The 113,517-nt window shown below is 62.0% G+C and carries 100 protein-coding genes and 2 pseudogenes (2 of these 102 only partly in view); 51 read left to right on the forward strand and 51 right to left on the reverse strand.

Features of this window, described 5'->3' with window-relative positions; translation table 11 throughout:
• Window positions 1-473, reverse strand: the 5' portion of a protein-coding gene (locus D7241_RS00595; RefSeq protein WP_408099862.1) for an acyl-CoA thioesterase. It extends 10 nt beyond the left edge of the window; the window shows 473 of its 483 coding nt (coding positions 1-473); the start codon lies at window positions 471-473; its stop codon lies off the left edge, out of view.
• 280 nt (window positions 474-753) lie between these two features.
• Between D7241_RS00595 and D7241_RS00600 the strand changes: the two genes are divergently transcribed.
• Entirely contained in the window at window positions 754-2,298 is a 1,545-nt protein-coding gene (locus D7241_RS00600; RefSeq protein ID WP_408099863.1) for a catalase, read from the forward strand.
• Between the two features lie 78 nt (window positions 2,299-2,376).
• Window positions 2,377-2,931, forward strand: coding sequence for an ankyrin repeat domain-containing protein (locus D7241_RS00605; RefSeq protein ID WP_408099864.1), 555 nt, complete (start codon window positions 2,377-2,379; stop codon window positions 2,929-2,931).
• Between the two features lie 5 nt (window positions 2,932-2,936).
• Here D7241_RS00605 and cynS read toward each other — a convergent pair whose 3' ends face one another.
• Both cynS and D7241_RS00615 read right to left on the reverse strand, forming a co-directional pair.
• Window positions 2,937-3,386, reverse strand: coding sequence for a cyanase (cynS, locus tag D7241_RS00610; RefSeq protein WP_255982390.1), 450 nt, complete (start codon window positions 3,384-3,386; stop codon window positions 2,937-2,939).
• Between the two features lie 85 nt (window positions 3,387-3,471).
• A complete protein-coding gene (locus D7241_RS00615) occupies window positions 3,472-4,194 on the reverse strand; it encodes a phytanoyl-CoA dioxygenase family protein (RefSeq protein WP_408099865.1) in 723 nt (240 codons plus the stop codon).
• Window positions 4,195-4,533: 339 nt separating this feature from the next.
• On the opposite strand from D7241_RS00615, the gene D7241_RS00620 reads away from it, so the two are divergent.
• Complete coding sequence (locus D7241_RS00620) at window positions 4,534-5,064, forward strand: cytochrome b (protein WP_408099866.1); 531 nt, start codon at window positions 4,534-4,536, stop codon at window positions 5,062-5,064.
• 51 nt (window positions 5,065-5,115) lie between these two features.
• Here D7241_RS00620 and D7241_RS00625 read toward each other — a convergent pair whose 3' ends face one another.
• The 3 genes from D7241_RS00625 to D7241_RS00635 form a co-directional block, all read right to left on the reverse strand.
• The gene (locus tag D7241_RS00625) at window positions 5,116-8,769 is read right to left on the reverse strand and encodes an AAA family ATPase (RefSeq protein ID WP_408099867.1); all 3,654 of its coding nucleotides are present in this window, start codon (window positions 8,767-8,769) and stop codon (window positions 5,116-5,118) included.
• Entirely contained in the window at window positions 8,766-10,001 is a 1,236-nt protein-coding gene (locus tag D7241_RS00630) for an exonuclease SbcCD subunit D C-terminal domain-containing protein (RefSeq protein WP_408099868.1), read from the reverse strand. Before D7241_RS00630 ends, D7241_RS00625 begins: the two co-directional genes overlap by 4 nt.
• A 777-nt stretch (window positions 10,002-10,778) precedes the next feature.
• On the reverse strand, window positions 10,779-11,648 hold the full coding sequence (locus D7241_RS00635) for a WYL domain-containing protein (protein ID WP_408099869.1): 870 nt from the start codon (window positions 11,646-11,648) through the stop codon (window positions 10,779-10,781).
• Between the two features lie 334 nt (window positions 11,649-11,982).
• Here D7241_RS00635 and D7241_RS00640 point away from each other — a divergent pair, with 334 nt between their 5' ends.
• Entirely contained in the window at window positions 11,983-12,198 is a 216-nt protein-coding gene (locus D7241_RS00640; RefSeq protein ID WP_408099870.1) for a hypothetical protein, read from the forward strand.
• 18 nt (window positions 12,199-12,216) lie between these two features.
• Here the strand turns inward: D7241_RS00640 and D7241_RS00645 are convergent, their stop codons facing one another.
• Genes D7241_RS00645 through D7241_RS00660 form a run of 4 tightly spaced genes read right to left on the reverse strand, consistent with a single transcriptional unit; the run spans window position 12,217 to window position 14,841 of the window.
• A complete protein-coding gene (locus tag D7241_RS00645) occupies window positions 12,217-13,566 on the reverse strand; it encodes a sensor histidine kinase (RefSeq protein WP_408099871.1) in 1,350 nt (449 codons plus the stop codon).
• Window positions 13,563-14,228, reverse strand: coding sequence for a response regulator transcription factor (locus tag D7241_RS00650; protein WP_408099872.1), 666 nt, complete (start codon window positions 14,226-14,228; stop codon window positions 13,563-13,565). Before D7241_RS00650 ends, D7241_RS00645 begins: the two co-directional genes overlap by 4 nt.
• The gene (locus tag D7241_RS00655) at window positions 14,228-14,533 is read right to left on the reverse strand and encodes a PepSY domain-containing protein (protein ID WP_408099873.1); all 306 of its coding nucleotides are present in this window, start codon (window positions 14,531-14,533) and stop codon (window positions 14,228-14,230) included. Before D7241_RS00655 ends, D7241_RS00650 begins: the two co-directional genes overlap by 1 nt.
• Complete coding sequence (locus D7241_RS00660) at window positions 14,533-14,841, reverse strand: PepSY domain-containing protein (RefSeq protein WP_408099874.1); 309 nt, start codon at window positions 14,839-14,841, stop codon at window positions 14,533-14,535. The genes D7241_RS00655 and D7241_RS00660 overlap by 1 nt, the downstream gene beginning before the upstream one ends.
• 163 nt (window positions 14,842-15,004) lie before the next feature.
• Here D7241_RS00660 and D7241_RS00665 point away from each other — a divergent pair, with 163 nt between their 5' ends.
• The gene (locus D7241_RS00665) at window positions 15,005-15,364 is read left to right on the forward strand and encodes a copper-binding protein (RefSeq protein ID WP_408099875.1); all 360 of its coding nucleotides are present in this window, start codon (window positions 15,005-15,007) and stop codon (window positions 15,362-15,364) included.
• A 117-nt stretch (window positions 15,365-15,481) separates the two neighbouring features.
• On the forward strand, window positions 15,482-15,748 hold the full coding sequence (locus tag D7241_RS00670) for a PepSY domain-containing protein (protein WP_255982366.1): 267 nt from the start codon (window positions 15,482-15,484) through the stop codon (window positions 15,746-15,748).
• Between the two features lie 144 nt (window positions 15,749-15,892).
• On the opposite strand, the gene D7241_RS00675 is transcribed toward D7241_RS00670, so the two are convergent.
• Both D7241_RS00675 and D7241_RS00680 read right to left on the reverse strand, forming a co-directional pair.
• Window positions 15,893-17,692, reverse strand: a complete 1,800-nt coding sequence (locus D7241_RS00675; protein ID WP_408099876.1) for a thiamine pyrophosphate-requiring protein — start codon at window positions 17,690-17,692, stop codon at window positions 15,893-15,895.
• Window positions 17,693-17,931: 239 nt separating this feature from the next.
• Window positions 17,932-18,726, reverse strand: coding sequence for a DUF899 domain-containing protein (locus D7241_RS00680; RefSeq protein WP_408099877.1), 795 nt, complete (start codon window positions 18,724-18,726; stop codon window positions 17,932-17,934).
• Between the two features lie 184 nt (window positions 18,727-18,910).
• Here D7241_RS00680 and D7241_RS00685 point away from each other — a divergent pair, with 184 nt between their 5' ends.
• Window positions 18,911-19,798, forward strand: a complete 888-nt coding sequence (locus tag D7241_RS00685) for an RluA family pseudouridine synthase (protein ID WP_408099878.1) — start codon at window positions 18,911-18,913, stop codon at window positions 19,796-19,798.
• A 26-nt stretch (window positions 19,799-19,824) separates the two neighbouring features.
• On the opposite strand, the gene D7241_RS00690 is transcribed toward D7241_RS00685, so the two are convergent.
• Entirely contained in the window at window positions 19,825-21,006 is a 1,182-nt protein-coding gene (locus D7241_RS00690; RefSeq protein WP_408099879.1) for a PilT/PilU family type 4a pilus ATPase, read from the reverse strand.
• 262 nt (window positions 21,007-21,268) lie between these two features.
• Here D7241_RS00690 and D7241_RS00695 point away from each other — a divergent pair, with 262 nt between their 5' ends.
• From D7241_RS00695 to D7241_RS00795, 21 genes are all read left to right on the forward strand, one after another.
• A complete protein-coding gene (locus tag D7241_RS00695; RefSeq protein WP_408099880.1) occupies window positions 21,269-22,051 on the forward strand; it encodes a DNA-formamidopyrimidine glycosylase family protein in 783 nt (260 codons plus the stop codon).
• 63 nt (window positions 22,052-22,114) lie between these two features.
• A complete protein-coding gene (locus tag D7241_RS00700; RefSeq protein WP_408099881.1) occupies window positions 22,115-23,386 on the forward strand; it encodes a cation:proton antiporter in 1,272 nt (423 codons plus the stop codon).
• A 34-nt stretch (window positions 23,387-23,420) separates the two neighbouring features.
• A complete protein-coding gene (locus tag D7241_RS00705) occupies window positions 23,421-23,837 on the forward strand; it encodes a DUF192 domain-containing protein (RefSeq protein ID WP_408099882.1) in 417 nt (138 codons plus the stop codon).
• Window positions 23,838-24,023: 186 nt separating this feature from the next.
• The gene (gene phnC, locus D7241_RS00710) at window positions 24,024-24,869 is read left to right on the forward strand and encodes a phosphonate ABC transporter ATP-binding protein (RefSeq protein WP_408099883.1); all 846 of its coding nucleotides are present in this window, start codon (window positions 24,024-24,026) and stop codon (window positions 24,867-24,869) included.
• Window positions 24,870-24,932: 63 nt separating this feature from the next.
• Window positions 24,933-25,940 carry a phosphonate ABC transporter substrate-binding protein gene (phnD, locus tag D7241_RS00715; RefSeq protein ID WP_408099884.1) on the forward strand — a complete coding sequence of 336 codons (1,008 nt, stop codon included), beginning with the start codon at window positions 24,933-24,935 and terminating at the stop codon, window positions 25,938-25,940.
• A gap of 52 nt (window positions 25,941-25,992) precedes the next feature.
• The gene (gene phnE / locus D7241_RS00720; protein ID WP_408099885.1) at window positions 25,993-26,787 is read left to right on the forward strand and encodes a phosphonate ABC transporter, permease protein PhnE; all 795 of its coding nucleotides are present in this window, start codon (window positions 25,993-25,995) and stop codon (window positions 26,785-26,787) included.
• 35 nt (window positions 26,788-26,822) lie between these two features.
• Entirely contained in the window at window positions 26,823-27,527 is a 705-nt protein-coding gene (gene phnF / locus D7241_RS00725; protein WP_408099886.1) for a phosphonate metabolism transcriptional regulator PhnF, read from the forward strand.
• On the forward strand, window positions 27,527-27,979 hold the full coding sequence (phnG, locus tag D7241_RS00730; protein WP_408099887.1) for a phosphonate C-P lyase system protein PhnG: 453 nt from the start codon (window positions 27,527-27,529) through the stop codon (window positions 27,977-27,979). The genes phnF and phnG overlap by 1 nt, the downstream gene beginning before the upstream one ends.
• Window positions 27,979-28,578 (forward strand): phosphonate C-P lyase system protein PhnH, encoded by a 600-nt coding sequence (gene phnH / locus D7241_RS00735; protein ID WP_408099888.1) that lies wholly within the window; start codon window positions 27,979-27,981, stop codon window positions 28,576-28,578. The genes phnG and phnH overlap by 1 nt, the downstream gene beginning before the upstream one ends.
• On the forward strand, window positions 28,578-29,684 hold the full coding sequence (locus D7241_RS00740; RefSeq protein WP_408099889.1) for a carbon-phosphorus lyase complex subunit PhnI: 1,107 nt from the start codon (window positions 28,578-28,580) through the stop codon (window positions 29,682-29,684). The genes phnH and D7241_RS00740 overlap by 1 nt, the downstream gene beginning before the upstream one ends.
• Window positions 29,681-30,565 carry an alpha-D-ribose 1-methylphosphonate 5-phosphate C-P-lyase PhnJ gene (locus D7241_RS00745; RefSeq protein ID WP_408099890.1) on the forward strand — a complete coding sequence of 295 codons (885 nt, stop codon included), beginning with the start codon at window positions 29,681-29,683 and terminating at the stop codon, window positions 30,563-30,565. The genes D7241_RS00740 and D7241_RS00745 overlap by 4 nt, the downstream gene beginning before the upstream one ends.
• Window positions 30,562-31,374 (forward strand): phosphonate C-P lyase system protein PhnK, encoded by an 813-nt coding sequence (gene phnK, locus D7241_RS00750; RefSeq protein WP_408099892.1) that lies wholly within the window; start codon window positions 30,562-30,564, stop codon window positions 31,372-31,374. Before D7241_RS00745 ends, phnK begins: the two co-directional genes overlap by 4 nt.
• Before the next feature lie 565 nt (window positions 31,375-31,939).
• Entirely contained in the window at window positions 31,940-32,641 is a 702-nt protein-coding gene (gene phnL / locus D7241_RS00755; protein WP_408099893.1) for a phosphonate C-P lyase system protein PhnL, read from the forward strand.
• A complete protein-coding gene (locus D7241_RS00760; RefSeq protein ID WP_408099894.1) occupies window positions 32,631-33,776 on the forward strand; it encodes an alpha-D-ribose 1-methylphosphonate 5-triphosphate diphosphatase in 1,146 nt (381 codons plus the stop codon). The genes phnL and D7241_RS00760 overlap by 11 nt, the downstream gene beginning before the upstream one ends.
• A complete protein-coding gene (gene phnN / locus D7241_RS00765; RefSeq protein WP_408099895.1) occupies window positions 33,776-34,345 on the forward strand; it encodes a phosphonate metabolism protein/1,5-bisphosphokinase (PRPP-forming) PhnN in 570 nt (189 codons plus the stop codon). Before D7241_RS00760 ends, phnN begins: the two co-directional genes overlap by 1 nt.
• A complete protein-coding gene (phnP, locus tag D7241_RS00770; RefSeq protein ID WP_408099896.1) occupies window positions 34,336-35,082 on the forward strand; it encodes a phosphonate metabolism protein PhnP in 747 nt (248 codons plus the stop codon). Before phnN ends, phnP begins: the two co-directional genes overlap by 10 nt.
• Window positions 35,083-35,127: 45 nt before the next feature.
• On the forward strand, window positions 35,128-36,384 hold the full coding sequence (locus D7241_RS00775; RefSeq protein WP_408099897.1) for a nitrate/nitrite transporter: 1,257 nt from the start codon (window positions 35,128-35,130) through the stop codon (window positions 36,382-36,384).
• A 162-nt stretch (window positions 36,385-36,546) separates the two neighbouring features.
• Window positions 36,547-37,431: a phosphate/phosphite/phosphonate ABC transporter substrate-binding protein gene (locus D7241_RS00780; protein WP_408099898.1), complete on the forward strand. Its 885-nt coding sequence runs from the start codon at window positions 36,547-36,549 to the stop codon at window positions 37,429-37,431.
• A 46-nt stretch (window positions 37,432-37,477) separates the two neighbouring features.
• Window positions 37,478-38,263 (forward strand): phosphonate ABC transporter ATP-binding protein, encoded by a 786-nt coding sequence (locus D7241_RS00785; RefSeq protein ID WP_408099899.1) that lies wholly within the window; start codon window positions 37,478-37,480, stop codon window positions 38,261-38,263.
• On the forward strand, window positions 38,256-39,074 hold the full coding sequence (gene phnE / locus D7241_RS00790) for a phosphonate ABC transporter, permease protein PhnE (protein WP_408099900.1): 819 nt from the start codon (window positions 38,256-38,258) through the stop codon (window positions 39,072-39,074). Before D7241_RS00785 ends, phnE (D7241_RS00790) begins: the two co-directional genes overlap by 8 nt.
• A 74-nt stretch (window positions 39,075-39,148) precedes the next feature.
• Complete coding sequence (locus D7241_RS00795; RefSeq protein ID WP_408099901.1) at window positions 39,149-40,399, forward strand: alpha-D-ribose 1-methylphosphonate 5-triphosphate diphosphatase; 1,251 nt, start codon at window positions 39,149-39,151, stop codon at window positions 40,397-40,399.
• A gap of 22 nt (window positions 40,400-40,421) precedes the next feature.
• Here the strand turns inward: D7241_RS00795 and D7241_RS00800 are convergent, their stop codons facing one another.
• Window positions 40,422-40,889 (reverse strand): Lrp/AsnC family transcriptional regulator, encoded by a 468-nt coding sequence (locus D7241_RS00800; RefSeq protein WP_408099902.1) that lies wholly within the window; start codon window positions 40,887-40,889, stop codon window positions 40,422-40,424.
• A gap of 234 nt (window positions 40,890-41,123) precedes the next feature.
• Here D7241_RS00800 and D7241_RS00805 point away from each other — a divergent pair, with 234 nt between their 5' ends.
• The 7 genes and pseudogenes from D7241_RS00805 to D7241_RS00835 form a co-directional block, all read left to right on the forward strand.
• A complete protein-coding gene (locus D7241_RS00805) occupies window positions 41,124-44,594 on the forward strand; it encodes an indolepyruvate ferredoxin oxidoreductase family protein (RefSeq protein WP_408099903.1) in 3,471 nt (1,156 codons plus the stop codon).
• 238 nt (window positions 44,595-44,832) lie between these two features.
• Window positions 44,833-45,924, forward strand: a complete 1,092-nt coding sequence (locus D7241_RS00810; protein ID WP_408099904.1) for a Glu/Leu/Phe/Val dehydrogenase dimerization domain-containing protein — start codon at window positions 44,833-44,835, stop codon at window positions 45,922-45,924.
• Window positions 45,925-46,378: 454 nt separating this feature from the next.
• Window positions 46,379-47,491 carry a 4-hydroxyphenylpyruvate dioxygenase gene (gene hppD / locus D7241_RS00815; protein ID WP_408099905.1) on the forward strand — a complete coding sequence of 371 codons (1,113 nt, stop codon included), beginning with the start codon at window positions 46,379-46,381 and terminating at the stop codon, window positions 47,489-47,491.
• Window positions 47,492-47,628: 137 nt separating this feature from the next.
• Entirely contained in the window at window positions 47,629-48,318 is a 690-nt protein-coding gene (gene maiA / locus D7241_RS00820; protein WP_408099906.1) for a maleylacetoacetate isomerase, read from the forward strand.
• 83 nt (window positions 48,319-48,401) lie between these two features.
• On the forward strand, window positions 48,402-49,862 hold the full coding sequence (locus D7241_RS00825) for a sodium-dependent transporter (RefSeq protein WP_255982304.1): 1,461 nt from the start codon (window positions 48,402-48,404) through the stop codon (window positions 49,860-49,862).
• A gap of 274 nt (window positions 49,863-50,136) precedes the next feature.
• Window positions 50,137-52,025 (forward strand): annotated as a pseudogene (locus D7241_RS00830) (methyl-accepting chemotaxis protein).
• Between the two features lie 467 nt (window positions 52,026-52,492).
• Window positions 52,493-52,609, forward strand: a pseudogene (locus tag D7241_RS00835) (type 1 glutamine amidotransferase domain-containing protein); the annotation flags it as partial.
• 7 nt (window positions 52,610-52,616) lie between these two features.
• On the opposite strand, the gene D7241_RS00840 reads toward D7241_RS00835, so the two are convergent.
• The 4 genes from D7241_RS00840 to phhA form a co-directional block, all read right to left on the reverse strand.
• Complete coding sequence (locus D7241_RS00840) at window positions 52,617-53,438, reverse strand: EAL domain-containing protein (RefSeq protein WP_408099907.1); 822 nt, start codon at window positions 53,436-53,438, stop codon at window positions 52,617-52,619.
• A 318-nt stretch (window positions 53,439-53,756) separates the two neighbouring features.
• A complete protein-coding gene (locus D7241_RS00845; RefSeq protein WP_408099908.1) occupies window positions 53,757-54,956 on the reverse strand; it encodes an amino acid aminotransferase in 1,200 nt (399 codons plus the stop codon).
• Entirely contained in the window at window positions 54,953-55,309 is a 357-nt protein-coding gene (locus D7241_RS00850; protein WP_408099909.1) for a 4a-hydroxytetrahydrobiopterin dehydratase, read from the reverse strand. The genes D7241_RS00845 and D7241_RS00850 overlap by 4 nt, the downstream gene beginning before the upstream one ends.
• Before the next feature lie 201 nt (window positions 55,310-55,510).
• Entirely contained in the window at window positions 55,511-56,296 is a 786-nt protein-coding gene (gene phhA, locus D7241_RS00855; RefSeq protein WP_408099910.1) for a phenylalanine 4-monooxygenase, read from the reverse strand.
• Window positions 56,297-56,780: 484 nt separating this feature from the next.
• On the opposite strand from phhA, the gene D7241_RS00860 reads away from it, so the two are divergent.
• The 6 genes from D7241_RS00860 to D7241_RS00885 all read left to right on the forward strand — a co-directional run bounded on the left by D7241_RS00860 (window position 56,781) and on the right by D7241_RS00885 (window position 64,474).
• Window positions 56,781-57,755, forward strand: coding sequence for a tripartite tricarboxylate transporter substrate binding protein (locus D7241_RS00860; protein WP_408099911.1), 975 nt, complete (start codon window positions 56,781-56,783; stop codon window positions 57,753-57,755).
• Window positions 57,756-57,966: 211 nt separating this feature from the next.
• Complete coding sequence (locus D7241_RS00865) at window positions 57,967-58,902, forward strand: LysR substrate-binding domain-containing protein (RefSeq protein WP_408099912.1); 936 nt, start codon at window positions 57,967-57,969, stop codon at window positions 58,900-58,902.
• A 179-nt stretch (window positions 58,903-59,081) separates the two neighbouring features.
• Entirely contained in the window at window positions 59,082-60,536 is a 1,455-nt protein-coding gene (tcuA, locus tag D7241_RS00870) for an FAD-dependent tricarballylate dehydrogenase TcuA (RefSeq protein WP_408099913.1), read from the forward strand.
• Window positions 60,523-61,707: a tricarballylate utilization 4Fe-4S protein TcuB gene (gene tcuB / locus D7241_RS00875; protein WP_408099914.1), complete on the forward strand. Its 1,185-nt coding sequence runs from the start codon at window positions 60,523-60,525 to the stop codon at window positions 61,705-61,707. Before tcuA ends, tcuB begins: the two co-directional genes overlap by 14 nt.
• A 97-nt stretch (window positions 61,708-61,804) precedes the next feature.
• Window positions 61,805-62,779 (forward strand): D-2-hydroxyacid dehydrogenase family protein, encoded by a 975-nt coding sequence (locus D7241_RS00880; RefSeq protein ID WP_408099915.1) that lies wholly within the window; start codon window positions 61,805-61,807, stop codon window positions 62,777-62,779.
• A 126-nt stretch (window positions 62,780-62,905) separates the two neighbouring features.
• A complete protein-coding gene (locus D7241_RS00885) occupies window positions 62,906-64,474 on the forward strand; it encodes a sigma-54-dependent transcriptional regulator (protein ID WP_408099916.1) in 1,569 nt (522 codons plus the stop codon).
• Window positions 64,475-64,529: 55 nt separating this feature from the next.
• On the opposite strand, the gene D7241_RS00890 is transcribed toward D7241_RS00885, so the two are convergent.
• The 6 genes from D7241_RS00890 to D7241_RS00915 form a co-directional block, all read right to left on the reverse strand.
• Window positions 64,530-65,828 carry an Nramp family divalent metal transporter gene (locus D7241_RS00890; protein WP_408099917.1) on the reverse strand — a complete coding sequence of 433 codons (1,299 nt, stop codon included), beginning with the start codon at window positions 65,826-65,828 and terminating at the stop codon, window positions 64,530-64,532.
• A gap of 453 nt (window positions 65,829-66,281) precedes the next feature.
• On the reverse strand, window positions 66,282-70,406 hold the full coding sequence (locus tag D7241_RS00895) for a CheR family methyltransferase (protein WP_408099918.1): 4,125 nt from the start codon (window positions 70,404-70,406) through the stop codon (window positions 66,282-66,284).
• Window positions 70,407-70,643: 237 nt separating this feature from the next.
• Window positions 70,644-72,020 (reverse strand): L-serine ammonia-lyase, encoded by a 1,377-nt coding sequence (locus D7241_RS00900; protein ID WP_408099919.1) that lies wholly within the window; start codon window positions 72,018-72,020, stop codon window positions 70,644-70,646.
• Between the two features lie 140 nt (window positions 72,021-72,160).
• Window positions 72,161-72,496, reverse strand: a complete 336-nt coding sequence (locus tag D7241_RS00905; protein WP_408099920.1) for a nucleotidyltransferase family protein — start codon at window positions 72,494-72,496, stop codon at window positions 72,161-72,163.
• On the reverse strand, window positions 72,493-72,912 hold the full coding sequence (locus D7241_RS00910) for a nucleotidyltransferase substrate binding protein (protein WP_408099921.1): 420 nt from the start codon (window positions 72,910-72,912) through the stop codon (window positions 72,493-72,495). Before D7241_RS00910 ends, D7241_RS00905 begins: the two co-directional genes overlap by 4 nt.
• Before the next feature lie 131 nt (window positions 72,913-73,043).
• Complete coding sequence (locus D7241_RS00915; protein ID WP_408099922.1) at window positions 73,044-73,988, reverse strand: NAD(P)/FAD-dependent oxidoreductase; 945 nt, start codon at window positions 73,986-73,988, stop codon at window positions 73,044-73,046.
• Between the two features lie 358 nt (window positions 73,989-74,346).
• Between D7241_RS00915 and D7241_RS00920 the strand changes: the two genes are divergently transcribed.
• The gene (locus D7241_RS00920; protein ID WP_408099923.1) at window positions 74,347-75,345 is read left to right on the forward strand and encodes a TRAP transporter substrate-binding protein; all 999 of its coding nucleotides are present in this window, start codon (window positions 74,347-74,349) and stop codon (window positions 75,343-75,345) included.
• A 19-nt stretch (window positions 75,346-75,364) separates the two neighbouring features.
• Here the strand turns inward: D7241_RS00920 and D7241_RS00925 are convergent, their stop codons facing one another.
• On the reverse strand, window positions 75,365-75,766 hold the full coding sequence (locus tag D7241_RS00925) for a DUF488 domain-containing protein (protein WP_408099924.1): 402 nt from the start codon (window positions 75,764-75,766) through the stop codon (window positions 75,365-75,367).
• Window positions 75,767-76,074: 308 nt separating this feature from the next.
• Between D7241_RS00925 and D7241_RS00930 the strand changes: the two genes are divergently transcribed.
• A complete protein-coding gene (locus D7241_RS00930; RefSeq protein WP_408099925.1) occupies window positions 76,075-77,214 on the forward strand; it encodes an HPP family protein in 1,140 nt (379 codons plus the stop codon).
• A 28-nt stretch (window positions 77,215-77,242) separates the two neighbouring features.
• Here D7241_RS00930 and D7241_RS00935 read toward each other — a convergent pair whose 3' ends face one another.
• Window positions 77,243-78,103, reverse strand: coding sequence for a LysR family transcriptional regulator (locus tag D7241_RS00935; RefSeq protein WP_408099926.1), 861 nt, complete (start codon window positions 78,101-78,103; stop codon window positions 77,243-77,245).
• Window positions 78,104-78,374: 271 nt separating this feature from the next.
• Entirely contained in the window at window positions 78,375-78,689 is a 315-nt protein-coding gene (locus D7241_RS00940) for a c-type cytochrome (protein ID WP_408099927.1), read from the reverse strand.
• Window positions 78,690-79,036: 347 nt separating this feature from the next.
• Here D7241_RS00940 and norR point away from each other — a divergent pair, with 347 nt between their 5' ends.
• Entirely contained in the window at window positions 79,037-80,563 is a 1,527-nt protein-coding gene (norR, locus tag D7241_RS00945; RefSeq protein ID WP_408099928.1) for a nitric oxide reductase transcriptional regulator NorR, read from the forward strand.
• A 114-nt stretch (window positions 80,564-80,677) separates the two neighbouring features.
• A complete protein-coding gene (locus D7241_RS00950; RefSeq protein ID WP_408099929.1) occupies window positions 80,678-80,887 on the forward strand; it encodes a hypothetical protein in 210 nt (69 codons plus the stop codon).
• Window positions 80,888-81,065: 178 nt separating this feature from the next.
• Here D7241_RS00950 and D7241_RS00955 read toward each other — a convergent pair whose 3' ends face one another.
• The 7 genes from D7241_RS00955 to D7241_RS00985 all read right to left on the reverse strand — a co-directional run bounded on the left by D7241_RS00955 (window position 81,066) and on the right by D7241_RS00985 (window position 87,699).
• The gene (locus D7241_RS00955; protein ID WP_408099930.1) at window positions 81,066-82,442 is read right to left on the reverse strand and encodes a 4Fe-4S binding protein; all 1,377 of its coding nucleotides are present in this window, start codon (window positions 82,440-82,442) and stop codon (window positions 81,066-81,068) included.
• Complete coding sequence (locus tag D7241_RS00960; RefSeq protein ID WP_408099931.1) at window positions 82,439-83,296, reverse strand: FTR1 family protein; 858 nt, start codon at window positions 83,294-83,296, stop codon at window positions 82,439-82,441. Before D7241_RS00960 ends, D7241_RS00955 begins: the two co-directional genes overlap by 4 nt.
• Window positions 83,297-83,395: 99 nt before the next feature.
• Entirely contained in the window at window positions 83,396-83,725 is a 330-nt protein-coding gene (locus D7241_RS00965) for a cupredoxin domain-containing protein (RefSeq protein ID WP_408099932.1), read from the reverse strand.
• Between the two features lie 14 nt (window positions 83,726-83,739).
• Entirely contained in the window at window positions 83,740-84,273 is a 534-nt protein-coding gene (locus D7241_RS00970; protein WP_408099933.1) for an iron transporter, read from the reverse strand.
• A gap of 256 nt (window positions 84,274-84,529) precedes the next feature.
• Window positions 84,530-86,071: a DHA2 family efflux MFS transporter permease subunit gene (locus D7241_RS00975; protein WP_408099934.1), complete on the reverse strand. Its 1,542-nt coding sequence runs from the start codon at window positions 86,069-86,071 to the stop codon at window positions 84,530-84,532.
• Entirely contained in the window at window positions 86,064-87,242 is a 1,179-nt protein-coding gene (locus tag D7241_RS00980; protein ID WP_408099935.1) for an HlyD family secretion protein, read from the reverse strand. The genes D7241_RS00975 and D7241_RS00980 overlap by 8 nt, the downstream gene beginning before the upstream one ends.
• Window positions 87,235-87,699 carry a MarR family winged helix-turn-helix transcriptional regulator gene (locus tag D7241_RS00985; protein ID WP_255982254.1) on the reverse strand — a complete coding sequence of 155 codons (465 nt, stop codon included), beginning with the start codon at window positions 87,697-87,699 and terminating at the stop codon, window positions 87,235-87,237. The genes D7241_RS00980 and D7241_RS00985 overlap by 8 nt, the downstream gene beginning before the upstream one ends.
• A gap of 275 nt (window positions 87,700-87,974) precedes the next feature.
• Here D7241_RS00985 and mdtD point away from each other — a divergent pair, with 275 nt between their 5' ends.
• Window positions 87,975-89,387, forward strand: a complete 1,413-nt coding sequence (mdtD, locus tag D7241_RS00990; protein WP_408099936.1) for a multidrug transporter subunit MdtD — start codon at window positions 87,975-87,977, stop codon at window positions 89,385-89,387.
• Between the two features lie 42 nt (window positions 89,388-89,429).
• Here mdtD and D7241_RS00995 read toward each other — a convergent pair whose 3' ends face one another.
• The 4 genes from D7241_RS00995 to D7241_RS01010 all read right to left on the reverse strand — a co-directional run bounded on the left by D7241_RS00995 (window position 89,430) and on the right by D7241_RS01010 (window position 92,270).
• Window positions 89,430-89,642 carry a hypothetical protein gene (locus tag D7241_RS00995; RefSeq protein ID WP_255982250.1) on the reverse strand — a complete coding sequence of 71 codons (213 nt, stop codon included), beginning with the start codon at window positions 89,640-89,642 and terminating at the stop codon, window positions 89,430-89,432.
• Between the two features lie 172 nt (window positions 89,643-89,814).
• On the reverse strand, window positions 89,815-90,684 hold the full coding sequence (locus tag D7241_RS01000) for a helix-turn-helix transcriptional regulator (RefSeq protein WP_408099937.1): 870 nt from the start codon (window positions 90,682-90,684) through the stop codon (window positions 89,815-89,817).
• A 10-nt stretch (window positions 90,685-90,694) separates the two neighbouring features.
• Complete coding sequence (locus D7241_RS01005; RefSeq protein ID WP_408099938.1) at window positions 90,695-91,315, reverse strand: NTP transferase domain-containing protein; 621 nt, start codon at window positions 91,313-91,315, stop codon at window positions 90,695-90,697.
• Window positions 91,305-92,270 (reverse strand): XdhC family protein, encoded by a 966-nt coding sequence (locus tag D7241_RS01010; RefSeq protein ID WP_408099939.1) that lies wholly within the window; start codon window positions 92,268-92,270, stop codon window positions 91,305-91,307. Before D7241_RS01010 ends, D7241_RS01005 begins: the two co-directional genes overlap by 11 nt.
• An 89-nt stretch (window positions 92,271-92,359) precedes the next feature.
• Between D7241_RS01010 and D7241_RS01015 the strand changes: the two genes are divergently transcribed.
• Complete coding sequence (locus D7241_RS01015; protein ID WP_408099940.1) at window positions 92,360-93,136, forward strand: alpha/beta fold hydrolase; 777 nt, start codon at window positions 92,360-92,362, stop codon at window positions 93,134-93,136.
• 43 nt (window positions 93,137-93,179) lie between these two features.
• Here the strand turns inward: D7241_RS01015 and D7241_RS01020 are convergent, their stop codons facing one another.
• The 4 genes from D7241_RS01020 to D7241_RS01035 form a co-directional block, all read right to left on the reverse strand.
• Window positions 93,180-93,818, reverse strand: a complete 639-nt coding sequence (locus D7241_RS01020; protein ID WP_255982243.1) for a UbiX family flavin prenyltransferase — start codon at window positions 93,816-93,818, stop codon at window positions 93,180-93,182.
• Window positions 93,805-94,755, reverse strand: coding sequence for a LysR family transcriptional regulator (locus D7241_RS01025; protein ID WP_408099941.1), 951 nt, complete (start codon window positions 94,753-94,755; stop codon window positions 93,805-93,807). Before D7241_RS01025 ends, D7241_RS01020 begins: the two co-directional genes overlap by 14 nt.
• A gap of 22 nt (window positions 94,756-94,777) precedes the next feature.
• Window positions 94,778-96,217, reverse strand: a complete 1,440-nt coding sequence (locus tag D7241_RS01030) for an aldehyde dehydrogenase family protein (protein ID WP_408099942.1) — start codon at window positions 96,215-96,217, stop codon at window positions 94,778-94,780.
• Between the two features lie 138 nt (window positions 96,218-96,355).
• A complete protein-coding gene (locus D7241_RS01035; RefSeq protein ID WP_408099943.1) occupies window positions 96,356-97,807 on the reverse strand; it encodes a UbiD family decarboxylase in 1,452 nt (483 codons plus the stop codon).
• Between the two features lie 528 nt (window positions 97,808-98,335).
• Here D7241_RS01035 and D7241_RS01040 point away from each other — a divergent pair.
• The 4 genes from D7241_RS01040 to D7241_RS01055 all read left to right on the forward strand — a co-directional run bounded on the left by D7241_RS01040 (window position 98,336) and on the right by D7241_RS01055 (window position 102,041).
• Window positions 98,336-99,319: a TRAP transporter substrate-binding protein gene (locus D7241_RS01040; protein WP_408099944.1), complete on the forward strand. Its 984-nt coding sequence runs from the start codon at window positions 98,336-98,338 to the stop codon at window positions 99,317-99,319.
• 69 nt (window positions 99,320-99,388) lie between these two features.
• Complete coding sequence (locus tag D7241_RS01045; protein ID WP_408099945.1) at window positions 99,389-99,958, forward strand: TRAP transporter small permease; 570 nt, start codon at window positions 99,389-99,391, stop codon at window positions 99,956-99,958.
• 2 nt (window positions 99,959-99,960) lie between these two features.
• Entirely contained in the window at window positions 99,961-101,220 is a 1,260-nt protein-coding gene (locus D7241_RS01050) for a TRAP transporter large permease (protein ID WP_408099946.1), read from the forward strand.
• Window positions 101,221-101,282: 62 nt separating this feature from the next.
• On the forward strand, window positions 101,283-102,041 hold the full coding sequence (locus tag D7241_RS01055; protein WP_408099947.1) for an SDR family NAD(P)-dependent oxidoreductase: 759 nt from the start codon (window positions 101,283-101,285) through the stop codon (window positions 102,039-102,041).
• Window positions 102,042-102,674: 633 nt separating this feature from the next.
• On the opposite strand, the gene D7241_RS01060 is transcribed toward D7241_RS01055, so the two are convergent.
• The 9 genes from D7241_RS01060 to D7241_RS01100 all read right to left on the reverse strand — a co-directional run.
• Window positions 102,675-104,312 (reverse strand): thiamine pyrophosphate-binding protein, encoded by a 1,638-nt coding sequence (locus tag D7241_RS01060; protein WP_408099948.1) that lies wholly within the window; start codon window positions 104,310-104,312, stop codon window positions 102,675-102,677.
• 30 nt (window positions 104,313-104,342) lie between these two features.
• Window positions 104,343-105,338 (reverse strand): TAXI family TRAP transporter solute-binding subunit, encoded by a 996-nt coding sequence (locus tag D7241_RS01065; RefSeq protein ID WP_408099949.1) that lies wholly within the window; start codon window positions 105,336-105,338, stop codon window positions 104,343-104,345.
• Between the two features lie 60 nt (window positions 105,339-105,398).
• Window positions 105,399-107,357, reverse strand: coding sequence for a TRAP transporter permease (locus D7241_RS01070; RefSeq protein WP_408099950.1), 1,959 nt, complete (start codon window positions 107,355-107,357; stop codon window positions 105,399-105,401).
• Window positions 107,358-107,764: 407 nt separating this feature from the next.
• Window positions 107,765-108,994: a benzoate/H(+) symporter BenE family transporter gene (locus D7241_RS01075; protein ID WP_408099951.1), complete on the reverse strand. Its 1,230-nt coding sequence runs from the start codon at window positions 108,992-108,994 to the stop codon at window positions 107,765-107,767.
• A gap of 191 nt (window positions 108,995-109,185) precedes the next feature.
• Entirely contained in the window at window positions 109,186-109,989 is an 804-nt protein-coding gene (locus D7241_RS01080) for an enoyl-CoA hydratase/isomerase family protein (RefSeq protein ID WP_255982227.1), read from the reverse strand.
• Between the two features lie 30 nt (window positions 109,990-110,019).
• Window positions 110,020-111,549 carry an AMP-binding protein gene (locus D7241_RS01085; RefSeq protein WP_408099952.1) on the reverse strand — a complete coding sequence of 510 codons (1,530 nt, stop codon included), beginning with the start codon at window positions 111,547-111,549 and terminating at the stop codon, window positions 110,020-110,022.
• Window positions 111,542-112,057, reverse strand: a complete 516-nt coding sequence (locus D7241_RS01090) for a (2Fe-2S)-binding protein (RefSeq protein ID WP_408099953.1) — start codon at window positions 112,055-112,057, stop codon at window positions 111,542-111,544. The genes D7241_RS01085 and D7241_RS01090 overlap by 8 nt, the downstream gene beginning before the upstream one ends.
• Window positions 112,041-112,868 carry an FAD binding domain-containing protein gene (locus D7241_RS01095; RefSeq protein ID WP_408099954.1) on the reverse strand — a complete coding sequence of 276 codons (828 nt, stop codon included), beginning with the start codon at window positions 112,866-112,868 and terminating at the stop codon, window positions 112,041-112,043. Before D7241_RS01095 ends, D7241_RS01090 begins: the two co-directional genes overlap by 17 nt.
• On the reverse strand, window positions 112,865-113,517 hold the 3' portion of the coding sequence (locus D7241_RS01100; RefSeq protein WP_408099955.1) for a xanthine dehydrogenase family protein molybdopterin-binding subunit. Its footprint extends 2,323 nt past the window's final position; the window shows 653 of its 2,976 coding nt (coding positions 2,324-2,976); the start codon falls outside the window, past its right edge; it ends in the stop codon at window positions 112,865-112,867. Before D7241_RS01100 ends, D7241_RS01095 begins: the two co-directional genes overlap by 4 nt.

A 113,517-nucleotide genomic window follows, 5' to 3' on the forward strand; every position in this document is an offset into this window, starting at 1 on the left:
TCCTTGATCGCCTGATAGCGCTCTTCCAGCTCGCGGCGGATCTGCCGGCGCTGCTGGGCCTGGGCGAAACGGCGCTTCTGATCGGACGTCTGTGGTTGTAGCGTGGGCACGGTTGTTGGGCGACCATCCTCGCCGACCGCGACCATCGTGAAGAAGCAACTGTTTGTGTGACGAACCGTCTTGTGCCGGATGTCTTCGGTGACGACCTTGATGCCGATCTCCATCGAGGTATTGCCGGTGTAATTCACCGATGCCAAGAACGTCACCAGCTCGCCCACATGGATCGGCTGACGAAAATTCACCTGATCGACTGACAGCGTAACCACATATTGCCCGGCGTAACGGCTGGCGCAGGCGTAAGCGACTTCGTCGAGATATTTCAGCAGCGTGCCGCCATGTACATTGCCTGAGAAGTTGGCCTTGTCCGGAGTCATCAGTACGGTCATGGTCAGTTCGGCGTTTCCATCAAACATGTTGCGCGGCTCGTGCTGGCAAAAAGGGCCGCTACTTTAGTCGAATACGAAGCGGCTGTGTGCACCCAAGGTGCGTTAGCTCAGTTTTATTTTCGAGGGTCAATGTGGCAAGAGCGCGCAGCTGGCATCGCGCGTTCACGCGTGTACTGCTTGCGATGTTCTAACAAACAGAATCTGCCTATCGCGCCGCTTCGCTTATTCAATTGGGGCGGCGCGGCGCCCGCTCCTAGTCTTCCCGCTGCGTTCCAGACGCAATCAAAAACGAGAAGAGGATGAGTGAATGAACCGTTACCTGTCAGGCGCCTTGCCTGCACGCATGCTGCTTGGTGTGCTTTGCGCGAGCTTGCTGTCGCTTTCCGCCCACGCCGCACCGCTGACCCGCGACAACGGTGCACCGGTCGGCAACAACCAGAATTCCCAGACCGCAGGCGCCAATGGCCCGATCGTGCTGCAGGATGTGCAGCTGCTACAAAAATTGCAGCGCTTCGACCGCGAGCGTGTACCGGAGCGCGTGGTGCATGCGCGCGGCACCGGTGCCCATGGCGAGTTCACCGCTACCGCCGACATTTCCGACCTGACCATCGCCAAGGTCTTCGAGAAAGGCACCACCACGCCGGTTTTTGTGCGCTTCTCCGCCGTGACCAACAACAGCCACTCGCCGGAAACCCTGCGCGATCCGCGAGGCTTCGCCACTAAGTTCTATACCGATGAAGGCAACTGGGATCTGGTCGGTAACAACTTCCCGACTTTCTTCATTCGCGATGCCATCAAGTTCCCCGACATGGTGCACGCCTTCAAGACCGACCCGCGCACCAACCTCGACGACGATACCCGCCGGATGGATTTCCTCTCTCACCATCCGGAGTCCACGCGCACCCTGACCATGCTGTACTCCAACTACGGCACACCGGTGGGCTATCGCTTCATGGATGGCAGCAGCGTGCATGCCTACAAATTCGTCAACGATGAGGGCGAATACCGCTACGTGAAGTTCGGTTGGAAGAGCCAGCAGGGCGTCAGGAACCTCGATCCCAAGCAAGTCCAAGAGACCCAGGGGCGTGACTACAGCCACATGACTCGCGATCTGATCAGCGCCATCGATAGCGGCGACTATCCGAAGTGGGACCTGTACCTTCAGGTGCTGGAACCCGAAGCGCTGGCCAGGTTCGAGTTCGATCCGCTGGACGCTACCAAAATCTGGCCGGAGGATCTGGTCTCGTCGACGAAGATTGGCACCATGGTCCTGAACAAGAATCCCGATAACGTCTTCCAGGAAACCGAACAGGTTGCCATGGCGCCGTCGAATCTGGTGCCAGGTATCGAACCGTCCGAGGACCGTCTGCTGCAAGGCCGCCTGTTCGCCTACGCCGATACGCAGATGTATCGCATCGGTGCAAACGCCCTGAGCCTGCCGATCAACAAGCCGCGCGCCGAGGTCAGCAACGGCAACCAGGATGGTCAACTGAATGCCGGCCACACCACCACCAGCGTCAACTACCAGCCGAGCCGCCGCATGAACCGTGAGGAAAATGCACGCGGTCTGTATAGCCAATTGCCGCTTTCCGGGACAACGCAGCAGGCGCCGATCTATCGCGAGCAGAACTTCAAGCAGACCGGCGAACTGTATCGCTCCTTCACTCGTAAAGAGCAGAAGGATCTGATCAACACCCTGGGTGGCGAGCTGGCCAAAACCGACGAGGAGGCTCGCTATCACCTGCTGTCGTTCTTCTACAAAGCCGATGCCGAATACGGCGAGGGCCTGACCAAGGTGGCCAAGTCCGACCTCAAGCGAGTCAAGACGCTGGCTGCCGAACTGCAGGATTGACGCACAGCGGGCCGTCGCCACGCACGGCGGCTCACCGACCCGAGCGCTGCTCGGGTCATCTTTTTTCAGGAGCAGAATATGAAAAGCCTTTTCCTATCGGCTGTCTTGCTGCTCGGTGGTGGCCACGCCTTCGCCGCTTCGGAGCCAGCCACCGTGTTGAGCAGCGACGCCGAGCAAGTCCAGAGCCAGCTGCGCGTTTACTTTTTCAACGCCGCACGATTCGGCGATAACGAAGTTCTCACAGAATTCATTCGGGCCGGTTACGACCTCGATACCTCAGACGAAAAAGGCTACACCGCATTGATCCTGGCGGCTTACAACGGCCATCCCGACACGGTCGAACAGCTGCTGACGGCCGGCGCCGATGCCTGCGCCGAGGACAAGCGCGGCAACACCGCTCTGATGGGTGCGATCTTCAAGGGTGAGCTGCGCATTGCCAAACGGCTGCTGGCCACCGATTGCGATCCGGATCAGCGCAACAATGCCGGCCAGACGCCTGCGATGTATGCAGCGCTGTTTCAACGCGACGCTTTGCTTGAAGCATTACGTGAGCGCGGCGCGGACCTCGACGCCAGCGACTCGGTGGGCAACAACGTTGAAAGCCTGGCGCGCGGTGAGATTCGCACGCGCTGATCGGCTCAGTAACTCTTATAAGGCAGAAATTTGCCGGAAAGCACCACGTTCACGCGATCGCCTTTCGGGTCCGGTTGACGCTGGATGTTCATAGAGAAATCGATGGCGCTCATGATGCCGTCGCCGAATTCTTCATGGATCAGCTCCTTGATGGTGCTGCCGTATACGTTGACGAGTTCGTACCAGCGGTAGATCAGCGGATCGGTGGGCACGGTGGTCGGTAGTGACCCTTTATAGGGCACGATTTGCAGCCAGGCCACGGCTTCGTCGGACAGCTCGAACAGCTTGCCGAGGGTTTCCGCCTGAGTTTTGTCGAACGCCATCTGGCCCAAGCAGCCCGCCGTAGTCCACTCCTTCGACATGCCGATGGACTCGGCGATATCGCACCAACGAAGGTTTTTGCGCACCTTGGCGGAAACGATCATCTGGGTGACTTGGCTGCGGCAGGAAATCATGGCGTTACCTCTCGAGTCGGACTAGGTGGGCCGCATGCGGCGGCCGGTCTGTCCCGTCTTGCAGAAGCTATGCCAGAGAAATCGCTCAGTCGTACTCCGCCGCTTCATGCTCACCCAACAAGCGCCGCTGCCTCGGCGTGGCTGCCGTGATCACGTCGGGGTTGAAACGCCACTGCAGATAGGGCGGAAACTTCTGCGCGACCATGCGCCGGCCGTAATGCACTTGCAGCAGGTAGCGGCTGCGGTCGGCGGTGCGGTTGCGACTGCCGGCGTGCCAGAGATCGCTGCGAAACAGCAGCACGTCGCCCGCTTCGCACAGCACCGGTTCCGGTTCGTGGTCATGCCAGCTGGTTTCACCCTGGCGTGGTTTGCGGCCGGCGCGGTGGCTGCCAGGAATAACCAAGGTGGGACAGAGATCCGCGTCGATCCGGTCGAGATAAATATGTGCCGTGCAGACCTGCATCGGCAGCTCGAAAGCGGGATCGGCCAGCAGCGCTTCCGGCAGCTCCATCGCCAGATAGTCCGCATGCAGCTCGCCGCCGATGAAACCCGGATGGCTGCGCCAGGCGGTCTGTCCGATTACATGGCAGTCCGTCCCGAGGCAGGCTTCGGCCAGCTCGATCACGCCAGGTAGATCGAGATAGGGCAGCCAGAGCGGATCGCGGTTGAACACGCATTTATAGTGGTCATCCACCAGCCCCTGATAATCCCAATGGATTGGCTCGAGGCGATCGATGGCGGTGCGCACGTCTTCGATCTGTTGCGGCCGCAGGGCCTGCGGCAGCAGGACGAAACCTTGTTCGTGCATGGCACGCAGCTGAGCAGCGGTGGTTTTTGGCTTGGCGACAGGCTCTGCAGTGCTTAGGTTGTCGACAGTTTGTTGAAAGCTTGGGTTCGTATGCTGTCACCGCTCGCGATGACCTGTCGTCGCAGCAGGCGCGCGGCCACAAGCGGCGCGTTGGTTTCTCTCTTCTCGTGCGAACTTCGGCCGCGCGGCCACAAGCGGCGTCTGCCGGTTCGCTTTTCGCTCGAAGATCCCAGCCACATGGAGAAACCGCCCTGGCTTGGGTTCTGGCGTCGTTTGAGCGAAAATCGCCGCGCTTTTTTCCGTCGCACATTGATGCGCTTGGCATGTCACGAGGCCTGGATGACTACCGCACGTTTTACTTCCGTACAGATCCTGTTCCACTGGCTCAGCGCGCTGCTGGTGCTGACCATCATCGCGTTGCCTTACGGCGCGGATTTCTTCGCATCGCTACTCGGCGGCAAGGGCAACGTATTCACTCTGCACAAGTCGCTTGGCGTCGCAGTGCTGGTGTTGACCCTGCTGCGCCTGGCCTACCGTGGGCGCAAGGTCCCGCCGCAGCAGCTCGAGCCCCAGCAATCGCGCACGCAGCAAATTGCTGCCGCTGGCGGACATGGGCTGCTCTATTTATTACTGCTGATGATGCCGATCTCCGGTCTGCTATTCGGCAGCAAGCCGATTAATCTGTTCTGGCTGGTGGAGATCGGGCCGCTGCCGTTCTCATCCGACATTCGTGGCGTGGCGAAGGACGTCCACATCGCCGGCCAGTACGTGCTCTTCGCGATGATCCTGGGTCACGCCGCCGTTGCTCTCTGGCATCACTACGTGCGTCGCGACGACGTGCTCAAGGGCATGTTGCCGCTGGTGCGCTGAGGCCAACCGCACGGCTGCCTCAGGCTGAGCTGCTTCGCAATAGCGGGCCGCTCAGCCTGCCCCTCCTGTGATCCGCAGTCCGCTCTGACCGTTGCCCTGCCGCTGCACCTGAATCTGCACAGGGATGCGCTCGTGCATTTCCGCCACGTGTGAAATCACCGCAACCTTGCGCCCCTGGGCTTGCAGCGAGTCCAGCGCGTCCATGGCAATTTGCAGAGACTCGGGGTCGAGGCTGCCGAAACCTTCGTCGATGAACAATGACTCGATCTTCAGCTTGCTCGACGCCATCGAGGCCAGGCCGAGCGCCAGGGCCAGCGAGACGAGAAAGGTTTCACCACCGGACAGCGAATGCACCGAGCGCAGCTCGTCGCCCATTTCCGTGTCCATCACCAACAACCCCAGCGGACTGCCACCGCGCTTGAGCCGATAACGCCGCGCCAGCTGACGCAGTTGTACGTTGGCGTGCTGCACCAGCAGGTCGAGATTGTAGGCTTGCGCGATCTTGCGGAAGGCACCACCGTCGCTCGAGCCGATCAACGCGGCGATGCGCCCCCAGCGCTGGCTTTCGGTGGTGGCATCGGCGATTTGCGTGAGTAAAGCCTGGCTCTGGTTGCGGCGGCGATCGTCGTCGAGCAGCGCGGCGCGGGTTTCGGTACTGCGCTGTTCTGCATCATCACAGCTGGCTTGCTGAGCGCTGAATTGCGCCTCCAGAGTATCGGCGTCCGGTGGGCTTGGCTGCCCAATCTGATGCGCCCTCAGCCGTTGCTCGCAGCCATCCAGGCGCTCGCGACCACGGGCAAGCTGTTCGGTGTTGCTGCGCAAACGCTCGCGCGCTTCGGCGAGGAGCGTGTCGTCTAGCAGCAGAAGTTGTTCCAGCGTCGCATCGTCCAGATCAGGATGCACTGCGCGCCAGCTGGCGAGCTCTTCGCTCAGTGCGCTGCGTTCGGCCAGCAGCTCTTCGCGGCGCTGGCTGCAGTTCTGCTGCTCGCCCGCGAGCCGGGTCAATTCGACGCGCGCCTCGTTCAGTTGCCGGTCGACCTCTGCTTGCTGCTGGCGGGCGGCCTGGATCGCGCTTTCCAGCTGCCGTTGCCAGGCTTGCGCGCTGGGCTGCTCGCCGAGGCTTTCACGCAGGTTCTGGCGGCAGGCCTGTTCGCGGGTTTGAAGTTCGGCGAGGCGGTCTGCGCACGTTTTGTACTGGTCGAGGCGATGTCGTTGCTGCAACTGCTCGTGCTCTAGCGCTGTCTGGCGCTGCTGCTGTTCTTCTGCCAGTGTCATCTGCTGGTCGACCTGCTGACGCCGCGTCTCGACCTGGCCGTCCAGCTGCATAAAGGTCTCGGCAGGCTTGTCGCGCCAACGAGCGAGCAGGGCTGCTGGCAGCAGACTGGCGAATTCAGCCAGTTCTTCTTCGAGCCGCGCGTCGTCGCGGGAGATGGCATCGCGCTGGCCCGTTAGCGCCTGAATGGCTTGTACGAAAGTGTCCCGCGCGCTCTGGGAAGCTTTTAGCAGTTCTTCATTCTGCTGTTGCAGCTTGAGCAGTTCGCGCTGCCGGGTATTGGCGTCGGCGATGTCGGCCTTGAGTGTCGCTAAGCGACTACCGAGCCAGGATTCGCGGACCGCTTCCGCCTGGCTCAAGAGTTCGGTATACGCAGGCAGCGCGGCCAGTTGCGGTTCGAGCTTCGCCAGTTCGTCGGTGATTTTCGCCTGCCGTTGCCCGTTCTGCTTGATGCCGGTGGAGAGGGCGATGTGCTGATCACGCAGGGTTTGCAGCTTGTCGTTCTGGGCCTTGAGTTTCAATTGAGCCTGCTCGGCTTCGCGCTCGTCCTGCTGATCGAACGCGGCGAGCAGGGCATCGCCGTCGTGCCAGGGGTGCTCGGCACTGCCGCATACGCTGCACGGCTCGCCCGGCACCAACGCCGCGCGCAGGGCTTCGACATTGGCGCTGCGAGCCAGGCGTTGGCGATCCAGCAGTGCCTGTACCACCTTGAGCGCCTTTTCCGCGTCGTCGCGCTCGGTGCGGGCGAGCTTGCCGGCCTGAGTGAGGGCGTCGAGTTCGTTCTGCTGGCGGCTCTGTTCGCTTTGCAAGGTGCGCTGCTGAGTGGCCAGCTGCTGTTGACGTGACCAGAAGTTGTGCAGCTTTTCGATGCCACGCTCGGCCTCGTCGGAAGCTTCGCGTCTCGCTGTCAGTTGCGTCAATTGATCGCCGAGACTGGTTTCGCCACCGATCTGCGCCTGCAAATCATCAAGCGCTTTTCGTGCTTTGGTCTGCGCCATTTCGGCGGCCTTGGCGGCGGCTTCCAGGGCCGGCAGTTCCTGTCGGCCCTGTTGGAGACGGGAGGCAATCTGCACCGCTTGTTGTAAGCGCGGGCGGTAGCCATTCCAGGCCGCGCATAGCGGTTGCAGCTCCGCGCTGGTTGCGAGCTGGTCGGTGAGGCTGGCGAGCTGCTGGGCGGCCTGATTCTGCTGCTGGCGCAGTTGGGTCAGTTTCAGCTCGCCGCCCTTGCTCGCCGCTTCGGCCTGTTCGGCTTGGCCGCCTGCCTCACGTAAGTCGTTGCTGAGGTGGCCCAAGCGTTCTTCTTCACGGCGCGCCTGTGCCAGCCCAGGTTCGGCAGCTTTCAGCGTCTGCTCGGCAGCCTTCAGCGCCTCGGTGGACGTCTTGCAAGCCTGTTCCAGCTCATCGAGGCGTCGCTGTACGACGGTGTGCTCGCGCGCGTGTCGCGCCAGGGTTTCCTCGACCTTTGCCAACAGCGGGGCTAGCTCGCGCTCGCGGATGAAGCGATGGCGTTGCGGCGCCAGCTGCTCGAACAGCCCGAGGATGCGCCGGGCGTCGGAAAGGTTTTCTTGTTCTTCTTCGGCCTCGGCGAGTTGCTGCCGGGCGTTGTCGCGTTCGCCTTGCAGGCGGGTGAGGTCTTGCAGCCATTGGCGCTGTTGCTTGAGGGTTTCGAGTTGCCGCTGCAGGGTTTTAAGTTCGCTCAGTTGTTGTTGATGTTGCGCCTCGAGCGTCTGACGCGCTTCCGGCTCCAGCGGCTGCACGCCGCCGGCCTGTTGTTGCAAGGCGGCCAACGCTTCGCGGGCGCGCTTGGCTGCTTCGAAAGCGGCTTGGCCGAGGCGGCTGTAGAGGCCGGTATCGGTAAGTTTTTCCAGCAGGGTGCCGCGGTCGTTGTCATCAGCCTTGAGAAATGCGGAGAACTCGCTTTGGGCCAGCAGCACGGCGCGGGTGAACTGCGCCAGGTTCATGCCGAGTCTGGCTTCGAGCAGCTCCTTGAATTCGCGTTTCTTGCCGCTGGCCAAGAGCTGGTCGCGGTCCAGGTCCAGCAGGCTCTGGTTGCTGGCCTGCAGGCGGCCGTCGACCTTCTCACGGGCGCGTTTTACCTCCCATCTGGCGCGGTAGCGATGGCCGTCGGCACCGACGAAATCCACCTCTGCATAGCCGCTGCTGCAACCGCGACGTAGCAGATTGCGCTCGTCGGTGTTGCCTATCTCGTCGCTGCCGTCCGGAACCTTGCCTTGGGTGCCTACGTCTTCCAACCGCGGCGTGCTGCCAAATAGCGCCAAGCACAGCGCGTCGAGAATGGTGCTCTTGCCAGCACCCGTCGGCCCTGTGATCGCGAACAGCCCGGCGCTGGCCAAGGGTTCGGCGGTGAAATCGATGACCTGCTCGCCGGCCAGCGAGGCGAGGTTCTTCAGGCGGATCGCGAGGATCTTCAATTGACGTCTCCTTCGTCGGCGAACTCGACGCGCTGCAGCAGACTGGCGAAATCGTCCAGTGCCTGCTCGTCCGGCGGATTGCCGAACTGCTCCTCCCAGGCGCGAGTGAAGAGTTCCTGCGGCGTGATCTGATCGAGGCCGAGCAGTACTTCGGATTCCGCCTCGCCGCGTTTGCCGGCGTACTCGCTGGCGATGCGCACCAGCCGGCAGGCCTTGTTGGCAAGCGCCGTTTCGATGCGCTGGCGCAGGTCCGGCAGCGGCTCATCGAGCAGTACGCGAACTTCCAGCCAGGGCAGGTTTTCGGCGAACAGGCCCACCAGCGGGAGCGCTTCGAGCTGGCTGATCACCTCGGCCAATGGCGCGCGGCCGATGCGAATCATCTCCACGGCGCGGGGTACGGGCAGCGGTTCGACATTGGCGAGCTGATCGCCATCGAAACTCACCAGCAATACTTGATGGGGATAGTTGATCTCGCCAAACGACAGCGGCAATGGCGAACCGCTGTAGCGAATGCGCGCCTGTCCTGCGACCTTTTGCGGTTTGTGCAGGTGGCCGAGGGCGACATAGGCGATGGGTTCGGGGAACAGGCTGGCCGGCAGCGCCTCGGCGTTGCCGATGACGATGTTGCGCTCGGAGTCCTCCGACACCGCACCGCCCGCCATGTGCGCGTGGCTCATGGCGACCAGCGCCTGGCCGGGCTGACGTAGTGTTTCTGCCGCGGCGATCAGGTGTTGGTGAACGTGGCGGATACCGAGCATGTAGTCGTCGCCTGCATCGCCACCGGTAACTTCCGCCGGGCGCAGGAAGGGCAGCGCCAGGCACCATCCCGCGACCTGACCCGTGGCGTCATGCAGCGGCACCAGCAGACGGCCATGGTCGAGCTGATTCTCCGCGACCCAACTGATGCGGCCGATGGCATGGGCGTTGAGGCGCCTCATCAACGGCCCGGGCAGTTCGATGCGCCCGCCGGAGTCGTGATTGCCGGCGATCATTACGATGTCAAGCTGCGGCAGTTTTTCGTGGGCTCGGACGATGAAATCGTAGAGGCGCTCCTGGGCCTTGAGCGGCGGGTTGACCGTGTCGAAGATGTCGCCGGCGATGAGCAGGGCATCCGGCTGGTGCTGGGTCAGCTGGTCGAGCAGCCAGGCGAGGAATTGCGCGTGTTCGTAGTCGCGGTCCTGGCCGTGGAGGGTCTGGCCAAGGTGCCAGTCGGAGGTATGGATTAGGCGCATACGAGGAATCTTTTGTATTGGCGGTTGGGCGTCTGCCAGCACGCCAGGTGTGCGAGCCCTGGCTGTAGGCGTGGAGCAGTACGCGTAGTTATCCCAAGGGAAGCGTTTTGGCTTTTGCTGCCCGAGATATCGCCTATTGGCGGGGTTGGCTGGGGCATTGGTTTCGCCCTGCTGGGCGAGTCACTTTTTCCAAACGCCGAAAAAGTAACCAAAAAGGCTTGCCCCTGCATCCGGGTCTCGCTTCGCTCGACTTCCCTCATTCCATCCACGCTCCATGGCCCTTTACGCCTCTCGCGGCATCCATGCCGATCGCTCCCCTCCGCGAGGATTCCATTCGGCCTGCTGAAAGGGGCGTTCGGCGTCGTTTGATGGTCTGTTCGTCATCAAACGAGGAAGGTGCTTTGTTACTGTCGCTGTTCCAAAACTTCCAGACAACTCGGTCCCGAATCCCCTTCAGGAGGCCGAGCGGAGGCGTTGCGTAGGGGGGCGCGAGGCATGGATGCCGAGCGAGGAGTGATGGGACATGGATGTCCCTTCGCGACGACCCCCGGAGCAGCGCCGGAGTGAGGGAAGTTTTGCGAAGCAAAACCCGGATGTTGGGGTGGCCTTCTTTTTGGTTACTTTTTCTTGGCCACACAAGAAAAAGTGACGCGCCGTGCAAGGCGCAACCTGTCGGTCGGGCCGAGGAAAGCGCGGCGTCGTGCAAACACGGCCGTGCCACCACCGCTTCGCGAGCAAGCTCGCTCCTACGAAAAGCAGCACGAGTCGCCAACCCCATCAATACAACCACCCCTTCAACCCCTGCAGATTCCGCACCTGAATCTGCTGCGCCGCAGCATTCGCCTGCACGGTATTGGGATCGATCTGATAACGCTGCAGCACGTACTGCACCAACGCACCGCGCGTCTGGATAAGCAACTCGCCGTTCTCCATCCCGTAATCGATTTCAATGATCGCCTTCTGCTCCGGCTTAAGCCGCGCATCGGGTTCGATGATCACCTCGACCGCGGTATTCCAGGCCTCATCTGCGTCACGGGTATTCCCGCTTTCATCCATCAGATCCGGCTCGCCGCGAAAGCGGCTGAGCACGAAATCACGGTAGCCGCGGTTCTTCTCGCAATACGCGCGCACGTGCCAACGCGTGCCGGTAAAGACCAGGGTATGCGGTGCCATCACGCGGATTTCGACCTCGGGATGGGCGAGGGAGACGTACTCGGTTTCCAGCCGCAGCCCTTCGCGGCAGGCGCGCAAGATCGGCCGCAGTACCTCGGGGCGGATGCTGCGATCGGGCATGCGCAGCACTTCGGTGTGTGCATAAGCCAACGCCAGGCCTTCGATATGCGGTGCGCGATCGCGGTTCTGGTCCAGCAGATGAAGATAGGCGCTGGCGCTACCGTCGATGAACAGCGGCTGAAAACGCTTGCTCGGCGTGTAGCCCTTCAGATGACGGTCATATGTAAGGTTATTTGGCGCATGCTCGTTGAGGTAGGTATTGATGTCTTTCGATGCCTGCTGCCGACTGATGCCGAAGCTCTGCATCAGATGGCCCGTGGTCAGGCGGCCTTCCCACCAGACAATCGTCTCGATCAAGCGATAACGCAGCGCCAGATCCCAGCGGATCTGATTGATCGATTGCGTCCTTTTCATGCTCGCCTCATCTGCTGGAAAACTTTACACGCTACTATCGGGTAGCTAGACGTGTCGTGTAACGCTACATATATTCAGGGCGTACATCAAGCGAGCTGAACGAGGAAGACGACACCATGAGCCTGTTATTGAATGCGCTGCTGTTCTCCGCAACCGTTTTTGCCGGTATGGGTTCTCTGGCCTGGCTGGCGTACGGCAGAAGCGAGAAGAAGTGAGGCGGGCCGGGGCGCGCAACGTTACAGTTTGTTGTCGATGAGCGGTCATCCGATGAGTGGTTGGAATCTCCGGCTGATTTGCCGGGTCTTTGTGTCAGACCCAGCGCATGAGGCGTTTGATGAAAACCCTGTCCCGTCACCTTGCCGACAATTTTCCGGCTGATTATCAAACCCGCGTGGAGCCGCAAGACGACGGCTATTTGGTGGTCCGTATCGGTTACCGAATCAACGGCACCGAAGCCACTCGCATGGTCTCCGGCCGTCAGGTGCAGAACGGCCTGCTGGTGGAAACCATTCTGGAAGACATGCGCAACGAGCTATCCCGCCCGCAGTAAGCGATTTGCTCTTTCGCATCACCGTCCGCTATTGCCTTGCTGAACTGCCCGGCTTTTTGCTGTTGTCAGGCGAATGCTTACCTGCAGTCCGCCGAGCGCACTCTGCTCCAACGTCAAATGGCCGTTCCAGGCGGCGATGATATCCCGCACGATACCGAGCCCCAGGCCGTGGCCCTCCGCCCGTTCGTCGAGACGTGCGCCGCGCTCCAGAACAGCTTCGCGGCGGTCTTCGGGAATTCCCGGCCCATCATCCTCAACCCGGATCAGATAACCGTCAGGCAGCTTTTCGATGTTCAGTAGTACCTGCGAGCGCGCCCATTTGCAGGCGTTGTCGAGCAGGTTGCCGAGCAGCTCGAGCATGTCTTCACGATCCCAGGGCAGGCGGCAATCGGCATGGGTATGCCAGCGCAGATCAAGGTCGCGACGGTGAATCATCTGCAGCGTTTCGAACAGCCCCGGCAGCTCTTCGGCGCAGTCGAAATAGGCCCCAGGCAGCACCTCGCCGGCCAGCCGTGCACGGCCCAGTTCGCGGGATACACGTTGCTGGATCTGATCCAGTTGGTCGCGCAGATTGGCCTGCAATTCCGGCTGTGCGGCCAGTTCATCGCGCTGGGTGAGGCTACCGAGCACCGCCAGTGGGGTTTTCAGCGCATGGCCGAGGTTGCCCAGCGCATGCCGCGAGCGCTTGAGGGTGTCGTCGGTGTGCGCCAACAGATGATTGATCTGTTCCACCAGCGGCTGCAGCTCCTGCGGCACCTGAATATCGAGCTGCTGACGCTGGCCCTGCTGCAATTGAGCAATCTGCTGGCGGGCTCGTTCCAATGGGCGCATGGCGAGCTTCACCGCGTAGCGCTGCAGTAGCAGGAATACCAGCAGGACGACACCGACCAGGCCCAGTCCCGCGAGACGAACCTGGGCGAAACTCGTGAGGATCGGCGTGTAGTCGCGGGCGACGCTGATGCCGATGGTCTGACCATCGCGGCGGTAGTCGGCGTGATAGCTGAGCAGGCGTTGGTCTTGCGGACCGTCGAGCAGCTCGTCGGCGAGCCCGTCGGTTCTGGGCCAGGCCGGCTCGGCATCCCACAGCGAGCGTGAGCGCCAGCTGCGTTCGGGCAGGTCGATGCGGAAATAGTGGCCGGAAAACGCCCGCTGGTAGCGCGGATTAAGCCGGCTCGAATCCAGCTTGAAGCCGTCCGGGCCTTGCACCACGGCGATCAGCAGGCCTTCGGTTTCTTCACGCAGGTCGGTTTCCAGGCTGCGTTTGAGACCTGTCTCGAATAGCCAAAGACTGGTCTGCAGCAATAGCAGACTGACGATAAGCAGAACGGCGATCAGCCCCAGGCTGAGGCTGCGCTGGATTGATTTCAAGGTGCGCCGCCGAAGCGATAGCCTTGGCCGCGGCGGGTCTCGATCAGTTCGCGCCCGAGCTTGCCGCGCAGGCGATTGACATGCACTTCGATGACGTTGGAGTCGCGCTCGGTTTCGCCGTCGTAGAGGTGCTCGGCCAGCTGGGTTTTGGAAAGCAGTTGGCCGGGATGCAGCATGAAGTAGCGCAACAGGCGGAACTCTCCAGCGGTCAACTCGATGTCCTGGCCGTCCTTGTTGCAGTGCTGGCGTGCTTCGTCCAATGCCAACCCACCGACTTGCAGCAGCGGCTGATTGGCGACGCCGTGGGCGCGGCGCAGCAGCGCCTGGATGCGCAACAGCAATTCCTCGGGATGGAAGGGTTTGGTCAGGTAATCGTCGGCGCCAGCTTTGAGTCCTTCGATGCGTTCGGCCCAGGAATCACGGGCGGTGAGAATCAGCACAGGCGTCGCCAGGCCTCGTGCACGCCAGGCGCGCAAGACCTCCAGCCCCGGTTTGCCAGGCAGGCCGAGGTCGAGAACGATGAGGTCATAGGGTTCGCTGCTGCCCTGATAGTCGGCATCGCGGCCGTCGGCCAGCCAATCGGTGGCATAGCCTTGGCGGCTGAGGCTTGCGAGCAGTTCATCGGCCAGCGGCACGTTGTCTTCGACCAGGAGCAAGCGCATCAGTCTTCTTCATCCTTGAGCAGACGACCATCGCGGGCATCGAGTTCGAGTTCACGAGCAATGCCGTCGGCGGTCAGCAATTCGATCTCATAAACGTAGAGGCCATCATCTTCTTCCAGTTCGGCCTCCAACAGCCGCGCCCCGGGATGACGCTGCATGGCGCGCTGCAGAAGGCTTTCCAGCGGCTGGATCAGCCCCTCGCGACGCAGCCGCAGGGCTTCGTCCTGATCCAGGTCACGGCTCGCCGCCGGGGTGGCAGCGAGCAGCAGGGCCAGTGGAACGGTGAGAAGAGTGGCGCGTGGCATTAGTCGTCCTGATGGTCCTTGAGCACTTCGCCGGTCTTGGCGTCGAGCTCCATGTCCCATTGCACACCTTTGTCGTCACGCAATTCAAGCTGATAGACGTGGCGGCCGTATTCCTCTTCCAGCTCGGTTTCCTCGACTTTGGCGCCGGGATGCTTGGCCAGTGCCGCTTCGTTGAGCTTTTCGAACGATTGGATGGTACCGGCGTCGCGCAGCTTCAGTGCTTCGTCCGGACCCAGATCGCGAGCCATGGCCAGGTTGGCGCCAAGGGCGAGGGTAGCGGCGGTGATCAGCGTAGTCAGGGTTTTCATGGTTTCGTTTTCCTGTGTGGGTTTCGACGATTCACAGGTTACGAGCCCTGGCTTACGCGAACCTGAACGGCACCCGCCGTAGCAAAAAAGTGCTCGGCACCCAGCAATAGCGGCGGCTGCATTGTCCAATACGGCGTACGTCCACCTGTTTCGGGAGGCTGTCATGAATCTGTTCTACAGCGTCGCGCTAAGCGTGTTTCTGCTCAATCAGCCCGCACTGGCGCAGGACCTGCTCAAACCTGCGGCTCCGGCGGAATCTCCGGATATCGACGCGGGACCCGCTACGGAAATGGTTTCGGAGCCGGTCATGCGTGCCAGCGGAACCATCGAGGCGCTGGACCGCGAACGAGGCGTGGTGACCATCGCCCATGGTCCGGTGCCCGCATTGAAATGGCCAGCATCGACCATGGAGTTCCAGGCCCGGCGAGAACAGCTCGACGGTCTTTCCGTAGGCGATGCGGTGCAGATCGGTTTTCAGAGTGAGGGCGACGAGGCGGCGCTCGTTTCCATCGACAAGCGCTGACACAGTCTCGATGTGCGTGCCAGACCCATCGCAAGGAACCCTACGTGGCCACCGGCCTCGTATTCAACAGGGTCTGCGTTGCGGCCCGCATCTAGAAATCACTAAAGGATCGCGCCCATGTACCACAAGAAACTGACTGCCGCTCTTGCCGTCGCCGTTCTCGGAAGCGCCAGCGGGGTCGCGCTGGCCGACAAGCCAGGCGCCGACTGGATCACCCTTGAGCAAGCCGTGGAAAAAGCCAAGGCCGCTGGTTATACAGAGCTTCACTCCATCGACGCGGACAATGATTCGTGGGAAGGCGAAGGTGTAAAGGCCGACGGCAAGGTCTGGGAATTCAAGATGGACGGCAAGACCGGGAAAATGACCCGCGACGAGCAGGACTGAGCGCCGTTACCTGTTTACCACTCGGAATCGTGGATGCGCCATGGCGGGACAGCTTAGTACTGTTCCCGCCTGGGGCTCCCTTTAGCAAATCGCACCGACGGTGAGTCGAAGCGCTCCGCTTTGGGTTCGGCGCCCAACCGCAAATTATTCCTTCTTCTTGCCGCGCTCTGGCAGCACCTTGCTGAGCACCTGCTTAGCCGACTGAACGAGAATGCCTCGCTGGTTAGGGTCTCCGTGTAGCAATGCCGTCGCGTATTTTTTCGCCTGCTCGAACTTGAGATGCGGCGGCAGTGGCGGCACGTTCGGGTCAGTCTTAAATTCGAGCAGCACCGGTCGGTCGGCGGCGAAAGCTTCATCCCAGGCGGCGCCGACCTGGTCCTCGCGGTCGCAGTAGATGCCCTTGAGGCCGATCGACTCGGCGAAGCGGTGGTAGGGCACGTTGGGGATATTCTGCGAGGCCTCGAACTTCGGGTCGCCCTCCATCACCCGCTGCTCCCAGGTGACCTGGTTGAGGTCCTCGTTGTTGAACACGCAGCAGATCCACTGCGCGTTCTGCCATTCCTTCCAGTACTTGGCGACGGTGATCAGCTCGGCCATGTTGTTCATCTGCATGGCGCCGTCGCCCACCAGGGCCACCACCGGGCGGTCCGGGTTGGAGAACTTCGCGGCAATCGCGTAAGGCACGGCTGCGCCCATCGACGCCAGGCCACCGGACAGCGAACACATCATGCCGCGGCGGATCTTCACGTCGCGGGCGTACCAGTTGGCGCAGGAACCCGAGTCGCTGGTGATGATCGCGAAGTCCGGCAATCGCGGCGATAGCTCGAAGGCGACGCGCTGCGGGTTGATAGGCTCGGCCGCGATCAGGGCGCGGCTTTCCAGGGTTTTTTCCCAATCCATCCGCCAGTTTTCAATGTCCTTGCGCCAGGCGCGATCGGTCTTTTCCTGCAGCAATGGCAGCAGCGCCCGCAGGGTTTCCGCCGAGTCGCCCTGCAGGTTCACTTCCATCGGGTAACGGATGCTGAGCATGTCGGCCTTGAGGTCGATCTGCACGCCCCGGGCCTGGCCCTCTTCGGGCAGGAATTCGGAATAGGGGAAGCCCGAGCCGATCATCAATAGGGTGTCGCACTCGGTCATCAGCTTGTAACTCGGCTCGGTGCCGAGCAGGCCGATGGAGCCGGTGACCCAGGGTAGATCGTCCGGTAAAGCGGCCTTGCCGAGCAGTGCCTTGGCGACACCGGCACCGAGTTTTTCGGCTACCGCGATGACTTCGTCGGTGGCATTCAGCGCGCCGGCACCAACCAGAATCGCCACCTTCTCGCCCGCGTTAAGCACTTCGGCGGCATGTATGAGATCAACTTCGTAGGGCACCATCTTGGGTCGCGTATAGCCGATACCGGAATGCACTGCGCCGTGAGCACGCGGCGGCTCGCTGTACTCCATCTCTTGCAGGTCGTTGGGCAGGATGATCGCAGTGACAGTGCGCTGGCCTACCGCGGTGCGAATCGCCCGGTCGACCAGATGCCTGACTTGAGCCGGTGCGCTGGCTTGCTGCACGAATGCACCGGCGACGTCCTTGAACATCGACGCTAGATCGACTTCCTGCTGATAGTGCGCGCCCATGGCGGTGCGGGCCTGCTGGCCGGCGATGGCGAGCACCGGCATGTGGTCCATGCGCGCGTCGTACAAGCCAGTCAGAAGATGCGCCGCGCCAGGCCCGGAAGTGGCGATGCAGACACCCAGCCCACCATTGAACTTGGCATCAGCCGAGGCCATGAAGGCAGCCATCTCCTCATGGCGGGCCTGGATGAAACGGATCTTGCCGCTGGCCCGGTTAAAAGCGCCAAACACGCCGTTGATACCGTCACCGGGATAACCGTAGATACGTCGCACACCCCATTGATACAGGCGCTCGACTACATAATCGCCAACTGTCATAGCCATGGAAATCTCGCTTGGTCTGGACTCGAAGTGGTCAGGTAACCGGGGCGGGGCCGCGGCGCTGGTTGTTCTTGTCTGGACCGGGCGATCTCGGCAGGGTTCGCTCCAACGTTGTAGCGTGGGCCGGCCCACGATGCGTCAGCTTGTCATGCATCGCCGTAGGGTGGGCTTCAGCCCACCGGTATCGCTCCGGCGTCCCGTTCTGGTGGGCTCACGGCCCGGCCCACGATGCGTCAGCTGGCTCACCGAGGATCTGCCTGATGACAACAGCCGGCAGAGGCATTGGAATCGCCTGGTTTGGCGCGCCCGGTGGCATCGACCGTGTCGCCGCTGCCGTAGCGATCATGGTGCCGGACCCAGTCGGTGAGGTTGTGCCGCGGGCCGTTTTCATTGCGGCCATTGGGCGTCATGTCGAGCAGCACATAGCTGCCCAGCAATTCCTCGGCGCCGCGCCCGTAAGCGGAAAAGGTATGAAAGATGCGCCCGTCCTCGTCGCGGTAGAACACACTGAAACCTGAAAGCTCCTCGCATTCGAACGGTTGCCAGGCGTAGTTGTAGAAGACCTTACCCTCGACGATGTCCTCGGGATCGAACGAGACGTGGAAATCACGGTTGAAGTCGCTCCCGGCCGAAGACACCCAGCGAATCTGCCAGCCCATGCGTTGGCGAAAGGCATCGAGTGCCGCGAAAGGCGCCCGCGACATGGCGACGACACTGACGTCATGGTTGGCCAGGTGCGCCAGGGGGCCCTGCAGATGATCCATCTCGAACGAGCAGCCGACACAGCCCTCCTGCCAGTCGGGGCCGAACATGAAGTGCTTGACGATGAGTTGGCTGCGCCCGGCGAACAGCTCGTCCAGGCGGACTGCCCCATGCGCATCATGGAACCGGTAATCCTTGTCCACCAGTGTCCAGGGCAATTCGCGGCGCGCGGCAGCGAGGGCTTCGCGCTGGTGCGTGACCTGCTTTTCCTTGAGCAGATGTTCGGTGTGGGCGGCAATCCATTGCGGGCGGGAAACGATGGCGTGGCTGGTCATCGGGGACCTCCGAGTGCGGGACGATGGAGGGGCGTCGCGGATGGTCCCGACGCCCTTGTTACCTGGTCGAGCGGCGGTGCGCGAAATCGACAGATCTCGGCGATTTATTTTGTCCGCGCTCGCCGGGAGGCGTGGGTTCGGCAGTCAGGTATCATCAGCGGCCGTTCCATCCCCCATGGCCGCCATGTCTGCTTCCGTTCCGAATGCTCGCAGCACCCTTCATTTGCCACAGGGCGAATGGACCACTGTGCTCGACTGTCTGTGCGCGCACTTCCCCTCAATCGACCGCGCCACCTGGCTCGATCGCTTTGAGCGGGGTCGCGTGCTCGGTGCCGATGGTCAGCCACTTGCGGCGACGCATCCCTATCAGGTTGCGCTGAAGATTCACTATTTCCGCGAAGTGCCGAATGAAAAGCCGATCCCTTTCGAGGAGCAGGTTCTGCACCTCGACGAGCATCTGCTAGTAGCGGACAAGCCGCATTTCCTGCCGGTGATGCCGGCAGGCGAGTACGTCAACGAGACCTTGCTGGCGCGCCTGACCAAGCGTTTGGGCAACCCTGATCTGGTGCCGATTCACCGTATCGACCGGCTGACCGCCGGGCTGGTGCTGTTCTCCACCAATCCCGAAAGCCGTGGCCGTTACCAGGCGTTGTTTCGCGAACGGAAGATAGACAAGCGTTACGAAGCGATCTGCCCGGCGCTGCCCGATCTGGATTTTCCGCGCCAGGAACGGCTGCATATGGTCGACGGCGAGCCGTTCTTCCTGATGAAAAAGGGCGATGGCGAACCCAACAGCGAGACGCGCATCGAGGTGCTCGAACGCCGTGGCGAACTCTGGCGCTACGCGTTGTATCCGGTCACCGGGCGCAAGCATCAGTTGCGCCTGCAGATGGCCACGCTGGGGGCCGGTATCTGTAACGATCCCTTCTACCCGGAGCTGATCGAGCGCGGGCGGCGTGATCAGGATGATTATTCGCAGCCGTTACAGTTGCTGGCCCGGGCGTTGAGCTTCAGCGATCCGCTGACCGGCATCGAGCGGCACTTCGAAAGCGCCCGGCAGCTGAGCTGGTGAACCGCCGGGCCTGAGCCTTATGGACTTCAGGGATGGCCGTTCTCGTCCTGCGGGTCGTCGAGCTCTTCCAGCTTGAGATCACCCCAGCTTGCGTTGCCGGCCGCCTGTGGCGACTCTGGCGCGTTGCTCGGGGCCGCCGCCACACCGCCGTCGCGGTGCAGCTTCAGTTTGAGCCGCACGTTGTTCGCCGAGTCGGCGTTCTTGGTCGCCTCTTCCTCGTCCAGTACCCCTTCGTTGACCAGGTCGATGAGCGCCTGGTCGAACGTCTGCATACCCAGGTTCTTCGACTTTTCCATGATCTCCTTGAGCTCGCTGAACTCGTTGCGCTTGATCAGATCGCGAATCGTCGGCGTGCCGAGCATCACCTCCACCGCGGCTCGACGCTTGCCATCGCGGGTTTTCACCAGCCGCTGAGAGATGAACGCCTTGAGGTTGTTGCCCAGGTCGTTGAGCAGCTGCGGACGACGCTCTTCGGGGAAGAAGTTGATGATGCGATCCAGCGCCTGGTTGGCGTTGTTGGCGTGCAGGGTGGAGATCGCCAGGTGGCCGGTATCGGCGAATGCCAGGGCGTGCTCCATGGTTTCGCGGTCGCGAATCTCGCCGATCAGAATCACATCCGGCGCCTGGCGCAGGGTGTTCTTCAGCGCGGCCTGAAAGCTGCGGGTATCCACCCCGACTTCGCGTTGGTTGATGATGGATTTCTTATGCCGATGCACATATTCCACAGGATCTTCGATGGTGATGATGTGCCCGCCGCTGTTGCGATTGCGGTGATCGATCAGCGCCGCCAACGATGTGGACTTGCCCGAGCCGGTACCGCCGACGAACAGCACCAGACCGCGCTTCTCCATGATGACGTCGAGCAGCACCTTGGGCAGCTTGAGGTCCTCGAAAACGGGGATGTCCAGCTTGATATTGCGCGCGACGATGGAAACCTCGTTGCGCTGCTTGAAGATATTGATGCGGAAGCGCCCAACGCCCGGCACCGAGATCGCCAGGTTCATTTCCAGCTCGCGTTCGAATTCGGCACGCTGCTCGGCATCCATGATGGCGTCGGCGATGGTGGCGATGTCGCCGGGTTTCAGTGGCTCGGCTGACAAGGCCTTGAGTACGCCGTTGAACTTGGCGCAGGGCGGCGCGCCAGTGGAGAGAAACAGGTCGGAGCCATCCTGGGCGGCCAGTGTTTTCAATAAGGGTTTGATATCCATCGGCTACATCCAGACGAGATTTGTGGGCAGGGGCGCGGGCAAAGCCGCGGCGCCACGGCTGGCATCCACTGTATGGGCCCGCGCCTGCCGGCACAACGCCGAGCGCGTGAACTGGTTCCGGTCACGGATAGCCCGTCGGTGCGGCAGAGGCCGGCTCGCGCTCACGAACTTAGAGCAGTCATATCGTGCCTGGTCGTCTCCATCGCACCTTCACGCCCGGCGCCAGTCGATATCGGTAACGCCTAGCCGAAGCGATATCGCCATGCCCGAAGGTCCGTCTATTGTCATTCTTCGCGAAGAAGTCGCGCCGTTTACCGGGCAGGCCATCGAACGTGCAGAAGGCAGCGCCAAGCTGGATAAGGCGCGCCTGGTCGGCCAGACCGTGCGATCGTTTCGCAGCTGGGGCAAGCACTTCCTCATCGAGCTGGACGACGTTTCCCTGCGCATCCATCTGCTGCTGTTCGGCAGCTATCGGATCAACGAGCGTAAGGAATCAGCGCCGCGCCTCAGCCTTGGCTTCGCCAACGGCGAGCTGAATTTCTACGGTTGCTCGGTGCAGCCCATCGAAGGCCCGCTGGACGAGGCCTACGACTGGAGCGCCGACGTCATGAGTGATGCTTGGGATGGCCGCGCGACGCTCAAGAAACTCCGCGCCCGGCCACGCCTGCTCGCCTGCGATGCACTGCTGGACCAGACGCTGTTCTCGGGCTCCGGCAACATCATCAAGAACGAAGTGCTGTTTCGCACGCGCATCCATCCACTGTCGCTGACCGGTGATCTACCCGCGGCCAAGCTGCGCGAACTGGTGCGAGAGGTACGGACCTACAGCTTCGAATTTCTCCAATGGAAGCGCGAGGGCACGCTCAAGGCGCACTGGCTGGCGCACACCAAAACGACCTGTCCGCGCTGCAAGATCCCGTTCGTCAAAGCCAAGGAGCTGGGGCGAAGCAAGCGCCGCAGCTTCTATTGCGAGCGTTGTCAGAAGCGCTACGGGAGCGACGCTAGCACTCAGCAAGCCGAGCAGCCAATTGCCGAAATCGACTGACGCGCGCATGACTGCCCGGCGAATCGCTAAGATGGCCCGCTACGAACTGGCTGGAGTTTTCCGATGCTTGACCTAGCGGCGGCGTTCATTGCGCTGACGACCTTCTTCACTTACGTCAACTACCGCTTCATCAAGCTGCCGCCAACCATCGGGGTGATGCTGACGGCGCTAGTCCTGTCATTGATCGCGCTGGGGTTCTCGGCATTGGGCTATCCGGTGCTCGAAACCGAAATGCAGCAGATCGTCAGCCGCATCGACTTTTCCGACGTGCTGATGACCTGGTTCCTGCCCGCCCTGCTGTTCGCCGGCGCCCTGCACGTCAACCTCGACGATCTGCGTAGCTACAAATGGCCCATCGGCATACTGGCCACCGGCGGCGTGCTGATTTCCACCTTGGTGGTGGCCTGGCTGGCGTTTTACATCTTTGGCCTGTTCGGCTGGCATATCGATTTCATCTACTGTCTGCTGTTCGGTGCGCTGATCTCCCCGACCGACCCGATCGCGGCGATGGGCATTCTCAAGAGCAGCGGCGCACCCAAGCCGCTACAGACCACCATCGTCGGCGAATCGCTGTTCAATGACGGCACCGCCGTGGTGCTGTTCAGCATCCTGCTCGGCGTGTTGAGCCTTGGCCAGACGCCAAGTCTGGCGGACTTCGGCCTGCTCTTCGTCAAGGAGGCGGTAGGCGGCATCCTGCTGGGCATTGCGCTGGGCTATGGCGTGTTCTATCTGCTGCGTAAGGTCGATGAACATCAGCCATCGGTCATGCTGACCCTCGCGCTGGTGTTCGGTGGTTCGGCAGTGGCGACCCATCTGCACGTGTCGGCGCCGATCGTGATGGCAGTCGCCGGTTTGATCATCGGTAACCAGGGCCGCAAGAAGGCGATGACCGACAGCACGCGACGTTACGTCGATGGCTTCTGGGAGCTGATCGATGAAATCCTCAACGCGCTGCTGTTCGCGCTCATCGGTCTAGAACTGTTGATCCTGCCGTTTGGCTGGCTGCACGCGGTGGCGGCGATGCTGCTGGGCGGGGCGGTGCTGCTGTCACGCGTGCTTACCGTGGCACCGATGATCGTCACGCTGCGCAAACTGCACGGCGTCACCGACCGGCAGATCACGCGCGGCACCATACGCATCCTGTCCTGGGGCGGGCTGCGTGGTGGCGTCTCGGTAGCGCTCGCGCTGTCTTTGCCACTGGGCGATGAACGGGATCTGCTGCTGAGCCTTACCTACATCGTCGTGCTGGTCTCGATCCTCTTCCAGGGCCTGACGGTTGGGCCGCTGGTGCGATCAATGTACGGCACGCAGCCAGCTACGGCTGACGAGCACTGAGCGGCTTATTCGCAACCTGTCTGGAGTTCTTCATATGCGCGCCGCCTTGCTGTCGTTGATGCTGTTGCCCTCGTTTGCCAGCGCCGCGCCTCTACTTGATCTGCGCGTGGGCGACACGCGGCTACAGGCGGAATACGCCCGTTCTCCCGCCGAGCGCGAACGCGGCTTGATGGAGCGCACCGAGCTGGCGGCGGACCGCGGCATGCTGTTTCGCTTCGACGATTTTCGCCGCCACTGCCTGTGGATGAAGAACACACCGCTGCCGCTGTCGGCTGCCTTCATGGACGAGCAGGGGCGCATCGTCGATGTCATCGATCTGGAGCCGCTGAGCACGGCGATTCGCTGTTCGCGCGAGCCGGCGCGTTATGCGCTGGAGGTCAATCAGAGTTGGTTTCGTCAGCATCGACAAGGTGTCGGTGATCAAGTGAAGGGCATCCCCACAGTCGATTAATCCTCGACCGGCGAGCTAGACAGCCCGCGCTGGCAGGCGCATGGCGAGGCCCGTTTCGCCTGTTTAGACAAGTCATCGAACAGTCATGGAACGTTCACCGAAGCGACACTGGCCGACCCTAAGGTCATGCCTCATCAGACGGTAGCCAACAAGGGTTGCCGTCGTTCTCGATGAGGGAGACGGTCCATGAATGCGGTTATCCGTGTCGACAGTCTGAACAAGACCTTCGCAGGCAAACGTGCTCTGCATGACCTGGCGCTTTCCGTGCAGCCGGGCGAAATGGTGGCATTGATCGGCGCGTCCGGTTCCGGCAAATCCACGCTGCTGCGCCACATCGCCGGGCTGGCCTGCTGCGATCGCAGCGGCGGCAACATCCAGGTGCTCGGGCGCGAAGTGCAGTCGGCGGGACGCCTGAATGGCGACGTACGGCGGCTGCGCGCGGACATCGGTTACATCTTCCAGCAGTTCAATCTGGTCAGCCGCCTCAGTGTGCTGGACAACGTCCTGCTGGGCTTTCTCGGTCGCATGCCGCGCTGGCGCGGTTCGCTGGGCATGTTCAGCGCCGAACAAAAGCAGCAGGCATTGGCGGCGCTGGAGCGGGTGGGGCTGGCCCACCGTGCCGACCAGCGCGCGTCGACGCTTTCCGGCGGCCAGCAGCAACGGGTGGCCATTGCCCGTGCGCTGACTCAGCAGGCCGAAGTCATCCTCGCCGACGAGCCAATCGCCTCGCTCGACCCCGAGTCCGCTCGCAAGGTTATGGACATTCTTGCCGACATCAACCGACGCGACGGCAAGACCGTGGTGGTGACCCTGCATCAAGTCGACTACGCCCTGCGCTACTGCAGCCGGGCGGTGGCGCTCAAGGATGGGCGCATCCACTACGACGGCGCCTGTGCCGATCTCGATAGCCGTTTTCTCAACGATCTCTACGGCGCCGATCTCGACGCCAGCCTGCTGTTTTCCGATCAGGCCCGCTCGCCCGCCGCCGCGCCGCCGGCGCCGGTTCGCGCGCTGAGCCTGGCCAAGGCCTGAACACCACTTCCCTTGATCCACGTCACGCCAACCCAAGCGTCAATCTCTGACAGGAGCTTTTCCATGTTCAATCGTATTGGCCGCGTCCTGGCCGCCTCCGCCTTGCTGACCGGCTCGCTGCTGGGCGGCGCTCATGCCGATGACAAGGAACTGAACTTCGGCATCATCTCCACCGAGTCCTCGCAAAATCTGCGGTCCGTCTGGGATCCGTTCCTTGCCGCCATGAGCGAGCGCACCGGGATGAAGATCAACGCGTTCTTCGCGCCGGATTATGCCGGCATCATCCAGGGCATGCGCTTCGACAAGGTCGACCTGGCCTGGTACGGCAACAAGTCGGCCATGGAAGCAGTGGACCGGGCCGGCGGCGAAATCTTCGCCCAGACCGTCGCCGCCAATGGTGCGCAGGGTTATTACAGCCTGCTGGTGGCGCACAAGGACAGCCCCATCGACTCCGTCGACGACATGCTTAAAAACGCCGCCAACCTGACCTTCGCCAACGGCGACCCGAATTCCACTTCGGGCTATCTGGTGCCAGGTTATTACGTGTTCGCCAAGAACAAGGTGGACGCCAACAAGATCTTCAAGCGCTCGCTCAATGGCAGCCATGAAGTGAACGCTCTGTCGGTGGCCAACAAGCAGGTCGACGTCGGCACCTTCAACAACGAGGGCATGGAGCGCCTAGAACTGACCGCGCCGGAGAAGGCCGCTCAACTCAAGGTCATCTGGACCTCGCCGCTGATTCCCGCCGACCCCATGGTCTGGCGCAAGAACCTGCCGGAAGCTACCAAGGCCGGCATCCGTGAGTTCTTCATGACCTACGGCGACCAGCCGGGCGAGATGGAAGTACTGGCAGACCTGCAGTGGGGCAAGTTCCGCGCTTCCGATGACGATCAGCTGCTGCCGATTCGCCAATTGGAGCTGTTCAAGCAGCGCAGCGAAGTCGCCAACAACGCCAAGCTCGACGAAAGCGATAAGCGGGCTCAGCTAAAGGAGCTGGACGCCCAACTCGCCGCACTTGAGCAGCGCATGGCCGAGATCGAGCAGAAAACCGCCGCCGCTACGGCTGGCTGATCCGCTGGCCGCCGCGTAAGCGGCGGCCGACTTCTGTTTGCCGGAGCATCCAATGACTTCACTGACCGCGCATACCCCAGTTGCCGCGCCGCAGAAACGCTCGTGGTTCAAGCTGATCGGCTGGGGCCTGTTTCTGGCGCTGCTGGGCTGGTCCTGGCAGGGCGCCGAGATGAATCCGCTGGCGCTGATCCGCGACGGCGGCAACATGGCCACCTTCGCCGCCGACTTCTTTCCGCCGGATTTCAGCAACTGGGAGCTGTACCTCAAGGAAATGATCGTCACTGTGCAGATCGCCCTCTGGGGCACCGTACTGGCGATCGTCTGCGCGATTCCGCTGGGCATCCTCTGCGCCGAAAACATCGTGCCCTGGTGGGTCTACCAGCCGGTCCGGCGCGTGATGGACGCCTGCCGTTCGATCAATGAAATGGTCTTCGCCATGCTCTTCGTCGTCGCGGTGGGTCTTGGGCCTTTCGCCGGCGTGCTGGCGCTGTTCGTCGGTACCACCGGCGTGCTCGCCAAGCTGTTTGCCGAAGCGGTGGAAGCCATCGAGCCGGGCCCCGTGGAAGGCGTGCGCGCCACCGGCGCCAGCGCTCTGCAGGAAGTCATCTTCGGCGTCATTCCGCAGGTGTTGCCACTGTGGATTTCCTACGCGCTGTATCGCTTCGAATCCAACGTCCGCTCGGCGACGGTGGTGGGGATGGTCGGTGCCGGCGGCATCGGCGTGATTCTCTGGGAGGCCATTCGCGGCTTCCAGTTCGGCCAGACCTGCGCACTGCTGATCGTCATCGTGGCGGTAGTGAGCGTGATCGACATCGTTTCCCAGCGCTTGCGCAAATTGTTCATCTGATCGGAGAGGGACGCCGCGCGCGTCTTTTTTTAGCCATGCACATGTCTAGACAACCGCAGCCGCGTTACCTGCAGCTGGCCGCTCAGTTGCGTGAGGAACTGCGCCATCTGCAGCCGGGCGACCAGTTACCGGGTGAGGCTCAGCTGGCGGCACGCTTTGACGTCAATCGACACACGCTACGTCGCGCCATCGACGAGCTGGTCAGCGAAGGGCGCGTACTGCGCCAGCAAGGTAGAAGCACACGGGTGCTGGCGCGGCCGCTGATCTATCCGCTGGCTGCGGGCAGCGCCTACAGCGAGTCGTTGTCGGCGCAGGGCCTTGGTGTCCAGGCACGCCTGCTGCAACGCCAGCTGCGTCCGGCCACCGCCGAAGAAACGAATTACCTGAAGCTTGGCGAAAGCGCACCGCTGCTTGAATTGCACACCCTGCGCCTGCTGGACGAACAACCGGTGAGCCTGATCCGTCACCGTTTCTGCGCCAGCCGCCAGTCGTTACTGGCTGATTACAACGGCGGCTCGCTGCGCCAGTACCTGGCCGTGCGCGAACTGCCGCTGAGTCGCGCCTTCAGCCTGATCGGCGCCCGGCTGCCCACGCCCGATGAGGCCGACCAGTTGCTGATGCCGCGTCACGCGCCGCTGCTGACCGTACTGACCCTTTCCCATGACCTGGCCGGACGGCCGGTGGAGCTGTCGTTGTCGACCAGCCGTGCCGACCGTTTCCAGTACCAGGTCGCTACCTGATGGAGACGCGCATGACCCCAGAAATTGCCACCCGCCAGCGCTGGATGGGCGTGCTCGCCCGTGCCGGTAATGAGCTGGCGCGTTACGAGGCTGCACTCAAGGACATCGACTATCGACTGGTGCGTGCACCGGAGATCGGCATGACGCTGGTGCGTGGCCGTATGGGCGGCACTGGCGCTGCGTTCAACCTCGGCGAAATGAGCGTGACCCGCTGCGTTGTTCGCCTGGGCGACGGCCGCACCGGCTACAGCTACGTGGCCGGGCGCGACAAGCATCATGCCGAACTGGCCGCGCTGGCTGACGCGCATCTGCAGGGCCGCGATCAGGCGCGCTGGCAGGAGGAGATGATCGCGCCGCTGGCGGCCGCACAGTCGGCCCGCCGCGCTGCGCAGGATGCCGAGACGGCCAGCAGCAAAGTGGAATTCTTCACCCTGGTGAGAGGAGAGGACTGATGAGTGCAGACCTGTTGCATGCGGCATTCGACGATCAGGTGCTGGACAGCCAGCGTGTTTTCCGTGCCGCGCTCAAGGCGCTCGCCGAGCCTGGCCTGGTGCAGTCGCTGATACCGGTAGCCGCCCTCGATCCGCTGGCACCGGCAACCTATGCGGTGTGCCTGAGCCTGCTCGATAGCGAGACGCGGCTGTGGCTGGCGCCGGCTTTCGATACGCCAACGGTGCGCACCAACCTGGCCTTCCACTGCGGTTGCGCGATCGTCGCTGAGCGTGAACTGGCGGACTTTGCGTTGCTTGACGCGCAAGCGCTGGACGACCTGTCCGGCTTCTGTAGCGGCAGCGAACGCTTTCCCGATCAGTCCTGCACGCTGCTGGTCCAGCTCGATGGGCTCGAGGGTGGCGCGGCTTTGAGCTGGAGCGGCCCCGGCATTCTTGGTCAGCGCGAAGTCAGCCTGCCGGTACCGGCCACGTTCTGGCAACAGCGTGCCGCGCGCAATGATTTTCCGCGCGGGCTGGACGCTTTCTTCGCCGCCGGCCAGACCCTGATTGGTTTGCCCCGCAGCACCCGCATTGCGCCATCGATAGAGGAGGTCGCCTGATGTACGTAGCCGTAAAGGGTGGCGAACAGGCCATCGACAACGCTCACCGGCTGCTGGCGAAGAAGCGCCGCGGCGATACTGCCTTGCCCGAATTGAGCGTCAGCCAGATTCGCCAGCAACTGCCACTGGCGGTTGCACGGGTCATGGCCGAAGGCTCGCTGTTCGACGAGGAACTGGCGGCGCTGGCGATCAAGCAGGCGGCTGGCGACCTGCTCGAAGCCATCTTCCTGCTGCGCGCCTACCGCACCACGCTGCCGCGCTTTGGTAACAGCGTGCCGCTGGAAACCGCGCAGATGCGGCCAAGTCGGCGTATCTCCGCAACCTTCAAGGATCTGCCGGGCGGTCAGCTGCTCGGCCCGACCTTCGACTACAGCCATCGCCTGTTGGACTTCAGCCTGCTCGCCGAGGGCGAACATCCCGGCCCCGAGAGCGACCCGGACGCTACGCTGGCGAGCTGTCCGCGTGTGCTCGATCTGCTGGCCGCAGAAGGCCTGATGAAACCCGAGCGCGGCGGCGATCAGGCCGTGCCGGACATCACCCGCGAACCGCTGGAGTTTCCCAGTGATCGCGCTCAACGCCTGCAAGCGCTGGCCCGTGGCGACGAAGGTTTTTTGCTGGCGCTGGGCTATTCGACCCAGCGCGGCTATGGCCGCAACCACCCGTTCGCCGGGGAAATCCGCATCGGCCAGGTCGAGGTCTGGATGGAGCCGCCGGAGTTGGGCTTCGCTGTGCCGCTGGGCGACATCGAAGTGACCGAGTGCGAGATGGTCAACCAGTTCGTCGGCGGGCAGGGCATCGACCCGCAGTTCACCCGCGGCTACGGGCTGGCCTTCGGCTACGCCGAACGCAAGGCGATGGGCATGGCCCTGGTCGACCGTGCGCTGCGCGGCGCCGAATACGGCGAGACGGTGCAGGGGCCGGCGCAGCAGGAAGAGTTCGTCCTGATGCACTGCGACAACGTCGAGGCCGGTGGCTTCGTCTCGCACCTCAAGCTGCCCCATTACGTCGACTTCCAGTCCGAGCTGGAACTGATCCGCAAGCTGCGCCGCGCGCCGGTCGAGGAGACCGCCACGGCCGAGCCCAACGTCGAGGAGCGCCGCGCATGATCGCCACCGTTAACGACCATCAGCAATCCGCTGCGACGGAGCAGGGCTACAACTTCGCTTACCTCGACGAGCAGACCAAACGCATGATCCGTCGCGGGCTGCTCAAGGCCGTGGCAATCCCCGGTTATCAGGTGCCCTTCGGCGGGCGCGAGATGCCGCTGCCCTATGGCTGGGGCACGGGCGGCATGCAGCTGACCGCCGCCATTCTCGGCGCCGAGGACGTGCTCAAGGTGATCGACCAGGGCGCCGACGACACCACCAACGCGGTGTCGATCCGCCGCTTCTTCGCCCGTACGGCGGGCGTCGCCACCACCACCCGCACGCCCGAGGCGACGCTGATCCAGACTCGCCACCGGATTCCGGAAACGCCCCTGCGCAACGACCAGATCATGGTCTTCCAGGTGCCGATTCCCGAGCCGCTGCGCTTCATCGAGCCGTCGGAAAGCGAGACCCGAACCATGCACGCGCTGGAGGACTACGGGGTCATGCACGTCAAGCTCTACGAAGACATCGCCACCTTCGGCCATATCGCCACCAGCTACGCCTACCCGGTGACGGTGGATGGTCGCTACGTGATGGATCCGTCGCCGATCCCCAAATTCGATAACCCGAAATTGGACATGAGCCCGGCGCTGATGCTGTTCGGTGCCGGCCGCGAAAAGCGCCTCTATGCGTTGCCGCCCTACACCGACGTACGCAGCCTGGACTTCGAAGATCACCCCTTCGCCATTCAGGAATGGGATCAGTGCTGCGCCTTCTGCGGCAGCGACAGCTCCTACCTCGATGAACTCATCGTCGACGACGCCGGCACCAAGCGCTTCGTCTGCTCGGATACCGACTACTGCACGCAACGCCGCGACGCCCAGGAGGCCGCCGAATGAACGCCGCGCTCGATCTGCAACAACCTGCCAGCCGCCTCGATCAGCCTTTGCTGTCGGTCCGTGGGCTGACGCGCCTGTACGGGCCTGACACCGGCTGTCAGGGCGTCGACTTCGACCTCTCTCCGGGCGAGGTGCTGGGCATTGTCGGCGAGTCTGGCTCCGGCAAATCCACGCTGCTGAGCCTGCTCTCCGGGCGCTGCCCGCCCGATCGGGGCTCGGTGAGCTATCGCGGTCGCGACGGCGCCTGGCTCGATCTCTACGCCGCCAGCGAGGCGGAACGTCGAAGCTTGCTGCGCACCGAATGGGGCTTCGTCGAGCAGAACCCGCGTGACGGCCTGCGCATGGGCGTATCGGCCGGCGCCAACATCGGCGAGCGGCTGATGGCTCAGGGGCAGCGCCACTACGGTCAGTTGCGCCAGGCCGGGCTGGACTGGCTGAGCCAGGTGGAGATCGACCCGGCACGTATCGACGATCTGCCGCGCACCTTTTCCGGCGGTATGCAGCAACGCTTGCAGATCGCCCGCAACCTGGTTTCCGGGCCGCGTCTGGTGTTCATGGACGAGCCCACCGGCGGTCTCGACGTCTCGGTGCAGGCGCGTCTGCTCGATCTGCTGCGTGGGTTGGTTCACGAGCTGGATCTGGCAGTGGTGATCGTCACCCACGACCTTGCCGTCGCGCGGCTGCTGGCGGATCGACTGATGGTCATGCGCCGCTCGCGCGTGGTGGAAACCGGTCTCACCGATCAGATTCTTGATGACCCGCAGCATCCTTATTCGCAGTTGCTGGTGTCTTCGGTGCTGCAGCCATGAGCGCGCTCGATCCGCAACTCCACATCCCTCACCCCTACGCCGGGCGCCCCAGCCCTCTCCCAGAGGGAGAGGGGGCAGTTAAGTGCATTGACGTTGCTTCGGTTGCTGGACTTCGGGCCGTGAGGCCGCAATTCGCAGCTGCGGGTATCGACGGTATCGCAGCCATAAGTGGCCTCCCGCAACTCCGCATCCCTCACCCCGGCCCTCTCCCAGAGGGAGAGGGGGAGGTTATGTGCATTGACGTTGCTTCGATTGCTGGGCTTGGCGCCGCGAAACCACACCAAGCGAGGCCAACGCCGATCAACCCCTGCGCTTTTAAGGATGGCAGGCGTGAAAGAACCGAGAGCATTCACACGCAGTCCTTCGCGCTCACACAGATCAGCTCTTTCGCTCTTCGGCAGACATCCGGGGCGAAACAGACCGGGTCCGTCTGTGCGCAGGTCCTTGCGCCCACGCCGATCTGCCCCCTCTCCCTTCGGGAGAGGGCTGGGGTGAGGGGAATGCGGCACGAACGATCGCTAGTCATTTCACCGTTATCAATTCCATCCGTTTTCGGGGATCGCCCATGAACAACCCGATCGAAGTCCGCAACCTGCGTAAATCCTTCACGCTCCATCAACAGCACGGCGTGACCCTAAACGTACTGAACGAGGTCAGCTTCACTGTGGCCCCCGGCGAGTGTCTGGTGCTGCATGGACGCTCCGGCGCCGGCAAATCCACCCTGTTGCGCTGCCTGTACGGCAATTACCTGGCCACCGGCAGCATCCGCCTGCGCCATCGTGGCGAAGCACTGGAACTGGTCGGTGCCGAGCCTCGGCAAATGTTGGCGGTCCGTCGCGAAAGCCTCGGCTATGTCAGCCAGTTTTTGCGGGTAATCCCACGGGTGCCTTGCCTTGAAGTGGTCATGGCGCCAGCGCTGGCGCGGGGCTGGAGCCGGCAGGAGGCGCAGGCCCGAGCGGAAAGCCTGCTGACCCGGCTGAACATCCCCGAGCGGCTCTGGCAGCTGGCGCCCGGCACCTTTTCCGGCGGCGAGCAGCAACGGGTAAACCTGGCGCGCGGCTTCATGGTGCAGTGGCCGGTGCTGCTGCTGGACGAGCCGACCGCGTCGCTCGACGAAGCCAATTGCCAAGTGGTGCTGGAGTTGATCGCCGAAGCCAAGGCTGCCGGCGCGGCACTGATCGGCATCTTCCACGACCGTGCCATACGCGAGGCGGTCGCCGACCGCTACCTGGACATGACCGCCGAGGAGCATCGCCATGCCTGCTGAACTGATATTGAGCAATGCCCGTGTGGTCACGGCGGATCGGGTGATCGACGGCACGCTGGTGATTCGTGACGGGCTCATCGCCGCGCTGGACGAGGGGCGCAGTCAGCTGCCGCAGGCCCAGGATCTGGGCGGCGATTACCTGATACCGGGCCTGGTCGAACTGCACACCGACAATCTGGAAAAGCACATGACGCCACGCCCCGGTGTCGATTGGCCCTCGGCCTCGGCAGTGCTGACCCATGATGCGCAGATCGTAGCCGCGGGCATCACCACGGTGTTCGATGCGCTGTCCATCGGCGACATCAACCCGCGCGGCAAGCGCATGCAGCAGCTACCCGCCATGCTCGACGCCATTGCCCAGGCCGAGGCCGCCGGCGACACCCGCGCCGATCACCGGCTACACCTGCGCTGCGAGGTTTGCCATCCGGATGCGCTGCCGGTGTTTCGCGACTTGGTGGAACATCCGCTGGTGCAGTTGGTATCGGTGATGGACCACTCGCCGGGCCAGCGCCAATTCGCCCAGACGGAGAAGTACCGCGAGTACTACATGGGCAAGTACCACCTCAACGCGGCGGAGATGGATGCGTTCAGCGACCAACAGGTCGCCAACTCCAGGCAATACAGCGACCGCCAGCGCCGTGCCATCGTCGAGATCTGCCAGGCGCGCGGCCTGGCGTTGGCCAGCCACGACGACGCGACGCTCGCGCACGTCGAGGAGTCGGCCGGCTTCGGCATGGCCATCGCCGAGTTTCCCACCACCTTCGAAGCGGCGCAGGCCAGCCACGCCCGTGGGCTCAAGGTGCTGATGGGTGCACCGAACATCGTCCGTGGCGGCTCGCATTCGGGCAATATTGCCGCGGCTGATCTGGCACGCCACGGTGTGCTGGACATACTCTCCAGCGATTATTATCCGGCCAGTCTGTTGCAGGCGGCGTTTATGCTCTCTGCGCTGGGCAACGGCTATGACTTGGCCAAGGCCATCGCCGCGGTCAGCCTGGCGCCGGCTCAGGCAGCGGGCCTGGACGACCGTGGCGAAATCCGCGTCGGTCTGCGTGCGGATCTGCTGCAGGCGAGCGATAGGCATGGCCAGCCGGTGGTCCGACAGGTATGGCGGCAAGGCAGAAGGGTGTTTTGATGAAGGGACGGACGACGGGACGACTGATCTATCTGATGGGGCCTTCCGGCTCAGGCAAGGACAGCCTGCTGCAGGCCGCGAGCGAGCCGCTGCAAGCGCGCGGATGCCGGATCGCCCGACGCGTCATCACCCGATCCGCCGAGGCGGTAGGGGAGGATGCTCTGGCGGTGAGCGAGGCGGAGTTCGAGCAGTTGCGAGCAACCGGCGCCTTCGCCCTGCACTGGCGGGCCAATGGCTTGCACTACGGCATTTCCCGGGAGATCGACGATTGGCTGGCGGCGGGCCAGGATGTGCTGGTCAATGGCTCGCGCGCCTATCTGGCCGAGGCGCGCCGGTATTATCCGCAGCTGCAGGCGGTCCTGCTTACGGTGTCGCTGCCGGTGCTGCGTCAGCGGTTGCTGGCACGGGGGCGTGAATCGCTCGAGGAAATAGACGCACGGCTGGCCCGCAACGACCAGTTCCAGGCAGCGGGGCAGGGCGAGGCGCTGGTATTGGACAACTCCGGGGCGCTGGAGCAAAGCGTGCAGCGCCTGTTGCAGCTGATCGACCAGGCGCCCGCATGCGCCTGACCATCCTCGGCAGCGGCAACGCCCGTCAGGTGCCGGTGTACAACTGCGATTGCATCGCCTGCCGCCGGGCTCGCGTCGATTCGACCTGGCGTCGCGGCCCCTGCTGCGCACTGATCGAATGCGGCTCGCAGCGTTGGCTGATCGACAGTGGGCTCACCGATCTGACCGAGCGTTTCGCGCCCGGCAGCCTCAGCGGAATCCTCCAGACCCATTACCACGCCGACCATGCCCAAGGTCTGTTGCACCTGCGCTGGGGGCTCGGGATGCGGATTCCAGTGCATGGCCCGGAGGACCCCGAGGGCCTGGCCGATCTCTACAAGCACCCCGGTATCCTGGATTTTTCTCAGCCTTTCGCCACGCTGGAGCGACGCGAGCTGGGTGAGCTCAGCGTTACCGCGTTGCCGCTCAATCATTCAAAGCCGACTCTGGGCTATGTGTTCGAGGGAATGGGGCGGCGCATCGCCTATCTCACCGACACTCTTGGCGTGCCCGAAGTCAGCTTGGACGTGCTGCGGCAGCGCCCGCTCGACCTGCTGGTGCTGGACTGTTCGAGCCCGCCTCAGGCGTCACCGCAGAATCACAACGACCTGACCCACGCGTTGGCGACGATTGCCGAACTGAACCCGGGGCAGGCAGTGCTGACCCACATCGGCCACAATCTGGACACCTGGTTGCTGGAGCATCCCGACGCGCTGCCAACCGGAGTCAGCCTGGCCGCCGACGGCCAATCTCTCTGAGGTACGCTGGACCCGCAGGGAAGTCGCCACCAAGATGGATGCCGAATGAATCCGACCGACGCCTCACCGCCACCCGCTGCCCAACCGAGCTCGACCGCGCGCCGGTTGACCCTGGTGATGTGCATTGCTGAAACCCTGGGCATGGCCGGATTCGCGCTGTTCGCGGCGCTGCTGCCCGAATTCCAGACGCTCTGGGACCTGAACAACACCGAGGCGGGCTGGATCGGCGGCGGCTTCTTTCTGGGCTATATGCTCGCGGTGCCGGTGTTGACGGGGCTGACCGATCGCCACGATGCGCGGCTGATCTACCTCTGGGCCATGCTGCTGACCGCGTTCGCCAGCGCCGGCTTCGTGCTGGCCGATGGCTTCTGGTCGGCGCTGCTCTGGCGTGTCCTCGCCGGTATCGGCATGGCCGGCACCTACATGCCAGGGCTCAAGGCCCTGTCCGAGCGCATCGAGGGGCCGGCGCAATCGCGTGCCATCGCGTTTTACACGGCGAGCTTCGGTCTCGGCACGGCGTTGTCTTTCCTGCTTTCGGGCGAGTTGGCCAAGCTTGGCGGTTGGCAATTGCCGGCACTGCTCAGCGGGGGCTGCGCGCTATTTGCCTGGGTGATGGTGTGGCGCGGGTTACCGCCAAAGCCGGTCGCCGAGCATGAGCCGCGACGCCTGCTGGACCTGGCGCCGCTGATGAGCCGCCCTGTCATCGCCTATTGCCTGGCCTATGCCATGCACAATCTGGAATTGTTCGCCTTCCGCGCCTGGCTGGTGGCCTTCATCGTGTTCGCCGGTGATTGGCAGGGCCAATCGCCCTGGCTGAGCGGAACCTGGGTGGCGATGATCGCAACGCTCATCGGCATGCCAGCGAGCATCCTCGGTAACGAAATGGCGATCCGTTTTGGCCGGCAGCGTTGGCTGGTCGCAGTGATGCTGTTTTCGGCGCTGTTGGCCTGCCTGCTCGGACTCGGCGCGGCGCTGCCATTCTGGGCGCTGCTGGTGCTCATCGTATGCTACAGCGTCACGGTTACGGCTGACTCGGCTGCGTTGACGGCCGGGCTGGTAGCGGTTGCGCCCGCCAGCCATCGCGGCGCCGTCATGGCGCTGTATTCCTGCACCGGCTTTACCGGTGCGTTCCTCGGGCCTTTGTTGTTCGGCATGGTGCTCGACTGGCTGGGCGACGAGCAGCTGGCGGGTTGGTGGGCGGCGTTCGCGCTAATGGGGCTGTGCTTGCTCGCCGGACCCGCGGCTCTGTTCCGTGCCGGTCGGGTGCAGAGGCGAGGCGCGGTGGCAGAGCCGGCCGCTTAGCGCCGTTCGCGTTCGCGCATGGCGGTGCGGCTCCACTTGCACAGGCGCGCTTTTCGATCAGTTGCTAGACAAGTCATCGATTACTCACAAGACCTTCACGCGTCAGTCAGATAGCACTGCGACAGTGGTTCGATCCTATATAGCCGATGGAGGCCACGGACGATGTCGCTGATCAAAAACGTTGGAGTAGTGCTGGCCGGTCTGGTTTGCCTGGTTTCAGCCGCCCAAGCCGAAACGGTAAAGCTGGCGGTGACCGATCTGGTCGGTATGGAAGAGCTGCAGCGCGAATTCGGCGCATTCCGTGACGAGCTGTCGAAGGTCACTGGCTATGAGATTGAATTCCAGCCCGTTACCAACCGCACCGCGGCCGTCGAGGCCCTGCGTTTCAACAAGGTCGACTTCGTGCTCACCGGCCCAGCCGAATACGTGGTGATGCAAAAGCGCGCCGACGCGAAGATCGTCGCTGGCCTGTCCCGCCCCGATTACTTCGCCGTGATCATTGCCATGGCCGAGGGGCCCTATAACAGCATCGACGATCTGAAGGGCAGCAAGGTCGGCCTCGGTGACGTCGGTTCCACCTCCAAGCATCTGGGGCCGATCCAGGCGCTGGCCGATGCTGGGCTCGATCCGCTGAAAGACGTCGAGGTCGTCAATACGAAGATTCCAGTGCTCTGGGAAGCGCTCAAGCGCGGGGATGTTTCGGCCATCGGCATGAACCACCAGAATTTCCTCAGCCTGCGTCAGGACGAAATGGAAAAAGGCGGCTTGCAGCCAGGCGCTTTCCGCGTCATCGCCCGCGGTCCCGATCTGCCGAACGACGTATTGATGGCCGGCAGCCACGTCGACGATCAAAAGGTTGAAAAGATGCGTCAGGCCTTCGTCGAGCACTCCGATGCGCTGATTGCCGCGATCCTCCAAGGCGAGGATAACCAGAAGTACTCGGGCATGCGCTTCGTCACCAACGTCAAGGACACCCACTACAACTACGTGCGGTCGATGTACGCCACTGCGGGCTTCCCCGAATACGCCGATTTCATCGGCGAATGAGCAACCGGTTCAGACCGCTATTGCGCCCAATCAAAGGAGCTCATGCATGACGAGTCTTGCCGCTGCACTGCCGCGCGTAGCGACCGAGCCTTACCCGCTACAGGTCAATGGTTTGACCAAGCGCTTCGCCAGTAACGACAAGCCGGTATTCGCCGATATCAGTTTCCGCCTCGAGCCCGGCCAGTCAGTGGCGCTGATAGGTGCCAATGGTGCGGGTAAGAGCACGCTGCTGCGTTGTTGCGTGAGGCTGATCGAGCCGGATGCCGGCCGGATCGTCCTGGACGGCACCAGCCTATGCGGCAAGTCGGGCCGCGATCTGCGCAAAGCGCGCAACCGAGTGGGTTTCGTGTTTCAGAAACATGGGCTGGTGCCGCGTCTGTCGGTGCTGACCAACGTGCTGCACGGCACGCTCGCGCACCATAGCGGGCCTCGGCACTGGTTTCAGGGCTTCGCAGCACAAGCCGACCGAGAAAAGGCGATGCACTGCCTGACTCAGGTCGGGCTCGCCCATCTGTCGCACAAGCGCTGCGACGAACTATCCGGTGGCCAATCCCAACGTGTGGCTATCGCTCGCGCGCTGATGCAGGAGCCGAGCATTCTGTTCGCCGACGAACCCACCGCAAGCCTGGACCCGCAATCTGGCGAGGAGGTCATGGAGCTCTTCGCATCGCTTGGGCGGGCGAATGGGCTGACCCTGTTTTTCGTTTCACACCATATCGAGCATGCGCTGCATTACGCCGATCGGATCATCGGCGTGCGCGAACGCAGTCTGATGCTAGACAGCGCCAGTGCTACGGAAACATTGACCAGTTTGCGAGGCTTCTATGCTTGAACGTACTGCGCCCCTAACGGCTGAATTGGGGCGACGCTTCGAGCGGCCAAGCGCGTTGGTTCAAGTGCTCGTTGGGCTGTTCGTGCTGTTCTTTCTCTGGTCGCTGTCCAGTGCGGGACTGTCACTGTCGGACCTGCTCAAGGGGCTGCCAAACATGGCCGTGATCGGCGGCGAGATGCTGCCGCCCGCTACCGACCGCGCCTGGCCGATGGCCAAAGCGATCCTGGTGACCTTTCAAATGGCACTGGTTGGTACGGTCATCGGTATTCTGCTGAGCATCCCGCTCGCGCTGCTCGCCGCCCGCAACACATCGCCGCATGCGGGTGTGCTGCACGCCACCCGCGCGCTGATCAGTTTTTTCCGCACGGTGCCGGACCTGGCGTGGGCACTGTTCTTCGTGGCATCGGTCGGGCTTGGCACCTTTGCCGGCACGCTGACGATCATCATCGACACCATCGGCTTCTGCGCGCGCTTTTTTGCCGAGGCGCTGGAAGAAGTCGATCCGGCGCCGTCGGAAGCGCTCGCTTCGATCGGCGCCAGTCCAGCGGATCGCATCGCCGTCGCGCTGTTGCCAGGGGCGATGCCCAGCCTGATCAACACCGGTCTGTTCTCGCTGGAAAAAGCGGTGCGCTCTTCCGTGGTGCTCGGGCTTGTTGGCGCAGGCGGGATCGGTGCCGAACTGGCCGTCTCGATGGAAATGTTCCGCTACGACCAGGCGGCGACGATCGTGCTGATGATCTTCGTGCTGGTGTACGCCGTCGAGCAGTGTTCCTCGCGGCTGCGTCAGCGCCTGATGCGCCAGGGCGTCTGACCCGCCAGTGCGTTTTTATCGTTGCTGCAATCATTGATTGGCGCGAAGCGCCAGTGTTGCCACATGGAGGGCAGATGTCCGATCAACCGCTTTCCCGTCCAGCCGAAATGAACTGGGTTATCGACAACGTGCGTCCGCTTACGCCGGAGGGCTGGTTAACCCCTACCTCAGTGTGGATTAAAGCGGGTCTGATCCACGCTATCGGCCATGGCACAGGCGATTCACAAACCCGCCGGGTGGACGGTCAGGGGCGCTACCTGCTGCCGGGGATCATCGATCTGCATGGGGATGCGTTCGAGCGGGATATCACGCCCCGTGCCGGCACGCAGTTCCCCCTTGAACTGGCGCTGGCGGCGAACGACGCCAGCCTGGTCGCCAACGGCATCACCACCTTCTTTTACAGCATCACCGATGGATTCGAACCTGGCCCGCGCAGCCGTGAAACGGTACGCAGGCTGCTCGATGCGCTGGATCGCCTCATGCCGCGTTTCAGCTGCCAGGCACGCGTCCATATTCGTCACGAAAAGGTCAATACCGAAGGTCATGCGGAACTGCTGGGCTGGATCGCCTCGGGACGCGTTCATCTGCTTTCGCTCAACGATCACTTGCCGCCACTGGGCAACGCGAAAAAGGTCGAGCGCTATCTGGCCGGGCTTCGTAGACGCGTCTCCATGGCCGAAACGGAGGCGACTGCATTCCTCGAAGAGCTGCAGGCCAGTCGTGCGCTCGGCGAGATACAGACCACGGATCTAGCCGCATCTGCTCGCCGATATGGCGTCGCGCTGGCCTCGCATGACGACGAAACGCCGGAAGACGTGGCCGCGGCTCGCGAACTCGGGGTCGCCATCGCCGAATTTCCGATGTGCGCGAAGACGGCACGCGCTAGTCAGGCGAATGGAGCAGCCGTGCTGATGGGCGCGCCCAATCTGGTTCGTGGTGGTTCCCATGTCGGCGCTATCGGCGTTCGCGAGGCGATCGAGCAGGGCTTGGTCGATGTGCTGTGCAGCGACTATCACTACCCGAGCCTGTTTCGGGCTGCCTTCACCATCGCCGAGCTGGGACTTCTGCCGCTGGCCGACGCCTGGAAGCTGGTCAGCGAAAATCCCGCTCGTGCGGCGGGCCTCGGGACGAGCAAAGGCCGCATCGCGCCCGGCTATGACGCCGATCTGCTGCTGCTCAGCGATCTCGACGGCTCGCCACTGTCGCTGGACGCGACAGTGGTTGGTGGGACGGCGGTCTATTCGCGGGCTACGGTCGCGGGTTGGTCCGGTAGCCAGGCGAGCGCGGCTGGAACCCGAACTGGCGAGATTGCCCAGCCGGCGTAGGCTGTCGAGGCGTTTGGGCTTGTCAGTCCAGCGGCAACTCCGTCGTCCGCTTAACCTCGCTCATCGCGATGTGCGAATGCGCTTCTTGCACATGCGGCCGCTGTAGCAATTGGTCGCGCAGGAAGCGCTCGTAACTGTCGATGTCCTTGGCCACGACCTTGAGCAGGTAATCCGACTCGCCGGCCATGGTGTGGCATTCCAGCACTTCGGGGTAACCGACCACCGCCCGTTCGAATTCGTCGAGGTTGCTGCGACCGTGGGCAGAGAGCTTGATGTTGACGAACACCGTCATGTTCAGCCCCAGTTTCTTGGGGTTGAGCAGGGCGACCTTGCGTTCGATCAGCCCTTCTTCCTGCATGCGGTGGATGCGGCGCCAACAGGGCGATTGCGACAGCTCGACCTTTTCTGCGATCTCGGCGGCGGAGAGGTCGGCGTTGTGTTGCAGCAGCAGCAAAATCTTGCGGTCGATGCTGCTTAGCGAAGTCTGCATGGTTGTTCCTGTTTTGTTGTTGTTAGTGAATGGATCATGCACGCGATCGCGCTTACATCGCAAAAGTAGAAAGAAAATCTCTCTTCGTCCCGGCCAGACTCTTATCCAACGCGCAACGGTGGGTGATCCCCAGCCGATTGCTGGTGGGGAGCCCCGATACGGTTTCTCCGCGACCCTTAGGCGGGAGGCGAACAACGTCTCCCTGACTCCGATAAAAACAAACAGGAGCGCCACATGTCATTGGCCGAGATCCGCCTGGATGACAAGTACCGGCTCGCAACCGGGCATCTGTACCTCACCGGCACCCAGGCGCTGACCCGCCTGCCGATGCTGCAGCATCAGCGCGACCAGGCTCAGAACCTGAATACCGGCTGCTTCATCTCCGGCTACCGCGGCTCGCCGCTCGGCGGGCTGGACAAGAGCCTCTGGGAAGCGCGCGACTATCTCAAGCAGAACGCCATTCACTTCCAGCCGGGCCTCAACGAGGAACTGGCGGCTACAGCCGTCTGGGGCAGCCAGCAGACCAACCTGTTCCCCGGCGCCAAGTACGACGGCGTGTTCGCCATGTGGTACGGCAAGGGGCCGGGCGTCGACCGCTCCGGTGACGTCTTCAAGCACGGCAATGCCGCGGGCGTCTCGCCCCATGGCGGCGTCTTGCTGTTGGCCGGCGATGATCACGGCTGCAAATCATCGACGCTGCCGCACCAGAGCGAGCACGCGTTCATTGCCGCGTCGATCCCAGTGCTGAACCCGGCCAACGTTCAGGAAATTCTCGACTACGGCATCATCGGCTGGGAGTTGTCGCGCTATTCCGGTTGCTGGGTGGCGCTCAAGACCATCGCCGAGAATGTCGACTCGTCGGCCGTCGTGGAAGTCGATCCGCTACGGGTGCAGACGCGCATCCCGGATGATTTCGAACTGCCCGAAGACGGCGTGCACATCCGCTGGCCGGACCCGCCACTGGCGCAGGAAAAACGCCTCAACCTCTACAAGATCTACGCCGCCCGCGCCTTCGCCCGCGCCAACAACCTCAACCGCGTAATGCTCGATTCGCCGAATCCGCGCCTCGGCATCATCACTACCGGCAAGAGCTACCTCGACGTGCGTCAGGCCCTGGATGATCTCGGTCTGGACGAAGCGCTGTGCGCCTCGGTCGGTCTGCGGGTACTCAAGGTCGGCATGAGCTGGCCGCTGGAGCCAGTTTCGGTGCATGAATTCGCGCAGGGGCTGGACGAGATCCTGGTGGTCGAAGAGAAGCGCAGCATCCTTGAAGACCAGCTCACCGGGCAGCTCTACAACTGGCCATTGGACAAGCGCCCGCGCGTTGTCGGTGAGTTCGACGAGCACGGCACCTCGCTGCTGCCCAACCTCAGCGAGCTGACCCCGGCGATGATCGCGCGAGTGATCGCCAAGCGCCTTTCGCCGATCTACACCAGCGACAGCATTCAGGCGCGGCTGGCTTTCCTTTCAGCCAAAGAAAAAGCGCTGGCCGCGCGCAATTACGACACCGTGCGTACCCCGCATTACTGCTCCGGCTGCCCTCACAACAGCTCGACCAAGGTGCCGGAAGGCAGCCGTGCCTCGGCCGGCATCGGCTGCCATTACATGGTGCAGTGGATGGACCGGCGCACCGAGACCTTTACCCAGATGGGCGGCGAGGGGGTCAACTGGATCGGTCAGGCGCCGTTCACCGAGACGCCGCACATGTTCCAGAATCTCGGCGATGGCACCTACTTCCATTCCGGCAGCCTGGCGGTGCGCGCTGCGGTGGCCGCTGGGGTGAACATCACTTTCAAGATTCTCTACAACGATGCGGTGGCGATGACTGGTGGCCAGCCGATTGATGGCGAGCTGCGCGTCGATCAGCTCAGCCGACAGGTTGCCGACGAAGGCGTCAAACGCATCGCTTTGGTCAGCGACGAGCCGGACAAGTACCCGAGCCGAGATGGGTTCGCACCGATCACCAGCTTCCATCATCGCCGCGACCTGGATGCCGTGCAGCGCGAGCTGCGCGGGTTCCAGGGCGTCTCGGTGATCATCTACGACCAGACCTGCGCCACCGAGAAGCGCCGTCGGCGCAAGCGCGGCAAGCTGGAAGATCCGGCCAAGCGCGCCTTCATCAATCCCACTGTGTGCGAGGGCTGCGGCGACTGTGGCGAGAAGTCCAACTGCCTGGCTGTGTTGCCGCTGGAAACCGAGCTGGGGCGCAAGCGCGAGATCGACCAGAACGCCTGCAACAAGGATTTCTCCTGCGTCGAAGGCTTCTGCCCGAGCTTCGTCACAGTGCATGGCGGCGGGTTGCGTAAGCCGGAAGCGGTGGGTGCCAGCCTCGATGCGGCGCAGTTGCCGGAGCCACAACGCCCGACCCTCGAGCGTCCATGGAACGTGTTGGTTCCCGGCGTCGGTGGCAGTGGCGTGACCACCCTCGGCGCGCTGCTGGGCATGGCCGCGCATTTGGAAGGCAAGGGCTGCACGGTGCTCGACCAGGCCGGGCTGGCACAGAAGTTCGGCCCGGTGGTCACCCATGTACGCATTGCCGCCAAGCAGGACGATATCTATGCCGTGCGCATCGCTGCGGGCGAGACCGACCTACTGCTGGGCTGCGATCTAGTGGTGGCGGCCGGTGACGATTCGCTGACTCGCCTCAACGATCAAATCAGCCATGCGGTGATCAACAGCCACGAAGCGGCGACTGCCGAATTCACCCGCAACCCCGACGCCCGGGTGCCAGGCAAGGCCATGCGTGAAGCACTGATGGATGCGGTGGGCGCCGAGAAGACTCACTTTATCGACGCCACTCGCCTGGCCACGCGGTTGCTGGGAGACAGCATCGCCACCAACCTGTTTCTGCTGGGCTTCGCCTATCAACAGGGTCTGTTGCCGCTTTCGGCCGAGGCCATCGAGAAGGCCATCACCATTAACGGGGTGTCCGCCGAGCTGAACCTGCAGGCGTTCCGCTGGGGCCGTCGTGCGGTGCTCGAACGCGAGGCGGTGGAAAGGCTGGCGCGTCCGGCCGAAGCGTCCGAACCGATCTGCCAGACGTTGGAAGAGATCGTCAACTGGCGCGTGGACTTCCTTACCCAATACCAGAATGCGGCCTACGCCAAGCGTTATCGGGCAATGGTCGAGCGCGTGCGCGCAGTGGATACGGCCGACGATCTGGCCCTGTCCAAAGCCGTGGCGCGTTACTACTTCAAGCTGCTGGCCTACAAGGACGAGTACGAGGTAGCGCGGCTGTACAGCGAGCCGGAATTTCGCGAGCAGCTGGAAGCGCAGTTCGAAGGCGACTACAAGCTGCAATTCCATCTGGCCCCGGCCTGGCTGGCCAAGCGTGACAGCGCCACCGGCGAACCGCGCAAGCGCGAACTCGGGCCTTGGGTGCTGAATGCCTTCGGCGTGCTGGCCAAGCTGAAATTCCTGCGCGGGACGCCGCTCGATCCGTTCGGCTACGGCCATGACCGCCGTGTCGAGCGCGAGCTGATCAATGAGTACGAGCGCAATCTCGACGAACTCCTGACCCAGCTGAAACCGACCAACTACCGCACTGCCGTGGCAATCGCCGCGCTGCCGGAACAGATCCGCGGTTACGGCCCGGTGAAGGAGCGCTCCATCGCCAAGGCCCGCCAGCAGGAAAAGTTGCTCAAGGAGCAACTGACCCGGGGCGACGAGGTGCAGAGCGTGCGGCTCTTCGAGCCTGCGGCGTGATTCGTAGGGCTAGCAGGGTGGGTCCGCCAGCGTTCCAGTAGGGTGGGCTTCAGCCCACCGGCAACTAGCGGTGTTTAGCTTCGTAGGGTGGGCTTCAGCCCACCAGAGCTATTGGCGACCGCAGCCGGTGGGCTAAAGCCCACCCTACGGTTTGGCTCTGTGCACATGCTGTTCACTAATAAATTTCAACGGCCTCGATGAACCGGGGCCGAACCGAACAAAAACAGAGGAATCCGCAATGTCCGTCTTTACCCATCCCGATTTCGATCACCACGAACAGGTGGTGTTCTGTCATGACAAGGCATCGGGTCTGCGCGCCATCATCGCGATTCACGACACAACGCTAGGCCCGGCATTGGGCGGCTGCCGGATGTTCCCTTATGCCAGTGACGACGATGCCCTGCGCGATGTGCTGCGGCTGTCCCGCGGGATGACGCTGAAGTCGTCGCTGGCGGGGCTCAAGCTCGGTGGCGGAAAGGCGGTGATCATTGGCGACCCGCACGCCGGCAAAAGCCAGGCGCTGCTGCACGCCATGGGTGATTTCATCGACAGCCTCGGCGGGCGCTACATCACCGCGGCCGATTCGGGCACCGGCGAGCCGGAAATGCAGGCGTTTGCCCAGCGCACCCGCCATGTCATCGGCGCCACGCCACGCACGACGCTCGACGGAAGCATCGCCAGTGGCGACCCGTCGCCGTCCACCGCGCTCGGTGTGTTCGTCGGGCTTAAAGCGGCGGTGCGTCATCGCCTCGGTCGCGACGACCTGAACGGATTGAAAGTCGCGATTCAGGGCGTTGGTCACGTCGGTCTCGGCCTGGCCCGTCACCTCAAGGCCGCCGGTGCTGAGCTGTGGGTGAGCGACATCTTCGATGCCAACGTGCAGCAGGCAATGGACGAATTGGGCGCCAACGCGGTGCGCCCGCACGATATCTATGGCCTGGATGTGGACGTGTTCGCGCCCTGCGCCATGGGCGGCATTCTCAATGGCGAAACCCTGCAGAGCCTGCGCGCACCGGTGATCGCCGGTGCCGCGAACAACCAGCTGGCGACTCCGGAGATCGGCGTCGAGCTGCAGCGTCGCAATCACCTTTACGCGCCGGACTATGCCATCAACGCTGGCGGCATCATCGACGTCTATTACCAACGCATCGGGGGCAGCGCGGCGCAGACCGATGCGCATGTCAAAGGCATCGGCGATACCCTGCGTGAGATCTTCAACCGTGCAGCTGCCAGCGGCGAACCCACGTCGATCATCGCTGACCGCTTGGCGCTTGAACGCGTGCAAGTCGGCAGCATGTCGCAGCCGCGCGAGCAACGCCTGCATGCTTAACGTTCCCGGCGGCTCCGTGCCGCCTGTTTCGACAGCCTCGGTCGTACTGCCGAGCCATTTGATACAGGCGCAGCCCTACCGGCGCCGGGCTTGTGTTTTAGCCTGAGTGGCTCGGCCTACCAAGCCTGGAAAACTGCCTGCAGCGCGTCGCGTAGGGTGGCGCTTCAGCCCACCAGCGCCCGGTGGGCTAAAGCACCACCCTACGGAGCAATGCGGTATCGCGAACAAGGATGCGACGGGCTGTCGCACGGCGCTGTCAGCTTTTCGTTACGCATGAGGCGGCGCAACCTCGGCATCCGGGCCTTACAGCATGCTGTAAATAAATCCTTCCAGCACAGCGTGTTTTCAACTGCGAACGAAGCGTGTGGCGGGCTTGTGCGGCTCATCACGCTGGTTTGTGATGGGCGTAGCCAAGCCGTACAACGGCTCCGAACAACAAGAACCAGGAGGCGAGATGAACGCCGTGACCAAGATCGAGCAGCACAACCCCATCGGCACTGATGGCTTCGAATTCGTCGAATTTACCGCGCCGAATGCCGAGGGCATCGAACAGCTGCGGCAGTTGTTCAACCAGATGGGTTTCACCGAGACGGCCAAACATCGCTCCAAGGAAGTCTGGCTGTTCCAGCAGAACGACATCAACATCGTGCTCAACGGCAGCCCGAGCGGTCATGTGCATGCTTTCGCTGAAAAGCACGGGCCGAGCGCCTGCGCCATGGCGTTTCGGGTAAAGAATGCCGCCCAAGCTGCCGCCTATGTCGAATCCCAGGGCGCCAAGCTGGTGGGTAGCCACGCCAACTTCGGCGAGCTGAACATTCCTTGCGTCGAAGGCATCGGCGGTTCGCTGCTCTATCTCGTCGATCGCTACGGTGACAAGTCGATCTATGACGTCGACTTCGAATACATCGAAGGCCGCACGCCGAACGACAATGCCGTGGGTCTGACCTGCATCGACCACCTGACCCACAACGTCATGCGCGGGCAGATGGACGTCTGGTCCGGCTTCTACGAGCGTATCGCCAACTTCCGTGAGATTCGCTATTTCGACATCGAGGGCAAGCTCACCGGCTTGTTCTCCCGCGCCATGACGGCGCCTTGCGGCAAGATCCGCATCCCGATCAACGAGTCGGCGGACGACAAGTCGCAGATCGAGGAATTTATCCGCGAGTATCACGGTGAGGGCATCCAGCACATCGCGCTGTCCACCGACGATATCTACGCCACCGTGCGCCAGCTGCGCGCCAACGGCGTGGATTTCATGAGCACCCCAGACACCTACTACGAGAAGGTCGACACCCGTGTCGCGGGCCACGGCGAGCCCACCGAGGTGCTGCGTGAGCTGAACCTGCTGATCGATGGCGCGCCGGGCGTCGATAAACCGGGCGCTGGCAAATCAGGTGACGACGGCATCCTGCTGCAGATTTTCACCAACACGGTGATCGGCCCGATCTTCTTCGAGATCATCCAGCGCAAGGGCAACCAGGGTTTTGGCGAAGGCAACTTCAAGGCCTTGTTCGAATCCATCGAGGAAGATCAGGTTCGCCGTGGCGTGATTGGCGGTGAGTAACGGTCGGAACGCCGAATGTAGGGTGGGCCGGGCGGCGCTCCGCTTTAGCCCACCGATGCGGAAGCGGCAGCCCTGAAATGGTGGGCTGAAGCCCACCCTACTACGCCGTTCGGGCACCCTACTGCTCAGGGATATTCATGGAAAACAGTCAAGCCACAACTACCGATTCGCCAAGCGCAGCGCCTACGCTCAAGCTCTACGGCTACTGGCGCTCCAGCGCCGCTTACCGAGTGCGCATCGCGCTTAACTTGAAAGGACTGGCATTCGAAAACCTGCCTGTGCATTTGGTCAAGGATGGCGGCCAGCAGCATTCAGCCGACTACAAAGCACTCAACCCGCAGGCGCTGGTGCCGCTGTTGATCGATGGCAACGAGCGCATCAGCCAGTCGCTGGCGATTCTCGAATATCTGGACGAAGTGTTCCCGCTCCCGGCCTTGCTGCCCGATGATCCGGCCGATCGTGCACGGGTGCGCTCGCTGGCGTTGCACATCGCCTGTGATCTGCATCCGCTGAACAATCTGCGAGTACTGCAATACCTCAGCGGTACGTTGGGCGTGGACGACGAGGCCAAGAACAGGTGGATCCGCCACTGGATCACCACCGGTCTTACCAGCTTCGAGCAGGGGCTGGCGGCATTCGAAGGCAAGCTGTCACTCGGCGGTCGGCCAGGCTATCTGGAGGCATGTCTGATCCCGCAGGTATACAATGCGCGCCGTTTTGCCTGTGACCTCACTGCGTACCCACGCATTCTCGAGATGGTCGCGCGCTGTGACGATCTGGAGGCGTTTCGCAACGCCGCCCCGGAGGTGCAGCCCGACGCTCAATAAAGGCTATCCGCCTTGCATATTCCGCCGCGCCACGAGCGCGGCGGGTTCGATCCCCGTCACAGATAAAAACAAACAGGTGACGCATGACCCGTGAAAAACCCAAGAACCTCTGGCTCTCCCGCTGGGGCTTCATCCTCGCCGCGACCGGCTCCGCGGTCGGCCTCGGCAATATCTGGAAATTCCCTTACATCACCGGCGAATACGGCGGTGGCGCCTTCGTGCTGATGTATCTGGCGTGCATTCTTGCCATCGGCATTCCGGTGATGATGACCGAGATCGCCATCGGCCGGCGCGGCCGCGGCAGCCCCATCGACGCCATCGGCCGGGTAGTGCGTGAGAACAACGGCAACCCGTTATGGAAAGCAGTGGGCGGCATGGCCATGCTGGCGGGATTCATGATCCTCTGCTTCTACGTGGTCGTCGCAGGCTGGGCCTTCGCCTATACCTGGAAAATGCTCGACGGCTCACTGGCGGCGCCAAGTGTCGAGGCGCTTGGGCAAGTCTTCGAAGCGCACAACGCCAACCCTTGGGCGCTCGGTGGCTGGAGCGTGCTGGTGGCGCTGCTGACGCTGTGGATCGTTGGCAAGGGCGTACAAGCCGGCGTGGAGCGGGCCTTCCGCTGGATGATGCCGGGGCTGGCGCTGATGCTGATCGTGCTGGTGGGCTATTCCTTTACCAACGGCAGCTTTTCCGAAGGTTTCGCCTTCCTGTTCAGTTTCGATAGCAGCAAGCTGACCGGCGAGGCGCTGTTGGCGGCCCTCGGCCACGCGTTCTTTACGCTCAGCCTGGCCTCCGGGGCGATTCTCACCTACGGCTCCTATATCCCCGATGGCCAATCCATTGCCCGTACCACCTTCATCGTCGCCATCGCCGACACCTGTGTGGCGCTGCTGGCGGGCCTGGCGATCTTCCCGGTGATCTTCGCCAACGGCATGGACCCCAGCGCCGGACCAGGGCTGATCTTCATGAGCCTGCCGCTGGCCTTCCAGCAGATGCCGTTCGGCACGGTGTTCGGCGTCTTGTTCTTCGCCATGGTTTCGGTGGCTGCGCTGACGTCGGCGATCTCGATGATCGAGGCGGTGGTGGCCTACCTCAACGAGAAATACGGCATCCGTCGCAGCCGCGCAGCGCTCGGGTCGGGCTCGCTGCTGCTGGTGATCAGTCTGCTGGCGATGCTTTCGTTCAACGTCGGCGCAGACTGGAAGCTGTTCGGCATGACCCTGTTCGACGGTCTGGACTACATCACCTCACGCTGGATGATGCCGCTGGGCGGAATCTTCATGGTGATACTGGCCGGCTACTGTTTGCGCGGCGACATCATGCGCGACGAGCTGAACTTGCCACCGCTGGGCTATGCGCTCTGGCTGTTCATGGTGCGCTACGTCAGCCCGGTGATGATCCTGATGGTATTCCTGCATGCCCTCGGCTGGTTGGGCTTCGACCCGCTGGTACGCTGGTACTGGATTGCGGGTGCCGTGGGCGTTCTGACCATCCTCGGTGAGGGTCTGCGCCCGCGTGTGTTGCCAGTGCTGGCTGGGCGCTAATTCCCAACATCTAAATACAGCAACAGAACGGCGCGCTGGTAACAGGCGTGCCGTTTTTTTTCGGTGGATGAGTGGTCGTTTCGAAATGCCATACCGTTCATCGGTATGCGTCGTGATATCGGCCGAAACGCCCGGCTGACGGGCGCTTGCGGCTATTCCGAGCGGATTGCTGGGTTAAAGATCCGGCCGCCGAGGCCGACAAATCGGCTAATGCTAGGACGCTTAGTCAGGAAAGGGATTGCCGATTCGATCCAGATCAACCCGGACTCGCGCCATGCCTAGTCATCTCAAATTCAGCCACAAGATCCTGCTGGCCGCCTCACTCGTGGTGATCGCGACCTTCGCCCTGTTCACGCTTTACAACGATTACCTGCAGCGCAACGCCATCCAGGCCAAGCTGGAAAGCTACCTGGACGAGATGGGCGAAGTTACGGCGCACAACATTCAAAACTGGCTTTCAGGGCGCCTCGTGTTGCTGGAAACACGGCGCAGACCATCGCTCGCGACAGTTCAGGCCAGGCGGTCGAGGCCCTGGTGCAGCAGCCGGCGCTCAGTTCCACCTTCGCCTTTACCTACCTCGGCCGCAGCGATGGCGAGTTCATCGTCCATCCGCGCTTCGAACTACCGCAAGGCTACGATCCGCGCCAGCGTCCCTGGTACAAGGATGCAATCAACGCAGGCAAGACCACCCTGACCGAGCCCTATCAGGATGCGGCGACCAACGAATTGATCATCACCGCCGCAACCCCGGCCAAGGCCGGCAGCCAGAACCTGGGCGTTGTGGGTGGCGACCTCAGCCTGAAGGTGCTTGTCGACATCATCAACGCACTGAATTTCGATGGCATGGGCTATGCGTTCCTGGTCAGCGGCGACGGTAAGGTGCTGGTTCACCCCGACAAGACCAAGGTGATGAAGACGCTGGCTGAGCTCTATCCGAAGAACACGCCTTCGCTGACCAGTGGCTTTAGCGAGGCGGAGCTGGATGGCCAGGAGCGCATCCTCAGCTTCAGCCCGGTTCCCGGCCTGCCGTCGGTGACCTGGTACGTCGGCATCTCGGTGGATAAGGAAAAGGCCTATGCGGCGCTGTCCAGCTTCCGTACCTCTGCCTTCGTGGCGGCCGTGATTGCGGTGCTGTTCATCATGATGCTGCTGGGCATGCTGATTCGCGTGCTGATGCGTCCGCTGACCGATATGGGCAGGGCCATGGCCAACATCGCCGAAGGGGAGGGTGATCTGACTCGCCGTCTTACCGTGCAATCGCAGGACGAGTTCGGTGAGCTGGCGATGGCTTTCAACCGCTTCGTCGAGCGAATTCACGGCTCGATTCGGGAAGTGTCGTCGGCCACCGAGCAGGTCAACGAGGTCGCGCAGCGCGTGCTGACCGCGTCCAACTCGTCGATGCTCAACTCCGACGAGCAGGCCAGCCGCACCAACAGCGTCGCCGCGGCGATCAACCAGCTCGGCGCCGCCGCGCAGGAAATCGCCCGCAATGCCGCCGATGCCTCGCAGCAAGCCAGTGGCGCCAGCCATCAGGCCGAAGACGGGCGCAAGGTGGTCGAGCAGAATATCGAGGCGATGAAGCAGCTATCGAACAACATCAGTGCATCCTGCACTCAGATCGAGGCGCTCAACAGCCAGACCGTTGGCATCGGGCAGATCCTCGATGTGATCAAGGGCATTTCCGAGCAGACCAACCTGCTGGCGCTCAACGCCGCCATCGAAGCGGCACGTGCCGGGGAAGCCGGGCGTGGCTTCGCGGTAGTGGCTGACGAGGTGCGCAGTTTGGCCCACCGCACCCAGACTTCGGCGCAAGAAATCCACGGCATGATCGAGAAGCTGCAGGTTGGCGCACGTGATTCGGTGTCCACCATGACCGAGAGCCAGCGTCAGAGCGAGGCCAGCGTGGGCATCGCCAACAAGGCCGGCGAGCGTCTGGGCAGCGTGACCCAGAGCATCGGCGAGATCGATGCGATGAACCAGTCGGTGGCTACCGCTACCGAGGAACAGACCTCGGTGATCGAGTCGCTGAACATGGACATCACCGAGATCAACACCCTCAACCAGGAAGGCGTGGAGAACCTGCAGTCGACCCTGCGTGCTTGTGGCGATCTGGAGCAACAGGCTGCGAGGCTGAAGCAGCTGGTGGGTAGCTTTCGGATCTGATCGGAAGTTTGATGGTAAGGGCGCTTCGGCGCCCTTTTTCATCTTGCCGAGTCGCATCGCATTCCGGCCTTTCGTAGGAGCGAGGGGGACGCCGAGTCGTTGGTCGAGAAGCTTGTGGGCTTTGCGTTCGCTGTGGTCGCCTTTGGCAAGCGGGCTGGCGCATTGGTTTGGCCCTGCTGGGCGAGTCCGTTTTGGCAGTCGCACGGATGGCCGCCCCGCCCAAAAGGAACCAAAAAGTCTTGCTCCTGCAGATGGCCTGTGCAACGAAGTTGTCGCACGGCGATACGTAGGGTGGGCTTTAGCCCACAGAATCCGGAGCCTCGCCGCCGGTGGGCTGAAGCCCACCCTACGGGTGCGGCACCTTCACGTCGTCTCGGCTCCGGTCCGTATGGGGCAAAGTATGGTCGAGATAAACCAAGGGCCCGCCAATCGCCGGGTCGCCAACCCACAGGAGGCCCCATGAAGGCAAGGGACCGGACTGGTCTTCCTACGTGCTGGTCGACGGTTTGCTGATTACCGGGCAGAACCCGGCGTCTTCGGAAGAGGCCGCACGTGAGCTGCTCAAGCTGTTGAAGGCGGGTTGAGCGTCGCTCAGCTTGGTAGCCCGCGCGGCCAGGTCAGTAGGTCCGCCTGGCCGCAGGATTCGAACAACGGCTTGCTGAATAGATAACCCTGCATCAGGTTGATGCCCAGATCGTACAGAGCGCTGCATTCATCAAGGGTTTCCACGCCTTCGCCGATAACGGAGATATTCAGTTCCTGGCACATCCGCACCGTGGCGCGAACGATGGCCTGGCGGGCACGGCTCTGATCGATGCCGCGGATAAGATCCATGTCCAGCTTGATGATGTCCGGCTGGAAATCGGCGAGCAGATTCAGCCCGGCGAAGCCTGCGCCGAAATCGTCGATAGCGGTCAAGAAACCAATGCGTTGGTATTCGCTCAGGACTTCGGCGAGCCACTTGGCATCGCTGATGCGCTCGCCCTCGACGGTTTCGAAGATGATTCGTTCTACCGGAAAGTCATGCACGCGCGCCGCTTCAAGTGTCGAGCGAATGCATAGCTCGGGACGGTAGATGGCGTTGGGCATGAAGTTGATCGACAACCTGGAACGCATGTCGAGCTTGGCCGCGGTTTTGATCGCCTTGACGCGACAGGCTTGGTCGAAGCGGAAACGATTGTCCTCCGTCACTTGCGACAGCACGTTGGGCGCTGGTTCGCCGTTGACTCCTCGGACTAGAGCTTCATGAGCGAAGATGTCGCGTGCCTGCAGGTCGACGATCGGCTGATAGGCGTAGCTGAAGCGAAAGCCGAGGCGCTCGCCGCTGGCGCAGCTGGGGCAACTGCCGTGCTCCTCGGCGGAATGGCAGGAATAGGAAGCGGGAGCAGGATTACTGGCGTCACGTTGAATCATTGGCGCGCTCGTTGTCGGACATGTTTGGACGTTAGCGGCCGCAGTTCTCGGCGCTGGACCCCGTCTGTCGTCGCCGGGGTCGCATAGCGGCTGCGTTGCGGTTAGCTGAGCCACCATGTTAGTGCAGATCAATGCGCCATGATGGCCAATTGATACGACACACGGTCTCTGTCCAGGTTCCGTGCGGTCGACCCGGCTTTTGATTAGCGCTGGCGGAGGGTTTTTCGATCGATTCGGTAAGGGCATTCCGATCGTGCCCACGGCGGAGCGTGGGTACGTCAGGCAGCATGTAGTTGCGGATGTAGCTTCCAGCCCGTCTCAGTTCTGCACGACCCGCGCAATCGCTTCGGCGAGTTGGGCCAGCCGCTCGGCATCCAACCCGGCAATATTGGCGCGTCCGCTTTCGACCAGATAAACCGAATCCTCGCGACGCAGGCGCAGCACTTGTTCGGCCGTCAGGCCGGTATAGGAAAACATTCCGCGCTGCCGGGCGATATGTGCGAAGCGCTCGGCCAGGCCGTATGACGCGAGTGCTTCCACCAAACCCTGACGCAGACCGGCGATGCGCTCGCGTTTGGCGGCGACTTCCTGCTGCCAGAGCTGGCGCAGCTCGCTATTGGCCAGAATCGTCGCCACCACCGCGGCGCCATGAGACGGTGGGGTCGACCAGAGATTGCGCGCCACCGAGGCGAACTGGCTGCGCACGTCGATCAGCGAATCGCCGTTGGCGGTGACCGCGATCAGCGCGCCGGTACGTTCGCGATACAGGCCGAAATTCTTCGAGCAGGAGCTGGTGATCAGCACCTCTGGCAAGGCTTCGACAAAAAGCCGCACGGCCCAGGCATCTTCGTTCAGCCCATCGCCGAAACCCTGATAGGCGAAGTCGAACAGCGGCAACAGCTCACGGCTACGGACGATCTCCAGCACCTGACGCCAGTCGGCCTGGCTCAGGTCGTAGCCGGTGGGGTTGTGGCAGCAAGCGTGCAGCAGCACCACATCGCCGCAGGGAATCCGCTCCAGTGCGGCGAGCATGGCTGGCACGTCGAGCTGGTTCTGCGCGTTTACATAGGGATAGTGCTCGACCTTTAGCCGGGCCGCGGCGAACAAGGTTTCGTGGATTGGCCAGGTCGGGTCGCTGAGCCAGAGGCTGCGGCCCGGCAGGCATTTGGCGATGAAGTCGCCCGCCAACCGCAGCGCGCCGGTGCCGCCGGGGGTCTGGGTGCAGCCGGCGCGGTTTTCGATCAGCGCGGGTGATGCTTCGCCGAGAACCAGGCGCAGAAGCTGCTCGCCGAACAACGGATCGCCATGTCCGCCGATATAGCTCTTGGTCTGCTCGCTGTCGATCAGCCGTTGCTCGGCCAGCTTCACGGCTTTGGGAATCGGCGTCAGGCCCAGAGCGTCCTTGTAGACGCCGACGCCAAGGTCGAGCTTGGCCGGGTTCGGGTCGGCGCGATAGGCATCGAGCAGACCGAGAATCGGGTCGCCGGGGACCCGCACCACTTCACCGAAATGCTTCACTTGCGGCCCTCGGCGGTTTTTGCCACCTCGTCGGTACGCGCGGCCATGATGAAGTCGTTGCGATGCAGGCCTTTGATCGAATGGCTCCACCAGGTCACGGTGACCTTGCCCCACTCGGTGAGCAGGCCAGGGTGATGCCCCTCGGCTTCGGCGATCTCGCCGACGGCATTAGTAAAGGCCAACGCGTGGCGGAAATTCTTGAACAGGAACACCTTCTCCAGCTCCATGTGGCCGTCGCGGGTTTCGATGTTCCAGTCGGGGATCTGCTTGATCAGCTCGGCCAGTTCGTCATCGGAAACCTTGGGCGCATCGGCGCGGCAGGCTTCGCAGTGGGCTTGGGTGAGGTTGGTCATGGGTTGGTCCTTGTGGTGAGGGGCATCAGAATTAAGCAGCGTAGGGTGGACAACGCCGGAGGCTTGTCCACGCGTCGGGTTCGGTCCGCCACGTTGTGGGGAGGCCTCGTCGTGGTCGGTGGATGAGCCTTCGGCGTCATCCACCCTACGGATTGGTGGCGGTCGAACCGGCGCGTGGAAAATGCTTCGCAGTTTTCCACCCTACGCCGCTTTCGGCGGAAACTTCGGCTGGTGCAGGCCTCGCTGCATGGCGGTGCGCACGTGTTCCATGATGTCTTCATGGGCAACCTCGAACAGGCGCTTGAGCTCGGGGAGTACGAAGTACACCGGCTGCAAGATGTCGATACGGTACGGCGTGCGCATCGCCTCGACCACATCGAAGCGCTGGTGCTCGGGTTCGTCGGACAGGCTATAGAGCGTCTCCTTCGGTGAGGAAAGAATGCCGCCGCCGTAGATGCGCCGGCCTGCCGGGGTATCGACCAGGCCGAATTCGATGGTCATCCAGTACAGGCGCGCCAGATAGACGCGTTCTTCCTTGCTGGCCTTGAGGCCGAGCTGGCCGTAGGTGTGGGTGAATTCGGCGAACCAAGGGTTGGTCAGTAGCGGGCAGTGACCGAATATCTCGTGAAAAATGTCCGGTTCCTGCAGATAGTCCAGCTCTTCCGGGGTGCGGATGAAGGTAGCGACCGGAAAGCGTTTGCTCGCCAGCAGCTCGAAGAATGTCTGGAACGGGATCAGCGCCGGCACTCGCGCCACCTGCCAGCCGGTCGTCGCTTCGAGTACACGGTTGATTTCATGCAACTGCGGAATGCGATCGCGGGGCAGGGCGAGCTGTTCGACCCCGTCCAGATATTCCTGGCAGGCGCGGCCGTCGAGAAGCTTCAGCTGGCGTTCGATCAGGGTCTGCCAGACGGCGTGTTCAGCGTCCGGGTAATGGATGTGACCTTGCGCGTCCGGTTCGCGAGCGACGTATTGCGTGGTTTTCATCTGACCTCCTGAGCGGGTGGCCGCCTGAGCTTTGTTGTTATGGATACCTCATTCAACCGCCGTTGCATGCGGGTGAGGGCGCTGAGTCGGCGCCTTCAAGCCGCTCAAACGCTGTAATTTGTAAAGATATATTTACGATTCGTTTGAAATACGAAGATCGGCCTTTTCACTATCTTCTTTCCGTAAAATATTCGTTCCAATAATTTTGTGCTGAGATCATTTGCATGGCACCGTCTAGCGTTGGCCCAGCGTGGAGGGAGCCGTAACGCCGGAGCATCTTTAGCAAAACTGAAGACCCCATGCGCGATGCGGGCTTTCGGCTGTGGGCACATAAACCTACCGTTCTTCTGCCAGGACCGGCCCGGTCAACCGGGTTCGCCCGTTGGCTTCGTTCTCTCCAAAAAATGCGCAGTTTCATTTGGCTGTTTACGGCTCCGGTCCCCGTAACACGCCTGATCACAATAAGACTCCACAGGAGAACCCCATGAAAAACATTGTCGGCCGGCTTGCGCTGGTCACCTCCAGCCTGTTGATCTGTACCCAACTATGGGCTGAGCCGAAGCGGCCCGAATGCCTGGCTCCGGCCAAGCCCGGCGGCGGTTTCGACATAACCTGCAAGCTGGCCCAAGGCGGTCTGCATGAAGCCGGGCTGCTCGAGGCACCAATGCGGGTGACGTATATGCCGGGCGGCATCGGTGCGGTGGCGTACAACGCGGTAGTCGCGCAACGGCCGGATGAACCCGGGACGCTTACGGCCTGGTCGAGTGGTTCTTTGCTCAACCTCGCCCAAGGCAAATTCGGGCGTTATGACGAAAAAGCAGTCAGGTGGCTGGCGGCGATCGGCACCGACTACGGCGCGGTCACGGTGCGCGAAGATTCGCCGCTCGAAGATTTCGACGACCTGATAGAGGCGCTTCGCAAGGACCCGGCCGCCCAGGTGATCGGTGCGGGCGGGACGATCGGCAGCCAGGATTGGATGCAAGCGGCGATGGTCGCGCGCGCAGCCGGAGTCAACCCGAAGCAGCTTCGCTATGTCGCCTTCGAGGGCGGCGGTGAGCCGATGACCGCTCTGCTGGGTGGTCATGTTCAGGTCGTCACTAGCGGCATTGGCGAGGCGACTGCCCAGTTAGCCGCTGGCAAGGTTCGGGTTCTCGCGGTCCTGTCCGATGAGCGCCTGCCTGGCGACCTTGCCAGTATTCCCACCGCCAAGGAGCAGGGGTTCGATGTCACCTGGCCTATCGCTCGCGGCTTCTATGTCGGCCCGAAGGTAAGCGACGAGGACTACGACTGGTGGAAGCAGCGATTCGATACGCTTTTGGCTAGCGAAGGCTTTGCCAAGTTGCGCGAGCAGCGCGACCTGTTGCCGCTGTCGATCACCGGGGACGAGCTGCAGGCATACGTGTACAAGCAGGTCGAGCAGTACAAGGCGCTCGCCGACGAGTTCGGACTGGTGCGGTAAGCAGCTGTACGCCTTTGGCGTCTGCTGACTAGCTGTCGAACCGGCCCGCCCCGTGCGGGCCGTTTTTTGTTCCAGGCAGGGTTGGCTGGCAATCGCAGGTTGGTTGCTGTGGCCCGCTCCCTTAGTCTGCGCCAAAACAGATTCGCCGAAGCGGCGATAGAACCGGGCTGTCTCGGCTGAGCGGCCCGCTTTTCATAAGGAAGGCGCAGTCATGGAACTGAGGCAGTTACGCTACTTCTTAACCGCCGTTGAGCATAAAAGCCTGGGCCGTGCGGCGCTCGAGCTGGGTATCGGCACTTCGGCTCTGAGCCAGCAGATCAGCAAGCTGGAAAGCGAACTGTGTACCCGCCTATTGAGCCGGACCAGCACCGGCGTGGTGCTCACCAGCGCCGGCATCGCGTTCGAACACCACGCTCGGCTGACCTTGCGGCAAGCGGAAAATGCGGTGCAGGCAGCGCAACGCGAGCGAATGAGTGGCTATGTGAGTGTCGGCCTGCCACCGACCACGGCTTCGGTGCTGGCCTTGCCTTTGATCGACGCGATGCGTGAGCGCTACCCGGACATTCAGCTGCATCTGGTGGAAATGCTTTCCGGCTACCTGGCTAACCAGCTCAACGCGCGACAGCTCGATCTGGCCGTGCTGTTTCAGGCCGACACCGGCAAACGCTGGCATGTCCGGCCGCTGCTGGATGAACGGCTCTTCGTCATCACCTCGCCGCGGCTCGCGGGTGCGCCGGTGGGTGAGACCGTACGACTAAGCGAGCTGGGCCAGCTGCCGCTGGTACTTCCCAGCCAGCAGCACGGCCTGCGCACGACCCTGATGGCGACGTTCGAGCGTTCGGGCATCGAGCCGAACATCGTCATGGAAATCGATGGTCTGGCGCTGTTGATGCAGACCGTTCGCGGAGGCTACGCCGCCACGATTCAGCCCGGCGCGGCTGCCGCGCGCTCGGGAGAATCCGGCCTGTCCGTGGTGCAGATCGAAGATGCGCATGTCACGCGGCGCAACCTGCTGGTGACCTTGTCCGAGGATGAGCTGTCGCCCGCCGCTCTGGCTGCCAGAGTGGTCATCGTCGACGTGGCTCGCGAACTGGTCCGGCAAGGGAAATGGCCGGGCGCCAGCCTGTACGAGCCACCAGAAGCCTGACGGCGGCCTCGCTCGGAACTGGTCGTGAAATTCCGAGAGATTCAGGCAGACATCGCCCTTTAGTAAAACTAAACACCCTATGCCGACGGCCTCCTTTCGGCCCGCTGGCCCGGCTTCTAAAGTCGCCCCGAATATGAGGGGGCGCGGCGTCAGGCCTCCTCGGTAGTGAGGAGATGGCGATGTTCGATGTTCTAGTAATCGGCGGGGGCAATGCCGCCCTGTGCGCCGCCCTGATGGCCCGAGAGGCCGGCGCCAGCGTATTGCTGCTGGAGGGCTCGCCCCGCGAGTGGCGCGGAGGCAATTCACAGCACACCCGCAACCTGCGCTGCATGCACGACGAGCCCCAGGATGTGCTGGTCGAGGCCTATCCAGAGGAAGAGTACTGGCAGGATCTGCTCCGGGTTACCGGCGGCATCACTGATGAAAAGCTTGCGCGCATCGCGATCCGCGCTTCGTCCTCGTGCCGGGGCTGGATGCGCCGCCATGGCGTGCATTTTCAGCCGCCGCTTTCCGGTGCCTTGCATGTGGCCAGGACCAATGCCTTCTTCATGGGCGGCGGCAAGGCCTTGGTCAACGCCTACTACCGCAGCGCCGAGGCGCTCGGTGTACAGATTCGCTATGACACGCTGATCGATTCCATCGAGCTGGAAGAGGGTCGCTTCGTTGCTGCGCACGTACCTGCGCGCGAAGTTGGTGGCCGCGGTCTTCCGGCCGAGCGGATCGAGGCGCGGGCCTGCGTGCTCGCGGCGGGCGGCTTCGAGTCGAATCGCGAATGGCTCCGCGAGGCCTGGGGGCAGAACGAGCGCGGCGAATGGCCGGCCGACAACTTTCTGATCCGCGGCACGCGCTTCAACAACGGCGTGCTGTTGCGCAGCATGATCGAGGCGGGCGCCGACGTGATCGGCGATCCGACCCAGGCCCACATGGTCGCCATCGATGCGCGCGCACCGCTTTATGACGGCGGCATCTGCACCCGGATCGATTGCGTGTCGCTTGGCGTGGTGCTCAATCGCGACGGGCGGCGCTTCTATGACGAAGGCGAGGATTTCTGGCCTAAACGCTACGCCATCTGGGGGCGTCTGGTGGCGCAGCAGCCGGGGCAAGTCGCCTATTCGATCATCGACCAGAAGGCGATTGGCCGCTTCATGCCGCCGGTGTTCCCTGGCACCACGGCGAACAGCCTGACGGAACTGGCCCGCAAACTCGGGCTGCCGGAGGACGCCTTCGTGGAAACCGTCGAAGCCTATAACCGCGCCTGTAAAGTCGGTCGCTTCGATCACACCCGTCTGGACGATTGCCATACCCAGGGGGTCAACCCCGCCAAGACTCACTGGGCTCGCCCCATCGATACGCCGCCGTTCTATGGCTATCCCCTGAAGCCGGGCGTCACCTTCACCTACCTCGGCCTCAAGACCAATGAACACGCTGCGGTGCACTTCGCTGGCGCGCCTAGCCCGAACCTTTTCGTCGCTGGCGAGATGATGGCCGGCAATGTGCTCGGCCAGGGCTACACGGCTGGCGTCGGAATGAGCATCGGCACCGCATTCGGCCGCATCGCCGGCACCCAGGCCGCCGCCGCGACCGGCCACCACATCTCTGCACCGAGCGAAGGAAAACAACATGCAATTGCGTGAACCGATCGTGCTGGAAGCGAGCCCCGCAACGGCCGAGGGCTATGAGTTGATTCCGGTGCTGAGCGCCGAGGAAGCGGAAGTCGACCGGCAGATGCACATCTGCAACGCCTGTCGTTATTGCGAAGGCTTTTGTGCGGTATTCCCGGCGATGACGCGCCGGCTGGACTTCGCCAAGGCGGACATCCATTACCTGGCGAACCTCTGCCATAACTGCGGCGCCTGCCTGCACGCCTGCCAGTACGCGGCGCCCCACGAGTTCGCGGTCAACATCCCCCAGGCGATGGCCAAGGTGCGGGTGGATACCTATTCCGATTACGCCTGGCCGGCTGCCTTCGGAACGCTGTATCGGCGCAACGGGCTGACCATGGCGCTGGCCTCGGCGGGCGGCCTGGCGTTGTTCCTGCTGCTGGCGCTGCTGATCAACGGCACCCTGTTTCCCGGGCGGTTGGCAGGAGATTTCTATGCGGTGTTCCCGCATAACACCCTGGCGCTGATGTTCGGTGCGGCCTTTGGCTTTGCCGTGCTGGCGCTGGCAGTCGGCGTGCGGCGTTTCTGGAAGGGCATCTCGCCGGGCGACGCCGAGGCGGTCGCCACGGGGGCGGCGGCGCTGGAGGCTTCAGGCGCTGTGCTCAAATTGAAGTATCTGGACGGTGGCCACGGCAAAGGCTGCAACAACGAGAGCGACCGCTTCACCTTGTGGCGGCGGCGCTTTCATCACCTGACCTTCTACGGATTCATGCTGTGCTTTGCCGCCACCGGCGTTGCCACGCTCTACCACTACCTGCTCGGCGCGGAGGCGCCGTATCCGGTATTCAGTCTGCCCGTATTGCTGGGCATTGTCGGTGGCCTCGGTCTGATCGTCGGCCCGGTGGGCCTGCTGGTTCTCGGCTACCAGCGTGACCCGGCCCAGGGCGACGTTGCGCAGCGCCCCATGGATCGAGGTTTCATTGCCTTGCTGCTGCTGATCAGCCTGACCGGTTTCGGCTTGCTGATCGGCCGCGATACCGGGGCGATGGCGGTTCTACTGGCGGTGCATCTCGGCGTGGTGATGGCTTTCTTCCTGACCATGCCCTACGGCAAGTTCGCCCATGGCATCTTCCGCAGCGCGGCGCTGCTAAAGTACGCCATCGAAAAGCGTCAGCCTGACAGGATCAAGCTCGGCAGCGAATGAAGCTGCTGCTCGGTCGGCGGCTGCGGGTTGGCGTGCGGTCTGAATATTTGGCACACGCCAGCTCGACGATCGGGCTGGCGGCACTGGAGAACACGTCATGCACATCGTCATTCCCGACGACTATCAGAATGTCATCCGTTCGCTGGACTGCTTCGACCGGCTCGACGGCCATCAGGTGACGGTTTATCACGAGGCGGAACAGGATCCGAATATTCTCGCCGAACGCTTCGCAGACGCCGATGCCCTGGTGTTGACGCGCGAACGTACGGTCATCGACGAGGCGCTGCTGGCGCGGCTCCCCCGGCTCAAGCTGATCAGCCAGACCGGCAAGGTTTCCGCGCATCTCGACCTCGCCGCCTGTACGCGTCATGGCGTGGCAGTCGTGGAAGGGCGGGGCTCTCCCATCGCACCGGCCGAACTCACCTGGACGCTGATGCTCATGGCGCGGCGCGCGCTCTTTCCGGCGATGCAGGCGTTGTATGCGGGGCAGTGGCAGATCAATCTGGGCGAGCGACTCTGCGGCCAGACGCTGGGCATCTGGGGTTACGGCAAGATTGGCCAGCGGCTGGCCCGTTACGCCCAGGCCTTCGAGATGCCGGTTATGGTCTGGGGCAGCGAGGCATCGCGCGAAGCCGCCAGGCGCGATGGCCATCAGGCGGCTACCAGCCGGCAAGCCTTCTTCAGCGAAGTCGATGTGCTCAGCCTCAATCTGCGCCTGTCGGACAGCACGATGCACATCGTCACCGGCGAAGACCTGACGTTGATGAAACCCACGTCGCTACTGGTCAATACCAGTCGCGCGCAACTGATCGCACCCGGCGCGCTGCTCGACGGATTGAACCAGGGGCGACCGGGGTTCGCGGCGCTCGATGTCTTCGAGGACGAGCCGCTGACCGACCCGCAGGACCCATTGCTACAGCATCCCAAAGTGCTCTGCACGCCTCATCTGGGTTATGTGGAGCGGCAAGGTTACGAGCTGTATTTCGGCGATGCCTTCGCCAATGTGCGGGCTTTCTTTGCTGGCGAGCCTTGCGAGCTGGCCAATCCCGAGGTTGTGCCACGCAAGGCCTGATCTACTGAAACGCAAGCCAGCCAGGAGACCGCTTGCGGTGCGCGTGGAGTGTCAAATAATCTTGACGCTTATCATGGCGTGGCGCAGAGGTTGGCGCGGCCAAACCCCACGCCATAAGGCATTTGCATGCGTATCAAGATCATCTGCCAGAACCGTATCGGCATTCTGCGGGACATGCTCGAACTGCTCGTCGATTACGGCATCAACGTTGCGCGCGGCGAGGTCGGCGGTGAGCATGGCAACGCCGTCTATCTGCATTGTCCCAATCTGATGAACCTGCAGCTGCAGGCACTGCGACCAAAGATAGAAGCGCTGCAAGGCGTGTTCGAGGTGCGCAAGGTCGGGCTGATGCCCAGCGAGCGGCACTCGCTGGAGCTCAATGCGCTGCTCGGCGCGCTGGAGTTTCCGGTGCTGTCCATCGACATGGCTGGCGCCATCGTGGCGGCCAACCGTGCCGCGGCGCAGCTGCTCGGGGTGCGGGTGGATGAAGTGCCGGGCATGAGCCTGTCGCGCTACGCCGAGGACTTCGACCTGCCGGAGCTGGTGCGGGCGAACAAGGCGCGCATCAACGGTTTGCGCGTGACCATCAAGGGCGACGTGTTTCTCGCCGACATCGCCCCGCTGCAATCGGAGCACGACGACAGCGAAGCGTTGGCCGGTGCGGTGTTGACCTTGCACCGCGCCGACCGGGTTGGCGAGCGCATCTACAACGTGCGCAAGCAGGAGCTGCGCGGCTTCGACAGCATCTTTCAAAGTTCGAAAGTGATGGCCGCGGTGGTCCGCGAGGCGCGACGTATGGCACCGCTGGATGCGCCACTGCTGATCGAAGGCGAGACCGGCACCGGCAAGGAGTTGCTGGCGCGGGCCTGTCATCTGTCCAGCCCGCGCGGGCAGTCGCCGTTCATGGCGCTCAATTGCGCCGGGCTGCCGGAATCCATGGCCGAAACCGAGTTGTTCGGTTACGGCCCTGGTGCGTTCGAAGGCGCGCGCCCGGAAGGCAAGCTCGGTCTGCTGGAGCTGACCTCCGGTGGCACGCTGTTCCTCGATGGCGTCGGCGAGATGAGCACGCGGCTACAGGCCAAGCTTGTGCGCTTCCTGCAGGATGGCTGCTTCCGTCGGGTGGGCAGCGACGAGGAAGTCTATCTGGATGTGCGGGTGATCTGCGCGACGCAACTGGACCTGTCCGAGCTTTGCGCCAAGGGCGAGTTTCGCCAGGATCTGTATCACCGGCTCAACGTGCTATCGCTGCATATTCCGCCGTTGCGTGAATGCCTGGATGGGCTGGAGCCGCTGGCGCTGCACTTTCTCGACCAGGCCAGCCGGCAGATTGGTTGCGCCCTGCCGAGCCTGTCGTCGCAGGCGCTGGAGCGACTGGCCGGCTACCGCTGGCCGGGCAACGTGCGACAGCTGGAGAACACCCTTTTTCAGGCGGTATCGCTGTGCGAGGGCGGGGTGATCAAGCCGGAGCACATCCGTTTGCCGGATTACGGTACGCCGCAGCCGCTCGGTGAGTTTTCGCTAGAAGGGGATTTGAACAGCATCGTTGGGCGCTTCGAGAAGGCGGTGCTGGAAGAGCTTTACCAGCGCCACCCGAGCAGCCGTTTGCTGGGTAAACGGCTGGGTGTGTCGCATACCACAGTGGCTAACAAGTTGCGTGAATACGGCATCGGTATCGCGCGCGACGGCGGAGGTTAGTCCTTCGAGGCGGCGAGCGCGGGTGCCGTCAGAGCATCCGCGCTGCGATTGCCGGTCAGGCCAGCAAATCGGTCCCGAGCTGGATGGCGACCCACACCGCGAGGATCGTCGCCAGACCCACGGCGATATTCTCGAACAGGTTATTGCGGTACTCGCCGAGCAGTTTCTTCTGGTTCGACATGATCAGCAGGCCGATCGAGATGATGGGCAGGCCGACGATGTTCAGCGCGTTCACGCCGATGGTCAGAGTCACGAAGTCGGGCATGCCCGGCAGCGACCAGATCAGCGGCGTCACCAGCACGAAGAGCATGAACCACTTGTGTAGCGGATCGTCCTGGAACTTCTTCCCGTAGCGTGCCTGGCGGGACGGTGCCGAGTAGTGCAGGGCGTCGACGATCAGCATCGGGAAGGCGGTCGTCTTGCCCACCACGCTAGCGAACAGGGTGGCAAACACGCCGATGAAGAACACATACCAGCCGGCCGGGCCGAAGAACATTTCCAGCGCTGCGCCCAGATCGTCGAGCGTTTCGACCTTCAGCCCGTTGGGCCGCAGGATTTCCGCGCCGACCACCCAGATCGCCAGGTTGATCAGGATGCCGATGAACACCGCGAACAGCAGGTCGTTGCGCTGCATGCGCTTGTGCTGCGGCCCGGTCCAGCCCTTTTCCTTCATGACGTAGGGGTGCACGAAGTTGGCGATCGAGCCGGCGACCGCGCCGATCACCGAGACGGCCACCAGCAAGGCGCCATGGACGCCCTGGTCGCTCGGGATGCTGAAGCCGAAGGTGCCGGAGATGATGCCGCCGACGTCCGGCCCGGCCATGATGGCCAGCGAAAGGAAGGCCAGCGTCATGATTGCCAACAGCACCTTCATCACGCCCTCGATCAGCGCGTAGATGCTGCGGCCTACCACCAGCCACACACCGATCACTACCGCGGCTGAGCAGAGCAGCGGTTGATCGACGTGCAGCAGCGTGGCGAGGGCTTCGCCGGCGCCCTTGATCATGTAGGCGTTCATCAGATGCCCCATGAGCAGCGCGTAGGCGAACATGAACCAGGCGAAGGCGGGGTGGAGCTGGGCGTAGCCGCCGAGGATGGTCAAGCCCTGGTTATTGCAAAGCTGGAAGCGCGCAATCATGTTGACGATTAGAAAGCGCAGCAGCAGCGAGCCGGCCAGCACCCACATCATTGCGTAGCCATAGTTAGCGCCGGCGACGGAAGAGGTGATCAAATCTCCGGCACCCAGCCAGGAAAGAACGGCGATGATGCCAGGGCCTAGCAGTTTGACTATTTTTCCCAGCCACGAGGATGACTGGGCGGGAACGACTTTATCGATGGCGTCCGAGTGGGCCATTAGCTATCTCCGAATTGTTGTTGTAGGCGGAAGCGTGAGGAGATATAAGACATCATATGACTATAGATGTTGCAACGTAATTGACGTTTTTTCTGATGCGCGGCGCTAGAGATATAACCGTACGAGATATTTTGGCGGAGTGCTCTGTTGCGTAGGTTTCATGTCATTTTGTTAGCGCGGCGAGCTGTTGTCGATCAGGCCTATCCTGCATCAGTGTCGCCCAAGCAGGCAGAAAATCAGCCAAGTCGTACGATGACTTAGTCGCGGCGGCTCTATTGCCGGCTCTATTGCCGGGCGCTCAGGACGTGCAGTGATTAATGCGTTGCTGGCGCAGAGCGCCAAAGCAGGGGTTACCACGCCGGAGTGTGAGGATTCAGGCAGGTCCGCGAGGCACAGCTCCCTCAGTGTCGGCGCGGCACCTGAATTCCAGCCGCCATTCCAGAAACACGCCCGTTACCCTACCGCCTGAATCACCGCATCGATCAGCGCCTGCAGATCGATCGGCTTGCGCAAATGCAGAGTGAAGCCGGCGCTCTTGGCCTTTTCGACATCGCTCAGGGTGCCGTAACCCGTCAGGGCGATGCCCGGTGTGTCGGCGTTGGTGGTTCCCTTGCGGATCTCGCTCATCATTTTGTGACCATCGACTTTCGGCATGCCGACATCGGAAATGATCACATCGAAACGCGTCTGTTCGGCCAGCTCGATGCCCAGCGCGCCGCCGTCGGCGGTGGTCACTTCGGCGCCTTCGCTTTCCAGCAATTCGCGCATGGTTTCGAGAATATCCACCGAGTCATCCACCAGCAGGATGCGGATGCCGACGAGGCCGCCCAACGCAACGTCGCTGGCACTTCGACCGAGTTCCAGTTCGGCCTGCAGATGTATCGGTAGCCAAAGGCTGAAACGGGCACCGCGACCTACGCCTTCCGAGAAGGCCTCGATACGGCCGTTATGTGCGTCTACCAGCTGCTTCACCAGCGCCAGGCCGATGCCCAGGCCGTGCTTGGAGCGCTCCGCATGCTGCATCTCGGCCTGGCCGAACATGTCGAAGACCTTGGGCAGGAAGTCTTCGGATATTCCCTGGCCGGTGTCGATTACATCCAGACGCGCCTGATTGCCTTCGCGTGCGAGTTGCAAGCAAATGCGATCACCGCCCTGGGTGAACTTCCAGGCATTGTTCAATAGATTCCAGATGATCTGCTCGAGGCGCGTCGGGTCGGCATGGACATACAGCGCCTCCTCGATCTTGGTGCTTTCGAACGTTACGCTCTCGCCCTGTGCAAGCGGCAGGAATACCGATTCGATACCAGTGAGCAAGTCCTGATAATGCAGTGTGGTGAAGTTCAGCTTGAGCTTGCCCGTGCGAATGCGCGAGACGTCCATCAGGTCATCAATGATCTGCGACTGGCTGCGCACCGCGTTCTGAATCGACCGTGCGGCCTTGGTCAGGCTGGCCGTGTTCTTGACAAACTGCGTGCGGGCGATGAGATCGGTGTTGAGCTGGATCAGGTTGAGCGGATGCTTCAGTTCGTGGGAAAGCACCGCGAAGAATTGGTCCTTCTGCAAGCTCGCCGCCTGAATACTTTCCAGTTCGCTTGCGTGCTGGCTGTTGATCCGCTGCTGCTCGGTGAGGTCGCGAGCGATCTTGGCGAAGCCCATCACATCGCCGGCGTTGTCCACCAGCGGATTGACCAGGCCGCTGCAGAAGAACTGCGAGCCGTCCTTGCGCAGATGCCAGCGCTCATCGGTGGCCTGGCCTCGTTCCAGCGCGCGCTTGCGCTCGCTCTCGGGCACACCTACGGCACGGTCTGCTTCGGTGTAAATGAGGTCGATGCAGTGGCCGATCACTTCCTGTTCCGAGTAACCGAAGATGGACTCCGCGCCACGGTTCCAGGCGGTAATCTTGCCCTGCAGGTCCGTAGTGATGATGGCGTAGCCGCGCATGCTCTGCGCCAGCAGCTTCATATGAGCTTCACCGGCCCGTACACGCTCTTCGGCGTTGCGCCGGTCGGTGATGTCGATGAAGGTCAGTACCGCACCCTGAATGCGGTCATCGGTGGTGCGGTAAGGCAGGAAGCGCGCCAGATACCACTTGCTGTCCTGACTGGTGACTTCGCGTTCGACCAATGACAGCTCGCCGAACGCCTCGGACGCGTCGCGGTACAGCGTCGGATAATCGAGACGGTGGGTGATGTCGAGCAGCGAACGTCCGGCGTCGCTGTCGATTACGTTGAAGATGTCCTGCGCGCGCGGCGTGAACCACTTGATGCGCATGTGACGGTCGACGAAAAGCGTGGCGATATTGGTGGATGAGATCAGGTTCTGCAGGTCGTCATTGACCTTGCCGGCTTCGTCGACCTTGCTCTTGAGTTCGGCGTTGACGGTGATCAGCTCTTCGTTGATCGACTGCAGCTCTTCCTTGCTGGTTTCCACATCTTCGCTCGCCGAACGCAGCTCTTCGTTGATGGCTTGCAGTTCCTCATTGGAGGCGCGCAATTGCTCGTTGGAAGTCTCAGAGTGCTCCATGGTCAGCTGCAGCTGTTCCTTGGTCTGCTGCAGCTCGGATTCGAGCTGCGTCAGCTCGCTGTTCCCGCCAGGCGTGGCGGGGCGTTTGTCATTTCTATCTTCGATTTCATCGAAAAGCACCAGCATGTAGTCACTGCCCGCTTCGTCGTCACGGAACGGGCGCACCGCCATGTTGACGTAAAAGCGGCGACCCTCGCGCTCCAGGCTGACCCGCCGGGCCTCGATGTTTTTACCGGTATGGGTGGCCTGATACAGGGCGGTACGCAGTGCCAGCCGCAGCTGGGGATGTACCAGGGTGGTCAGGTTGAGCGAGGGTTCACCACTGACATAGCGCAGGAATTGCCCGGCGCGGTCGGACATGTGGACGATTTCCGACTCGTGATTGACGATCACGCTGGGCGGCGCGTACTGCTCCAGTGCGCGCTGATGAGCGTAGGTGAGGGAGAGCCTGCTGCGGCGGGTAAGTGGCGTTCCGGAGGTGCGAGCGGGCGGGTCGGCGGAAAAATTCTGCAACGAGGGCATCGGCGTACGCCTCTGATTACCGAGCTCGCGGGCGCGGTAGATGCGATTTTTCTTGTCCACCGGGGCGAACAGATGCGAACAAATGTCCGCCGTCTCGGAGTTGCCGAGAAACAGATAACCGCCGGGGTTGAGTGCGAAGTGAAACATGCGCAGCACCTCGCTCTGGATGTCCCGATCGAGGTAGATCAGCAGGTTACGGCAAGAGATCAGGTCGACCCGCGAGAAGGGTGGGTCGCGTAGAAGGTTGTGTCGAGCGAACAGAATCCGCTCGCGCAGTTCCTTGCGCACACGGTAACGGTTCTGTTCCTTGGTGAAATACTGATGCAGTCGGGACGGTGGCACATCGGTGGCGATCGCTTCGGGATAAACGCTGGCGCGGCCGATCTCCAGCGCCTGGTCGTCGATGTCGGTGGCGAACACCTGTGCCTCGGTGGGCAGGTCGTTGCGCTCGGCGTACTCGGTGAACAGCATGCCCAGGGAGTAGGCTTCCTCCCCGGTGGAACAGGCGGCGGACCAGATACGCAGGGCATCGCCCTGGCCGAGCGAGGCTTTCTGGTCGAACAGCTGCGGGATGATGTCGCGCTCCAGCGCTTCGAAAGCCTCATGATCACGGAAGAAGTTGGTTACCCCGATCAGCATGTCGGCCAGCAGCGACGGGGTTTCCGCTGGTTGCTCATTCAGCAGCTGGGCATAGCCGGCCATGTCATGTACGGTATTGACCTGCATGCGCCGCTCGATCCGCCGCAGCACGGTGGCCTGTTTGTAGTGTCGAAAGTCGTGCCCGGTGCGGCTGCGCAGCAGATCGAGAATGTCGCGCAGGGCCGATTGGTTGGCATTGGTCGGTGAACGCCGCGATGCCTTACCGTTTTGTTCAGCTTCAGCGGGCGTATCGACAGGCATTTCCATCGTCTGCATGTTACGGCTCAGCTCCATTAGCCGCTGGGGCATCTCCAGTACTGGCAAGACAATATCGACCATGCCGGTTTCGATCGCACTGCGTGGCATGGAATCGTATTCGGCATCTTCCGGTAATTGCGCCATGGTCACGCCGCCCTGTTCTTTGATCCGTGACAGACCGACCGAACCGTCCGAACCAGCGCCAGACAGGACGATGCCGATGGCGTGGGTGTGATGGACCTCGGCCAGGGCGCGAAAGAACAGGTCGATGGCCACCTGCGCGCCGCGTTCACGGGTGGGCTTGACCAGTCGCAGATAGCCGTCATTCATCGACAGATCGAAGGCCGGCGGGATCACGTAGATCCGGTTGCGCTCGATGGGTACTGGTTGCTTCACCTGCATGACCGGCATGCGGGTCTTGTTCTGCAAGATGCTGTCGGCGTTGCTCTCGTGCGTGGGCGAGAGATGCATGATGACGACGAAAGCCATGCCGCAGTCGCTGGGCATGTGCTCGAAGAAGGTCATGATTGCCTTCAGGCCGCCGGCCGAGGCGCCAATACCGACGACGGGGAAATCAAGCGTGCTACGAGCCACGTTCAGATTCTTCGGGGTCGATGGCTCTGTGGGGTTATTCATCGGTTCCTCGGCTTGACGATCCATTGACGGCAGGGCGCCTGTGATAAAGACAGTGGCGTGGCGAGATGAGTCCCTGTTCCGCCCACGAACCGCTGGCGAAGAATGATACCAAACCGGTGAAAAATACTTGTGTTGATGCTGTCGGACCGGCGGATTACGCCTTCGACTAAACCAGCCTACGAAGCCGGCTGCCGGCGAGACGTCATAGCGGCTGGGCCGCTGTAGGTGTGGAGCGATTCAGCACTCGATGATGTTCACCGCGAGGCCGCCACGGGCGGTTTCCTTGTACTTGCTCTTCATGTCCGCACCGGTTTGGCGCATGGTGCGGATGACCTTGTCCAGCGAGATGAAATGGCTGCCGTCGCCGCGCAGAGCCATGCGCGCGGCATTGATGGCCTTAACCGAGCCCATGGCGTTGCGCTCGATGCACGGCACCTGAACCAGCCCGCCGACCGGGTCGCAGGTCAGCCCGAGGTTGTGCTCCATGCCGATCTCAGCGGCGTTCTCGACCTGTTGTGGCGTGCCGCCGAGCACCTCGCACAAGGCACCGGCACCCATCGAGCAGGCGACCCCGACTTCGCCCTGACAGCCAACCTCGGCACCTGAAATGGAAGCGTTTTCCTTGTAGAGAATGCCGATGGCTGCGGCGGTGAGCAGAAAACGCACCACGCCGTCCTCGTTGGCGCCGCGAATGAAGCGCACGTAGTAGTGCAGCAGAGCCGGGATGATGCCCGCCGCACCGTTGGTTGGCGCGGTTACAACCCGGCCGCCGGCGGCGTTCTCCTCGTTGACCGCCAGCGCATACAGATCGACCCAGTCCAGCACGTTGAGCGAATCGCGCAGATTGGCTTCCGGGTGCTCGCTGAGCTGGCGGTACAGGCCAGCGGCGCGGCGCCGCACCTTGAGCCCGCCGGGCATCACGCCTTCGGTGCGGCAGCCGGCGGTGACGCAATCCTGCATGACCTTCCAGATCTTCAGCAGACCGGCGCGGGTTTCGGCTTCCGAGCGCCAGGCGGCCTCGTTAGCTAGCATCAGCTCGCTGATGGACAGCCTGTGCTCGCTGCACAGCGCCAGCAGCTCGGCGGCGCTGCGGAAGGGATAAGGCAGTGGCGTGCGGTCTTCAACAATGCGGTCGCTGCCGGCCGCCTGTTCGTCGACGACGAAACCGCCGCCTACCGAATAGTACTCGCGGCTGCGCAGCTGCAATCCGGCACCGTCGAAGGCACGGAAGATCATGCCGTTGGGATGGAAGGCCAGCGGTTTGCGGATGAATTGCAGGTCATTGCTGACATCGAACCGAATGGTCTTCTCGCCTAGCAGGCGCAGTTCGTGGGATTCGCGCATCGCCGCCATGCGCTGGGGAATGCTGACGGTATCGACCTCCTCGGGCAGCTCACCCTCGAGCCCGAGCAGCACCGCCTTGTCGCTGCCGTGGCCCTTGCCGGTGGCGCCAAGCGAGCCGTAAAGCTCGACCTTCAAACGCTCGGTGCTTGCCAGCAGATCGTCACATCTGAGCCCATCGGCAAAGCGCAGCGCTGCGCGCATCGGCCCTACGGTATGCGAGCTGGACGGGCCGATACCGATCTTGAACAGGTCGAAAACGCTGAGTGACATGAAGTGCTCCGAAGCGGGCGGGCTCTGTATCTATCCTAGACCGCCAAGTGCTTCTGAACGTTGTTAACGGATGCCCGGCGCACTGCGTTTTGGCGCAAGGCGGGCCAGGCATAACGATTAACTGAATATTGGGCGCGGTCTCAGCCGGACGATGTTTCGTCGTGGCGCGTATAAAAAGGCACGCCTACGCGGCGGATATGATCGAGCAGGGCGGGGTTGTCTATGTGGCGCTTGAGCGAGAGGTCGACCATCCAGGGCAGAAGTAACTCATCTATCTGGTTTTCCAGTGCCAATAGCTGCGAAAGCGACAACGCATCCGCCTCGATCGTCAGATCAATGTCAGACCCGGCCTGGAAATTACCTTTCGCGCGCGAGCCGTATAACACTACACGCTGAATCTGCGGCCAGCCCTGGAACACATCGTTCAGCTTATCGATGGCGCGCGCTGGCAAGCCAAACCGAGGTTCGTGATTCATGCTTGCTCAGCCAGCCGCTGCATATGCGCTTGTAGTTGCTGAAAAAGGCGGTGATACAGCGTGGTAATGTTTCCTGCGATCTCGTTGGCAATGGACTCGTTGTAGGTATGTGCTGTCTGGTTGCGGCTCTTGATCATTTCCATCCAGCCTTCACCATCGACGATCAGGCCCTGCTTGAACGCAGTGCGGATTGCATCACGCGACCCGGTGATGGCGGGATTGCCTTGATAAAGGAAATAGTCCTTCATCAGGTTCCAGGCCAGTTCGAACACAAACTCGAACGCTTGGATCATGCCTTGCTTTTCCAGTTCGCTGAGCGGGCGCGTTTGAGCCAGTTGTACGGCATTCGTCAGCTGAGCGAGCGCGCGGTTGTAGTTGGCCAGGCGCTGTTGCCAGCGTATGTCTTGGTCTGTCATGGACGATCTCGGGCAGCGTGTAAATGTGGCCATCATAGCGCTCGCCTCGTCGGCAGTCAGGAGGCGGCGCTCTGCATTGATTTGCCTGTTCCGCTGACGGCTTGGCTGCGCTGCAAACCGGACGAAATTGATCAGCGCGTGGCTGCCGAGCCACCCCAGGGTTTGGATTCCAGGCTGTTATGCACGGCGGTTGCCGCCTGGGCAGCCTGACCAATGGCGACGCTCATCTGTTTCAGGCCCATGGTCACGTCGCCGATGGCATAAAGCCCGCGTACAGAAGTCTGCAGATGTTCATCAACCAACACGCCGCCGCATTCGTCGCACCCTACGCCGAGCTGCTGAGCAAGTTCGGAGCGAAAACGTGCGCCGAGGCTGGGGTAAATGATGTCGAAATGATGGGTGTCACCGCTGCACGTGATCAGTTCGATACCGGTTTCGCACGGGCGCAGGGCTTCGACGCGGTCGCTGATCAGGCGGATGTCGTAGTGTTCGGCCAGAGCGATGGCCTGATCACAGGCGTCCTGCTCGCCGTGCACCACGACGGTGACTTGATCGCTGAATGTACGCAAGAACACCGCGTGACTGATGGCGCATTCCGCTTCGCCATACACGGCAACGTTGTCACCTTTGACCTCGTAACCATCGCAGATGGCGCACAGTCTGACCTTGCCTTCTGCGATGGCCTGCTCGACGTCAGGCATATCCGGCAGCGTGTCCTCGATTCCGGTGGCCAAGATGATGCGCCGGGCAACGCAGCGCCGATTGCCGTAACGCACGCTGAACCCTTCTGCATGTGGCTCGATATGCTCGACCCGACCGTGTTCGAGCAGGGCGCCGTAACTGCTGGCCTGTTCTCGCAGGCGCACTAGCAAATCGTTGCCGTTGATACCTGGCGGAAAGCCCGGGTAGTTGTGTGATCGCGGGATCCATGACGCCCGGCTGGAGCCTGCGTCCACTACCAGGCAACTGCGACGAAAGCGGGCCAGGTACAGGGCGGCGGTCAGCCCACCGGGACCGCCGCCTACGATCAGGCAGTCGATCAGAGTGAGTTGCTGGTGCGATGGGCGTTGGTGCATGGCGTTAGCTATCGACTTGTGGTTGCCTGTAGAAACGGCCGTGCGCGGGAAAGTTCGGTCATTCCGATAAATGCAATATGCCGTTTTGAGAGCTGGTTGGACTTTCCCGCGCTTGTGCCACGTCCGGCGATGACGAAAACTTTCCAGTTCGGATCGCGACGGCTTCAACGTAGGGGTTTCACGATCTGCATTCCAATAAAGGCCAGCCGCCGACGCTTCATCGTCGTGAATGATCTGGCCAACCAAACTCGAATGGATCTGTCGCGCAGCAGCGTGTGTCGGGTCGTATCGCAATCGATAAATCACTCGAGCGGTGCTCACAAGGCGCCGAAGTCGAGCTTTTCCCGTTGGGGGTCAGATGTTCAAGTTTTGTGTCGCTGCGTTGGTCGCAGCCCTGTATTGGTTGAGTGCCCCGGTGATGGCAGCCGAAGGGGGCCCCGTCGTCATCAAGTTCGCTCACGTGGTGGCGGATGACACGCCCAAGGGTAAGGGCGCGCTGATGTTCCAGAAGCTGGTGCACGAGCGCCTGGCCGGCAAGGTGAAGGTGGAGGTCTATCCGAACTCGACGCTGGTTGGCGACGCCGACGAAATGCAGGCCCTGCTGAATAACGAAGTGCAGATGCTTGCGCCCTCCCTCTCGAAGTTCAGTAAGTACACGAAAAAACTACAGGTCTTCGATCTGCCGTTCCTGTTCGACGACCAGGCGGCCGTTCAACGCTTCCAGAAGCGCGAGATGAGCCGCGAATTGCTGCGTTCCATGGCCGATTCCGGCATTTATGGCCTGGCTTACTGGAATAACGGTCTGAAGCAGCTTTCCGCTACGCGTGCGCTGCGCGTTCCGGAAGATGCCGCCGGATTGGCGTTTCGCGTGCAGCCTTCCGCCGTGCTGGAAGCGCAGTTCCAGGCGGTCGGTGCCAAACCGGTGGTCCTGCCTTTCGCCGACGTGTTCAAATCCCTGAAGGGCGGCGTGGTTCAGGGCGCAGAAAACCCCTGGTCGAACATTGCCAGCCAGAACATGCACACAGTCCAGCCGTTCATCACGGAGAGTAATCACGGTGTGCTCAATTACATGCTGGTGACCAGTTCGAAGTTCTGGATGACGATGCCGTTCGCGGTGCGCTCGGAGCTCGAGGGCATCATTCTGGAAGTCACCCAGGCGGTGAACCGTGAAGCCGCAGCGCTCAATCAGCGCGACCGTGACCGCATTCTCGCCAGCGGCAGCAGCAAGCTGATCACTCTGACGCCGGAGCAGCGTCAGGCCTGGCGCGAGAAAATGATGCCGGTATGGAAAGCCTATGAAGCGGACATCGGCGCCGACGTGATCCGTGCCGCGCTGACCGTCAATCGCAAGCACTGATAGCGGTCCGCTAAGCCACTTACGACAACCGCTCGCCGGCATAGCAGGTCGGCGAGCTCTGCGCGCCTCGGCGCTCCAGTTCTTCTTCCAGCCATTCGGCCAGTACCCGCGCGTTGTTCGCGTGCTCGTCACGCGCGGCGTAGATCAATGTCAGCGGACCGCGCTCGGCAATTTCCAACAGCGGCCACCAGTGCTCCGGATGCGCGGTCAGTTCCTTGCGATAGGCCTGGCTGAATGCGTTGAAATCCAGTTCGCCCGACTTGAACGACCGACGCAGCGCGGTGGAGGGCGCGAGGTCGGCCATCCAGTCATCGAGCGGTAGCTGAACTTTGCGGCAATTGCGTGGCCATAGCCGATCGACCAGAACCCGGTATCCATCGCTGGCCTGCGTCTGCTCATAGGCGCGCTTACAGAGAATCATCGGTTGCTGGCTCCTTCGCTCGATCAGCCAAGCATAGGAAAGCCTGACTGCATTGCGAGCCCCAATGGCCAGTGAGCCTGTGCCCGTGAAACGCTCCTCGGTTGCTTTTGGAAGCAAAATTATTGTCGCTGAAGATCAATACTATTCATTGGTCATGATCCGGTGGCGCACCGACAATGTGCGCGCAATTTGGTCGGTGCAACTATTCGGTGCGCCGATCCACTCCTGAATGTTGCGGTACGTCGTCCGAACGGGCAGTTTGCTGGCATCGCAACCTATCGAAACATTCCCAAGCAAAAGCAGGAACCATGCAAGAACGCCTCTTCGACTGGTGTCGATCATTTGTGCCTGCGCCGTTGTCGGCGCGGCCCGCTGAATGGCTGCGTGCCGCGATTGGCGTCGGGCTGGCGATGCTGCTGGTGATGCCCGCCAGCGCCTGGATCTTCGGCACCTCGATCACGCTGCCTTTGGCCGCACCGGCGGCTGCGTCGGCCGTGCTGCTGTTCTGCGCCTCATCCAGCCCTTTTGCGCAGCCATGGTCGGTAATCGCCGGCAATCTGTTCGCGACCTTGATCGGCGTGGCGCTTGGTGCCAGCGCAGTCCCTGTGGCTACGGCCGCTGGCATGGCGGGCGCGCTGGCCATCGTCTGCCTGTTCGGCCTGCGTTGCTTGCATCCGCCGGGCGCCGCGCTGGCATTGGTCGCAGTGGTGGGTAGCCCCGAGCTCCATGCGTACGGCTTCGAATTGCTGTATCCGGTGGCGTTCAATTCGCTGTTGCTGGTCGCGGTTGCGCTGGTCTACAACAACCTGACCGGACACGCTTATCCGAAGCCGCGCCCTCAGAAAGGCAATACTCATCACACACACGATGCGCTACCCAGCGAGCGCATGAGCTTCAGCGAAGACGATGTCGAGCGGGCTCTGGCGGATTTCGGCGAGTACGTGGACATCACCCGTGACGACCTTGCGCAGCTGATCAAACAGACCGAAAAACATGCGCTACGGCGGAGCATGGGCGAAATCACCGCCGCCGACATCATGTCTCGCGACCTTTACTGGAGCACACCGGACTGCACCATCCAGCGAGCCTGGCAGAGTCTGCGCGAGCACCGGCTGCACTCATTGCCGGTACTGGAACCCGATAGCCACAAGCTGGTGGGTATAGTGACCCTGGTTGATCTGCTCAAGCACTTCCGCCCGGCGTCGGCGCGAATCAAGTTCGGGCAGCTGAAATTTCTTCGTGGCGTACATCTGCGCGCGATCATGAGTGCTCCGGTGATCTCAGTGACTGAAGATACCCACATGGTCGAGCTGGTATTCATGTTGTCCGACCGCGGTCTGCACTGCCTGCCGGTAGTCGACGATCAACAGCGTCTGGTAGGCATGATTACCCAGACGGACCTGATCGCTGCGCTCTATCAGAACTGGTTAAAGCATCTGCCGGATTGATCCACGCATCGTTACATCGGCGCTTCGCTTAAAACTCGTAGTTCCAGCGCGACCAGTCGTAGTCATCCACGGCTACTTCGCGCAATAGCTCGATCGCTTTGAACAGCGCCGGAGACTGCGCCGCGCGCGAATAAACGAGGTAGACCGGATAGCTGAATTCCGGCGCCTGCTCGACGCGCTTGAGAATGCCTTCGTCCAAATAACGCTGAACCACCCGCGTGCGGAAATAACCGCGGCCACCACACTGCACCAGATATTGCAGCGCTAGCGGACCGAGGCTGAAGGACAAGGCGGCGCGGATGTTGATGGGCAGTGCGAGGTCGTGCTGGGTGCGAAACGCCGGGCCCCAGTCCACGTAGAGGTAGGGCTCGGGGTTGATGGCGTGCTCGACTTGTATCAGCTTCTCTTCAAGCAACTGTTCAACCTGCAGCCCCGGCCAATACTCGGGTTGGTGCACCAGCGCTGCATCCAGCGCGCCGAGGTCGAGCTTTTTCTGTAATTCGTTGTCGGTGGCCACTTCGTTGCGCAGCGCGTGGTCGGGCATCACCTGGCGCAAGCGCTGCACCCAGGCGAGCATCAACGGATTGCATAGGCTCACTTCAGCGCCGAGCGTCAGCAGGTTGTCGTAACCGCGCGGCAAGGGCAGATCTCGCCGCGCGGTTTCCCAAGTCTGCACCAGCTGGGTGGCATAGGCGACGAAGCGCTCGCCATCGCTGGTCAGCCGTGCGCCTGCGCGGTTACGCACGAACAGACGGCAGCCGAGCTGCGTTTCCAGGCTGCGCACCCGCGCGGTGACTGCCGTCTGGGTGATATGCAGCCGCTCGGCGGTGGCGATGAAGCTGCCGCTGCGGATGATCTCGAGAAAGGTACGGGCGAGATCGATGTCCATGTGCGGGGCCTTGGGTCGTCAGTGGGCTGACGATTGTAGCGAACCGAGGCCGGGATTCGCGCCGCTTGTGGTACTGCGTGAGCGTGAGTGCGGGACCGAGGCATGCACAGGCCGTGGCAGAAGCTCGGTCCTGTACCGGTAGATGCTGGGAGATGCCTGGCGTTCGGCAGTCGGGACGATCGCCAGGGCAGCGGGAACGAGGAAAGAGAGCGCCAGGCGAGCTCCCAAACGCAAGACTGCATTCGGGGAAAGGGCATGGCGTCGCTTGCTGTTACTTGAGGCTCAGCACCCATTCGGCGAGTGCTTTGGCTTCTTCTTCGGTTACCGGGTTTGGCGGCATCGGGATCGGACCCCAGTTGCCTTGAGTACCGTTCTTGATGTGATCGGCGAGCATATCGGCAGCGCCTTCCTGGCCGGCATACTTGGCGGCAACCTCCTTCAGCGCCGGCCCGACCAGCTTGGCGTCGATGCTGTGGCAGGCAGTGCAAGGCTTGCTCTTGAACAGCGCTTCGCCGTCCTGCGCCATGGCTGGCTGGAGAACCATTGCGCCGCCAAGGGCAAGCAGTGGAATTAAGATTTTCTTCATGAATCTTTCCTCAAAAGCTAACAGGGTTGAATCTTGATGCCGGCCCCCGGACCCGGAATAAGCGTACCGGGTGTGGTGCACGTTAGATTTACCGGTTGGGCTAAGCAAATCTTTTGTCGCCAATCATTTGGTTCGACAGCAGATACTTCTGCATTCGACGGCTTAGAGGCGCTTGCCAAACAGCACAGCGCTGCATCGACGATGGGCTTCGCTCTTTCTATGGCTATCCGAAGCGCTGAAATGTTCCGCTTGTCGCTTTGAATTGGCATCCCTGCGCTATCCGAAAGGCTGGTGAAAAGTACCGAGGCGGTTTAGGGTTCAAAAAACCTTGAAGGGTAATTGGAACCATGATCGAAGAGGCGCTTCTGGGCGACTTGACCGCCGAACTGCCCAACGCGGTTCGTCTGCAGCGACTGGTGCATACGCTGCATCAACGTTTTCGCTGTGGTGCGGTTGTGCTGTTGCGCCTTGATGAGGGCACGCTACGCCCGCTGGCGGCGGTGGGGCTGGTTCAGGAGGCGCTCGGTCGGCGCTTCATGGTCGCCCAGCATCCGCGGCTGGCAGCGATTCTTTCGCAGCGCGAGCCGACATGGTTCGAACCCGACAGCCGCTTGCCCGACCCCTATGATGGCCTGCTCGACGAACACGCCGGTGAGCCTTTGCCGGTGCACGACTGCATGGGGGTCAGCCTGTACCTCGAAGGAAAACTGTGGGGCGCGCTGACCCTCGATGCGCTGCATGCCGGCACCTTCGACGACAAGGCCCGGCACGACCTGCAGCGTTACACCTTGTTGATCGAAGCGGCGATCCGCATCACTCGCCTGGAGCATGAGAACCGCGGCCTGCGTCTGGTCCGTAGCGACGTGCTGGAGAGCACTCAGGTGCCCGGCGATGGTGAAATCCTTGGCCAGAGCCAGGTGATCGCCGATCTGCTGCGCGAGCTCGAAGTGGTGGCCGATTCCGAGCTGCCGGTGCTGCTGCTGGGCGAAACCGGGGTAGGCAAGGAATTGTTCGCGCGTTGGCTGCATCGTCATTCGCGGCGGCGCAACAAGCCGCTGGTGCTGGTCAATTGCGCCGCGTTACCGGAGTCGCTGGCCGAAAGCGAGCTGTTCGGTCACGTCAAGGGCGCCTTTTCCGGGGCCACTACCGACCGCCCAGGGCGTTTCGATGCGGCCAACGGCGGCACCCTCGTGCTCGATGAGGTGGGTGAGTTGCCGCTGGTCGTCCAGGCGAAGCTGTTGCGTACCTTGCAGAACGGCGAGATTCAACGGCTGGGAGCCGACAAGCCGCGCCAGGTCGATGTACGGATTATCGCCGCGACCAACCGCAACCTACGGAACAGTGTGCGTGACGGGGATTTCCGCGCCGATCTCTATCATCGATTGTCAGTCTATCCGGCCCCGATTCCGCCGCTTCGCGAGCGCGGCAATGATGTCCTGATCCTCGCTGGCTATTTCCTCGAGCTGAACCGTGCGCGTCTGGGGCTGCGCAGCATGCGGCTGTCGCCAGCTGCCGAAAGGGCGCTGCTGGCTTATTCCTGGCCAGGCAATGTACGCGAGCTGGAGCACGTGATCAGTCGTGCGGCGCTACGTCTGCTCAGCCGTGGGGCGTCGCGTAGCGAAATTCTCACGCTGGAGCCGAATCTGCTCGATCTGGATAGCTCGCATTCGACCTCGCTGACGCCGATTGCCGAGGTGCAGCCAGCGGCGCAGACTGACATCGTCTCGCTGCGCGAAGCCGTCGATGCCAGTCAGCGCCAAGCGATTATTCGTGCGCTGGAGGCCAGCGGCGAGAACTGGGCGCAAGCGGCGCGGATGCTCGATGTCGACCCCAGTAATCTGCACAAGCTGGCGCGGCGGCTAAAGCTGAAGTGATCGATTGGCGATGGGTTAATGCAAACCATCGCTGCTTCGGCCCGCCAAACAGCGCGAGTCGTCCGGGTGTGATGGTGGTCTAAGCTCAAATCATCACTATTCGAGGAGATCCTCATGGCCCTGGACCATGATCAGTTCGAGGCGCTGCTGAGCGAAGCGCAGGCACACGCCGACCGAGCCGCCAGCGAGAACGACGCACAGCACTATCGGCAGGCTTTCGAAGCCAGCCTCAAGGCGATGCGCTTGCTGGCGGAGGAGTCGGGCGCTTGGCGGCAGATGGTCGCCCGCGCCACCGAAGAATTCGAAGGCGACGAGGGAATTTGAGGGTGGAGCAGGGCCGAAAGAAGCGCTGGAGGCTGGACGAGATGAGATGGCCGAGCTTTGAGGCTTGAGCGGGCTTGCGGTGGGCTGAAGCGGAACGCCGCCCGGCCCACCCTACGCGGTAGGCACCGCTTGGGCAGGTAGTAGGGTGGGCTTTAGCCCACCAACTGAAACGAGCGAATCAGCTCCAGCCCCAGAACTGCAGATACCAGCCATAGCCGACCAGCGCAGTGCCCAACCCGATGCACGCGAAGGCCATCAGGCGGCGCAGGCCGTTGGCACCGTAACGGCTAATCACCTTCCAGGCCAGATACAGGCTCCAGCCTATGGCACCAACCAGCAACAATGCGCGGGCGGGCTGCGCCCAGGCGAGGATCAAACCTTCGTAACGCAGCAGCTTGACGGTGGTTGCCAACAGGCCGAGAAACAGACCGGCTCCGCCCAGTGGTGTAAAGGCCAACGCCAGGTGTTGGAAGACGTTGTCGCCACGACCCATCAGGCGTACCGCGGCACGCAACAGTAACCAGAGTGCACCGCCGATGATCAGCGAGCTGGCACCAATGTAAGCGAGGATTACCGTGCCATCGAGCCAGGTGAAGGCGTCGTTGGCCTGCGGGTAGTGGGTCAATAGCCACCAAGGTGCGTTGGCCTGCAGCGGCCAGAAAATGTCTCGATCAACCAGCCATTCCGCCACCGCCTGCTTGAGCGTGATGAACCAGGGGCTGACTGTCCACTGGAACGCGCCCATGGCCAAGCCGATCATGCCGAACAGCAGCAGGCTACTGTCCCAGTGATTGTTTTGCGGCTGCTCGCCGACGATGAGAATTTCTTCGTTGGGCGATCGCGCGGCGAGGGCGACGGCACCGCGCTGCCCGCTGCAACGACCGCAGGCGTGGCATTCGCTATTGCCCTGCATGCGGCGGATGTCGATCAGCGGTGCGCAATTGGGCGTGGCCAGTTTCGGTCCCTGATTGGCCTGCCAACGTTCTTCATCGACCTTGTAGTGCATCGGCGCAAGGCGCGCGAGCAGGCCGAATACGCCGCTCACCGGGCACAAGTGCCGGCACCAGACGCGCTTGCCGCGACCGTAGAGAAAGCCAACGATCATCGCCGCGACCGTCGAGCCGCCAAGAATCAACGCGGCCGCACGGCCATAGTCATAGACGCTGATCAACTGGCCGTAGACCGTCGTCAGGACGAACGCGATGGTCGGCCAGCCGCTCCAGCGCATCCATTTCGGAGTGCCCTTGTTCAGCCCACGCCAGCTGATCCATTCGCTGAGCGAACCTTCCGGACAAAGCACACCGCACCAGAGCCGGCCGAAAATCACCATCGACAGCAAGACGAACGGCCACCACAGCCCCCAGAACAGGAACTGGGCGAACACCGTAATGTTGTCGAGCATGCGCGCCTCGGAAGGCGGCAGTGAAAGAACGGCGGGCACCAGCAGCAGGACCAGATAGAAACCGACCACTAGCCACTGGATCAGGCGGATGGCCTTGGCATGCTGGCGCAGCAGGTCGCCGATACGTGCCAGCCAGGGAGTGCTGGCGATCATGCTGGGCGCGCCTCCAGACGAGCCTCCGGTCTTGGTCGCAACCAGACCCAGACGGCCAGCCAGTACAGCGCCATGAGAATTACCGCCGCCAGCGAAGGCATGGCGCGGTATCCGGTCAGCCCGGCAATGGTGCTGCCCAGCGTGCCGCCATCATCGAGCAGCGCCGAGCTGTCCCACAGCGCGTCACCGAAGACCGTATAAAGCACGTCTGGCACATCCATGCCCATGAGCTGACCGCTGAAACGATCGAGTCCGGCCATCAATAGTGCAGCGCCGAGCAATAACAGCAGGGCCTCGCTGACCTTGAAGAAGCGCTTCCAGGAGAACACGCGGCTACCGGCCTGTAGAGCCGCATAGCTGAGCAGCGCGAGGACGAAGCCAAGCACGCCGCCGATGATGAAACCGGTAAGATCGGTACCCTGCTGCTGATGGCCGATACCGTAGAGGAACACCACCGTCTCGCTGCCTTCGCGGGCCACGGCGAGCATCGCCAGCACCAGCAGACCGATGCCACTGCCCTGGCTCAAACGCGCCGCGGCATTGTCGACCAGACTGCGTTTGAGGTCGCGACCGTGATGATGCATCCAACCGACCATCTGCAGAATCAGGACGCTGGCGACCACTAGCATGCCGCACTGAAACCACTCTCCCGCCGGACCAGCCAGCCAGTCGCCAGCCCTGAGAATGCCCCAGGCCAATAGCGTTGCCAGGCCCAACCCGGCTGCTACGCCACCCCAAAGCATGCGTAGCGCGTGGCGGTTATTCGGTTGCTGGCTCAGCCAGGCATGCAGAATACCGATGACCAGCAGGGCCTCGACGCTTTCGCGCCAGACGATGAACAGGGATTGGCCCATTTCGCTTCTCCTGTGGGGTGGCCCGCGTGGCTGGTTGTTGTTCGATTCGGCGGCGAAGCGTCGAGACCGAAAGTGCGCCAGCCGTGCAGGCCACAGGGACTACTTGGCGATGATTTCGCCTTCCGGGAGGTCCAGGTGGAACTCGTCGAAGAAGGGATAACGACCCGGTTTGAGCGGGTGAATCACAACGAACGAGGTGACGCCAGGCGAGAGCACCTTTTCCACCCGCAGAGGCGTGCTCTCGAACTCGGTCGGGCCGCTACCGGCATTGATCACGACGATCTTGAAGCGCTGGCGAGCCGGCACTTCAAGAGTCGCCGGCTCGAAATGGCCGTCGCGAATGGTCAGCTCGTAGGTTGGCAGCCCTGCCTGAGCCACGCCGGAAAAAACGGCGAGCAAGGGCAGGGCGTACAGCAGAGCGCGTTGCATGGCTGGCCTCCGGCTCAATAGCCGCCTTTTTTGCCGATGCCAGCGTAGGTGAACTCGTAGTTCAGCTCGCAGCGTTCGAACCAGGGCGCGACGCCGGTTTCCTTGTCGACATGGCGGCCGAACATGGCGTGATCGCCACCCGGCGGCGAGACGGTGAAGGTCAGCGTGTACTTGCCTGGGCCCATCAGCTTGACGTTGTCGCCGTAGTGCGGCCCGTCATTGGCAACCATCGGATGGAAGTCGCCCTCGATCTTCTCGTCGGAGCCTTTCTTGCTCAGCGCGTAGCGGATGTTCAGGTAGGACACGAAGCTGCCTTCCTGCCAGCCGTTGCGGTTGCCCTCGGTGGCGGCGATATCGGCTTCCAGATGCACATCGGACTTGGCGGCATCGAGCATCATGCCGGCAGGTTCCATCTCGACGGGCTGCAGATACACCGCACCGACTTCCATACCGCCGCACTGCTGCGGTTCACCGATTGGATATTCCTTGGCTTGGGCGAGGGGAGCGAGCAGCAGTGAAGCGACGGCGAGGGTAGCGGGAATGCGCATGAAGTCTCCGAAGAGTTAATGGGTAGCGGGAAAGTTCGCACCTGTGATGGTTAACGATAATGATTCGCGTCAATTCTGAACGAAATACTTTGTTACGTATAGGGCTGATCGGACAGAGCGACAAGGAATCGATGTGCCAAACGCAAGAATGGTGGGGTTCGGAGCGCGAGGGTGCGTTGAGTTGTCGCAGTCGTTCAGGCTAGCTTGATGACGATTCGAGGGGGCTCATCTTGATCGTGGAGCGAACTCGATTTGCTTATTCCAATACCGGCCCATGATCGCTGCTCGGCAGCGTACGCGGCGGCTTCATCATCAGTAACAATGGCATCACCACCAGCGAAAGCACCATCAGTAGCTTGAAGTCGTCGATGTAGGCGATCCAGCTCGCTTGGGTACTGATCATGCTATCCAGCATCGCCCGCCCACTGACCGTCAGCGGATCGAGCACGTTGCTGATTGGCCAGGCATCGAATGCCCGGTTGAAGTCGGTGACATGCGCGCCGATTTCGGCATGGTTGATCTGCGTGTTCTGCACCAGCAATACGGTGACTATGGATATCCCCACGCTGGAGCCGACGTTGCGCGACAGGCTATACAGCCCGGTGCCGTCCGCACGCAGCGACACCGGCAGCGTGGCAAAGGCGACCGTCGATAGCGGTACGAACATGAAGCCAAGGCTGGCGCCCTGCATTAGGCCGACGTAGATCACCGTTTGCATGGACACATCGGGCGTCCAACCGGTCATCAGCCACATCGAGCCAGCCGAAAGCGCAAGCCCCCAGAATAACAACCAGCGCGTGTCGACTTTTCCAACCAGGCGCCCGGCCAGATACATGGTCAGCATGGTGCCCAGACCTCGGGGCCCCAAGGCCATCCCCGCCGTCAGTACCGGGTAGCCCATCAGGTTCTGCAAGTACGGCGTCATTAGCGCCAGGGAGGCGAGGTAAGTAACACCGATGATGAAGATAAATACCAGGCTCAGGCTGAAGTTGCGGTCCTTGAACAATCTCAGACTGATAAAGGGGTCTTTGGCTGTGAAGGTGTGCACGAGGAAAACGTAGAGGGCGGACAGGGCCACCACAGCCTCGATGACAATCTCCAGGGATGAAAACCAACCCAGTTGCTCGCCACGGTCGAGGAACAATTGCACCGCCAGGATGGCTACGCTGAGGGAGCCGAAACCTAGCCAGTCGAGACGTGAGGTTTTATCCGACGGTGTTTCCGCCACATAACGCATGATGCCGAGCAGCGCCAACAGGCCAATGGGCAGGTTGATAAAAAACACCCAGCGCCAACTGAGGTTTTCGGTCAGCCAGCCGCCGAGCATCGGCCCAAGCACCGGCCCGACCATCACTGAAACGCCAAACAGGCCCATGGCTGAGCCACGTTCTTCCAGCGGATAGATATCCAGCAGAATGCCTTGGGACAACGGAACCAGCGCGGCCCCAGCCAGGCCCTGCATAAGCCGGAACGCAATGATTTCTTCCAGCGACTGGGCGACTCCACATAGCACCGATGACAATACGAAACCGACGATAGCCCACAGCAATACGGTTTTGCGTCCGAAGCGGCGAGCGAGAAATGCCGAGGGCGGGGTCATGATCGCGGCGGCCACAATGTAAGAGGTCAGCACCCAGTTGATCTGGTCTGAGCTGGCCGACACGCTGCCCTGCATATAGGGCAGGGCGACATTGGCAATGGTGGTGTCCAGTGCCTGCATGATTACCGCCAGCACAACGCATGCGGTGATCATCAGCCGCTGCGTGGAGGGTGGCATCACCGTGTCGCTGTCACTCATGGGCCTGCGCCCTGCTGACGAACAGGCCGCTGAACAATTCTGGCATGCCACGGGCATGGCCGGTGTCGACGTCCGCTTCCACGCTCATCCCGTGACGCAGAGGTGGTTTCCCAGCGGCGTCATCGATGCTGATGCGCACCGGAATACGCTGCACCACTTTCACCCAGTTGCCTGTGGTGTTCTGCGCCGGAAGCAGGGAGAAGCTCGAGCTGGACGCCGGGCTAATGCTTTCAACCGTGCCATGCCAGGTCACGCCGGGATAGGTGTCGACGCTGATTTCCACCGGTTGGCCCGGCTGCATATGGGTGAGTTCGGTTTCCTTCGGCGAGGCGGCAACCCAAATGTGTTCGGTGGATACCAGGCTGAATCCAGATTGCGGTGGTTGCAGATAGGCGCCGGTGGCGAGCGCGTCAACGTTGGTGACGATGCCGGCAAAGGGCGCCACCACCACCGAATTTTTCAAATTGCGCGCCGCCTCATCGACCCGGGCCTGGGCCTGCATATAGGCCGGTTGCTGCTCCAGAGGCAGATCGATACTGCCGCCCAGTTGCGCAAGCGTGGTCTGGGCTTGAGCCTTGGCCACCGCGACTTTTTGCTGGGCGGCTTTTAGAAGGTGGCGGGCGTCGTCGTACTGGGTTCTCGACACCGCCGAAACGCCCAGCAGCTTCTCCAGGCGTATCACATTCGTCTCGTAGTAAGGGATTTCCGATTGCGCCTGAGTGATTTCTGCCAAGGCCTGGACATAGCTGGCCTTGAGATTTTCCAGCTGGTTGCGGACCTCACCCAATTGCGCCTCGGCACTGTCCAGAGCGATTTGAAAGGGCTTAGGACGCAGACGAAACAATACCTGCCCTTTACTCACCAGTTGGTTATCGGTGACTTCAATGGATTCGACGATCCCGGCTACATCGGTGGAAACCCCCACGCGGTCGGCCTGGATATAGGCGTTGTCGGTGGAAATCACCTGGCCACCCAGTACATACAGAGCGCCACAGGCCAGCAGGGCGATGGGTAGCAACAGGAAAAGGCCGCGGCGCAGCCGTTGCCCCGTCGCCGACGATGGCTCCGACGGTTTGGTTTGGCTGGTAGCTGAGGTTTGCGGACGGGCAAGGGGCGCGCTTTCGGCGTGCTCGGCCGAGGTAGGCAGGTCTTCGGTGCGAAGTTCAGACATCGCTTGGCTCCTCATTGTCTACCGGCTGGTCGCAGGCATAGAGCAGGTTCGCGCGCATGCGCGCCAGGAATTGCTCTAGCTGCCGGCCTTCTGCTTCGGAGAAATCAATCATGGTTTCGACGCGGGTCTGCTCGCCAAGGGTGCGCATGACCTGCAGCAGTGGGTGAGATTCCGGCGTGAGGTAGAGCAGTGTCATCCGCCGGTCGGTGGGATGGGGGCGGCGTTCAACCAGGCCGCGCTCCTGCATCTTGTCAAGCAGGCGTACCAGGGTGATCGATTCGATTTCCAGCAGATCGGCCAAGCCTTTCTGGTGGATGCCCTCGTTCATGGCCAGCTTGGACAGCACCTGCCATTGCGAGCGCGTCAGGCCTATCTGTCGCGCACGCTGCTCGAAGCGTTTGCGCATCAGGCGCGCAACGTCATGCAGAACAAAACCTATGGTCGGTTGGGTCGTCATTGCTCTCACCAAATTCACAAGCGTGCTTATGATAGTTTGGCTTGTTAGAAGCGGGCTACCAGAATTTCTGACCCCGTGATGGCAAACCAGCCCAGCAGCGCCTCGACTGGCTATGCCTGAGCGCCTCGCGGCGCGCTTCCAGTTCATCGCCGAGGCTAAGGGCTTCCATGCCACTGACAGCCCTTCGTCGATCTCACCGAGCTATCGGGCAGCGTGAAGATCTGCTCGATCGCCGATGACGGTCTACCATGGTGTTTTTCAAGTCAGGAGGGCTTATGCCTCAAACCGCCGCGCTGGACGCCAGAACCGCCCGTGTATTGCCCTGGCTGGTCGCGATTGCGTTCTTCATGCAGACCCTCGACGGCACCATCCTCAACACCGCCTTGCCAGCCATGGCGCGCGATCTTGCAGAAGATCCGTTGCGCATGCAGGGCGTGGTCATCGCCTACATGCTCACCGTGGCGCTACTGATTCCGGCATCGGGGTGGGTCGCGGATCGCTTCGGCACCCGGCGGATCTTCTTCTCCGCCATTGTGTTGTTCACAGCCGGCTCGTTGCTGTGCGCAATGAGCGCGAGCTTCAATCAGCTGGTGATTTCGCGAGTGGTGCAGGCTGTGGGTGGTGCGCTGATGCTGCCGGTCGGGCGCCTGGTCGTGCTGCGTGCCTATCCGCGCAGCGAATTCGTGCGCGTGATGACGTTCATCGCGCTGCCGGGCATGGTCGGTCCGCTGATCGGTCCGACCCTCGGCGGCTGGCTGGTGGAATACGCGTCCTGGCACTGGATATTCCTGATCAACCTGCCGGTTGGGCTGGTAGGTTGCATCGCCGCGTTTCGCTTCATGCCAGATCTGAAAAGCGCCGAGCGAATCCGTTTCGACACCATCGGCTTTATGCTTTTCGGCGGTGCGATGGTGCTGATCACCATCGCGCTGGAAGGGCTCGGCGATATGCAGATGCCGCATGCCCGTGTCCTGCTACTGATGGTTATCGGCAGCGCCTGCCTGGCTGCTTACTGGTTGCGCGCCGGGCATGTCGACAATCCGCTGTTCAGCCCGTCGTTGTTCCGAACCCGCAGCTTCGCCGTCGGTATCTTCGGTAATTTGTTCGCCCGCCTGGGCAGTGGTGCGCTGCCATTCATGCTGCCGTTGTTGCTGCAAGTAGCCCTGGGCTATTCGCCAGCAGAGGCGGGGATGACCATGATTCCGCTGGCAATTGGCGCCATGCTGATCAAGCCGCTGGCCAAACCGCTAATTGATCGCCTTGGCTATCGACGAATTCTGGTCGGCAATACCCTGCTGCTGGGTAGCTTGATTGCAAGCCTGGCGACGATCGACGCAAGTACCCCAACGGTATCTCTGCTGCTGCACCTGAGCCTGATTGGCGTGGTCAACTCGATGCAGTTCACTGCGATGAACACCGTAACCCTGGTCGGCCTTAGCAATCAGAGCGCCAGCAGTGGCAACAGCCTGCTATCGGTGGTGGTGCAGTTGTCGATGAGCCTGGGCGTGGCCTCGGCCGGTGCTCTGCTTGGCGGCTTCACCGCCCCCGGTGCCGAGGGCGAGGCTGTGCTGCAGGCGTTCCACCTGACTTTCCTTTGCATCGGTGCGATGTCGATGTTGGCCGCATCGCTGTTCTTTCAGTTAGACAGCAAGCAGGTCATGGCCGCCAGGCTTATCGACGAGCAATGAACGATTTGTGTGGGTCTGGGTGGCTGGGGCATGGAAGCGAGATCAGCCGATGCAGAGCTCGGCTTCTTCTTCCTCGGGGATCTGGTCGGTGACGATTACGCGCGCGTGGTGGCTGTTTTCCTCCTCCATGCGCAGGCCATAGTAGCTGGAGTCGTACGCATCCCAGAACGCCTCGACCTGCTCAATCGTGGCGGCTTCAAGAAGAACCTCCAGGCTGTGTTCCAGAACGATCGTGTAGAGTTTTTCAGCAGACATGATAAGCAGGCTCGCGCTCGATTCAGAAAAGCGGCTGCTCCGCTGCAGCCGTGATGTCATTCTGACAGCTAACGCTTCTTTAGCAGTGGCCGCTCATCGCCTTTCCACCGCGTTCCGCTGAACGGTTCATTCGCTGGGTTGTCGCCGCAATAGCAGCGCCAACGCCCCGTTATCAGCTTTTGACGGAGTTGGACGGCGAGTAGCTGTCCACAACCCGGCGGTACTGGCTCGGGGATGCCCCTATATGTTGTTGAAAGAATCGCGTGAAGTGCCCCTGTTCGGAAAATCCGAGATTCTCGGCCAATTTGCCAAGTGTTCCGGTGCGCTCGTGCTCCAGCCAGGAAAAGGCTTGGCGCATACGTGCGTCGTTCAGCATCAGCATGGGTGTCATGCCGGTGTCCTGACGGAAGAGCGTGAAAAAGTGCGCACGTGAAAGCCCCCCCGCTCGCGCTGCGTTAGCGATGCACTGCGGATCGTCCAGGTGTGTCTGCAGATAGTCGCAGGCCCGCCGGACGCGTGCGTCTCGGAAACCCTGTCGCGTCTGTATACCCAGCCGGCAGAGCTGGCGCCATTGTGAATAGTCTTCGATCAGCTCGATGAGGAAATCGAACAACAGAAATTCGATACGCTCAAGCGGTACCAGTCCGGACGAATAGGTCTCGGCGATTAGCCGGTCAGCCATAGCCCGGTTCTTGCTACTGAGCTCAATGCATGGCTGTGAAAAGAATTCCGGATGCCCGCTGAGCGCCAACGACTGTTGCGCGTCGGCCAGCCATGCCGGTTCGATATAAAGCGCAAGGATCTGGGTGTGCTCGGAGCCCTGCTGGTAATCATAGAAGTGCGGCTGCCAGGCGTTTACCAGCACGGCGCAACGGTCGGTGAGCGGAACCTGACGTCCGTTCACGTTGAAAAACGTATCGGCGCCTGCTGCCTTCACAAGCACATGACATTCATGATGCGAGTGGGTCACCAGCGGTCGGTCCATGTCTAGAAGGGCAACCCGGCCGAACTTGCCGTGAAATACACGTTGGGCAATGGACATCGTTAGCGCCTCACGGTGAGGCCGGTGTGTGAAAACCGGCGGGTTCGGGAGCAGAAGCAAGATCGGACGGCACGTCGACATCCAGATGGCTACCCGGGTCTGTGACGTTGATCAATACATGTGCGGTCGGGTGTCGGGCGATCAGCGCGCTTCCACCCTTATCGCCATCCAGCGCGCGAAGCTGCGGCCAGAATTGACGACCGAACAGCACAGGATGTCCAGGCCGCCCCATATGACAAGGCTGGACGATTCCATCCTCAGTCGCTGCCTGGGCCAATTGCGCCAGCGTAGCCGTCGAAATCCAGGGCATATCGCCTAGCAGGACGGCGATAGCCCGTGCCGGTTGCGCATGAATGGCTGTCACGCCGTCCGCCAGGCTTGCTCCCATTCCATGTTCGGCGCGAGCTGCATGCACAACGCGCACATTTGGCGGTAGACGGTAATCCGAGAGCTGATCATCTGAACGCAGCACGAGCACCAATTCGGAAAACACCGATGCCGCGACCCGCAAAGTTGTCTCCAACACGCCGTGGCCATCGCTGAGGCGGGCCAAGCGCTTGTCGGCGCCGAAACGACGAGCCTGCCCGGCGGCGAGAACCAGGCCGATGACTCCATTCGCTTCAGAGCGCATCACGGGCCTTGCCTCGGTACACGCGCAATACGTCCGCCATTACCGAAAGGGCGATTTCGGCCGGAGTCTTGCTGCCTAGATCCAGCCCGATAGGCATGTGGATGCGCTCGATTTGCTCCAGGCTCAGGCCGCCGACGCGCTGCAGCCGTTCCGCCCGGTTGGATGAGGTCTGTCGCGAACCCATGGCACCGATGTAGAACGCCGGCGTCCGTACGGCTTCCATCAGCGCGAGGTCATCGATGCGCGGATCATGGGTTAGTGCAACCACCGCAGTGGCCTCGTGGCATCCTCCCGACGCGATGAACATGGAAGGCAACACCGGTCGGACCTCAATACCCTCGACCAGCATGCCCTGCATCTCCTCGCGGGGGTCGCAGACAATCACCTCGCAGCCAAGTGCCCGTGCGAAGCCGGCGCAGGCTTGCGCTACCGGTGACACGCCAGCGAGCAGCAGGCGCAACGCCGGTCCAATGCGAATCTCGGCATGTTCATCCATGAGGCAGGTCTGCTCGCCGCCTCGGTCGGGCAGCAGCTCCGCGTTACCGGTCGTGAGGTTTACCCGGCGCAGAAGACGGCGCTGGCCTTGCAGTGCCGCCTGCAAGGCCTCCAGATGGTTTGCCAAAGCTTCAGTCGGCGCGTGATGCTCGACCAGCACCTGAAGAATGCCGCCGCAGGGCAGACGGAGCCGGTGCCGATCATCGGCGCTCTCACCGTAGCGAACGATTTGCGCGGGCGCGCGTAGTTCGCCCTGCGCAAGGCTGGCGAGAAAGTCCTCTTCGACGCAGCCGCCGGACAAAGAGCCGACATGGGAGCCATCCGCACGCGCAACGAGCAATGCACCCGGCGCCCTAGGTGCCGATCCATAGGTCGACAGAACCGTGCATAGCCATAGCTCGTGACCGTCTGTCACCCATCGCAGGGCTTGCTCGATTACCTGTAGATCAAGATGTTGCATGCCTGTTTTCCCCTGGTCGCGGACAACGCATTGGCGCGCCGTGATAATCGGTTACCCTTCAACCCCCGCTCTACTAGGAAGCTTGTGGGATGTCGTCTTGCTCCTTTCTCGATACCGGTACGGCCACGCTGGAGTATCGGTTGTTGTCCAACGCGGATTCGACTGGTCCGACGCTTGTTCTGTTGCATGAGGGTTTGGGTTGTGTCGCCCTGTGGAAGGATTTTCCCGACACGCTCGCTGCCGCAACGGGCCTGTCGGTTCTTGCCTACAGCCGGCAAGGCTATGGCGGATCGAGCGCAGTACCGCTGCCACGCCGGCTGGATTACTTGAGCGAAGCCGGCCCTGATGAACTGGCTCAGGTTATCGAGGCGCTTGGGCTCGACAACGTGGTGCTGGTTGGCCACAGCGATGGGGCTTCGATCGCCCTGGCTTACGCCGCACGCAATGATCCGCGCGTTCGAGGCGTGGTGGCGCTCGCGCCGCACGTCACGGTCGAGCCGGCGAGCCTCGACGGTATCCGCCAGACTACCGGTCAGTTCCTTGACGGCGGCCTGCGCGAACAGCTCGCCGCCTATCACGGCATGAACACGGACGGCGCTTTTCATGGCTGGAGCGACACCTGGCTGGACCCGGACTTCACCGGCTGGCATCTGCTCGACCATTTGCCGCGCATTGCAGTACCGGTGCTGGCGCTCCAGGGGCGGGACGATGAGTACGCAACCACCGAGCAAATGGCGCTGATAGCGCATCACGTGCCCGACAGCCGCACCGAGCTGCTCGACAACTGCCGGCATTTTCCGCAGAACCAGGCCAGGAGCAATACTCTCGAGCTGATCGGCCAGTTCCTGGCCACGCTCCCGGCATAGTGCGTTTAAGCCTGACAACGCGTCACCTCGCCGGCCGTTCATCTCAACCCTGCTCGTCGGCCATCGCCGTCTCGATTTCGTCCAGAGTCGGAACTGCTTCGGGCTCATCACGCCAGCGGCGGACGACTCCCAGCTCGATGTCGAACATGTCCAGCACGCGCCCGACCGTGTGGTTGACCATGTCATCGATCGATGTCGGTCGGGCATAGAAGGCCGGGACCGGTGGCGCGATGACGGCGCCAAGTTCAGCCAGCTCGGTCATGGTGCGCAGGTGGTTCCGGTGCAATGGCGTTTCGCGCACCATCAATACCAGCCGGCGCTGCTCCTTCAGAATGACGTCCGCCGCGCGAGTCAGCAGGGTAGAGGTCACCCCGCTGGCAATTTCCGACATGGTACGCACCGAGCAAGGGGCGATGATCATGCCCATGGTCTTGAACGATCCGCTGGCGATGGCTGCGCCGATGTCCTGATTGGAGTAGCTCACGGTCGCCATGGTCTTGAGCTGCGACCATGAGAGACCGGTTTCGTGAGCGAGGGTGATCAGCGCCGATTTGGTGACCATCAGGTGGGTCTCGATCGGTGTGTCGCGCAACAGCTCCAGCAGGCGCACGCCATATATCGCACCCGAAGCGCCTGATATCCCGATGATGAGCCGTTGAGGGCGAGGATTAGCTGAGATCATTATCGGTGTCCTGTATCGCGCCTTCCTTATAGAAATGGATGGCATTGAGAGCGGTGCCCAGCGTCTTGCTGATGATGTCGACGAATAGCGTGGCGGCAGGCGTGAGTGGTCGCCGGCTGTCGTGTACGCAGACCATTCGACGGGTGATTCCGGGATTCGCAAGCGGATAGGCACGCAACGCGCCGTCTTCCAGCCCGCGTTGCAACACGGTGGCTGGCAGCACACTGATCCAGTCGCTGCGGCGCAGAAAGCTCTCGATCACCGTCAGGTCATCGAGTTCGAGATGCGGGGTCAATTCGATTCCATGAACGGCGAGCGCCTGGTCGATGACGATGCGCAGGCCGTGGCGGCGGGAAGGCAGAACCAGCTTCAGTTTCGGCAACGCGCTGAGCGGTACGGGCATCGGCATGCGCAACCGGGTAGTGGCGCCGGTTGCAACGAGCAGCTCTTCGTCGAGGATATCGATCCGGTTCAGATGCTCCTGCTGGAAGCTCTGGTTGATGACGGCGAAGTCCAGTGCGCCAGACAGCACGCGATCGATCAGGTCCTGGCTATAGCCGTAGCTGACCTGCAGATCGACGTCCGGGTGATGCTCGACGAAATAGGCGAGGGTGCTTGCCAGCGCCTGGTTGGCCGCCGAGGCGATCAGGCCTGCGTTGATCCTTCCGCCGATCTTGCCGCTGCGGTCGATCAACGCTTGGCGGGCCTCTAGCAGTTCACTGAGGATCGGCATGAACAAACGGTAGGCCTGTACGCCGGCTTCGGTTGGCGTCATGCCTTTGGGCGTGCGGTCGAACAACGGTTGGCCGAGCTCTTCTTCCAGCTTGGCAATCTGCATCGAGAGGGCTGGCTGCACGATGTTCAGACGCTGCGCCGCCTTCGTGACCGAACCCTCTTCATACAGGCAGGTGAAGTACTTCAGTTGGCGCAGTTCCATATCTGACCTCAGTGTTGGCTACCTACAGGGTGCCGACATTCTGGTAGACGTGCTTGAGCTCTGTAAAATCCATTAGCGCGTCATAGCCGTGGAGTCGGCCCAGCCCACTCTTGCGATAGCCCCCCGTTTCCGCCTCGGCGAAAAGCTTGTTGTGGTCGTTGATCCACACCGTACCATTGCGCAGCGCCCGGGCGAGGCGCATGGCGCGCGCGCCATCGTGAGTCCAGACGCTCGCTGACAGACCGAAGTCCGAGTGATTGGCGCGGGCAATCGCCTCGGCATCATCCTCGAACGCCTCCAGAACCAATAGCGGTCCGAAGATTTCCTCCTGGCAAAAGAACGCACCGCTGTCGCGATGGGCGATCAGCGTAGGTGAGAGGAACGCGCCGGCGCCCAACGGGCCATCCGGTTGGCCTCCAGCCAGCAGCACCTCATCGCAGCTGCCCATGGCTTCAGCGATCCGTTGTCCCACCAGATCGCGAGAGTGCCAGTCGATCAGCGGCCCCATTTGTGTGGTGGCTTCAAGACCATGACCGAGGCGTATCTCGCCCAATGCGGCGGCGAGAGCCTTTTTCATCTCCGCCAAGCGGCTGACGTGTACCAGCACGCGGCGGGCTGCCGTGCATTGCTGGCCGGAAATGATCATGGCTGCCGCAGCGAGCTTTAGTGCCACGGCCGTAATGTCCGCATCTTCGAGCACCACACAGCAGGATTTGCCGCCGAGCTCGAGCGACAACTTCTTCATGGTCGGCGCTGCGTCTTGCATGATCCGCGTTCCGGTTGCCGTCGAACCTGTGAAACTGAGCACGTCCACCGCAGGTGAGGCGACGAGGTGGGCGGCACCGACGTGACCGGTTTCCGCGAACAGATTGACGGCGCCGCGCGGCAACAGGGGCAACTGCAGCAAGGGTTCGAGAAAGGCGGCATTGAATAGTGCGGTTTGTGGCGCCGGCTTGATCACACAGGTGCAGCCGGCCGCCAATGCAGGCGCTAGCGCGCGCACCAGCAAAACGGCCGGAGCGTTCCAGGGAATGATCAGGGCTGCGACCCCCGCAGGCTCGCGGAGCATGGTGGAAAATTCGCCGGGTGCCACCTCCAGCACATGGCCTGGAATGTGGCGAGCCAGGCCCGCGTAATACAGGATTTCCGAGATGGCGCCGCCGATTTCGCCACGTGATTGCGCCAGCGCCTTGCCGTTCTCGCGGGTCAGCAGGATCGCAAGATCCTCGTGACGACTTTTGAGGGCGGCGGCCCATTCCAAGAGGACCTGTTGGCGCAGGCGCGGGTTTTGTGACCACTGTGGCTCGGCAAAGGCGCGTGCGGCCGCATCGACGGCGGCCTGAGCTTCGCGCAGCCCGCCGTCTGCAAACTGGCCGATGGCTTCAGCATTGGCCGGGTCCAGGCTTTCGCTCCACTGACCGCTTTCGCACCAGTCTCCATCGATGAAATGTCGAGCCTGCATTGGATTCTCCTATTGGGAATTTCTTGTTCGAATTTGATTGGCTGGCCGCTTCATCCGCTTCATCCGGTCGAGACGGTAGCCGGTTTGCGCCGCGCCATTGCAAGGCGCCCCGCGCACGTTGCTGTCTCGCTGAGTAGCTCAGTCGTGCCGCGAGTGGGTCAATAGCTGCTCCCAATCTTCGCCGGCCAACTGGCAGGCTTCGGCGAGCTCCACCTCAGCTTCGCCGGGAACTCGGATGCGCTTGAAACGCATCGGTGGGGCCGCAAGGGGAACTGTGGCATCGAAGCCCATCTTCGAACCGATGCCGTCACGCGTGGAGGGGTCGAGCTTGGAACATTGGGATTCGTGGATAAGTACCAGATCGCGATCGGCTTGAAAGCGCGTCGCTACCGCCCACTCGACTTCGGTGGGGTTATGGATGTCGACATCGGTATCCACGACGACGACATGCTTGATGTCGTAGTGCCCGCCGAGCGCACCGAGGATGACGTTCTTCGCCTCGCCCTCGGAACGCTTGTCGATCTGCACATACAGGTGATACCGGCATACGCCTCCCCGAGCCAGATGCACGTCGCGCACCGAAGGGAAGCTGCGCCGCAGATGGGCCAGCATCGTTGCTTCGCGCGGAATGCCGCCCAGCAGAAGATGCTCCAGACCACCACCGACGATGGTATGAAACATCGGTGAGTCCCGGTGAGTGACAGCATCCACCTCGATTACGTGTCGCTCGGCACGCTCGCCGTAATACTGCGGGAATTCACCGAAAGGACCTTCTTCTTCGCGCGTATTCGCCAGCAGCCTTCCTTCGATGACGATCTCGGCATCGGCCGGCACGCGGATGCGGTTAGTGACGCATTTGGCGACCTTGAGCGGTTGGCCGTGAAGTGCGCCGGCAATTTCCAGTTCATCGTGGTCGATCGGCACGATCGCCTGGGATGCCATCAGGGTCAGGGGGTCGCAGCCGACGACTACCGCGACCTCCAGATCCTCGCCAACGCTTTCGGTTTCCTGGAAGTACGCCAAGGTATGGCGTGGCAGCAGCAGGGCGCCGAGGCGGTTGTGACTACTGACCTGCAAGCGATGGATCGATACGTTCTGCACGCCGGTACGCGGGTTGCGTGTAATAAGCAGCCCCGCGGTAATGTAGGCGCCGCTGTCGTGCTCGTTATGCGTCGGGATCGGCAGCTGCGCCAGCAGATCCACATCGCGATGCACGACCTGCTGGCACACCGCATCCTCGGTTTCCTGCCATGGCAGTGGGTTCAGGCTGGCTTCTTCGAAACGGGCCAGTACCCGAGATGATTCGACCCCCATCGCCTCGGCCATCCACTGACGGTCCGACAGCAGGCCGGAGATAACCGGAATGGAGTGGCCGCTTGGGCGGAGAAACAGCGAGGCGCTCTGGCCGTCGAGACGGTTCGCTATCGCAGCGACACCGAAACGCAGCTCGGTGCCCGCTCGGACGATATTGAAACGACCGCTTTGTTGGAGGTGATTCAGCCAGCCCCGCAAGCTGGCTCCAACCGGCAGAGCGGGTCCGGTGTTTTCGACGGAATAGGAAGGCTTGGGCGACATAGATGGCTCTCTCATGATTATTCTTTCGGCCATGCTAGGAGGCAGCGACACACCTGCCTATTAAGCTTTTCTGATGCATCTCATCAGTGTCGGCGATGCCCTGAGTTGCGCTGGGAAGCAGCTTGGGCAGCTGCTGCCATAACGTTCGCTGATTGCTCGGATCATTATTCACTAATGGCCGTTGGGCGCTGGCGTGGGCTACGTTCTTGTGCGCAATCAAGGCGGTGCGGTGACCCGACAGTGTCGTTCGATCACCGTCTTGGCCAATAAGAATAAAGGGGTTGTCATGAGCGCTCTTCTTGCACGCGATATCCGACCGAGTCTCGCCTTCGCCTGCCGCGAACCTGCTGGCTAGCGCAGCCGAGTGGGCGCCGTTCGACTCTTGGCATCCTCCTGGGCCGTCCTGCAATCACGCAGCGCCAGACTCCTTCACATCAAACCTGACGGCCCGCAGCGCGCAGGCCTGTCGACTCCTGGCGAATGCCATCGCTTGATGCAGTCCCATCGCCGCCCTTGAATTCATGCAAATCAAAGGTGAACACAGTGAAGAAAACAACAAAATGGCTATGTGCTCTTTTTTCCGCGACTGCCCTGTTCGCCAGCGTCGGGGCCAGCGCAAAGGACCTGCGGCTTGGCCTGATCGTGCCAGGCACACATGCCTGGACGCAGGCCGCGCAGGCCATGGGCGACGAGCTCAAGGAGCGTTCCGAGGGTAAATACAGCGTCTCGGTATTCCCTGCGGGGCAACTGGGCAGCGAGGCGCGGATGCTGCAGCAATTGCAGACTGGCGCGCTGGATATGGCGTTCATGACCACCGCCGAGATCGCCAACCGAGTGCCTGATTTCGGCGCGCTGTTCGCGCCCTACCTGGTGAAGGATGTGGTGCAGGCCGGCCAACTGCTCAATGGCCCCGCCGCCCAGGGCCTGCTGACGCAACTGCCCGCCAAGGCTGGCGTTGTGGGCCTCGGTTATGGCGTGGCAGGGATGCGGCTCATGCTCAATGCGTTCCCTACGGACAGCGTCGATGCGGTCGAGGGTCGCAAGATGCGCATTACGCCGTTCCCGCCAGTGCAGGATTTCTACCGTTTGCTCGGCGCCGCCGCAACGCCCATGCCGATCACCGATGTCTACGACGCCCTGGCCAACGGCCAGGTGGACGGTGTCGACGCCGATCTGGAACTGATCTGGAAGCTGCGCTTGCATGAGCGCGCCAAGACGGTGTTGCAGAGCAATCACATGATGTTCCCGGTAATTGGCCTGATGTCCGGCCGCATCTGGGCGCAGACCGGCGAAGAAGACCGCAAGCTGATTCGCGAGCTGGCGCGCAAGCATCTCGACAGCCTGACCGCGCAATACGCGCAATCCGAAGCGCAGACGCAAGCCAGTATCGAGGAGTCAGGCATCAAGGTGACGCAGGTAGGCCCCGAGTTCTTTGGCGACAAGCTTCAGCAGTGGGAAGACATCTGGATGAAAAAGACGCCGGTGTTGGCCGATTTGCGCAAGGAAGCAGCAGCCCTCGCTCAGTGATCCGAACCTTGCCTGGGGGCGTTGGCCCCTGGGTGACCCGCTTATATTCAACCGCTTGGGGAAGTGCAGATGATTCATGCGCTGAGTAACGGCATTGGTCGGTTTGAACGAGGGGCGCTGCGGGCGCTGGTCCTGGTTTTGCCCATCATGATTCTGATCAACGTCGTTGGTCGGGCGCTGAGAACGCCGATCTTCTGGCTCGATGAGCTCGCCGTGTTGATCATGGTCTGGGTGGCAATGCTGGGCCTCAGTGTGACCCTCAAGACGCGCGACGCGGTGTCCGTCACCCTGTTGGCCGATGCGGTGCCGGATGGGGTCCGAAAGGCGCTCAGGTGTGCATCCGATCTGATCGTGCTGGGGTTTGCGGTCGCCATGCTAGTGCTCTGCTACCTGTGGTTCGATCCGCTGCTGCTGATCAGCAGTGGCTTCGATTTCGACGCGTTCGCGGCCAATTCCTTCAACTACGTCTATCAGGAACCGACCGCTACGCTCGGTATCGCCAAATTCTGGTTCTGGTTGATCTTGCCGATGGTGGCCTTGAGCAGCAGCGTTCATGCGCTGGCCAATCTGCTGGATACCTGGAAAACGCCGCAGTCCGAGTTGCGCACTGAGGTTTCTGCTGCCGGGGCTGGAGAATAAGCATGGTCATTGGAATCTTTGTTGTACTCCTGTTCATTGGTGTGCCGATCGCGCTGGTCCTGGCAGTGAGCGCGATGGCTTACATCCAGCTCAGTGGCAACAGCGTGCTGTTTCTGTCTTACCCGCAACAGTTCTTCGGCGGCCTGGACAACTACGGCCTGCTGGCCATTCCGCTGTTCATGCTGGTCGGCGAGTTGATGAACGAGGGTGGGATCACCAAGCGCCTGGTGGCGCTGGCGTCGGTCTTCCTGGGTTCGGTCCGCGGCGGGCTGGCCTACATCAATATCCTCGCCAACATGATGCTGGCCTCGATCGTTGGTTCTGCCAATGCCCAAGTCGCGGTCATGTCGCAGGTGATGGTTCCGGAAATGCATCGCAAGGGGTACGACCGCAACTTCGCAACCGCGACGACGGCGGCCGGTGCCTTGCTTGCGCCCGTCATTCCGCCTTCCATGCTGTTCGTGATTTTCGGGGTGCTGGCGCAGATATCCATCGGCGACCTGTTCATCGCCGGCATCGTTCCCGGGCTGTTGATGACAGCGGGGTTCATCTTGGTAATTGCTCTGCTCGGTTTCTTCTATCAGTACCCGCCGAGCGAGCGCCTGAGCCGGGCGCAGAAGATAAAGAACATCCTCGGTAGCGTGCCTTCTCTCAGCGTGCCCGTAGTGATGATCGGCAGCATCATCGGCGGCATCGCCACGCCGACGGAAGCGGCTGCGGTAGGCGGCGCGATGGCGGTGATAGTGGGTCGTTTCGCCCACGGCGAAATGAAGCTGGACCGAATGGGCGACATGCTTCTGCGCGTGGGCATCAACAGCGGTGTGGTCCTGGCGCTGGTGGCCGCCGCGGCGGTGTTCGGCTGGGTGATCGTCTATGAGCAGATCCCGCAGCAACTGGGCGAAATCATGCAAGGCATGACTTCCGATCCGTTCGTCTACATGTTGCTGCTTATCGCTTTGCTGCTGGTAGTCGGGATGGTGATCGATGGCATCGCAGCGTTGATTCTTCTAGTGCCGATAGTGCTGCCGGTGGCCGAGTCGGTCTACGGCATCAATGCCTATCACCTGGGCGTCATCATGTGCATCAACCTGACCCTCGGTTTGTTGACCCCGCCCGTTGGCGCAGCGCTCTACGTGGCATCCCGGGTTACCGGATGTCGCCCGGGCGACATCATGCGGCCATTGTTGCCATTCCTGATTATCACGCTGCTGGTGATGGTGCTTCTTGCCTGGCAGCCAGGGCTGGTGACGGCATTCCTTTAACAAGACCTGCAAGGTCGAAAGCCTGACCCCGGCCTTATGACCGGGCCTGACTGGAGAACGTTATGACTCGACTGAAAGACAAGGTGGTGATCGTCACCGGTGCCGCGCAGGGAATCGGCGCCACCTACGCCAGGGCGATGGCGGCGGAAGGCGCGCATATCGTGGTAGCCGATGTGCTGGATGGATCTGCCGTAGTCGACGAGATCGAGGCGGCGGGAGGCCAGGCGATTTCGGTGATGACCGATGTGTCCGACGAGGTTTCCGCCGCTGCCATGGCCACGGCGGCCATGGAGCGCTTCGGCCGAATTGACGTTCTGGTGAACAACGCGGCGATTTATGCATCGTTGAAAATGAAGTCGTTCGACGAAATCGATGTCGGTGAATGGGACAAGGTCATGGCCGTCAATGTGCGCGGTCCCTTCGTCTGCGCCAAGGCGGTAGCGCCGTACATGAAGGACCGTGGTTACGGGCGCATCATCAATATCTCGTCCGGTACCCCATTCAAGGGCACGCCTAACATGTTGCATTACGTCACCTCGAAAGGCGCGATCCTGGCGCTGACGCGGGCACTCGCCCGTGAACTGGGTGACCATGGCATCGCCGTAAATACGCTGGCACCGGGGCTGGTGCTGAGCGAGGGCGTGGTGGCCAACGCAGAGATGCGCGAACGCCTGACCGCACCCGTAATTGCCAGCCGCGCCATCAAACGCGACCAGATGCCCGAAGACCTTATCGGTCCGCTGCTTTTCCTGGCCTCGGATGACAGCGCCTTCATGACCGGCGAAACCGTGGTGGTCGACGGTGGCTCGGTAATGCATTGAGCGCAGTATGCTCGTGATCAAGTCATAGGCATGGGGCTGCGTGCGTGCCGTGGCGGATTGTCGTCCGGCTCGACCTCGCAGGCCCTCACCCTAGCCCTCTCCCGGAGGGAGAGGGGACTGATCCGAGTCGGCGCGAAGACATTGCTGTGATTGCAGCTTGCGCGTTGGCTTTGCTGCTTCCGCAGCGCAGCGTACTGTTCCGAATGGTGCGGGCTTGATCGGTAGCGGCATACGTTTTGAAGTTGACTGCCGGGCTTTCAGCTCACACCGAACTAGCCCCCTCTCCCTCAAGGGAGAGAAGGCTGTTCCGTGTCGGCGCGAGGGTATTGCTGTGATTGCAGCTTGCGTATTGGCCTGGCTGTTCCGCAGCGTCGCGTTCTTTTTCGAATGGCATGGGTTGAACGGTGGCCGCATAGGTTTGAAGTCGGCTGCCGCTCTGTCAGTTCACACCGAACTGTGCGACCGGGCATGGGTAACCCATGCTCCCGGTCTGGTCTGTCACCTATGTTGGCGGTTTGCACAAACCGGCTCCCTCTCCCTTGAGGGAGAGGGCTGGGGTGAGGGTGTGGGGCTTCGTACCATCCCGTTCGACGATCGCTTCTAATTAACTCGCCGGCACACCAGTTGATGCCATTAAGGCCTGAGTATTGCCGGGTCGATGATCAGTTCAATGAGGAAGGGACGATTCGCGGCCAGCGCCTGTTCAAACACTTCGGCGAACTGCTCGGTCTGCTCCACGCGGGCGGCACCGGCGCCAAACGCTTCCGCTAGCCGGAGCATGTCCGGGTTTATCAGGTCAGTGCCGTAGCGGCGTCCGGGATACTGTTTGTCCTGGTGCATGCGAATGGAGCCGTAGGACCCATTGTTGACCACGATGACGATGACGTTCGCTTTGTACTGCACGGCCGTCGCCAGCTCCTGGCAAGTCATCAGGAAGCAGCCATCGCCGGCAAAGCACACCGCCGGGCGTTCGGGATTGGCCAGCTTGGCTGCGATCGCCGCCGGCAGGCCGTAACCCATCGATCCAGAGGTAGGCGCAAGCTGGCTGCCTAGCGCGCGAAACGGGTAGAAGCGGTGCACCCATAACGTGTAATTGCCTGCGCCATTACTGATTACGGCGTTGGGCGGCAGTCGATTGCCAAGCCATTTTACGATTTCGCCTAGCTGCAGCGGGCCCGGTGATTCGGTCGGTTTGCTCCAGTCGAGGTAGGCCTGGCGAGCCCGGTCGAGCCAGGATTCGCGCTCCGCCGTCAATGGTGGTCTGGTCAGAGATCCGACAGCGTCGGCAAAACCCTGTATCCCGGCACAGATCGCAAGATCCGGTTGGTAGACACGGCCCAGTTCCTCGGCCTCGGGGTGGACATGAATAAGTTGCTGACGGGGTCGCGGGACCTCGACCAGCTCATAGTGCCGGGTGGCGATGTCACCCAGCCGGGTACCGACCGCAATCAACAGGTCGGCTTCCTTTATCAGCTCCGCCAGCTGGGGGTTCATGCCCAGGCCGGCGTCGCCTGCATAGTTCGGGCTGCCGTTGTCGAAGCGATCCTGCCGTCGGAAGGCTGTAACCACCGGCAGGCCGTGTATTTCGGCGAAGTGTTGCAACTGCTGGCGGCTTTCCGGCGTCCAGCCTGACCCGCCAAATATGGCGAGCGGCCTCCTGGCTTCGGCCATCAATGCGAGAAGCGACAGTACGTCGCGTGGGGCGGGGTAGCTCTGCACGCCGGGCGAGCGTTCAAGCTCGACCCTGTTCAGTTGTTGATAAAGAAGATCTTCCGGCAACCCCATTACCACGGGCCCCTTGCGTCCCGACTGGGCGGTGGCGAAGGCGCGGCTGACATACTCCGGAAGACGTTCAGCCTCTTGGATGTCCGAGGCCCACTTGGCGACCGACCCGAACAGCGCCTTTACGTTGACTTCCTGCCAGGCTTCTCGCTCCTGGAAGCCGCGCGGCACCTGACCGACGAACACCAGCAGCGGGGTCGAATCCTGTGACGCCACATGCAGCCCGGCCAGCGCGTTGGCGCTGCCGGGGCCACGAGTGGCGAAGCAGACGCCGGGGCGTCCGGTGATCTTGGCGTGTGCCTCGGCCATCATTGAGGCGCCGCCTTCCTGGCGGCATACCACCAGCTCGATGTCCGGTGCATCATGCAGGGCGTCGAGAACCGGCAGGAAACTTTCGCCGGGAACAGTGAACACGCGGTCGACGCCATTGCGCCGCAGCAACTCAACTATCGCTTGCCCGCCGGTTAGTGTTTCGGGATTGCCGATCATTCATTCGCTCCTGCAAGACGGTGGGCGCGCTTACTTCAGCAGCCCGGCTTCCTTGTAGTATTTCTTCGCACCTGGGTGCAGCGGGGTGCCCAGATTGGTTTCGGCGGCCGAGCCTTCAGCGGTCCAGCCTTTCATCGAACCGAACGAGCGCTGGAGGTTTTCACGACGCTCCATGACCGCCTTGGTGATCTGGTAGGCATCTTCCTCGGACACCGAAGCATTGGCATACAGCGATGTACTGAAGCCCACACCCTCTACCGGCTCGCTCTGGTCTTCAAACATGTTGGCGGGCATGGTGGCACGCGCGAAGCCGTATTTTTCGAGGAATTTCACGGCATCGTCGCTCAGGCTGAGGAAGCGCTGGCCGGGAGCGATGGAGAGCTGTGCGGTGTTCGGGTGGCCCTCTGTGGTGATGCCGATGATCATGTCGATCTGCTTGTCGCCGAACTGGTCCTGCAGAATGCTCAGGCTGGACTTGCTGACGCTGCCGCCAAAGGCCTCGATATCCTCATAGGTCAGTCCGTTGGCTTCGAGAATCAATTTACTGATGTACTCGTTCAGACTGCCCTGCGGGCCGGTACCGATACGCACTGCAAGTTTTTTCTCCTTTATCTCAGCGATAGAGGTGATGGGGCTGTCTTTCTGCACGGTGATGCGCTGGTAATACTGGTCGAGGCCACCGACCAGGCCGAGCACGTTGTCTATCTTCTTGTCGAACGGCCCGAAGCCCTGCACCGCCCAAGAGGCGACTGGCGGGAAAATCAAACCAATGTCCGAGCGTTTGGCAGCCAGCAGCTTGGTATTGGCGATAGCCATGGGGGTGCCGAGGATGTCGACAGTCGATCCCTGCGGCAGTCCTTCGAGCATCTCGGTGCGCAGGGAGCCCGCGTAGGCGTACCAGGTGGTGCCGGTCGGCCCGGCAGCGAATTTGACGTTTACCGGGTCGGCGGCAAAGGCCGTACCGGAGAAGGCGAGGAAGCCGCCGAGAATGAAAGGCAGTGCGTTTTTCTTGAATGCTTTAATCATTTTCTTGTTCTCTTTATGGGTGAAACGTTTGCCAGACAGTTGAGCTGAGCTGGCGTTAAATCAGGCTCTTGAACTCTCCATCAAGGCGTTGCTGGAGGCGGCCTTTGTCTTGCGGACTTGCCAGACCCATACCAGGGTCAGCAGAACCAGACCTGCGAGCGACGCCTTGATTACCGGTGCAATCAGCATCGCGGCAGCGACAAACAGCAGGAACGACTCGAGCAGTGTGTTTCTAGCCCTCAGATAGCCCGCCACGCAGCCAGCCAGGGCATAGCAACCGATGACCGCGGTGACGACTGCGGGAAGTATTTCGGTCCACTCGCCCTGCAAAAGCAGCGCTGGGCTGAAGACGAAAGCGTATGCCACCAGGAAGCCGGCCAGGCTGTAGCGGAACGCGATCCAGCCTGTCTTCCAGATATTCGCCTTGGCGATTCCTCCTGCGACGAAGGCGGCGAGCGCCACGGGTGGTGTGACCATCGACAGAGCGGCGAAGTACAGCACGAAGAAGTGCGACGACAACGCCGGGATCCCAAGCTTGTCCAGCGCCGGGATGGCCAGGATTGCGCCCATGATGTAGGCGGCGGTGGTCGGCATACCCATGCCCATGACGATGACCATGAGCATCACCAGCAGAAGGGCAGGGATCAGCATGCCGCCCGATAGCGCAGTGACGAACGAGCCGAACGTCAGCCCCAGGTTGGTCATCGACGCGATGCCGACGACGATGCCTGCCCCAGCGCAAGGAATTGCCACGGCAATGGCGCCGCGCGAACCGGAATCCAGCGCCTTCAGCGAATCGATGAACACGTTGGCGGTGGCTTTGACTGCGCCGCTGATGCCCTCAGCGCTGAAACCTCCCCAAACACGGGTGATCAGGCCGAAGACTATCGTGACCCAGATGGCTTCCAGCGTGGCGGAGCTCAAGGCGCGGCCGGCCATGATCTGATAGACCAACATGATCACGGGAATGAACAAGTAAAGACGCTTGAAGACGCTGGCCCAGTTGGTGTCCATCTCGCTCAACTTGAGCGCTGTCAGGCCCTTGCGACGGGCCAGTAGATCCACAACGAAGTACAGCGCGATATAGAACAGCAGCGCCGGGATCAGCGCGGCGATGGCGACCTGAGCATAAGGGATGCCCATGAACTGCGCGATCAGAAAAGCCGCCGCGCCCATGACCGGTGGCATCAATTGCCCGCCGGTTGACGAGGCGGCTTCGACCGCAGCGGACTCTTCCGAACTCATCCCCGACTTCTTCATCGCCGGAATGGTGAACATGCCCATCACCGCCGCGTTGGCGGTGGCGCTGCCACTCACCGCGCCGAACAGGGTCGAAGAGACAATGGATACCTTGGCCATGCCGCCGCGGAAGCGCCCCACCAACAGCACGGACATGTCCATGAACAGCTGGCCGCCACCAAACAGCTGCAGGAACGCGCCGAACAGCAGGAAGTAGAACACCTGGCTGTAGGAAACGATGCTCGGGATACCGAACACGCCTTCGTTCTGCATGGTTTGCAGATCGAGGAACGTCTCGAGGAACAACATGGTCGGTTCGCCACCGTGACCGATGATGCTCAACAACGGCAGATCGCGTAACGCGGGGCCGATGAACTGGTAGCCGAGGAATACCAGGATAACTACCGTCAAGCCCATTCCCAGCGACCGGCGTACGGCCTCGATCACAAGGGCAATGGTTGCAATGCCGACGATGAAGTCCCATTTTTCCAACAGATCGACCATGGCGATCCGCGTGACTAGCCGTTCCGCGTCAATCAGGTAGTACGCAGCGATGGCCGCTGCGATTGCCGCCAGCAGGTAATCCGAGGCACGGGCAAGCGACAGCTTACCCCGGCTGTCTTGGCGCAGCGGATGGGTGATAAAGGTAAGCACCACGCCAAACATGACGTGAATAGGCACGGCGACTATCAGTTCCAGAGGTTCGCCGTACACCATGTGAATCTGGAAGGCCGCCCAGCAGAGCGCGATGATCGATGCAGGATTCAAAAGACTTTTCATGATGTTCTGCCATCTCCGTGGTCGGCCAATACCGAACGTTGGCTGACGGGATGCCGATATGCAGCCTCTAGCCTGATGGCAGGCTCGATGGGCTTGGCGAGACGCCTGTTATTTTTGTGGGACGCCTTTGCCGTGGAGACGGGTTCGGCTATGTCGAACAGAGGCCGGCGGCGTGAACGCACTGGGCCTGTCGGGAAATGCTGAAAAAGCACGGGGTCGTTCATGTCCGCCTCTACTTATTGTTATGAATGCTGTGCAGTAGCTGGCTCTATGGCTGGTTCCATCTTAGGTTCAGCAGTAAATGGATGAAATTAATGAATACTGATACGAGCCATCAGCGTGCGCTTTGGAACAGCCAGGGCGTTGACCTGGCTGTTTGCGTGTCTTGCGGTTATTCAGAGCATCGATCAGCGGTCGATTTCACCCAATAGCCAGGACACCAGTACACCGAACAGCAGTGCCCAGAACGGCGCGCTGATGCTCCACAGGGAGAAGTCGCTCATGGCCACGGCAAGGGCCACGAAAGCGCCGATCTGGCAGGCGCCGCCCTTCTGGAATGCCTGCTGCAGAGCGCTGAGCAGCACGCCGATCATCGCCAACCCGGCGACGATCATGATCAGCGCCTTTGGCAACGCCAGGATGAACGGCACGGCGAGGCCTGCGAACAATCCGAATAGACCGAACAGCACGCCGTTGACCAGTGCCGCGCCGTAGCGGTGCTGCGGGTCTTCGCCCGCTTGCTCGGATGAGCAGATCGCGGTCATGGGGCCGGCGATATTCGCGTTGTGGCCGCCCAGCAGGCCGGCGAGTACGCCGCCAATGCCGCTGAGCACTGTCATTGCATTGATAGGCGGACGGTAGCCCTCGGCCATCAGTACGCCCGCGGCCTGGGCGTTTTCGGCGCCGATAACCAGTGCAGTCAACGGAATGGTAATGGCCAGAAAGGCATCCAGCGAAAAAGTCGGTGCGGTAAAGACGGGCATCACGAAAGCAACGTCCACATCAGCGGGCTGTATTTGACCCATCGCCAGCGCAAGGCCAAATCCAACGATGCCGGCCACCATCACCGGCGGCACCGATTTGACGAACCGCGTGACCAGAAAGAAGCTCAGCGCCGCGGAGCCTGCGATCAATGGCATGGCGGCAATCGAATCGACGGCTCCGGTGGCGAAGCGAATCATGGCCCCCACGATCATCGCCATCACGATCGGCATGGGTAGCCACCGCATCAGCCGTCCGATCAGGCCGGAAACGCCGAGCAGCAAGACCAGCAAGCCGCTCATGATAAAGGCGCCCACGGCGTCGCTGAAGTTCATGCCCACAAGCGATGTGGCGAGGATCGCAGCGCCGGGAATGGTGTAGGCGCCGCAGATTGGCTGGCGATACCGCAGTGCAAGGAACAGGCTGAGCAGCCCGCCCAGCACGTAGATGGAGAACAACCAGGCAACGGTCTGACCAGCGCTCAGTTGCCCGGCCTCGGCGGCCTTGATCACCACCAGTGCGGGGCCGGTGCAGCCAAACACAGCCGCTACCAGGCCGACGCTGATGGTTTTGCTGTTCAGTATCTGGCGCAGCGCTGGTTTGCCGGGTTTGGCGTCTGGCAGATCCTTCGCCAAAGGAGTCATATCGTTGAGCATCGTGATGCCTCTGTTTGTTGTTATCTGCAGCTGCTGCCGGGACCCATCCGCTTGACCTCGCATCCAGGCCAAGCGCATGCAGCCGGCGAAGAAACCTGCGCCGGCTGTTGCGTGGCTCGCATCCCTCTGATCAAAAATGCATTGGCCAGGCGGCACGCAACGCTCGGTTACGTTTTGCTTTTGGGTGTCGCTTACTCGCCGCGGAACACCGCCGGACGCTTGCCGTGGAAGGCTTCGACCCCTTCCTTGAAATCTGCCGAGCTGCGCAGGCGGCTGTAGCAATGGCCTTCCATCTCGATGGCGACCGTCAACGGCGAGTCTTCGTTGTCGTTGATCAGCTTCTTCGCGGTGCGCTGGGCCAGCGGCGAGAATCGGCGCAGCTCATCAACCAACGCGTCTACGGTGCTTTCCAGCTCGTTATCCGGCACACACTCAGTGGCGATGCCCCAGTCGTAGGCTTGCTGCCCGGTGATGCGCTTGGCGCGCATGACCATGTGCTTGGTGCGGGTGATGCCGATGATCTTCTGAAGCCGCGCGGAGCCACCCGAGCCTGGGATCTGGCCGAGGTTCTGCTCGGGCAGGGCATAGCGGGTCGTCTCCGAAGCGATACGGAAATCGCAGGCCAGTGACAGCTCGAAGCCGACACCGAAGGTGTAGCCGCGGTTGGCCACGATAACCGGCTTGGTGCAACGCACCGGCGCCGCAACGTTCCAGGCCAGTTTGGAGACGTGCTCGGGAGATGCTTCGAGGAAGCCTTTGATGTCACCGCCGCTGGAGAAGTGCTCGCCCTCGGCGCGCAGGACGATGACACGCACGTCCGGGTGAGCATCCAGTGCTTCAAAAACTTCGCGCAGCGTATCGCGCTGGCTCATGGCGATAACGTTGAACGGTGGACGCCCCAGAATGATGTCGGCGCGTTCGCGTTCGGTATTGAGCTCGACGGTAAAGCCGTCAAAGGAGGTTTCCAGGAATTGGGCGATCTGCTGGCTGTTCATGTCTGATGTTCCTACGTGCGAAAAGGGGATTCAGTTAGTGGTCACGGGCTGGCCGTACTCGGCGACGAGTACGCGGCGCAGGACCTTGCCGACCGGCGATTTGGGGATCTGGTCGATGAATTCGTAACGACGCGGGCGCTTGAAGCGCGCCAGGCCGGACGAGACGCAATGGGCGTCCAATTCATCTTCGGTAATCGGATGGCGCAGCTTGATGAACGCAGCGACCAGCTTGCCCCACTGTTCATCCGGCAAGCCCACCACGGCGACTTCCTCGACTGCCGGATGGAGAGACAAGGCATTTTCGATCTCGGCGGGGCTGACGTTCTCGCCGCCGGTGATGATCAAATCATCGACGCGGCCGGTGACGAACAGATCGCCATCGTCATCGAAATAACCGGTGTCGCTGGTGTAGTACCAGCCGTCGCGAATGGATTTGGCATCAGCATCTGGCCGCTTCCAGTAGCCATCGAAGGCTTCGTCGCTGGAAAGGTCGGCGATGATCTGGCCTTCTTCGTTGGGCTTGCACAGGTCGTCGGCTGACTGGGCGTCGAGCGCCACGACACGGATGCGCTGGTTGAGCGCGCTACGCCCCGACGAGCCGGGCTTGCCGCTGGCCTTCTGGTCGATGGTGAAGGTGTAGATTTCCGAGCTGCCGTAGTGGTTGACGAACAGTTCGGGCTTGAATGCCGCCTCGACCCGTTGCATCAATCCATCGCTCATCGGCGCGCCGGCGAAGCCGAGCTTGGTCACGCTGGCGACACGCTCGGCGCTGAACGCAGCGTGTTCGATAAGCATGTGATAGAGCGTCGGCACCAGATACAGGTTGGTGATCTTCTCGCGCTCGATGGCGTTCAGCGTGGCTTCGACATCGAATTTCGGCACGCAGACGAAATGGCCGTCCAGCAATGCCATCGACAGCAATGAGCGCACGCCCATGGTGTGATACAGCGGCATCACGCCCAATGTGCACTCTTCATGGCCATACAGATTCTGCGCCACGTGCGCGACGGCGGAGGCGCGCTCGGCACGGTGACTACGGGGTACGCCTTTGGGACGGCTGGTGGTGCCGGATGTGTAGAGCATCAGCGACCAGTCTTCGGGGCCGGCGCGCAGGATCGTTTCGCTTGGGGCGTCGGCAATAAGTTGCTCGAAGCTCATGACGTTGCCGCTGGTTGGCAGGCCGGAGCTGATGCATTGAACACCCTTGAAATCGCAGGCGCTGACAGCTTCGTGTGCCGAGTCGTCATGAATCACTACGCGTGCTTCGGCATCGCTGACGCACCAGCTCAGGTCGTCGGCGCTGCAGCGCCAGTTCAGAGGCGTCATGATGATGCCAGCGAACTGACAGGCCCAGTGCAAGGTGGCCATTTCCCAGCGGTTTTGCATGACGGCAACCAGGTGGTCGCCTTTTTTCAGGCCCAGTCGCTCAAGGCCGTGGGCGGCGTTCTGGATATCGGCGAACCAGGTCTCGTAAGTTTTCTTCAACTCGCCGTCGCTGATCGCCACCGTTTGCGGCCGGCGTTCGACCGCGGCGAGGAAGCTGCGTCCAAGATCAAACATTGTTGTTGTTCTCCACGGGGTTTTCTTGTCGTTTTTGTGCTACTTCGAGTACCGCCTGAACCATTCCGGTGTAGCCGGTACAGCGGCACAGGTGGCCGGACAGCATGTCGCGAACCTGGGTTTCGTCCGGGTTCGGCACGCGTTCGAGGTATTCCACGCAGGACATCAGAATGCCGGCGGTACAGAAGCCGCACTGCAGCGCGTGGTGGCGGCTGAATGCCTGTTGCAGATCATTCATGACGTCGTCACGGGCGAGCGACTCCACGGTATCGATCCGACGCTCGTGAGCCTGTACCGCCAGCATCAGGCAGGAGCGCGAGGCCACGCCGTCCACGAGCACGGTGCAGGCACCGCAGACGCCGTGCTCGCAACCCACGTGCACACCCGTGGCGCCCAGCTCATGGCGCAGAAAGTCGCATAGCTGCATACGCGGCTCCGCGAGCGCTTCGCGCTGCCGGCCGTTGAGTTCCAACTTGACGGGATAGCGCTGGTCAGCTGGCGCGTGCATGGGTATTGCCCTCGATCAGTTGTTGGCCCAGTTCGCGGACCAGCTGACGCCGGTATGCCGCGCTGGCATGTACATCGTCCTGCGCGCCGAGCGACCAGGCGAACGTGTTGAGTGCGTCTTTCAGCTCCGCGCCCAGGGGCAGGCGGCGCAAGACCGCGCGGTCGGCGACGCCGCCTACGCCCAGGTCGACCTGGTCCTGGCGAATGCAGGCGGCCAGCGCGACCAGCGCGAAATCACCGTGGCGCATGGCAATTTCCTGGAAGCGATAGGTGACACCCGCTTCGCATAGCGGAAAGTGCACTTCAACGACCAGCTCGTCCGGACGCTTTTCGGTGGTCAGCACGCCCTGGAAAAATTGCGCTGCGGCGATTTCCCGACGTTTGCCCTTGAGTGACTCGAGCACCACGGTGCCGCCAAGCGTGACCAGGCACAGGGGGATTTCCGCGCTGGGATCGGCGTGAGCGACCGAGCCGCAAACGGTGCCGCGGTTGCGGGTCTGGAAATGGCCGATCCAGGGCATGGCCTGGGCCAGCAGTGGTACTTCGTCGGCCAGGCTTGGGCGATCCATCAGCTCGACCTGGCGCACGGCGGCGCCGATCACCAGACGGCCTTTTTCCAGATTCAGGTAGTGCAAGTCGCTGGCATGGTTGATATCGATCAGCACCTTCGGCTGTGCCAGGCGCATGTTCAGCACCGCCATCAGCGATTGACCGCCAGCGATGACCCGAGCCTGCTCGCCGTGCTCGGCAAGCAATTGCAGCACCTCGCGCTTGCTAGCGGCGCGAACGTAATCGAATGCAGCGGGTTTCATTTCGCACCTCCCAGGCCCAGCAGGGCGAGCAGTCTTTGCCAGGGGCTGGTCTTCACTGGCTTGCCGGTCAGGCGCTGGGCGAGGCGGGTGAATATCTGGCCGATGATCACTTTCGAGGCGCTCTGCAGCATGCGTCCGCCCACGGCAGCGACCTTGCCGCTCACGGCTGCGTCGTAGGCGTATTCCAGTCGCGTATGGCCGTTGTCCAGCTCGACGAAAGTGACCTTGGCGCTACCGGTCGCCGAGCCCATCGGACTGTTGCCCGAGCCGGAAAGGCGCAGCGAATGCGGCGGGTCCAGATCCGTCAGCCCAACACGCGCCGCGAAGCGAGCGCGGATCATTCCAACGCCTACGGTTACATCGGCGCGGTAATGGTTTTCGCTTTCCAGCTCGAGCGCATGGCAACCAGGGATGATCGACTGCAATGTTTCCGGATCGAGCAGGGCATCGAAAACCTGCTGCGGCGGCGCCGGAATTTCCACCGAGTCCTGTGCCTGCAGCGCCGAGCCACCGGCGACCCGTGGTGCTTCAGACACCACGCCTTCGGGCGGTGGTGGCTCGTCGATGCCGATCATGCTGCGCACGCGCGACGGCGTCATCGGCAGCTTGATATCCGAACGACCCAGTGCGTCGGCCACGGCATTGGCGA

This window comes from Stutzerimonas sp. VN223-3 (assembly GCF_045999685.1).
GTDB lineage: Bacteria > Pseudomonadota > Gammaproteobacteria > Pseudomonadales > Pseudomonadaceae > Stutzerimonas > Stutzerimonas stutzeri_AR.

What these genes read in the sequence shown, in the direction of transcription:
- D7241_RS00915 (WP_408099922.1), bottom strand. Translation starts at nt 73,988, where the DNA reads ATGCACCAACGCCCATCGCACCAGCAACTCACTCTGATCGACTGCCTG.
- D7241_RS01095 (WP_408099954.1), bottom strand. Translation starts at nt 112,868, where the DNA reads ATGAAACCCGCTGCATTCGATTACGTTCGCGCCGCTAGCAAGCGCGAG.
- D7241_RS00775 (WP_408099897.1), top strand. Translation starts at nt 35,128, where the DNA reads ATGAATCCGACCGACGCCTCACCGCCACCCGCTGCCCAACCGAGCTCG.
- D7241_RS00785 (WP_408099899.1), top strand. Translation starts at nt 37,478, where the DNA reads ATGACGAGTCTTGCCGCTGCACTGCCGCGCGTAGCGACCGAGCCTTAC.
- D7241_RS01010 (WP_408099939.1), bottom strand. Translation starts at nt 92,270, where the DNA reads ATGCAACATCTTGATCTACAGGTAATCGAGCAAGCCCTGCGATGGGTG.
- D7241_RS01070 (WP_408099950.1), bottom strand. Translation starts at nt 107,357, where the DNA reads ATGAAAAGTCTTTTGAATCCTGCATCGATCATCGCGCTCTGCTGGGCG.
- D7241_RS00995 (WP_255982250.1), bottom strand. Translation starts at nt 89,642, where the DNA reads ATGTCTGCTGAAAAACTCTACACGATCGTTCTGGAACACAGCCTGGAG.
- D7241_RS01045 (WP_408099945.1), top strand. Translation starts at nt 99,389, where the DNA reads ATGATTCATGCGCTGAGTAACGGCATTGGTCGGTTTGAACGAGGGGCG.
- D7241_RS00980 (WP_408099935.1), bottom strand. Translation starts at nt 87,242, where the DNA reads ATGTCTGAACTTCGCACCGAAGACCTGCCTACCTCGGCCGAGCACGCC.
- D7241_RS00795 (WP_408099901.1), top strand. Translation starts at nt 39,149, where the DNA reads ATGTCCGATCAACCGCTTTCCCGTCCAGCCGAAATGAACTGGGTTATC.
- D7241_RS00985 (WP_255982254.1), bottom strand. Translation starts at nt 87,699, where the DNA reads ATGACGACCCAACCGACCATAGGTTTTGTTCTGCATGACGTTGCGCGC.
- D7241_RS00880 (WP_408099915.1), top strand. Translation starts at nt 61,805, where the DNA reads ATGCACATCGTCATTCCCGACGACTATCAGAATGTCATCCGTTCGCTG.
- D7241_RS01020 (WP_255982243.1), bottom strand. Translation starts at nt 93,818, where the DNA reads ATGATCTCAGCTAATCCTCGCCCTCAACGGCTCATCATCGGGATATCA.
- D7241_RS00640 (WP_408099870.1), top strand. Translation starts at nt 11,983, where the DNA reads ATGAAAACCCTGTCCCGTCACCTTGCCGACAATTTTCCGGCTGATTAT.
- phnE (WP_408099900.1), top strand. Translation starts at nt 38,256, where the DNA reads ATGCTTGAACGTACTGCGCCCCTAACGGCTGAATTGGGGCGACGCTTC.
- D7241_RS00620 (WP_408099866.1), top strand. Translation starts at nt 4,534, where the DNA reads ATGACTACCGCACGTTTTACTTCCGTACAGATCCTGTTCCACTGGCTC.
- D7241_RS00615 (WP_408099865.1), bottom strand. Translation starts at nt 4,194, where the DNA reads ATGCACGAACAAGGTTTCGTCCTGCTGCCGCAGGCCCTGCGGCCGCAA.
- D7241_RS00605 (WP_408099864.1), top strand. Translation starts at nt 2,377, where the DNA reads ATGAAAAGCCTTTTCCTATCGGCTGTCTTGCTGCTCGGTGGTGGCCAC.
- D7241_RS00925 (WP_408099924.1), bottom strand. Translation starts at nt 75,766, where the DNA reads ATGATTCTCTGTAAGCGCGCCTATGAGCAGACGCAGGCCAGCGATGGA.
- norR (WP_408099928.1), top strand. Translation starts at nt 79,037, where the DNA reads ATGATCGAAGAGGCGCTTCTGGGCGACTTGACCGCCGAACTGCCCAAC.
- D7241_RS00840 (WP_408099907.1), bottom strand. Translation starts at nt 53,438, where the DNA reads ATGATTCAACGTGACGCCAGTAATCCTGCTCCCGCTTCCTATTCCTGC.
- D7241_RS00740 (WP_408099889.1), top strand. Translation starts at nt 28,578, where the DNA reads ATGTACGTAGCCGTAAAGGGTGGCGAACAGGCCATCGACAACGCTCAC.
- D7241_RS00650 (WP_408099872.1), bottom strand. Translation starts at nt 14,228, where the DNA reads ATGCGCTTGCTCCTGGTCGAAGACAACGTGCCGCTGGCCGATGAACTG.
- phnC (WP_408099883.1), top strand. Translation starts at nt 24,024, where the DNA reads ATGAATGCGGTTATCCGTGTCGACAGTCTGAACAAGACCTTCGCAGGC.
- D7241_RS00860 (WP_408099911.1), top strand. Translation starts at nt 56,781, where the DNA reads ATGAAAAACATTGTCGGCCGGCTTGCGCTGGTCACCTCCAGCCTGTTG.
- hppD (WP_408099905.1), top strand. Translation starts at nt 46,379, where the DNA reads ATGAACGCCGTGACCAAGATCGAGCAGCACAACCCCATCGGCACTGAT.
- phnP (WP_408099896.1), top strand. Translation starts at nt 34,336, where the DNA reads ATGCGCCTGACCATCCTCGGCAGCGGCAACGCCCGTCAGGTGCCGGTG.
- D7241_RS01035 (WP_408099943.1), bottom strand. Translation starts at nt 97,807, where the DNA reads ATGAGAGAGCCATCTATGTCGCCCAAGCCTTCCTATTCCGTCGAAAAC.
- D7241_RS00760 (WP_408099894.1), top strand. Translation starts at nt 32,631, where the DNA reads ATGCCTGCTGAACTGATATTGAGCAATGCCCGTGTGGTCACGGCGGAT.
- D7241_RS01015 (WP_408099940.1), top strand. Translation starts at nt 92,360, where the DNA reads ATGTCGTCTTGCTCCTTTCTCGATACCGGTACGGCCACGCTGGAGTAT.
- D7241_RS00600 (WP_408099863.1), top strand. Translation starts at nt 754, where the DNA reads ATGAACCGTTACCTGTCAGGCGCCTTGCCTGCACGCATGCTGCTTGGT.
- D7241_RS00850 (WP_408099909.1), bottom strand. Translation starts at nt 55,309, where the DNA reads ATGACCAACCTCACCCAAGCCCACTGCGAAGCCTGCCGCGCCGATGCG.
- cynS (WP_255982390.1), bottom strand. Translation starts at nt 3,386, where the DNA reads ATGATTTCCTGCCGCAGCCAAGTCACCCAGATGATCGTTTCCGCCAAG.
- D7241_RS00910 (WP_408099921.1), bottom strand. Translation starts at nt 72,912, where the DNA reads ATGACAGACCAAGACATACGCTGGCAACAGCGCCTGGCCAACTACAAC.
- D7241_RS01060 (WP_408099948.1), bottom strand. Translation starts at nt 104,312, where the DNA reads ATGATCGGCAATCCCGAAACACTAACCGGCGGGCAAGCGATAGTTGAG.
- D7241_RS00680 (WP_408099877.1), bottom strand. Translation starts at nt 18,726, where the DNA reads ATGACCAGCCACGCCATCGTTTCCCGCCCGCAATGGATTGCCGCCCAC.
- D7241_RS00905 (WP_408099920.1), bottom strand. Translation starts at nt 72,496, where the DNA reads ATGAATCACGAACCTCGGTTTGGCTTGCCAGCGCGCGCCATCGATAAG.
- D7241_RS00865 (WP_408099912.1), top strand. Translation starts at nt 57,967, where the DNA reads ATGGAACTGAGGCAGTTACGCTACTTCTTAACCGCCGTTGAGCATAAA.
- D7241_RS01030 (WP_408099942.1), bottom strand. Translation starts at nt 96,217, where the DNA reads ATGCAGGCTCGACATTTCATCGATGGAGACTGGTGCGAAAGCGGTCAG.
- phnK (WP_408099892.1), top strand. Translation starts at nt 30,562, where the DNA reads ATGAACGCCGCGCTCGATCTGCAACAACCTGCCAGCCGCCTCGATCAG.
- D7241_RS00655 (WP_408099873.1), bottom strand. Translation starts at nt 14,533, where the DNA reads ATGCCACGCGCCACTCTTCTCACCGTTCCACTGGCCCTGCTGCTCGCT.
- D7241_RS00825 (WP_255982304.1), top strand. Translation starts at nt 48,402, where the DNA reads ATGACCCGTGAAAAACCCAAGAACCTCTGGCTCTCCCGCTGGGGCTTC.
- phnD (WP_408099884.1), top strand. Translation starts at nt 24,933, where the DNA reads ATGTTCAATCGTATTGGCCGCGTCCTGGCCGCCTCCGCCTTGCTGACC.
- D7241_RS01050 (WP_408099946.1), top strand. Translation starts at nt 99,961, where the DNA reads ATGGTCATTGGAATCTTTGTTGTACTCCTGTTCATTGGTGTGCCGATC.
- D7241_RS00635 (WP_408099869.1), bottom strand. Translation starts at nt 11,648, where the DNA reads ATGAAAAGGACGCAATCGATCAATCAGATCCGCTGGGATCTGGCGCTG.
- D7241_RS01055 (WP_408099947.1), top strand. Translation starts at nt 101,283, where the DNA reads ATGACTCGACTGAAAGACAAGGTGGTGATCGTCACCGGTGCCGCGCAG.
- maiA (WP_408099906.1), top strand. Translation starts at nt 47,629, where the DNA reads ATGGAAAACAGTCAAGCCACAACTACCGATTCGCCAAGCGCAGCGCCT.
- D7241_RS01005 (WP_408099938.1), bottom strand. Translation starts at nt 91,315, where the DNA reads ATGCGCTCTGAAGCGAATGGAGTCATCGGCCTGGTTCTCGCCGCCGGG.
- mdtD (WP_408099936.1), top strand. Translation starts at nt 87,975, where the DNA reads ATGCCTCAAACCGCCGCGCTGGACGCCAGAACCGCCCGTGTATTGCCC.
- phnG (WP_408099887.1), top strand. Translation starts at nt 27,527, where the DNA reads ATGGAGACGCGCATGACCCCAGAAATTGCCACCCGCCAGCGCTGGATG.
- D7241_RS00885 (WP_408099916.1), top strand. Translation starts at nt 62,906, where the DNA reads ATGCGTATCAAGATCATCTGCCAGAACCGTATCGGCATTCTGCGGGAC.
- phnN (WP_408099895.1), top strand. Translation starts at nt 33,776, where the DNA reads ATGAAGGGACGGACGACGGGACGACTGATCTATCTGATGGGGCCTTCC.
- D7241_RS00965 (WP_408099932.1), bottom strand. Translation starts at nt 83,725, where the DNA reads ATGCAACGCGCTCTGCTGTACGCCCTGCCCTTGCTCGCCGTTTTTTCC.
- D7241_RS00630 (WP_408099868.1), bottom strand. Translation starts at nt 10,001, where the DNA reads ATGCGCCTAATCCATACCTCCGACTGGCACCTTGGCCAGACCCTCCAC.
- D7241_RS00940 (WP_408099927.1), bottom strand. Translation starts at nt 78,689, where the DNA reads ATGAAGAAAATCTTAATTCCACTGCTTGCCCTTGGCGGCGCAATGGTT.
- D7241_RS00665 (WP_408099875.1), top strand. Translation starts at nt 15,005, where the DNA reads ATGAATCTGTTCTACAGCGTCGCGCTAAGCGTGTTTCTGCTCAATCAG.
- D7241_RS01000 (WP_408099937.1), bottom strand. Translation starts at nt 90,684, where the DNA reads ATGTCCATTGCCCAACGTGTATTTCACGGCAAGTTCGGCCGGGTTGCC.
- D7241_RS00920 (WP_408099923.1), top strand. Translation starts at nt 74,347, where the DNA reads ATGTTCAAGTTTTGTGTCGCTGCGTTGGTCGCAGCCCTGTATTGGTTG.
- tcuA (WP_408099913.1), top strand. Translation starts at nt 59,082, where the DNA reads ATGTTCGATGTTCTAGTAATCGGCGGGGGCAATGCCGCCCTGTGCGCC.
- D7241_RS00810 (WP_408099904.1), top strand. Translation starts at nt 44,833, where the DNA reads ATGTCCGTCTTTACCCATCCCGATTTCGATCACCACGAACAGGTGGTG.
- D7241_RS00690 (WP_408099879.1), bottom strand. Translation starts at nt 21,006, where the DNA reads ATGGATATCAAACCCTTATTGAAAACACTGGCCGCCCAGGATGGCTCC.
- phnF (WP_408099886.1), top strand. Translation starts at nt 26,823, where the DNA reads ATGCACATGTCTAGACAACCGCAGCCGCGTTACCTGCAGCTGGCCGCT.
- D7241_RS01080 (WP_255982227.1), bottom strand. Translation starts at nt 109,989, where the DNA reads ATGAACAGCCAGCAGATCGCCCAATTCCTGGAAACCTCCTTTGACGGC.
- D7241_RS00970 (WP_408099933.1), bottom strand. Translation starts at nt 84,273, where the DNA reads ATGCGCATTCCCGCTACCCTCGCCGTCGCTTCACTGCTGCTCGCTCCC.
- phnL (WP_408099893.1), top strand. Translation starts at nt 31,940, where the DNA reads ATGAACAACCCGATCGAAGTCCGCAACCTGCGTAAATCCTTCACGCTC.
- D7241_RS00960 (WP_408099931.1), bottom strand. Translation starts at nt 83,296, where the DNA reads ATGGGCCAATCCCTGTTCATCGTCTGGCGCGAAAGCGTCGAGGCCCTG.
- D7241_RS00950 (WP_408099929.1), top strand. Translation starts at nt 80,678, where the DNA reads ATGGCCCTGGACCATGATCAGTTCGAGGCGCTGCTGAGCGAAGCGCAG.
- tcuB (WP_408099914.1), top strand. Translation starts at nt 60,523, where the DNA reads ATGCAATTGCGTGAACCGATCGTGCTGGAAGCGAGCCCCGCAACGGCC.
- D7241_RS00800 (WP_408099902.1), bottom strand. Translation starts at nt 40,889, where the DNA reads ATGCAGACTTCGCTAAGCAGCATCGACCGCAAGATTTTGCTGCTGCTG.
- D7241_RS00670 (WP_255982366.1), top strand. Translation starts at nt 15,482, where the DNA reads ATGTACCACAAGAAACTGACTGCCGCTCTTGCCGTCGCCGTTCTCGGA.
- D7241_RS01025 (WP_408099941.1), bottom strand. Translation starts at nt 94,755, where the DNA reads ATGGAACTGCGCCAACTGAAGTACTTCACCTGCCTGTATGAAGAGGGT.
- D7241_RS00700 (WP_408099881.1), top strand. Translation starts at nt 22,115, where the DNA reads ATGCTTGACCTAGCGGCGGCGTTCATTGCGCTGACGACCTTCTTCACT.
- D7241_RS00900 (WP_408099919.1), bottom strand. Translation starts at nt 72,020, where the DNA reads ATGTCACTCAGCGTTTTCGACCTGTTCAAGATCGGTATCGGCCCGTCC.
- D7241_RS00685 (WP_408099878.1), top strand. Translation starts at nt 18,911, where the DNA reads ATGTCTGCTTCCGTTCCGAATGCTCGCAGCACCCTTCATTTGCCACAG.
- D7241_RS00955 (WP_408099930.1), bottom strand. Translation starts at nt 82,442, where the DNA reads ATGATCGCCAGCACTCCCTGGCTGGCACGTATCGGCGACCTGCTGCGC.
- D7241_RS00890 (WP_408099917.1), bottom strand. Translation starts at nt 65,828, where the DNA reads ATGGCCCACTCGGACGCCATCGATAAAGTCGTTCCCGCCCAGTCATCC.
- D7241_RS00745 (WP_408099890.1), top strand. Translation starts at nt 29,681, where the DNA reads ATGATCGCCACCGTTAACGACCATCAGCAATCCGCTGCGACGGAGCAG.
- D7241_RS00895 (WP_408099918.1), bottom strand. Translation starts at nt 70,406, where the DNA reads ATGAATAACCCCACAGAGCCATCGACCCCGAAGAATCTGAACGTGGCT.
- D7241_RS01085 (WP_408099952.1), bottom strand. Translation starts at nt 111,549, where the DNA reads ATGTTTGATCTTGGACGCAGCTTCCTCGCCGCGGTCGAACGCCGGCCG.
- D7241_RS00695 (WP_408099880.1), top strand. Translation starts at nt 21,269, where the DNA reads ATGCCCGAAGGTCCGTCTATTGTCATTCTTCGCGAAGAAGTCGCGCCG.
- D7241_RS01090 (WP_408099953.1), bottom strand. Translation starts at nt 112,057, where the DNA reads ATGCACGCGCCAGCTGACCAGCGCTATCCCGTCAAGTTGGAACTCAAC.
- phnE (WP_408099885.1), top strand. Translation starts at nt 25,993, where the DNA reads ATGACTTCACTGACCGCGCATACCCCAGTTGCCGCGCCGCAGAAACGC.
- D7241_RS00975 (WP_408099934.1), bottom strand. Translation starts at nt 86,071, where the DNA reads ATGAGTGACAGCGACACGGTGATGCCACCCTCCACGCAGCGGCTGATG.
- D7241_RS01075 (WP_408099951.1), bottom strand. Translation starts at nt 108,994, where the DNA reads ATGCTCAACGATATGACTCCTTTGGCGAAGGATCTGCCAGACGCCAAA.
- phnH (WP_408099888.1), top strand. Translation starts at nt 27,979, where the DNA reads ATGAGTGCAGACCTGTTGCATGCGGCATTCGACGATCAGGTGCTGGAC.
- D7241_RS01065 (WP_408099949.1), bottom strand. Translation starts at nt 105,338, where the DNA reads ATGATTAAAGCATTCAAGAAAAACGCACTGCCTTTCATTCTCGGCGGC.
- D7241_RS00935 (WP_408099926.1), bottom strand. Translation starts at nt 78,103, where the DNA reads ATGGACATCGATCTCGCCCGTACCTTTCTCGAGATCATCCGCAGCGGC.
- D7241_RS00805 (WP_408099903.1), top strand. Translation starts at nt 41,124, where the DNA reads ATGTCATTGGCCGAGATCCGCCTGGATGACAAGTACCGGCTCGCAACC.
- D7241_RS00930 (WP_408099925.1), top strand. Translation starts at nt 76,075, where the DNA reads ATGCAAGAACGCCTCTTCGACTGGTGTCGATCATTTGTGCCTGCGCCG.
- D7241_RS00675 (WP_408099876.1), bottom strand. Translation starts at nt 17,692, where the DNA reads ATGGCTATGACAGTTGGCGATTATGTAGTCGAGCGCCTGTATCAATGG.
- D7241_RS00660 (WP_408099874.1), bottom strand. Translation starts at nt 14,841, where the DNA reads ATGAAAACCCTGACTACGCTGATCACCGCCGCTACCCTCGCCCTTGGC.
- D7241_RS00780 (WP_408099898.1), top strand. Translation starts at nt 36,547, where the DNA reads ATGTCGCTGATCAAAAACGTTGGAGTAGTGCTGGCCGGTCTGGTTTGC.
- D7241_RS00705 (WP_408099882.1), top strand. Translation starts at nt 23,421, where the DNA reads ATGCGCGCCGCCTTGCTGTCGTTGATGCTGTTGCCCTCGTTTGCCAGC.
- phhA (WP_408099910.1), bottom strand. Translation starts at nt 56,296, where the DNA reads ATGAAAACCACGCAATACGTCGCTCGCGAACCGGACGCGCAAGGTCAC.